The 115343-nt window shown below is 51.5% G+C and carries 113 protein-coding genes, 2 pseudogenes and 1 riboswitch (1 of these 116 running past the window's edge); of the genes and pseudogenes, 32 read left to right on the forward strand and 83 right to left on the reverse strand.

Translation table 11 applies throughout. From position 1 onward, the window contains the following. The 3 genes in view from NYE70_RS22920 to NYE70_RS22930 are tightly spaced (at most 38 nt apart) and all read left to right on the forward strand, a layout consistent with a single transcriptional unit that may run on beyond the window. Window positions 1–57: the end of a GntR family transcriptional regulator gene (locus NYE70_RS22920; RefSeq protein ID WP_211023682.1), read on the forward strand. Its footprint begins 339 nt before the window's first position; 57 of the gene's 396 nt are visible here — the last part of the coding sequence; the start codon falls outside the window, past its left edge; its stop codon occupies window positions 55–57. Between the two features lie 2 nt (window positions 58–59). Then, window positions 60–1160 carry a DUF1648 domain-containing protein gene (locus tag NYE70_RS22925; protein ID WP_341048401.1) on the forward strand — a complete coding sequence of 367 codons (1101 nt, stop codon included), beginning with the start codon at window positions 60–62 and terminating at the stop codon, window positions 1158–1160. A 38-nt stretch (window positions 1161–1198) separates the two neighbouring features. Then, window positions 1199–2821 (forward strand): alpha/beta fold hydrolase, encoded by a 1623-nt coding sequence (locus tag NYE70_RS22930; protein ID WP_341048403.1) that lies wholly within the window; start codon window positions 1199–1201, stop codon window positions 2819–2821. Window positions 2822–2945: 124 nt separating this feature from the next. Here the strand turns inward: NYE70_RS22930 and NYE70_RS22935 are convergent, their stop codons facing one another. The 4 genes from NYE70_RS22935 to NYE70_RS22950 form a co-directional block, all read right to left on the reverse strand. Beyond that, entirely contained in the window at window positions 2946–3764 is an 819-nt protein-coding gene (locus NYE70_RS22935) for an alpha/beta fold hydrolase (RefSeq protein WP_341048405.1), read from the reverse strand. A 143-nt stretch (window positions 3765–3907) separates the two neighbouring features. Continuing rightward, window positions 3908–4327 (reverse strand): SRPBCC domain-containing protein, encoded by a 420-nt coding sequence (locus tag NYE70_RS22940; protein WP_341048407.1) that lies wholly within the window; start codon window positions 4325–4327, stop codon window positions 3908–3910. Between the two features lie 136 nt (window positions 4328–4463). Next, a complete protein-coding gene (locus tag NYE70_RS22945; RefSeq protein ID WP_213655529.1) occupies window positions 4464–4793 on the reverse strand; it encodes an ArsR/SmtB family transcription factor in 330 nt (109 codons plus the stop codon). A gap of 282 nt (window positions 4794–5075) precedes the next feature. Next, the gene (locus NYE70_RS22950) at window positions 5076–5822 is read right to left on the reverse strand and encodes an IclR family transcriptional regulator (RefSeq protein ID WP_211023692.1); all 747 of its coding nucleotides are present in this window, start codon (window positions 5820–5822) and stop codon (window positions 5076–5078) included. Between the two features lie 291 nt (window positions 5823–6113). Between NYE70_RS22950 and NYE70_RS22955 the strand changes: the two genes are divergently transcribed. Continuing rightward, a complete protein-coding gene (locus tag NYE70_RS22955; RefSeq protein ID WP_341048408.1) occupies window positions 6114–7151 on the forward strand; it encodes an alpha/beta hydrolase in 1038 nt (345 codons plus the stop codon). 92 nt (window positions 7152–7243) lie between these two features. Continuing rightward, window positions 7244–8521: a Fe-Mn family superoxide dismutase gene (locus NYE70_RS22960; RefSeq protein WP_341048409.1), complete on the forward strand. Its 1278-nt coding sequence runs from the start codon at window positions 7244–7246 to the stop codon at window positions 8519–8521. 45 nt (window positions 8522–8566) lie between these two features. Here the strand turns inward: NYE70_RS22960 and folE are convergent, their stop codons facing one another. The 7 genes and pseudogenes from folE to NYE70_RS22995 all read right to left on the reverse strand — a co-directional run bounded on the left by folE (window position 8567) and on the right by NYE70_RS22995 (window position 13502). Continuing rightward, the gene (folE, locus tag NYE70_RS22965) at window positions 8567–9160 is read right to left on the reverse strand and encodes a GTP cyclohydrolase I FolE (protein ID WP_211023698.1); all 594 of its coding nucleotides are present in this window, start codon (window positions 9158–9160) and stop codon (window positions 8567–8569) included. Window positions 9161–9209: 49 nt separating this feature from the next. Then, window positions 9210–9446, reverse strand: coding sequence for a YneF family protein (locus tag NYE70_RS22970; RefSeq protein ID WP_211023700.1), 237 nt, complete (start codon window positions 9444–9446; stop codon window positions 9210–9212). A 93-nt stretch (window positions 9447–9539) separates the two neighbouring features. After that, window positions 9540–10577 carry an HD-GYP domain-containing protein gene (locus NYE70_RS22975; RefSeq protein ID WP_290408347.1) on the reverse strand — a complete coding sequence of 346 codons (1038 nt, stop codon included), beginning with the start codon at window positions 10575–10577 and terminating at the stop codon, window positions 9540–9542. A gap of 23 nt (window positions 10578–10600) precedes the next feature. Beyond that, a pseudogene (queG, locus tag NYE70_RS22980) lies at window positions 10601–11782 on the reverse strand (tRNA epoxyqueuosine(34) reductase QueG); the annotation flags it as partial. A 47-nt stretch (window positions 11783–11829) separates the two neighbouring features. Next, window positions 11830–12273: a ribonuclease HI gene (gene rnhA / locus NYE70_RS22985; RefSeq protein ID WP_213655532.1), complete on the reverse strand. Its 444-nt coding sequence runs from the start codon at window positions 12271–12273 to the stop codon at window positions 11830–11832. Window positions 12274–12307: 34 nt separating this feature from the next. Next, the gene (gene lepB, locus NYE70_RS22990) at window positions 12308–12928 is read right to left on the reverse strand and encodes a signal peptidase I (protein ID WP_290408346.1); all 621 of its coding nucleotides are present in this window, start codon (window positions 12926–12928) and stop codon (window positions 12308–12310) included. Between the two features lie 127 nt (window positions 12929–13055). Then, window positions 13056–13502: a GNAT family N-acetyltransferase gene (locus tag NYE70_RS22995; protein ID WP_211023706.1), complete on the reverse strand. Its 447-nt coding sequence runs from the start codon at window positions 13500–13502 to the stop codon at window positions 13056–13058. Between the two features lie 369 nt (window positions 13503–13871). Between NYE70_RS22995 and NYE70_RS23000 the strand changes: the two genes are divergently transcribed. Both NYE70_RS23000 and NYE70_RS23005 read left to right on the forward strand, forming a co-directional pair. Then, entirely contained in the window at window positions 13872–14486 is a 615-nt protein-coding gene (locus tag NYE70_RS23000; RefSeq protein WP_341048413.1) for a superoxide dismutase, read from the forward strand. A 22-nt stretch (window positions 14487–14508) separates the two neighbouring features. Continuing rightward, window positions 14509–14721: a hypothetical protein gene (locus NYE70_RS23005; protein ID WP_211023710.1), complete on the forward strand. Its 213-nt coding sequence runs from the start codon at window positions 14509–14511 to the stop codon at window positions 14719–14721. A 106-nt stretch (window positions 14722–14827) separates the two neighbouring features. On the opposite strand, the gene mutY is transcribed toward NYE70_RS23005, so the two are convergent. Together mutY and acpS are read right to left on the reverse strand one after the other, a co-directional pair. Next, window positions 14828–16054 carry an A/G-specific adenine glycosylase gene (gene mutY / locus NYE70_RS23010; RefSeq protein WP_445323861.1) on the reverse strand — a complete coding sequence of 409 codons (1227 nt, stop codon included), beginning with the start codon at window positions 16052–16054 and terminating at the stop codon, window positions 14828–14830. A gap of 184 nt (window positions 16055–16238) precedes the next feature. Next, window positions 16239–16628, reverse strand: coding sequence for a holo-ACP synthase (gene acpS, locus NYE70_RS23015; protein ID WP_341048415.1), 390 nt, complete (start codon window positions 16626–16628; stop codon window positions 16239–16241). Between the two features lie 374 nt (window positions 16629–17002). Between acpS and NYE70_RS23020 the strand changes: the two genes are divergently transcribed. Both NYE70_RS23020 and NYE70_RS23025 read left to right on the forward strand, forming a co-directional pair. Continuing rightward, complete coding sequence (locus tag NYE70_RS23020; protein ID WP_341048416.1) at window positions 17003–17866, forward strand: alpha/beta hydrolase; 864 nt, start codon at window positions 17003–17005, stop codon at window positions 17864–17866. Window positions 17867–17926: 60 nt separating this feature from the next. Beyond that, window positions 17927–18829: an AraC family transcriptional regulator gene (locus NYE70_RS23025; RefSeq protein WP_213655536.1), complete on the forward strand. Its 903-nt coding sequence runs from the start codon at window positions 17927–17929 to the stop codon at window positions 18827–18829. A 120-nt stretch (window positions 18830–18949) separates the two neighbouring features. Here the strand turns inward: NYE70_RS23025 and NYE70_RS23030 are convergent, their stop codons facing one another. The 7 genes from NYE70_RS23030 to NYE70_RS23060 form a co-directional block, all read right to left on the reverse strand. Then, complete coding sequence (locus NYE70_RS23030; protein WP_213655537.1) at window positions 18950–20149, reverse strand: ABC transporter permease; 1200 nt, start codon at window positions 20147–20149, stop codon at window positions 18950–18952. Further along, window positions 20146–20835 carry an ABC transporter ATP-binding protein gene (locus NYE70_RS23035; protein ID WP_341048418.1) on the reverse strand — a complete coding sequence of 230 codons (690 nt, stop codon included), beginning with the start codon at window positions 20833–20835 and terminating at the stop codon, window positions 20146–20148. Before NYE70_RS23035 ends, NYE70_RS23030 begins: the two co-directional genes overlap by 4 nt. Beyond that, window positions 20832–21899, reverse strand: coding sequence for an efflux RND transporter periplasmic adaptor subunit (locus tag NYE70_RS23040; protein WP_341048420.1), 1068 nt, complete (start codon window positions 21897–21899; stop codon window positions 20832–20834). The genes NYE70_RS23035 and NYE70_RS23040 overlap by 4 nt, the downstream gene beginning before the upstream one ends. 20 nt (window positions 21900–21919) lie before the next feature. Then, window positions 21920–22561 carry a YIP1 family protein gene (locus NYE70_RS23045; RefSeq protein WP_211023724.1) on the reverse strand — a complete coding sequence of 214 codons (642 nt, stop codon included), beginning with the start codon at window positions 22559–22561 and terminating at the stop codon, window positions 21920–21922. 127 nt (window positions 22562–22688) lie between these two features. Then, window positions 22689–23498, reverse strand: coding sequence for an ammonia-dependent NAD(+) synthetase (gene nadE, locus NYE70_RS23050; protein ID WP_341048425.1), 810 nt, complete (start codon window positions 23496–23498; stop codon window positions 22689–22691). A gap of 113 nt (window positions 23499–23611) precedes the next feature. Then, window positions 23612–24046 carry a BrxA/BrxB family bacilliredoxin gene (locus NYE70_RS23055; RefSeq protein WP_341048426.1) on the reverse strand — a complete coding sequence of 145 codons (435 nt, stop codon included), beginning with the start codon at window positions 24044–24046 and terminating at the stop codon, window positions 23612–23614. Window positions 24047–24212: 166 nt separating this feature from the next. Beyond that, on the reverse strand, window positions 24213–25949 hold the full coding sequence (locus NYE70_RS23060; RefSeq protein ID WP_341048427.1) for an ATP-binding protein: 1737 nt from the start codon (window positions 25947–25949) through the stop codon (window positions 24213–24215). 139 nt (window positions 25950–26088) lie between these two features. Between NYE70_RS23060 and NYE70_RS23065 the strand changes: the two genes are divergently transcribed. Further along, complete coding sequence (locus NYE70_RS23065) at window positions 26089–27363, forward strand: BaiN/RdsA family NAD(P)/FAD-dependent oxidoreductase (protein ID WP_341048428.1); 1275 nt, start codon at window positions 26089–26091, stop codon at window positions 27361–27363. On the opposite strand, the gene NYE70_RS23070 is transcribed toward NYE70_RS23065, so the two are convergent. Together NYE70_RS23070 and NYE70_RS23075 are read right to left on the reverse strand one after the other, a co-directional pair. Continuing rightward, window positions 27358–28629, reverse strand: a complete 1272-nt coding sequence (locus NYE70_RS23070) for an ABC transporter permease (protein WP_341048430.1) — start codon at window positions 28627–28629, stop codon at window positions 27358–27360. The genes NYE70_RS23065 and NYE70_RS23070 overlap by 6 nt on opposite strands. 22 nt (window positions 28630–28651) lie before the next feature. Continuing rightward, window positions 28652–29356: an ABC transporter ATP-binding protein gene (locus tag NYE70_RS23075; RefSeq protein ID WP_213655543.1), complete on the reverse strand. Its 705-nt coding sequence runs from the start codon at window positions 29354–29356 to the stop codon at window positions 28652–28654. A gap of 266 nt (window positions 29357–29622) precedes the next feature. Here NYE70_RS23075 and NYE70_RS23080 point away from each other — a divergent pair, with 266 nt between their 5' ends. Then, complete coding sequence (locus NYE70_RS23080) at window positions 29623–30090, forward strand: MarR family winged helix-turn-helix transcriptional regulator (protein WP_211023739.1); 468 nt, start codon at window positions 29623–29625, stop codon at window positions 30088–30090. Between the two features lie 105 nt (window positions 30091–30195). Here the strand turns inward: NYE70_RS23080 and NYE70_RS23085 are convergent, their stop codons facing one another. The 7 genes from NYE70_RS23085 to NYE70_RS23115 form a co-directional block, all read right to left on the reverse strand. Continuing rightward, window positions 30196–30372, reverse strand: coding sequence for a hypothetical protein (locus tag NYE70_RS23085; RefSeq protein ID WP_211023741.1), 177 nt, complete (start codon window positions 30370–30372; stop codon window positions 30196–30198). Window positions 30373–30391: 19 nt separating this feature from the next. Further along, window positions 30392–30736, reverse strand: a complete 345-nt coding sequence (locus NYE70_RS23090) for a hypothetical protein (protein WP_211023743.1) — start codon at window positions 30734–30736, stop codon at window positions 30392–30394. Window positions 30737–30782: 46 nt separating this feature from the next. Beyond that, window positions 30783–32270: an MDR family MFS transporter gene (locus tag NYE70_RS23095; RefSeq protein ID WP_211023745.1), complete on the reverse strand. Its 1488-nt coding sequence runs from the start codon at window positions 32268–32270 to the stop codon at window positions 30783–30785. Between the two features lie 131 nt (window positions 32271–32401). Next, window positions 32402–34027, reverse strand: coding sequence for an ABC transporter ATP-binding protein (locus NYE70_RS23100; RefSeq protein ID WP_341048434.1), 1626 nt, complete (start codon window positions 34025–34027; stop codon window positions 32402–32404). After that, entirely contained in the window at window positions 34028–34636 is a 609-nt protein-coding gene (locus NYE70_RS23105) for an ECF transporter S component (RefSeq protein WP_341048435.1), read from the reverse strand. Between the two features lie 101 nt (window positions 34637–34737). Beyond that, entirely contained in the window at window positions 34738–35487 is a 750-nt protein-coding gene (locus NYE70_RS23110; protein WP_341048437.1) for an energy-coupling factor transporter transmembrane component T family protein, read from the reverse strand. Window positions 35488–35507: 20 nt separating this feature from the next. After that, entirely contained in the window at window positions 35508–36074 is a 567-nt protein-coding gene (locus tag NYE70_RS23115) for a GNAT family N-acetyltransferase (RefSeq protein ID WP_445323889.1), read from the reverse strand. 219 nt (window positions 36075–36293) lie between these two features. Between NYE70_RS23115 and NYE70_RS23120 the strand changes: the two genes are divergently transcribed. Further along, a complete protein-coding gene (locus NYE70_RS23120) occupies window positions 36294–37286 on the forward strand; it encodes an alpha/beta hydrolase (protein ID WP_341048441.1) in 993 nt (330 codons plus the stop codon). Window positions 37287–37293: 7 nt separating this feature from the next. On the opposite strand, the gene NYE70_RS23125 is transcribed toward NYE70_RS23120, so the two are convergent. Next, window positions 37294–37524, reverse strand: coding sequence for an aspartyl-phosphate phosphatase Spo0E family protein (locus NYE70_RS23125; RefSeq protein ID WP_341048443.1), 231 nt, complete (start codon window positions 37522–37524; stop codon window positions 37294–37296). A 202-nt stretch (window positions 37525–37726) separates the two neighbouring features. Continuing rightward, window positions 37727–38035, reverse strand: a complete 309-nt coding sequence (locus tag NYE70_RS23130) for a hypothetical protein (RefSeq protein ID WP_211023757.1) — start codon at window positions 38033–38035, stop codon at window positions 37727–37729. A 117-nt stretch (window positions 38036–38152) separates the two neighbouring features. Here NYE70_RS23130 and NYE70_RS23135 point away from each other — a divergent pair, with 117 nt between their 5' ends. Beyond that, on the forward strand, window positions 38153–38653 hold the full coding sequence (locus tag NYE70_RS23135) for a GAF domain-containing protein (RefSeq protein ID WP_213655550.1): 501 nt from the start codon (window positions 38153–38155) through the stop codon (window positions 38651–38653). A gap of 86 nt (window positions 38654–38739) precedes the next feature. Here the strand turns inward: NYE70_RS23135 and NYE70_RS23140 are convergent, their stop codons facing one another. Beyond that, window positions 38740–38979 (reverse strand): hypothetical protein, encoded by a 240-nt coding sequence (locus NYE70_RS23140; protein WP_341048446.1) that lies wholly within the window; start codon window positions 38977–38979, stop codon window positions 38740–38742. Window positions 38980–39002: 23 nt separating this feature from the next. Next, the gene (locus NYE70_RS23145) at window positions 39003–40997 is read right to left on the reverse strand and encodes an endonuclease MutS2 (RefSeq protein WP_341048448.1); all 1995 of its coding nucleotides are present in this window, start codon (window positions 40995–40997) and stop codon (window positions 39003–39005) included. Between the two features lie 611 nt (window positions 40998–41608). On the opposite strand from NYE70_RS23145, the gene NYE70_RS23150 reads away from it, so the two are divergent. Continuing rightward, window positions 41609–43480 carry an LTA synthase family protein gene (locus NYE70_RS23150; protein WP_290408330.1) on the forward strand — a complete coding sequence of 624 codons (1872 nt, stop codon included), beginning with the start codon at window positions 41609–41611 and terminating at the stop codon, window positions 43478–43480. 91 nt (window positions 43481–43571) lie between these two features. Here the strand turns inward: NYE70_RS23150 and NYE70_RS23155 are convergent, their stop codons facing one another. After that, window positions 43572–44984 (reverse strand): MATE family efflux transporter, encoded by a 1413-nt coding sequence (locus NYE70_RS23155; RefSeq protein ID WP_435530199.1) that lies wholly within the window; start codon window positions 44982–44984, stop codon window positions 43572–43574. Between the two features lie 163 nt (window positions 44985–45147). Between NYE70_RS23155 and NYE70_RS23160 the strand changes: the two genes are divergently transcribed. The 4 genes from NYE70_RS23160 (at window position 45148) to NYE70_RS23175 (ending at window position 48491) form a co-directional block, all read left to right on the forward strand. Beyond that, complete coding sequence (locus NYE70_RS23160; RefSeq protein ID WP_211023766.1) at window positions 45148–46050, forward strand: helix-turn-helix transcriptional regulator; 903 nt, start codon at window positions 45148–45150, stop codon at window positions 46048–46050. A 126-nt stretch (window positions 46051–46176) separates the two neighbouring features. Then, window positions 46177–47040: a DegV family protein gene (locus NYE70_RS23165; RefSeq protein ID WP_213655554.1), complete on the forward strand. Its 864-nt coding sequence runs from the start codon at window positions 46177–46179 to the stop codon at window positions 47038–47040. Between the two features lie 241 nt (window positions 47041–47281). Beyond that, window positions 47282–47713, forward strand: coding sequence for a hypothetical protein (locus NYE70_RS23170; protein WP_211023770.1), 432 nt, complete (start codon window positions 47282–47284; stop codon window positions 47711–47713). 70 nt (window positions 47714–47783) lie between these two features. Further along, entirely contained in the window at window positions 47784–48491 is a 708-nt protein-coding gene (locus NYE70_RS23175; RefSeq protein WP_211023772.1) for an AIM24 family protein, read from the forward strand. A 1267-nt stretch (window positions 48492–49758) separates the two neighbouring features. On the opposite strand, the gene NYE70_RS23180 is transcribed toward NYE70_RS23175, so the two are convergent. From NYE70_RS23180 to NYE70_RS23275, 20 genes and pseudogenes are all read right to left on the reverse strand, one after another. Beyond that, window positions 49759–50910: a phosphodiester glycosidase family protein gene (locus tag NYE70_RS23180; RefSeq protein WP_341048965.1), complete on the reverse strand. Its 1152-nt coding sequence runs from the start codon at window positions 50908–50910 to the stop codon at window positions 49759–49761. A 125-nt stretch (window positions 50911–51035) separates the two neighbouring features. Further along, window positions 51036–51407 carry a rhodanese-like domain-containing protein gene (locus NYE70_RS23185; RefSeq protein ID WP_290407701.1) on the reverse strand — a complete coding sequence of 124 codons (372 nt, stop codon included), beginning with the start codon at window positions 51405–51407 and terminating at the stop codon, window positions 51036–51038. 3 nt (window positions 51408–51410) lie between these two features. Further along, window positions 51411–51722: a rhodanese-like domain-containing protein gene (locus NYE70_RS23190; RefSeq protein WP_211023775.1), complete on the reverse strand. Its 312-nt coding sequence runs from the start codon at window positions 51720–51722 to the stop codon at window positions 51411–51413. Window positions 51723–51747: 25 nt separating this feature from the next. Beyond that, window positions 51748–52023, reverse strand: coding sequence for a metal-sensitive transcriptional regulator (locus NYE70_RS23195; protein ID WP_211023777.1), 276 nt, complete (start codon window positions 52021–52023; stop codon window positions 51748–51750). A gap of 224 nt (window positions 52024–52247) precedes the next feature. Next, the gene (locus tag NYE70_RS23200) at window positions 52248–53888 is read right to left on the reverse strand and encodes a carboxylesterase/lipase family protein (RefSeq protein WP_341048461.1); all 1641 of its coding nucleotides are present in this window, start codon (window positions 53886–53888) and stop codon (window positions 52248–52250) included. Window positions 53889–54165: 277 nt separating this feature from the next. Further along, window positions 54166–54651 (reverse strand): low molecular weight protein-tyrosine-phosphatase, encoded by a 486-nt coding sequence (locus tag NYE70_RS23205; protein ID WP_211023781.1) that lies wholly within the window; start codon window positions 54649–54651, stop codon window positions 54166–54168. Between the two features lie 222 nt (window positions 54652–54873). Further along, the gene (locus tag NYE70_RS23210; protein WP_341048463.1) at window positions 54874–55065 is read right to left on the reverse strand and encodes a hypothetical protein; all 192 of its coding nucleotides are present in this window, start codon (window positions 55063–55065) and stop codon (window positions 54874–54876) included. A 13-nt stretch (window positions 55066–55078) separates the two neighbouring features. After that, window positions 55079–56374: an ABC transporter permease gene (locus tag NYE70_RS23215; RefSeq protein ID WP_341048465.1), complete on the reverse strand. Its 1296-nt coding sequence runs from the start codon at window positions 56372–56374 to the stop codon at window positions 55079–55081. Then, a pseudogene (locus tag NYE70_RS23220) lies at window positions 56367–57271 on the reverse strand (ABC transporter ATP-binding protein). Before NYE70_RS23220 ends, NYE70_RS23215 begins: the two are co-directional and overlap by 8 nt. 16 nt (window positions 57272–57287) lie before the next feature. After that, window positions 57288–58211, reverse strand: coding sequence for an ABC transporter ATP-binding protein (locus NYE70_RS23225; RefSeq protein WP_341048467.1), 924 nt, complete (start codon window positions 58209–58211; stop codon window positions 57288–57290). Next, window positions 58208–58621 (reverse strand): GntR family transcriptional regulator, encoded by a 414-nt coding sequence (locus NYE70_RS23230; RefSeq protein WP_290407696.1) that lies wholly within the window; start codon window positions 58619–58621, stop codon window positions 58208–58210. Before NYE70_RS23230 ends, NYE70_RS23225 begins: the two co-directional genes overlap by 4 nt. A 42-nt stretch (window positions 58622–58663) precedes the next feature. Next, window positions 58664–59386 (reverse strand): hypothetical protein, encoded by a 723-nt coding sequence (locus tag NYE70_RS23235; protein ID WP_341048473.1) that lies wholly within the window; start codon window positions 59384–59386, stop codon window positions 58664–58666. Between the two features lie 555 nt (window positions 59387–59941). Then, a complete protein-coding gene (locus NYE70_RS23240; protein WP_211023792.1) occupies window positions 59942–60406 on the reverse strand; it encodes a DUF420 domain-containing protein in 465 nt (154 codons plus the stop codon). Window positions 60407–60440: 34 nt separating this feature from the next. After that, window positions 60441–61355 carry a cytochrome c oxidase assembly factor CtaG gene (ctaG, locus tag NYE70_RS23245; RefSeq protein WP_341048474.1) on the reverse strand — a complete coding sequence of 305 codons (915 nt, stop codon included), beginning with the start codon at window positions 61353–61355 and terminating at the stop codon, window positions 60441–60443. A 102-nt stretch (window positions 61356–61457) separates the two neighbouring features. After that, window positions 61458–61778, reverse strand: a complete 321-nt coding sequence (locus tag NYE70_RS23250) for a cytochrome C oxidase subunit IV family protein (protein WP_213655562.1) — start codon at window positions 61776–61778, stop codon at window positions 61458–61460. A 3-nt stretch (window positions 61779–61781) separates the two neighbouring features. After that, window positions 61782–62411, reverse strand: coding sequence for a cytochrome (ubi)quinol oxidase subunit III (locus tag NYE70_RS23255; protein WP_213655563.1), 630 nt, complete (start codon window positions 62409–62411; stop codon window positions 61782–61784). Then, window positions 62408–64258 (reverse strand): cytochrome c oxidase subunit I, encoded by a 1851-nt coding sequence (gene ctaD / locus NYE70_RS23260; RefSeq protein ID WP_211023926.1) that lies wholly within the window; start codon window positions 64256–64258, stop codon window positions 62408–62410. Before ctaD ends, NYE70_RS23255 begins: the two co-directional genes overlap by 4 nt. A gap of 94 nt (window positions 64259–64352) precedes the next feature. After that, the gene (coxB, locus tag NYE70_RS23265) at window positions 64353–65411 is read right to left on the reverse strand and encodes a cytochrome c oxidase subunit II (protein WP_341048476.1); all 1059 of its coding nucleotides are present in this window, start codon (window positions 65409–65411) and stop codon (window positions 64353–64355) included. A gap of 363 nt (window positions 65412–65774) precedes the next feature. After that, window positions 65775–66530: a type I methionyl aminopeptidase gene (map, locus tag NYE70_RS23270; protein WP_445323862.1), complete on the reverse strand. Its 756-nt coding sequence runs from the start codon at window positions 66528–66530 to the stop codon at window positions 65775–65777. A 150-nt stretch (window positions 66531–66680) separates the two neighbouring features. Then, complete coding sequence (locus NYE70_RS23275; protein WP_114498473.1) at window positions 66681–66869, reverse strand: hypothetical protein; 189 nt, start codon at window positions 66867–66869, stop codon at window positions 66681–66683. A gap of 416 nt (window positions 66870–67285) precedes the next feature. On the opposite strand from NYE70_RS23275, the gene NYE70_RS23280 reads away from it, so the two are divergent. Genes NYE70_RS23280 through NYE70_RS23290 form a run of 3 tightly spaced genes read left to right on the forward strand, consistent with a single transcriptional unit; the run spans window position 67286 to window position 69812 of the window. Continuing rightward, entirely contained in the window at window positions 67286–68239 is a 954-nt protein-coding gene (locus NYE70_RS23280) for a serine hydrolase domain-containing protein (protein ID WP_341048480.1), read from the forward strand. Between the two features lie 16 nt (window positions 68240–68255). Beyond that, window positions 68256–69431: an MGDG synthase family glycosyltransferase gene (locus tag NYE70_RS23285; RefSeq protein WP_341048482.1), complete on the forward strand. Its 1176-nt coding sequence runs from the start codon at window positions 68256–68258 to the stop codon at window positions 69429–69431. Window positions 69432–69473: 42 nt separating this feature from the next. After that, on the forward strand, window positions 69474–69812 hold the full coding sequence (locus NYE70_RS23290) for a DUF4870 domain-containing protein (RefSeq protein WP_211023808.1): 339 nt from the start codon (window positions 69474–69476) through the stop codon (window positions 69810–69812). A gap of 38 nt (window positions 69813–69850) precedes the next feature. Here NYE70_RS23290 and NYE70_RS23295 read toward each other — a convergent pair whose 3' ends face one another. The 4 genes from NYE70_RS23295 to NYE70_RS23310 form a co-directional block, all read right to left on the reverse strand. After that, on the reverse strand, window positions 69851–71185 hold the full coding sequence (locus NYE70_RS23295; RefSeq protein ID WP_341048485.1) for a nucleobase:cation symporter-2 family protein: 1335 nt from the start codon (window positions 71183–71185) through the stop codon (window positions 69851–69853). Between the two features lie 79 nt (window positions 71186–71264). Continuing rightward, window positions 71265–71855 carry a xanthine phosphoribosyltransferase gene (locus NYE70_RS23300; RefSeq protein WP_341048486.1) on the reverse strand — a complete coding sequence of 197 codons (591 nt, stop codon included), beginning with the start codon at window positions 71853–71855 and terminating at the stop codon, window positions 71265–71267. A gap of 171 nt (window positions 71856–72026) precedes the next feature. Next, a riboswitch (purine riboswitch) is annotated at window positions 72027–72126 on the reverse strand. 119 nt (window positions 72127–72245) lie between these two features. Continuing rightward, complete coding sequence (locus NYE70_RS23305) at window positions 72246–72551, reverse strand: hypothetical protein (protein ID WP_211023814.1); 306 nt, start codon at window positions 72549–72551, stop codon at window positions 72246–72248. 325 nt (window positions 72552–72876) lie between these two features. After that, entirely contained in the window at window positions 72877–73665 is a 789-nt protein-coding gene (locus NYE70_RS23310; protein WP_211023816.1) for a zinc-ribbon domain-containing protein, read from the reverse strand. Between the two features lie 218 nt (window positions 73666–73883). Here NYE70_RS23310 and NYE70_RS23315 point away from each other — a divergent pair, with 218 nt between their 5' ends. Beyond that, a complete protein-coding gene (locus NYE70_RS23315; RefSeq protein WP_213655569.1) occupies window positions 73884–74255 on the forward strand; it encodes a hypothetical protein in 372 nt (123 codons plus the stop codon). Window positions 74256–74532: 277 nt separating this feature from the next. Then, window positions 74533–75243, forward strand: coding sequence for a GTP pyrophosphokinase (locus NYE70_RS23320; protein WP_244861591.1), 711 nt, complete (start codon window positions 74533–74535; stop codon window positions 75241–75243). On the opposite strand, the gene NYE70_RS23325 is transcribed toward NYE70_RS23320, so the two are convergent. Both NYE70_RS23325 and NYE70_RS23330 read right to left on the reverse strand, forming a co-directional pair. Further along, the gene (locus NYE70_RS23325; RefSeq protein WP_341048488.1) at window positions 75237–76190 is read right to left on the reverse strand and encodes a hypothetical protein; all 954 of its coding nucleotides are present in this window, start codon (window positions 76188–76190) and stop codon (window positions 75237–75239) included. The two genes, NYE70_RS23320 and NYE70_RS23325, sit on opposite strands and share 7 nt — an antisense overlap. Beyond that, window positions 76187–79324: a DEAD/DEAH box helicase gene (locus NYE70_RS23330; RefSeq protein WP_341048489.1), complete on the reverse strand. Its 3138-nt coding sequence runs from the start codon at window positions 79322–79324 to the stop codon at window positions 76187–76189. Before NYE70_RS23330 ends, NYE70_RS23325 begins: the two co-directional genes overlap by 4 nt. Window positions 79325–79533: 209 nt before the next feature. Here NYE70_RS23330 and NYE70_RS23335 point away from each other — a divergent pair, with 209 nt between their 5' ends. After that, window positions 79534–80292, forward strand: coding sequence for a TspO/MBR family protein (locus NYE70_RS23335; protein WP_341048492.1), 759 nt, complete (start codon window positions 79534–79536; stop codon window positions 80290–80292). Window positions 80293–80414: 122 nt separating this feature from the next. On the opposite strand, the gene NYE70_RS23340 is transcribed toward NYE70_RS23335, so the two are convergent. The 5 genes from NYE70_RS23340 to NYE70_RS23360 form a co-directional block, all read right to left on the reverse strand. After that, complete coding sequence (locus NYE70_RS23340; protein WP_341048495.1) at window positions 80415–80792, reverse strand: RidA family protein; 378 nt, start codon at window positions 80790–80792, stop codon at window positions 80415–80417. 39 nt (window positions 80793–80831) lie between these two features. Further along, complete coding sequence (locus NYE70_RS23345; RefSeq protein WP_341048968.1) at window positions 80832–82313, reverse strand: ATP-binding protein; 1482 nt, start codon at window positions 82311–82313, stop codon at window positions 80832–80834. A gap of 129 nt (window positions 82314–82442) precedes the next feature. Further along, window positions 82443–82712, reverse strand: coding sequence for a hypothetical protein (locus NYE70_RS23350; RefSeq protein ID WP_290407682.1), 270 nt, complete (start codon window positions 82710–82712; stop codon window positions 82443–82445). Between the two features lie 96 nt (window positions 82713–82808). After that, entirely contained in the window at window positions 82809–83009 is a 201-nt protein-coding gene (locus NYE70_RS23355; protein WP_211023833.1) for a CsbD family protein, read from the reverse strand. Between the two features lie 164 nt (window positions 83010–83173). Continuing rightward, a complete protein-coding gene (locus NYE70_RS23360) occupies window positions 83174–84673 on the reverse strand; it encodes an HD-GYP domain-containing protein (protein ID WP_341048497.1) in 1500 nt (499 codons plus the stop codon). A gap of 166 nt (window positions 84674–84839) precedes the next feature. On the opposite strand from NYE70_RS23360, the gene NYE70_RS23365 reads away from it, so the two are divergent. From NYE70_RS23365 to NYE70_RS23385, 5 genes are all read left to right on the forward strand, one after another. Then, entirely contained in the window at window positions 84840–86360 is a 1521-nt protein-coding gene (locus NYE70_RS23365; RefSeq protein ID WP_341048498.1) for a potassium/proton antiporter, read from the forward strand. A gap of 294 nt (window positions 86361–86654) precedes the next feature. After that, window positions 86655–87563 (forward strand): FMN-binding protein, encoded by a 909-nt coding sequence (locus NYE70_RS23370; RefSeq protein WP_211023839.1) that lies wholly within the window; start codon window positions 86655–86657, stop codon window positions 87561–87563. Window positions 87564–87613: 50 nt separating this feature from the next. Next, window positions 87614–89491 (forward strand): NAD(P)/FAD-dependent oxidoreductase, encoded by a 1878-nt coding sequence (locus NYE70_RS23375; RefSeq protein WP_211023841.1) that lies wholly within the window; start codon window positions 87614–87616, stop codon window positions 89489–89491. Between the two features lie 158 nt (window positions 89492–89649). Then, complete coding sequence (locus NYE70_RS23380; RefSeq protein WP_341048499.1) at window positions 89650–90102, forward strand: hypothetical protein; 453 nt, start codon at window positions 89650–89652, stop codon at window positions 90100–90102. A gap of 44 nt (window positions 90103–90146) precedes the next feature. Beyond that, window positions 90147–91133 carry a polyprenyl synthetase family protein gene (locus tag NYE70_RS23385; protein ID WP_341048500.1) on the forward strand — a complete coding sequence of 329 codons (987 nt, stop codon included), beginning with the start codon at window positions 90147–90149 and terminating at the stop codon, window positions 91131–91133. Window positions 91134–92581: 1448 nt separating this feature from the next. Here the strand turns inward: NYE70_RS23385 and NYE70_RS23390 are convergent. The 8 genes from NYE70_RS23390 to NYE70_RS23425 form a co-directional block, all read right to left on the reverse strand. Beyond that, on the reverse strand, window positions 92582–93454 hold the full coding sequence (locus NYE70_RS23390) for a UbiA-like polyprenyltransferase (protein WP_290407678.1): 873 nt from the start codon (window positions 93452–93454) through the stop codon (window positions 92582–92584). Continuing rightward, window positions 93438–94766, reverse strand: coding sequence for an aspartate aminotransferase family protein (locus tag NYE70_RS23395; RefSeq protein WP_341048501.1), 1329 nt, complete (start codon window positions 94764–94766; stop codon window positions 93438–93440). Before NYE70_RS23395 ends, NYE70_RS23390 begins: the two co-directional genes overlap by 17 nt. Before the next feature lie 268 nt (window positions 94767–95034). After that, on the reverse strand, window positions 95035–97146 hold the full coding sequence (locus NYE70_RS23400) for a peptidase U32 family protein (RefSeq protein WP_341048502.1): 2112 nt from the start codon (window positions 97144–97146) through the stop codon (window positions 95035–95037). A gap of 39 nt (window positions 97147–97185) precedes the next feature. Beyond that, complete coding sequence (locus NYE70_RS23405) at window positions 97186–97986, reverse strand: energy-coupling factor transporter transmembrane component T family protein (protein ID WP_341048503.1); 801 nt, start codon at window positions 97984–97986, stop codon at window positions 97186–97188. Window positions 97987–97988: 2 nt separating this feature from the next. Further along, complete coding sequence (locus NYE70_RS23410; protein WP_341048504.1) at window positions 97989–98882, reverse strand: energy-coupling factor transporter ATPase; 894 nt, start codon at window positions 98880–98882, stop codon at window positions 97989–97991. Further along, window positions 98858–99697 carry an ATP-binding cassette domain-containing protein gene (locus tag NYE70_RS23415; RefSeq protein ID WP_341048506.1) on the reverse strand — a complete coding sequence of 280 codons (840 nt, stop codon included), beginning with the start codon at window positions 99695–99697 and terminating at the stop codon, window positions 98858–98860. Before NYE70_RS23415 ends, NYE70_RS23410 begins: the two co-directional genes overlap by 25 nt. Before the next feature lie 33 nt (window positions 99698–99730). Then, the gene (locus NYE70_RS23420; protein ID WP_211023862.1) at window positions 99731–100285 is read right to left on the reverse strand and encodes a Gx transporter family protein; all 555 of its coding nucleotides are present in this window, start codon (window positions 100283–100285) and stop codon (window positions 99731–99733) included. Next, on the reverse strand, window positions 100269–100661 hold the full coding sequence (locus tag NYE70_RS23425; RefSeq protein WP_211023864.1) for a NusG domain II-containing protein: 393 nt from the start codon (window positions 100659–100661) through the stop codon (window positions 100269–100271). The genes NYE70_RS23420 and NYE70_RS23425 overlap by 17 nt, the downstream gene beginning before the upstream one ends. Before the next feature lie 231 nt (window positions 100662–100892). Between NYE70_RS23425 and NYE70_RS23430 the strand changes: the two genes are divergently transcribed. Then, on the forward strand, window positions 100893–101984 hold the full coding sequence (locus NYE70_RS23430) for an FAD:protein FMN transferase (RefSeq protein WP_213655583.1): 1092 nt from the start codon (window positions 100893–100895) through the stop codon (window positions 101982–101984). A 230-nt stretch (window positions 101985–102214) separates the two neighbouring features. On the opposite strand, the gene NYE70_RS23435 is transcribed toward NYE70_RS23430, so the two are convergent. The 4 genes from NYE70_RS23435 to NYE70_RS23450 form a co-directional block, all read right to left on the reverse strand. Beyond that, window positions 102215–102466: a hypothetical protein gene (locus NYE70_RS23435; RefSeq protein WP_341048507.1), complete on the reverse strand. Its 252-nt coding sequence runs from the start codon at window positions 102464–102466 to the stop codon at window positions 102215–102217. Then, complete coding sequence (locus NYE70_RS23440) at window positions 102463–103725, reverse strand: ABC transporter substrate-binding protein (RefSeq protein WP_211023868.1); 1263 nt, start codon at window positions 103723–103725, stop codon at window positions 102463–102465. Before NYE70_RS23440 ends, NYE70_RS23435 begins: the two co-directional genes overlap by 4 nt. A gap of 78 nt (window positions 103726–103803) precedes the next feature. Then, window positions 103804–104640: a carbohydrate ABC transporter permease gene (locus NYE70_RS23445; protein WP_341048508.1), complete on the reverse strand. Its 837-nt coding sequence runs from the start codon at window positions 104638–104640 to the stop codon at window positions 103804–103806. After that, on the reverse strand, window positions 104640–105521 hold the full coding sequence (locus tag NYE70_RS23450) for a carbohydrate ABC transporter permease (RefSeq protein ID WP_211023872.1): 882 nt from the start codon (window positions 105519–105521) through the stop codon (window positions 104640–104642). Before NYE70_RS23450 ends, NYE70_RS23445 begins: the two co-directional genes overlap by 1 nt. 152 nt (window positions 105522–105673) lie before the next feature. Between NYE70_RS23450 and NYE70_RS23455 the strand changes: the two genes are divergently transcribed. Beyond that, window positions 105674–105832 (forward strand): asparagine synthase, encoded by a 159-nt coding sequence (locus NYE70_RS23455; protein ID WP_114499079.1) that lies wholly within the window; start codon window positions 105674–105676, stop codon window positions 105830–105832. 76 nt (window positions 105833–105908) lie between these two features. On the opposite strand, the gene NYE70_RS23460 is transcribed toward NYE70_RS23455, so the two are convergent. The 3 genes from NYE70_RS23460 to NYE70_RS23470 form a co-directional block, all read right to left on the reverse strand. Then, entirely contained in the window at window positions 105909–106919 is a 1011-nt protein-coding gene (locus tag NYE70_RS23460) for an anti-sigma factor (protein WP_211023875.1), read from the reverse strand. A 2-nt stretch (window positions 106920–106921) separates the two neighbouring features. After that, complete coding sequence (locus tag NYE70_RS23465) at window positions 106922–107416, reverse strand: RNA polymerase sigma factor (protein ID WP_290407672.1); 495 nt, start codon at window positions 107414–107416, stop codon at window positions 106922–106924. Between the two features lie 130 nt (window positions 107417–107546). Next, complete coding sequence (locus tag NYE70_RS23470; RefSeq protein WP_341048511.1) at window positions 107547–108893, reverse strand: ankyrin repeat domain-containing protein; 1347 nt, start codon at window positions 108891–108893, stop codon at window positions 107547–107549. Between the two features lie 488 nt (window positions 108894–109381). Between NYE70_RS23470 and NYE70_RS23475 the strand changes: the two genes are divergently transcribed. Next, complete coding sequence (locus tag NYE70_RS23475) at window positions 109382–113218, forward strand: carbohydrate binding domain-containing protein (protein WP_341048512.1); 3837 nt, start codon at window positions 109382–109384, stop codon at window positions 113216–113218. Between the two features lie 63 nt (window positions 113219–113281). Here NYE70_RS23475 and NYE70_RS23480 read toward each other — a convergent pair whose 3' ends face one another. From NYE70_RS23480 to NYE70_RS23490, 3 genes are all read right to left on the reverse strand, one after another. Then, a complete protein-coding gene (locus tag NYE70_RS23480; protein ID WP_341048514.1) occupies window positions 113282–114040 on the reverse strand; it encodes an SDR family oxidoreductase in 759 nt (252 codons plus the stop codon). A 156-nt stretch (window positions 114041–114196) separates the two neighbouring features. Then, on the reverse strand, window positions 114197–114784 hold the full coding sequence (locus NYE70_RS23485) for a TetR/AcrR family transcriptional regulator (RefSeq protein WP_341048515.1): 588 nt from the start codon (window positions 114782–114784) through the stop codon (window positions 114197–114199). Between the two features lie 348 nt (window positions 114785–115132). Next, window positions 115133–115279, reverse strand: a complete 147-nt coding sequence (locus NYE70_RS23490) for a hypothetical protein (protein WP_213655590.1) — start codon at window positions 115277–115279, stop codon at window positions 115133–115135. Between the last annotated feature and the right edge of the window lie 64 nt (window positions 115280–115343).

Raw genomic sequence — 115343 nt, forward strand, 5'->3', positions numbered from 1 at the left:
CTTGACGTTGTGGAAAGCCTCTACAAAGAGATTACGGAATACAGAGAGGAGAAATAACCATGCAAATGCTATCCGCCCTGCTGCTTATCCTGATGTTTCTGCCGGTCATGATATCCATGGCATTCATGCCTTATCTCACCAGAGAAACCGTCAGCTTCGGGGTCTCCGTCAGCGAGGATAACTACCGCAGCGAACCGCTGCGCCGGCTGCGCAAGACCTACGCATCGATCAGCCTGACCATAAATGCCATTCTATTCATTCTCTGCATTTACAGCTCGGTTCAATCGAAGGACGGCTTGGAGCAAAATACGGCCCTCGGAATTTACATCTCGATCATGGTCGCTGCCTCCATCGCCTTAAATCTAATATTTCACTTTAAAATGAAAAAACTTCGGTCATCCCTTCCATCGACGCCTGCGGCTAAATCCGTTCTCGCTGTGGATACGGGCTTCCGCCGAAACAAATTGATCCTGTCCAACTACTGGTTCCTTATCCATGCCGCGGTCATTGCGGCCAGCACCCTGATCGTGCTGGTGAATTACGATAAAATTCCGTCCACCATCGCGATGAAGTTCGACTTCCAAGGCGAGGTCATCAACAGCGCAGCCAAGTCTTATTGGACCGTGCTTTCTCCTAACTTGATGCAGATCGTGATGACCCTGATCTTCCTGTTTATTAACTGGAGCATTTTGAGAAGCAAACAGCAAATCTATGCCGGGGATCCGGAGCGGTCCATTCGGCAGAACACCTTGTTCCGCCGCAGATGGTCGTTGTTCACCATTGTGTCCGGTCTTGCGATGGTATTGTTGCTCTCTTTTATCCAACTGAATATGCTGCATCCGATGGATACGGGTGTGATTCTGTCCGTCAGCATCGCCATTCCCGCATTCGTCGTGCTGTTCGCCGTCACGCTCTCCTTCAATACGGGTCAGGGCGGCAGCCGGATCAGCCGCAGACCGGCAGGCTCCAAGGTACAACCTGTGGATGACGACAGCCATTGGAAGCTCGGCAGCATTTATTTCAATCCTCAGGACCCTTCGATATTCGTGGAAAAAAGAGCAGGCATCGGCTGGACGATGAATTTCGCCCATCCGGCCGGTTGGATCGTCCTCGCGGGCGTTGCGATTGCCATTGTGGCATCCCTTGTTTTCTCGGGCTAAACCAAATTCATATATTCTAGATTCTGGAGGGATTTCTCATGTCTAAAAACAGGAAAAACACGTTAAAAGCAGCCGCCACCGTTACCCTGGCTCTAAGCCTTACGCTTCCTGCAGCGTCGGCTCTCGCCGCTTCCCCGGCACCCGTTTCCCAAAGCGGAACCGCTCTTGCCCCCTTACGGGAGACGGCAACCGGACTTGGAGCAACCGTACATTGGGATCAGAATAAACAAACAATCACGGTCAAAAAGGACGCCCATGTCCTGGTTCTTCAACCCAATAAGAAAGAAGCTTTGCTGGACGGCCAAACCGTTACTTTAAACGACGCCGTTAGAATCGTATCCGGGCAGACACTGATCGAACCCGCTTTTATGAATAAAATATTTCCGACTGCCGAAACTCCGGCCGACCCGGCCGATGACTTCATGGACTTGTTGAAGGCCGGAAACGGAACCGAAGCCGCGGCTTATGTAAGCCCGGAAGCAGCTGTTCTTCTGTCGGCGGATGTGCTCGGCAAGCTCTGGTCCAACTATGAAAGTATTTTTGGAAAAGTGTCCGGTCAAGCCGTAAAAACCGAAGCAACCAATTCGGTTCACCGCAATGTGACCTATACATTCCAAGCGGCTAACACTCCGTTCCTTGTGACCTTAAGAATGAACGCTCAGGGACAAATCGATGATTTCTTTGCCAATACCGTCACACCATCCCTGTATCAAAAACCGGCTTACGACAATTCCGACGCATACACCGAGCAGGAAATCACCGTAGGCGAAGGGTCCATGGCTCTTCCGGGCACGCTCACTTTGCCAAAAGGGGACGGCTCCTTCCCTGCCGTCGTCCTTGTTCACGGCTCCGGGCCGCATGACCGCGACTCATCCATCGGCAGTGCCAAGGTGTTTCGCGATCTCGCCGCGGGACTTGCTTCGCAGGGTATCGCCGTGCTGCGCTACGACAAAGTAACATATGAGCATTCCATGAAGGTATCGGCCGATCCGAAGTTTACCCTGAAGCGGGAAACGGTGGATGACGCGTTGGCGGCCGTGAAGCTGTTGAAGAACAGCGCCAAAATCGATGCTTCCAAGATTTTTGTGGCCGGTCATAGCCAAGGCGCGTTCGCGGTACCGATGATGATCGATGCCGACAAGAACGACGATATTGCCGGTGCAATTCTGCTCTCCGGCCCGAGCGGCAAATTTGCCGACATCCTGGCGCTGCAGCAGAAGGAACTGGTGTCCCGCGTAAAACAAAGCGGCCTCGACGCTACGCTTTTCGAGCAGCAAGCCGCTCAATATACGGCGGTCGCCGATATGGTAAACGACCCGAAATACACGGTCGACAACATGCCTGCGAATTTCCCGATGCCTCCGGCCTACTGGTGGTATGAACAAAAGAATTATGTCCCTTCCGAAGTGGCCAAGAAGCAGACCGGCCCGCTCCTTATTCTCCAGGGAGAGAATGACTGGCAGGTTCCATTAGGCCAGCTTGACGGTTGGAAGCAAGCGCTGAAGGACCGCACCGACGTAGAATACAAGTCCTATCCAAAGATCAACCATCTGTTGGCCGAGTATGACGGAATCTCAATCGGTTCGGAATACTACCAGCCTTCCAACGTATCTAAATCGATCGTTGACGATATCGCTGCCTGGGTGAAAAAGACTAAATAATCTTAAAGGATATGACGCGCTTGCACTGATGATGGTGCTGGTGCTGACTTAAACAAACAAGCCCTCAGAATGAGGGCTTGTTTGTTGTCTATATAAGAGTACATTTGTGATTGAAGTCGAAGTCTTAGCCGAGGAAGTATCGTCCTATTTCCGCCGCCAAAGCTTCCGGCGCCATCATCACCGCAGAATGGTCCTGGCCTTCAAGCATCCGGTATTCTCCTTGTTCCAGCAGGTCCGCCAGTGCTTTTGCCGCTTCGTGGAGGAAAGGGGGTGAATTTTCGCCTGAGGTAACGCTTACCGGGATGTTGACCTTCCAACGGTCGGCCGGCAAAGGCTGTCCGGATTGAGTACTGCCCATAATTTGCCCGTCATAAGCCAGTGTATGAGCCATCGAGCTCATTTTGTCCCAGGACGGGTCCGCCTTCATGAACTCGATATATTCGCCAGGCACGCCTACCGCTTCGGTCATAAAATATTCCACAGCGCCGCTTCGATCATCCTCGGCCACCAGGCGGTTTAAAGTATTCACATATTCCGGCGAGACCGGAGGACGGCTCTCATCTACAATGAACGGAGGCTCGTATAAAAAGAGTTTATTCACGCCGCTCCCCAATTTGCTTGCCGCTTCCAGGGCCAATACCGCTCCGGAAGAGCTTCCGAAGAGAAACGCGCTCCCGCCGGCTTCTTTGATCAACGCATGGATATCTTCCACTTCCCGGTCTATCGCATAGGGTGAAGCTTCATTGCTGCCGCCGCGTCCCCGGCGGTCAAAATTGTATACGGTAAATTGTCCGGCAAGCCGGGCTGCCAATTGCTCGGCATCTGTATGATCTGCAGTCGCGGCGGCCACCAGAATAAGTGCGGGACCTTCGCCCTGCTTAACAAAGGCAATCTTCGTGCCATCTTTCGAAATTACGCTATTCTTCGATTGAATCATTTCCATGCTTCATACTTCCTCCCTAGAAATGTTTAATATTAATGCGTGTTCAAAAAGTCGACTTTTTAGCACCGAGAAGGTTCAAGATTCGATGCCGGGTATGCAACCTGAATCACTTCGTGATCAAAAGATTACTTTTTGAACAACCTCTATATCAAGTGATTCTCGAGCCGGGTGAGCGTCTCCTTATATCCCTCTATCATGCCCATGGCCTCGGCGGACTCCAGTTGTTTTACCTTTTGGAATCGGGTAGTTATGGTAAGCTTCGTTCCTCCGGCAATCTCTTCGAAAGCAATGATCGTCGGCATTTCGCTCCCTTCGACGACATTCCAATCCCGATCCGTAAACGAATCGATATAATAGAGCCGGTATGGCTCGCTTACCTCGCAATATGTAGCTTTGCAATACGCTTCATCGCCTTTGCCGTCGGCCGGTGCCAGGCTGTACCGCCAAATGCCGCCGGGTCTCACATCCATTTCATAGACGGTTGCCGTAAAATTTCCGGGCCCCCACCAGTGCACAATATGCTCCGGCTTGGTCCATCCTAGCCAGGCAAGCTCCCGTTTCACGGCAACAGTGCGTTCAATGATAAGCTCCCGCCTATCCAAATCTTTGGTGACCTTTGTTTTTTTCCTGATGAGGAGCCCTCCTTACCCGATCGATCTGGTCGTTAAACGAAAACGAAATGAAAATGTAATTACTCGCTTACTCCTCTCCTTGGATTTGAATCAAGTAATCTTCAAAGCTGTCAAGTCGATCTTCCCATAAACGGCTGAATGAATTGAGCCAGGCGTCCAACTCTTGAAACGGTTGTGCCTCAAGACTGTAAATGCGTTGCTGCGCCTTACGACGGACACCTACCAGTCCCGCTTCGCTTAAAATGCGCAAATGCCGGGATACCTGAGGTTGGCCAAGTTTTAGTTCTTCTACGATGTCGCTAACCGAACGTGGTCCGAGCTTCAATAGCTCCACTATGTTAAACCGGTTAGGCTCTGCAATGGTGAACAAGGTTGTTTGCAAGGCTAAAGTATTCATGTCCACAATATACACTTAAACGTATATACATGTCAATGTATATAATGCATAAAAAAAGACCGCTGATCCCAACCTCGGATCAACAGCCTGCTTATTAGTTTAAGTTCGTGTTCAAAAAGTCAGGTTTTCAGGACCAAGAAGGTTGGATGAAGCTAGGGACTGAGTAGCGGAACGTACATGAGGTACGTGAGCAACGGAAGGCCCGGCTGAATTCAAGATTCGACGTCGGATCCACTTCATGATCTGCTTCGTCATGGAAAGATGACTTTTTGAACAACCTCTTTAAGTATGAATCATCATGCCCATTTCCCGGGCCGTTTCGATCAAGACCGGAGCGAAGTCCTCCAGCGTCTGGGGCGACAGTCGGCTGACCGGTCCGGAGACGGAAAGGGCCGCGGCGACTTTCCCGGTCCGGTCAAAGATCGGGGCCGCTACCGCCGCCGCGCCGGGCTCCCGTTCCTCATAGCTCGTGGCGTAGCCGAGCTTGCGGATCTCCTGCAGCTGGGCGACATATGCGGGCCGGTCCACCGCTGCCGGCCAGTCGGCGCTCTCCAGCACGGCGCGGACGATCGCCTCCTCCGCATAGGCAACCAACACTTTGCTGGATGCTCCGACGTACAGGGGCAGCCTTGCACCGACCTGCGCGACCCGACGGATCGCCTGGTTGCTCTGTACCGCCTGAATGCGCAGCCGGTCCGTCCCATCGCGCAAATACAGGCTTACCGTTTCTCCGAGCCGGTCGCGAAGCTGTTCCATTTGCGGCAGCAGCAGGATGGCCGGATCATCATTTTGGGACAAATGGGCTGAAAGCTCCCATATTTTCAAACCGAGACGGTATTTCTCCGTCGCCGAGTTGCGGATGACGAACCCCTTTTCCTCCAACGTAGTCAGCAAACGGTGCACCGTACTCTTATGAAGTCCGATTTCACCCGCAATCTCGGTCAGGCCCAGATCGCTGTCCTTCGTAAAACACATTAATATATCAAGCGCCCTCTCTACGGCGCGTACAGTAAGTTTCCGATCTTCCATCAGGAAACCACCCCTCCTTAAGTTTCACTGCATGAAACGCGGTTACATAAATTATAAAGACAGGGACAGGGTTCCGTCAATGAATCACAGCCAATTATACCCTTGCATTGACATAAAGGACGCCTCATCATACGATAATTTTATAGGATTCGTCTCGTTTCGACATATTCCGATTATATTCTTGTCATCCGGTTATATATGAAATATTAAATTTGAACTTTTTTGTTCGTAAGGGAAGCCCGGCTTTAAGGAACATATATTATTATCAGATATTTATAAGGAGGGGGAATCATGAGCCAAAGCAACCGGAACGATCTTCCCCTGTCCGGAGGTCTTAAGGAGAAAGAAATACCCGCTCTTGAAATCAGGCGCATCAGCTTCAAGCATATTATTGTGGCCTTGATGTTATCGGTTCTGTTTTTCCTGCTCTTCTGCTTCGTTTCTCTGCATGGATATATCGCCTGGGTATTGTCCAATCCTACGGTAGCCCCGATCTATTCCAATCCGAAGCTATCCAAGAACCTGGAGTACGAGGATATCGTCTTCCCTGCCGCCGACGGCAGCAGAGTCATGCATGGCTGGTATATTCCGGCCGCCGACTCGAACCAAACGATCGTTTTCAGCCACGGCTACGGAGCCAATCGCGAGGAAACCTGGATTCCGATGTACGACCTCGCTCACTACGCTCACCGGCTGAACTTTAATGTAGTGATGTTCGATTACGGATTCGCCGCGCAAAACAGCAAAGAGGTCGCCACAGGAGGCAAGAAAGAAGCCCAGCAGCTGCTCGGTGCCATCCAGTTCGCCAAACAGCGGGGAAGTCAGGAGATCATCGTCTGGGGCTTTTCCATGGGGGCGGGTACCGCACTGCAAGCCGCCTTGACGAGCAAGGATATCGACGGAATGATCCTTGACAGCACTTTTCTGCTTGAGCCGGATACGATGTATCATAACATTCGCCAGCATATCGATCTCCCGCGCCATCCTTCACTTGAGATTATCGGAATGCTGTTGCCCGTGCTGAACGGTACGAGCTTGCGGCAGATTCCGTATCCCGAGGTCAAATCCAAGGACTACCCCTTCCCGATTTACTTTATTCACGGGACGGAGGATGAGAAGGCTCCTTACCCGATTGCCGAAAAACTGGCGGAAAACCAGACGAATCCCGCTTCCGGCGCCTGGATCGTGGAGGGATCCCATCATGAGCTTATTTTCCGCGAGCATCCCAAGGAATACTTGCGTATCGTTTCCACCTTTCTAAGCCGGGTAGGACAGTCCCAGCATGAGGGTCGGACTCAAGACCAGCCGGCAGAAAAAGACACTGACTAACCCAAGCATAAAGGCCCGTTTCGAATGGCATAGGCCAGGCCATCCCCGGAATACAATGTACACAACGATACATTCCGAGGAGGTTTAACCCGATGCTGTTTGTTTACGGGCCTTATTTGCCTGTCCGCATTTTGGAAGAGATTCGTTTCTGGAAAGAACAGGAGACCGAGCATACCGATGTCATCAAAGCGATTGTTCCCGGTTTGGAGCCGAACTTTGTTAAACTGCTGGACGAATGGAAGCAGGTATTTGCCTCTACCCAACAGGCTGCAGATCAGCTGCTCCAATTCGGCGTTTCCTCCAAAGAAGCAGCCTGCGACCCCTGGCTGATCAAGGAGACCGAAAGAATACTGGGAGCATCGTTCCGGCAATCCCAGGAATTTATCCGCCAGCTGTATATCATTCTCGACCAGAGCGCTGCCGCTAAGTCCGTCCCCCTTGCGAAAACCGTCCTGCTTCATATCATCCGCGAGTCGGAATATTTCCTCGGTGTGCTGGAAACGCTCAATCGTCCGGGACAAATCGCGAACAGCATGGCCGAGGCCCAACCGTTCCTTGGCCCTTACCGGCCGGAACAGGAGCAGGCTGCCGTCATTTCCGGTTCCGCACAGCAAGATGATATTCCTTCGGCCAGTCACCAACCCACGGCCACTATCTCACTCGCCCAGGTTCAGCAATTTGACCGGAACGACAAGGATCCGAAGAGTGAAACGGAATCGGAGCAAGCCCTGATCAGCAGCCGTCCCGTCCCAATTGGCGGCCACACGCTCCCTCCGTTGCCCTATCCTTACAATGCGCTTGAGCCCTACATCGATGAAACAACGATGCGCATCCATCACGACAAGCATCATAAAACCTATGTGGACGATTTAAATAAAGCGGAGAAAAAACTTCAGGACGCCCGTAAATCCGGTAATTTCGATCTAGTCAAACATTGGGAGCGGGAGCTTGCTTTCAATGGCGCGGGCCATTACCTGCATACGATCTTCTGGGATATCATGAACCCCCAAGGCGGCGGAAAGCCTGAAGGCGAGCTGATGGAGCAGATCAAACGCGACTTCGGCAGCTACGACGCCTTTCATAAGCAATTCTCCAGCGCTGCGGAAAAGGTCGAGGGCGGCGGCTGGGCCATCCTTGTCTGGAGCCCGCGCAGCCATCGACTGGAAATTCTCACGGCGGAGAAGCATCAGAACCTGTCGCAATGGGACGTCGTCCCTCTCCTCCCGCTTGACGTATGGGAACACGCTTATTATCTGAAGCATCAGAACAATCGCAAGGATTATATCAGCGACTGGTGGAACGTCGTCTATTGGCCAGCCGTCGCGGAGCGGTATGGAAAAGCGAAGCAACTAAAATGGCAGCCGTATTAACGGCTGCCATTCTTGTGCGATCTATTCAAATTTCAAATGCACTTCTTACTCTTTAATCAAGGACAGAAATTCCGCCCGCGAAGCAGCTTCCGTACGGAAGGTTCCCCGAACCGCCGAAGTAACCGTCTTGCTTCCCGGTTTCTTGATACCCCGGGCGCACATGCACAAGTGTTCTCCTTCAACGACAACCATTACGCCTTGAGGCTTGAGGACCTCGTCCATAATGTCGGCGATTTGCGACGTAATACGCTCCTGCACCTGCAGACGGCGGGTTACCGCTTCTACCAGACGAGCCAGCTTGCTGAGCCCGGCGATCTTCCCGCTCGGAATGTATCCAATATGCACTTTCCCGAAGAAAGGCGCCATATGGTGCTCGCATTGGCTGTAATATACGATATCCTTTACGATAACGAGCTCCTCATGGTTCTCTTCAAACGTAACTCCAAGCACGTCCCGGGGATCGACTTCATATCCGCCGAAGATTTCCTCGTACATCCGGGTTACCCTCGCCGGCGTTTCGAGCAGTCCTTCCCGCTCCACATCTTCCCCGACCAACTTAAGAATCTCGCGCACGTGATGCTCAATCTGTTCCCGGTTGTCTCCCACTCGAGAGTTGACATAATCTTTTACTCCAGCCATTTCAGCGCCTCCTCCTTTCGATTCAATCAGCCACCATGGTACAGCGGCATTACTTTTTCTTGCGTTTTCCTCCTGCAGGAGGCATTTGACCCTGGTTCTTCATCATTTGCTGGGCTTTCTGCATTTGCTTGCCGTTTAAATTATACCCCATTTGCTTCGCCATCTTTTGCAGCATTTGCGGATCAGACTGCATCTTCGTCAGTTGTCTGCGCAAATAAAAGACCCCGATTGCAAAGCCGCCGACCAAACCGACGATTAACGTAATAATAGGAATTACGATATCCATTGCTTAAGCCACCCCTGTATCAATCTCAATCTTCTGGCGCCAAGCTATACAGCTAGCGCACTCAACATATCATAGCATTCAAGAAGATGCGATTCAAGCCAGAACCGCTTCGATAAACACCGTCGTTTCCGTCGCCAAATCCACTTCTTTAACTTCCATATCCTCTCCCGAGCCCCGTATGACTCTAACAGACGGACGTCCGGGTAAACCGCGATGCTGGCTGACGACAACCCCCGTCTCCTTGGTCGAAAGCCGAACCGCCGTACCGTTCGGATACACCGACACGATACGGGTAAACTCCACCAGCACGTCGCGGTCAAGCGTTTGTTCGGAGCAAGCCATCAGTTGCTCGCATGCCTCGTGAGGCAGCATCGGACGCTGTCCTCCGCTCCCCCCGCCGCCGATGAGATTATCGTACATATTGGCCGCTGCCACAATTTTGGGAAACAGATGTATCTCTTCCTTATTCAATCCCCTTGGCAAGCCTGTCCCATTCAGTCGTTCATGATGCTGAAGGGCGGTATGCGCGATGAGCAGGTTAAACTCCCGCTTATGCTTGAGAATTTCAAACCCCCGCCAGGCGTGGTGCAGCTTCACGTCCTCCGGATCGGCATCCTCGGGCAGCGGTTTGCTTTTCCCGATGTCATGAAGAAGCGCTCCGATAGCCAGATCTTTCAATTGGCCAAAATTAAGTCCCAGATTAAGCCCGATCATCGCGGACACGAGACATACATTGACGGCATGCAGATATGCCGCATTGTCGGCCGTGCGAATCTCCGTCAGTTGGACCATCACCTCTTTATGATTGAGGACATCCTCCAGCAGGTGATCGACGGACGCGCTGATTTTACGTGGATTCCATTCCTTGCCCGACCGGACCGCTTCCAGCGTCTCGCTCATTTCACGGAATACCGCCTGTTTCGTCGATTCGCTTAATACATCTTCAATCTCGATATCTTCATAGTCGGGATCCTTGATGTAAAGCATCGTAACACCGATCCGTTTCAGCGTATTGATCATATAGACCGTCAGCTGAATGCCCGCCGAAAGGAGCACAGTCCCGTTCGCGGAATATACCGTCTTGCCTAAAAGTTGACCCGGTTCGATATCCTCAACGCTTATGAATCTCATGTCTTATCCCCCTAGGTAACGATCTCTTCCAGTTTGGCGCGGGCTGCCTCCAGCCGTTCAAGCACTTCCGGATCGGCCTCGCTTCCGGCAGCTTTAATCACCGCTGCCAGCGCTTCTTCTCCTCCGATACGGCTTAAAGCCCAAGCTGCGGTTCCCCGCAAAACCGGCCGGGGATCGTTATCCATGATATCTATTAATTTCGGCACGGAGGACAGATCTTTGAAGTTCCCGAGCGCGATTACCGCATTTCGTTGAATCGGCTTCTTACCTCTCCAAGCAGCAGCGCTGTTTCCGAATCGTTCTTTAAATTCCCGGTTGCTGAGGTCAAGGATAGGCAGCAGGAGCGGCTTCACAGTTTCCGGATCGGGCTGCAGCTCGGGGCGATGATACCAAGACTTCCCTTTGTTCTTAGGGCAAACAACCTGGCATGTATCGCAGCCGTAAAGCCGGTTGCCGATTTTCACCATGAATTCTTCTTCCACAAATCCTTTGGTCTGAGTAAGAAAAGAAATGCACCGCTGCGCATTCAATTGTCCCGGTCCGACCAATGCCCCCGTCGGGCAAGCATCCAGGCATTTCGTACAATCCCCGCAATCCTCTGTCACCGGTGTATCCGGAGGAAAGGGAATGCTCGTGATCAATTCTCCAAGGTAAATCCAAGAACCCCATTTGGGCGAGATGATCGCACAGTTCTTTCCGGAAAAGCCGATCCCCGCACGCTCGGCCACCGCCCGGTCCGATAAGGCCCCGGTATCGACCATGCTTTCAATGCGCGCCTCCGGTACACGCTCGGCGATAAACGCTTCGAGCTTCGCCATGGCCTCCCGGAGAACCTGGTGGTAGTCCAGTCCCCATGCTGATCTGGCGAGAATTCCCCGGCGGCTCCCCGGCTCCGACTTCGGCGGATTTTCCATTTTGGACGGATAAGCGACTGCAATAGATATAAGCGATGCCGGCTGTTCCAGTGACAGCTCGGGATAGATTCTCTTGTCCAGATCCGGTTCTTCAAAGCCGGATTCGTATCCTTTATCCCGCCGGTCCTGCAAAATGGACTTCAACGATAAAAACGGGTCTGCGGCAGCAAACCCGATGTCATCGATGCCGAGCGACGGCGCGGCTTCCTTGATTTCCCGCTTTAGCTCTTCCCATACGGACCGGCCCGCCGCCCTGTCTTTGGCCATCAAGTTTTGTTCGGCCTTCGCCATCGTCACAACCTCCTTTTTGCGTCATTCTAAGATGATTTTTTCTCCCGTTATTTCGAGGACAAACGTTTAATTGCTTCCCGCGCCAGCAGGTCGCAATGATTGTTAAGCTCATTGTCGCTGTGGCCTTTGACTTTGACATATTCCACTTCATGAATTCCCATCAGCCGCCACAATTCCTGCCAAAGCTCCTTATTCTCAACGGGCTGTTTCTTGCTGTTCTTCCAGCCGTTCTTCATCCAACCGTGAATCCAGCCTTGCTGAAAGCAATTGACCACATAGGCGGAGTCGCTGTAAACCTTAACCTTGCATGACTCCTTAAGCGAACTCAGCGCTGAAATGACAGCCTGAATCTCCATCCGGTTATTCGTTGTCATCGGCTCGCCGCCGGACAGTTCCTTTCGATGACCGTTATACAGAAGCACGGCGCCCCATCCTCCCGGTCCCGGGTTTCCCGAACAGGCACCGTCCGTATAAATCATAATTTCCTTCACGAAATAACCTCCACCATTTTCTCTTTCTTTGGTATTACAAACCTCTTATCTTGGTAATCGGCCAAAAGACGAATTCCGCCCGGCCCACGATATCCTTCTTATTTACGTTGCCGAAGTAACGGCTATCTTTGCTCTGTCCGGCGTGACGATTATCCCCCATGACGAAATATTCGTCCTTTCCCAATGTCACCGGAGCCAGGTTGCTGTCTTCAATCGCCGTATCGGTATAAGGCTCGCTCTGCGGCTGTCCGTCAACCAGCAGCTCGCTGCCGCGGATTTCCACCGTTTGTCCGGGCACGGCAATCACCCGCTTGACTAGAAACGGCTTTTTGTCGGGGCCTGTGCTCGGATCCCGGAGCACCACGACATCGCCGGCGTGAGGCGGCGTAAACCAGTAAACGATTTTGTCTACAAATAGTCTTTCCTGCTCCTCCAGCGTCGGTTCCATCGATTGCCCTTTTACCATGGACAGGTTGAACACAAATACATTCAGCAGCAGCATAATTACGAATGCGATCGCCACCGTCTTGAGCAAATCCCAGAGCTCTGTCGCCCAGCCTCTATTGGCCTGTACCGTTTCCTCAGCGGAAGCTTTACCCGCCTGTTCCTTCTCTATCATATCCTCCTCGGTCGGAGGAGAAGTCATCGGTTCCATGAAGCACCTCATCAATAACATTTTAAAAATGATCTAATAATAGAAAAGCATATCCTGCACCCATTTGCAACGGGCGGAAGATATGCTTAAGTCCTGCAAAAATTAGCAAGATCGAATAATTCCTTCTTTATCTGGATCCGGACAACGAGCTTACCGCAGCGATACCAAGCTTCTGGAATGCCTCCAGAAATTTGCTTGCGCCGTAGCCCATAGCTTCATACAACGGGGCAATCGCTTTGTTGTGCGGGTCTCCGGCAATCATAATTTGGCGAATATTGTACTGCCCGAATCGCTGTTCCATAGCAGTTACGAGATTTTTGCCTACTCCTTGACGGCGGTAATCCGGATGAACGACGGTACGATAGATGAACCCCGTATTTTGGTCGATCGTTCCGATCAACGTACCTACAATTTCGCCATCCTCCGACTCAGCTATCATAATCAATTCCGAGTCCCAAGACAGCTGTCTGGCAAAAGCCCGTTTCGTGTCTTCGTAGCAATCCTCCATTAAGGCTACCTGCAAAAGCTCCATCACTTGATTAACATCACTCAATTGGAAGGAACGAATACGCATGCTATGATCTCCCTTTTCTCTACACATGATAGATTCATGTAAAATGGACGGCTGACGTTTTTACATCAACCGAATAATTGAATCCAGACAAAAATCGAGAAAAAACTGCTTTCTTGTCCATTAAACCATAATTATCTCCCGAATACACCATTTTTCTTCTGAAATCGCTTTATATAAAGCGTTTACATTTATTTTTTTAAAATATTTTTCTAATATTGGGAATGAAAATGCATAATTTCTGACTATTTTCCAATAATAGGATTGTTAAACCCCGGTTTACATTTCGTTAGCTCATCCCCGAAAAGGGTAATAGTTTAATGATCCACAAACAATCCATTACTAAAATTAAAACTTGGAGGTACAACGAACATGGCTCATGAATTGCCCGACCTTCCCTATCCTGCAAACGCGCTGGAACCTCATATTGACGAGCAGACAATGAATATTCATCATGACCGGCACCATAATACGTACGTTACCAATCTGAATGCCGCTCTTGAGCAGGCGCCGGAGCTGCAAAGCAAAAGCGTGGAAGAGTTGATTTCAGACCTGAACAGCGTACCTGAAAATATACGCACCGCGGTTCGCAACAATGGCGGTGGCCATGCCAACCATACCTTGTTCTGGCAGGTCATCGGGCCGGGCGGCGGCGGAGCCCCCACAGGAGCCGTTGCCGAAGCCATCGATCGCGAATTGAGCGGATTCGACAAATTTAAAGAAGATTTTACAAAAGCGGCAACTACCCGCTTCGGCAGCGGATGGGCCTGGCTGGTCGTCGGTAAGGACGGAAAACTTGCGATCACCAGTACCCCGAATCAGGACAACCCGCTATCTGAGGGCCTGACTCCCATTTTGGGGTTGGACGTCTGGGAGCATGCCTACTACTTGAAATATCAAAACAAACGTCCCGATTATATTTCGGCCTTTTGGAACATCATTAATTGGGACGAAGTAAACAAGCGTTACGAGTCAGCAACAAAATAACACCACCCCAGGAGGGATTCCCATGTCAACGGACAAGCAGCATGGTTTGACGAACGATCCGCAGGAGATGCTTAAGGCCAAGCATGAGGCGGACAAGCAGAAGCAGCAGTTTACGAACTTTGCCCGCAGCGTCAGCGGAGATACCCCTGTCGACAATGGCCAGGTTTCGCCGGACAAGCACCATGAACCCGACCAGCAGAATAATATGAAGGATCAGGAGAATCGCATGATCTGAGGAAGTTTGAATCGCTAAAGAACGAAAAAGGCCGGACGAAGGATTACTTCCCTCGTCCGGCCTTTGTTTTGCCTTGTTAAGCTGCAAGCGACTTTAACTTTAACCTTTAGCCCCATAGAGGGGAATATTGCTTCAAAATCCGTAGAAATACATTTGGAAACGCAAGCGCCGCCATGTCCTCCGGTTTGATCCAGCGGTATTCCGCCGAGTCTTCTTCGAGCACGGAGCCGCTTGTTTCGTATGCGGCCCCCGCTTCGGCAGCGGCAAGGCCGAGGCCCGGTAAGTCTGCGACAGCGGCCTGCCCGGCCGCTTCATGGAAGCGGAAAACGCGGAGATTCCAGTGGATATGGCTGAACGTATGCTCCGCGTCCATGAACGCTTCCACCGGTTGGGCGGGCACTCCCGCGGCGGCCAGTTCGGCGGCGAGCCGATCCATGGCCGGCCCGTCCGGCAGGCCGGCACCTTCGCCGGCGATCGCGGCTGCGGGGATGTGGGGCAGCTCCCACATCCGTGCGAGCAGCCCCGTATCCGGCCGGCGGCGGACGAGCACGCGCCCGGCGTGCTCCCCGTCACCCTCAACGAGGGCGACGAGCCGGTACTCCGGCCGCGGAGGCTTCGCCTTGCTCTTCACCGGCAGCGTCTCCTCCACGCCCTCAATCCGGGCCGCACAGTGGGCCATAACCGGGCATACCAGGCATTGCGGCGATTTGGGCGTGCATACCAACGCGCCCAGCTCCATCAGCGCCTGGTTAAAGTCCGCGGCCCGTCCCCGGGGAATTAGCCCGGCGGCCAACTCCTCCATCAGTGTACGGGTGCCGGTCTTCATGATATCGTCCCGAATCAGGAAATAACGGGACAGCACCCGCATGACATTGCCGTCCACCGCCGGCTCGGGCTGATTGAAGGCGATGCTTAAGATCGCGCCGGTCGTATAAGGACCGACTCCCTTAAGTGCGGCCACATCCGCCTTGTTCGCGGGCACTACCCCGCCGTGCCGCTCCATGACCTGACGAGCGGCCGCCTGCAAATTACGGGCCCGTGAATAATAGCCGAGCCCTTCCCAGCATTTGAGCACATCCTCTTCGGGCGCTTCGGCCAAATCCTTCAGCGTAGGAAAGCGCTCGATAAAACGCTGGAAATATGGAATGACCGTATCCACCCGGGTCTGTTGAAGCATAATTTCCGAGACCCAAATCAAGTACGGATCACGCTGTCTGCGCCAAGGCAAATCCCTTTTGGAACGGTCGTACCATTCCAGCAGCTCGGTACTGAAATATGTTTTGCTGTCTATATTGTCCTGCATGTTCTTCTCCTTAAATTTCAGTCTATTCATTGAATGGATGTGGGGCCAGTACGTAAAATGTTCCTTCGATCGCTGTTGGTTCCAGATTTCTTGAATTTATAGAATCTGAGAAAGCAGAAATCCGGAACCAAAGGCGAACGCTCCACTTCTTCGGAATCATTTTACTCCCTTGCCTGCATCCCATTCTTTTAATTCATCTATCTATGAATTAGCTTCAATCCAAGCGTTCCACTACCGCGAAGGCTGAAGCCAGTTGGCGTTCATGCGTAATGCTCAGATGAACAGTGTATTGCTCCGGGGACAATCCTAACCGATTCCACGCCCCGTCGGATAGCGACACGTACGGCTTACCATTGACGTCGGGTAGAATCTCCATATCGACAAAGCCCAGCTTGCTGCCAATGCCGCAGCCAAACGCCTTGCTTAAAGCTTCCTTGGCGGCAAACCGCCCGGACAGGAACTCAGCAGGACGCGCACTGCATCCCGGAAGCTTCAGCTCTTCCGGCGTCAATACCCGCTGCTTCAGCTTGTCCCCCGCTTTTCCCTCCAGCATGCGTTGCATGCGTCCGATTTCCACCACATCATGACCGATACCATATATCAAAAGGCTGCCCCTCTTCCTCAATACGCTTCCTTATAGAGGTTGTTCAAAAAGTCATTTTTCCACGACGAAGCAGATCACGAAGTGGATTCGACGTCGAATCTTGAATTCAGCCGGGCCTTCCGTTGCTCTCGTACCCATGTACGCTCCGCTACTCAGTCCCTAACTTCATCCAACCTTCTTGGTCCTGAAAACCTGACTTTTTGAACTCACACTTAGAGATTCATAATTAAAAGGACTGTTCTATTGCTTCCAACTTACATTTCCATTGTATCAGGGAAGCCACCGCGACGCGAGTCCGGCGCCCTCCCTATGTTATAATGAAGCTATTCTGCAGCATAACGACAACTCCCAAATAGAAAAGGAGAGACAAGCTTATGCCGATCGATTTTGAAATCCCCTTAAACGGTGGCCATCTGTTAAGATGCTCCCGCTTTCCCGCCCAGGAGCCCGCCGGCCCGGCGGCCCTGATTGTCATCGCCCATGGATATAAAGGGTTTAAAGACTGGGGAATGTTTCCCCATGCCGCGGAATATTTAAGCCGCCATCATGAAGTCATCACCTTCAATTTTTCCCATAACGGCATCGGCAGCCATCCCGAGGAGTTCACCGAACTCGAGAAATTCGCCGTGAATACCTATGATCGGGAATTAACCGATCTGGACGAGCTTATTACCTACCTACAGTCTGACCCAAGTTATGCCGGACTCCCCCTATTCCTGCTGGGCCATAGCAAGGGTGCCGGTGTCTGCCTCATCCATGCGCTCGACCATCCCGGCCAGGTTCAGGGCGTCATCTCGTGGAACGGGATCACGAACCTTGACTTGCTCAGCGACAAACAGAAGGAAGAGATGACCCGGACCGGCCGCAGCTATGTGGTCAACGGACGTACCGGACAGCAAATGCCTCTCGACAAAATAATCCTCGACGATCTTGACCGGCAGCGGGAACGGTTCGATCTTTTAGGGCGGATGGCCCGCGGCTCCGATTTCCCCGTCATTCTGATCCAAGGCTCCGAAGACGGCGCCCATTTGCGCAAGGGCTCCGCGGAACTAGTCTCCCTGCGACCCGACATCACCTGGGTAGATATCCCGGGCGGCAACCATACCTTTGGAACCGTTCATCCTTTTCAAGGTTTTACGGAGCCTTTCCATGCGGCGCTTGAAGCCACGCTCTCCTTCATTTCCAAGATTTCCGGTTACGCTCCTTCTTCCCAGGGCCATTCCGGAGAGCAAGAATGATCAAGTTTACGGCTCCCTCACCCCCTATACTTAACACATAGACCGGTCTGGAGGAAGTTCATGAACCATGTTGAAATCATTCAGCAAAGCATCGAATATATCGAATCGCGGCTTGATGAGGATTTGACCCTGAAGGGGGTGTCTCAGGCAATGCATTATTCGGAGTATCATTTCCACCGCACCTTTCTTCATCTGGTCGGGGATACGGTTACCTCGTACATCAGGAAACGCCGTCTCTCCAAAGCAGCGGAGCTGCTTGCCTTCAGCAACAAGAAAGTGATCGACATTGCGCTGGAATGCGGCTTCGGTTCCCACGAGGCTTTTACTAGGGCTTTCCGCAAAATGTACGGCATTTTACCGTCGGCCTGCCGCAGGCTGGGGCGCCCCCCTTTTCTCGTCGCCAGATTCGAGGCGCACGATCTATTCGATGAACAAATCTATTTGGAACGGGGAGAATTTCATATGGAATATCGGATTGAGACTTGTCCGGCAATGAGAATCATCGGATACGCGATTCAAACGACCACGACGGACGGACAGAACAACACGGAAATCCCGGCCTTCTGGCAAGCTTACATACGGGATCAATTGGGCGCCAATGTGCCCGGCAAAAAACGTCCCGAGGTAGAGCTCGGCGTTTGTACTACCATGGACGAAGACGGCACTTTCCGCTACATCATCGGTTTTGAGACCGACGACAAGACCGAGGTACCGGAAGGAATGGTGGAGCTCACCATCCCGGAGGCGACCTACGCCATCTTTACGACCCCGCCGGCCGATCGAGCGGATTTCACCGACTCCATCCAGTCAACCTGGAACAAGATTTTTAGCGAGTGGTTCCCCACTTCCGGATACGAACAGGCTTACGCTCCCGACTTTGAATGGTATGATCAGCGGTGCTGGCCTGACAAAGGCCAGCAGATGGATATCTACATTCCTGTCCAGCCCTCAACCAAGCAATAACGAACAAGAAGCCGGCATTAGCGGATAACACAAAAATATAAAATGACGGTGCATGGATCATCATCTCCATAGCACCGTCATTTTTTTGGTCTTTCGCTCGTTATTCATGCTTCCGGAATATCATTCATAGCGCAGCGATTCGATCGGATGCAGCTTGGAAGCTTTGTTAGCAGGATACAGGCCGAAGAAAATGCCCACCGCCGCCGAAAATCCGAATGCCAGCAGGATCGCCCAGAGGGACACCACGAAGGGCCAGCCCGAAATTAGGGCGAACAGATACGCGGCAAACAATCCCAGCAAGGCTCCCACCGTTCCCCCGATAAATGAAAGGATGACCGCTTCAATCATAAACTGAAGCATAATCGTACCCGGCGTGGCTCCGATCGCCTTGCGGATCCCGATCTCACGCGTCCGCTCCGTGACCGAAACGAGCATGATGTTCATGACGCCGATTCCTCCGACAAGAAGGGAAATTCCCGCAATCGATCCGATGATCGTCTGTAAGATAGAAAATGTGCTGGATACCATCTTTTCCGCATCTTTTCCGCTTTCGGTCAAGTAGGAATCCGGCTCCACGTTTTTCCTGTCGGCCAGCCAACTCTTAAGGGTCTTCATCGTCCCTTCCATTTGATCCGGGGAGGAAGCTACGATCTCCAGCATCCCGAGCCGCCCGTTATCCCCGGCTTCTCCAAATGAAACCGCCGTGATAGGCACATACCCGGAATACCTTTCTCCTTCCATCCCGCTCAAGATATTCTCCTCCGTCTTGTATACGCCGATAATGCGGAACGTATCGTTCCCCAGAACGACTCTTCTGCCGATGGCTCCTCTTGCCGAGCCAAACGCCTTCTCCGCATATTTTGCGTCGGCCACAATGACTTTCTGTCTGCCTCTTTCCTCCTGGGCGCTAAAAAATCTGCCCGCCGTGATATCCAGCTTTTGCATTTTGGGCATCTCCGAGGTAGTTCCCGTTAAGGTGAAGCGCAGCTTATCCTGCTTCAGCTTCGTCGTCACACCGTAACCGAGCGAGGCAGATACATAGCGAATGCCCGGAACCTTGCGCACTTCAGCTATATCCCGCAGCCGGAAATCGGCCTTCTCCACATTACTTTCATCATTATAATTCGGATAAATTACAAAATAGCCGTCTTCATAATTGGAAACCATCGAAATAATGGAGGATTGCCCCGCCTGCCCGATAGACACCACCGTAACAACCGCAGCGACCCCGAACACAATGCCGATCATCGTCAAAAAAGAGCGCAGCTTATTCATCCGCAAATTATCCAGGGCGACCCATACGCTTTCCCAAATGCTCATAGGCGGGCACTTCCCTTGCGCGTATCCTTAAGCAGTTTGCCGTCTCCGAACAGAAGCACGCGGTCTGCATGTTCCGCGATATCCGGCTCATGCGTGACCAGAACAATGGTCGTCCCCTCCTGATGGATCTCTTTGAACAGAGCCATGATGTCATGAGAGGATTTCGTATCCAGATTCCCGGTCGGTTCATCCGCCAGCAGGATGGGAGCATCCATCGTCAAAGCGCGGGCGATCGCTACCCGCTGCTTCTGGCCGCCCGACAACTCGGTCGGCCGGTGCTTTACCCGATCCTTCAGCCCAACTTTGTCCAACAGTTCCAGCGCCCGCTCGTTCCGCTTTTCCCTGGAGATTCCTGCGTACATCATCGGCAGCGTCACATTCTGCAATACCGTTTGTCTCCCCAGCAGATTGAAGCTCTGAAATACGAATCCGATCTTGCGGTTGCGAACCCGGGCCAGGTCATCCTCATTCAGCATATGGACTTCCTCCCCGTCGAGCACATAACTGCCGGAGGTCGGTACGTCCAGGCATCCGATAATATTCATCAGCGTCGATTTGCCGGAGCCCGAAGTCCCCATAATGGCTACGAACTCGCCACGTTCGACCTGCAGATTGATCTGGCTTAGTGCTTCCACTTCGAGCGGTCCATTTTTGTAAACTTTAGTGATGTCCGCCAGAGTAATCATTGGATGGCCACCTTGTCGCCGTCCCGGAGAGAATCCGCGCCTTCCACCACGATCCGCTCTCCTTTGTCGGCTCCGTTTACGATTTCGATCTGTTCCTCGCCCTCCTTGCCGGTTGTGACGGGCACTTGGACGGCTTTGTCTTCCTCAACAACGAACACAAAGGCCTGATCCCCCTCGTACTGTACAGCACCGATCGGAACGAGAAGCCGCGGCTTGTCCGGAATTTCCATGGCGATCGTCACATTGTAGCCGGAACGAAGCTCAGGCGACGCGGATTTCAGACCTACCGTCATTTCTACTGAGGCATCCTTCGAAGCGGGATCCACGACCTCCGCCGTCGGGGCCAAATAAATCACCTCACCGTCATAGGTCTCTGCGATGGATTCGCCGGTAACGACAGCCTTCATCCCGACGGCAGCTTTACCGGCATCCAGTTCATTCAGATAAGCGCGAACCTTGTAGGCCGACAAATCGGAGATGGAGACAATTCCGCTTCCTTCGGCAATGAGCTGGCCCTCATTCACGGCTAGTCCGGTAACGACTCCGTCGACGGTCGCATGCACGGCGCTGTGCTCCAGTCTTCTCTCCAGAGATTCAATCGTTAGCCTGCTGCTTTGAATGCGCAGATCATAGGCCGTTAAATCCAGTTCCTCCACTTCCAGCCCGGGGTCCTCGCTCATCAGCTTTTTAAAGTTCTCGAAATGCTGTTTTTTAGCTTGAAGCCGCTCGGATTCCGCCAGTTGCAGATTCAGGCGCTCTTTCTCCAATTGTTCCTTGATTTCGTCCATCTTGAGCGTCAACAGAACTTGGCCTTTGGTCACGGAATCGCCCAGTTTGACGCTTAACTCTCCTATGACCCCGCTGGCCGGAGAATATACCTCCGTCGTCTTCTCCGGCTCCAGCTTGCCATTGGTGTATATCTCCTCTACGATCAATCCTTCTGCAACTTCGGCGGTCTTCACCGGTGTTGCCCGTTTTATGTTCACCAGGTTGACGAGAACCAGGCCGATTACAATTAATCCAAGAATCAGTCCCCAAATCCACTTTCGCTTTAACACTTCCATCACCCTATCCTATTCTCTGGTCAAACGAACAACAACGAGCCCAGTGAAAACACGAGCCAGGTGCCGACAATCCACATGCCAACCGTCTTTCGCGGCCGTTTCATCATCACCGAAGCGCCGATCACATAGAGGACCAAGCCCCAGATAGCGAACGGATTACTCAGCGTCAAAACGTAATACAACATACTTGTCTTATCCGATACGAGGGCGGCCAGGCTGATCGAAACGTCCGTGACCGCCTTCGCTTCGGTGGCATATACCATAATTCCGGCGAGCAAGCTGCCAAGCATCCCGGGCAAAGCCGCGTAGGACATCATAGTTACCAGTTGCATGTACTTGGCCTCACCCCGGACAATCAGGTTCAGAAGCACATACAGCAGGGCTCCGACAAAAATCATGGCCACAATACTCAGCGGCGTCGTGACTATGGAGACGACATTAGTAGAGGCCACAATGCTGTCAATATTACTTGGATCGACCAGCCCTTGCTTTTTCAAAGCATCCATGGTCGCCTGCTCCATGGCCGGCAGTTGCAGATAAATCGCCACCGTGGATACTACCATTAGCAAGATTAAAGGAAAAATCCATGCCGTCTTGCTTTTTTCCCTGACCCTTTGGAACGTTTCCGTTGGCGATACGAAAATGGTGAACAAGTTTTTCAAGCGCAATCCTCCCTAGCTCCGTTTTTTCATCATTAGGTATGTATTAGAAACAAGCTGCTAATATGTATACGGAAAACTATGGAATAAAGATTCGGAAGCTTTGAAAAAAGTCACCAATTCAGTAAAATCAGATCCCCGGAATCGGACTTCGTTTATGCTCCGTCTTCCGGTACAAAGACTCCAAGCGCTCCCGGACTGCCGGCTCTACCTCTTTCCCCTCCAAATAATCGCTGTTATCCTCATAGCTGATTCCAAGTTCCTTCTCGTCGGTTTGACCCGCCCACAGGCCGGCTGACGGTGCTTTGTCAATGATATCGGCCGGCACGCCGAGATGGAGCGCAAGCTGGCGCACCTGCCGTTTGTTCAGCGAACTGAGCGGCGTAATATCGACGGCCCCGTCTCCCCATTTGGTATAGAACCCCGTAATGGCTTCCGAAGCATGATCGGTACCGACCACCAATAAATTGAGTTCAAAGGATAGGGCATATTGGACAACCATGCGGGTCCGTGCTTTGACATTGCCTTTGCCCTTATGGCTCAGATGCCGGAATTGTCCGATATTTTTTAATCCGTGTTCCGTTTCCAACGCGATTTCGTCAACCGTATCCTCGATATTCGTCTCTACCGTATGCGTCAAACCGAAGGTCTTGGCTACCTCGTAGCTATGCCCGATATCCTCCTGCTCTCCATAAGGCTGAAATACGCCGAGCGTGATATATTCCCGGCCCGTCTCCTCGGTCAATTCATCTGTCGCACGCTTGCACAGGGCGGTCGCCACCGCGCTGTCAACTCCGCCGCTGATTGCAATCAGCAATCCTGTAGTACTGGAGCTCAATACATGCTCCTTCAAAAAGTCCACCCGGCTGCGGGTCTCCTCCTCCACGTCAATCGCGGGCTTCACACCTAAACGTTCAATGATTTCCTGTTGCAAACTCATTTTTTATCCCTCCGTTATCTGCACTTATGCAATATGTAAAACGTAAAACGCCCCGCAAGTCGCTGTAAATACCGATCTGCGGGACGCTTGGGTCCAATCATTAAGTTAGAGCCTTAACGGCAATAGCGGTCAAATGCGCTTGTCAGATCAGCTGCAATTTCTTCAGCCGAACGATCCTCAATTTGATGACGCTCGATAAAATGAACAAGTTCCCCATCTTTCATCAGTGCAATCGAAGGCGAAGACGGCGGATAGGGAGCAAAGTATTCCCGAGCCGTCGCAGTTGCTTCTTTATCCTGCCCTGCAAAGACCGTAAACAAGTGGTCAGGAGTCAAATCATGCTGCAGCGCTTTGGCCACGCCAGGGCGGCATTGTCCGGCCGCACAGCCGCAAACCGAGTTTACAACGACCAGCGTCGTACCCTTTGCGTCAGGCAAAGATTCCTTTACTTCCTCAGGAGTGCGAAGCTCCTGAATTCCCAGAGAGGTCAGTTCATCCCGCATCGGTTGAACCATATCTCTCATATATTGATCAAATGACATTGACATAGCTGTATCACTCCTCATGAAAACTGGTGTCTCGAAAGCGGACCCTCCGCTTCGGCATCAAACTATATATAATTATACATTCATAAGGAAGGAAAGCAACTTTACATCCACCGTTATATGTATATTCTCATACTCGGCATCCCCTTACACTGCAAGGTTTTGCAGACTAATCTTCCATCGCCGAGATTGCTGTATTGCGGTGAAGCTGCGAGGTTTGAGCGAATGGAAAAAATACGGTAAACGTTGTGCCCTTCCCTTCTTCCGATTCGATGCTGATTTTGCCGCTATGCCGCTCCATAATACTTAGACAAAGCGACAGACCCAGCCCCGTTCCCTGCGATTTTGTCGTAAAAAAAGGTTCGAAGAGTCTTTCCTGCTGAGCAGGGGAAATGCCTGCTCCCGTATCCTTGACATATAGCTCCACACCGTCTGCGCAGCACTTTGTCTCCAGCACCAGCTGCCCCTTATCGTCCATCGCTTCCATTCCGTTGCGCCCCAGATTCAAAATCAGCTGTTTGATTTCCTTCTGGTTCAACAGCAGGTCCGGAACCTTCTCATCCAACATAACCTCGATGCTTTGGCCCCGTAGATTGGCATCCGCCCACAGGAGAGGCGTCAGTTCCTTGATGATTTCATGCAGGCTGCAAAGCTCCATCTTGACGGCCCGGTTCTGCGCCAGGGACAAGAAGTCGTTAATGATACTGTTGGCACGGTCCAACTCCTCCATCACGATCCGATAATAATGTTCCAGAGAAGAAGGACTCTTCTCCCGCATCAATTGGAGAAATCCCCGAACCACGGCCATCGGATTTCGAATTTCATGCGTAATCCCCGCAGCCATCTGCCCTACGAGACTGAGGCGTTCGACATGATTCAGTTCCTTGCGGAACGTTTCCAATTCGGTAATGTCCTGAATAACGACCACCGCGCCGATCGTTTCGTCGGTGTGCCCTTTTGTGATCGGTGACGTACTGGTAAAATAGATTTGATCCCCGTTCTGAAGCAGCTCCCGAGTTTTCGTATTTCTTTCCAGCGTCTCGGTAGCCCGGGAATTCAGAACTTGGAATTGACTGTCGGTAAGAACCGTGTTCAGCTTGTGCTTGATCAGGTTATCTCTTGTAGCCGAAGGATCACTCTTGCGATACAGGCGGAGAAACGTTTCGTTAATCGCCATAATATCTCCCTGCCTGTCGAGCAGAATAATGCTGAGCGGAGCGGCATCCATACTCTGCTGCAGCTTCTCCGCCTCGCGGAAGTAATTGCGTGACAACTGCATAACCTGGAGGCGAAGCTTTTCCTTCTCCAGAGTATGCTCAATCATATAGACGAACAGCGACCCGATCAGGAGCGTTACAAGAATATTAATCAACGCTGCAGCCAGGGAAAACAAGTCGGTTTGCAACGTCTCCATCCCGGTCAGAAACGGGGAAGACGTGATCATCAGCTCACCGGCGACAAAAAATACGGATAGAGTTACGACCTTGCCGTGCCGCCCTGTCATTTTGAAATAATTAGATGTCAGGAGCACCAAGGGATACAGAAGCATCCCTGTTTCCAGGATTAAGCCGGAAAAAGTGAAGTTTAATGCAAATAAGGGATAAAGCAGCAGATGAAACAGCCCCAGCGCGATACCATCGCGCAACCGGCCATAGAGCATCAAGGCAAACAACGGCAAAATACCATAATTGATCGGAATGTAATCCCATAAGCGGGTGGAAAAAACAGAGCAAAGCAGCATGCTTAACGTACAGGTATACAAGAGTCCTACGGAATAGGATTTTTTGCGTCCGGCCCCTTCCTTCGGCATCGAATCGGCGGCGGATTTCCCATAAGACAGCGGGAACAAAAATGCAGGTAAACCGGCAACCAGCATCTGCAGCAAGACTTCTTTTATCTCCCCCACGTTCTCCCTCCTTTGGCGGAAGAATTCATTCTATTTCCGATTAAATCATAGGCGACAAAGTTTTACAATATTTCTTGTTTTGGATAAAAGAAACAATTTGCATTTGTGAAAAAAGTACAAATAAAAAGGGGTAGTCCATATGAAGAATTACGAGGTTATTGTTATTGGCGGCGGACCGTCGGGTTTGATGGCGGCAATCGCTGCCGCGGAACAGGGGGCAAAGGTTGCTTTGCTTGATAAAGGGGACAAGCTGGGGCGCAAACTCGGCATTTCAGGAGGCGGACGGTGCAACGTTACCAACGCCAAGGAGATCGATGAGTTAATCACCTTTATCCCCGGAGGCGGGCGTTTCCTGCACAGCGCCTTCGCTTTGTTCGGCAATCGGGATATTATCGCATTCTTTGAAAACCTGGGGATTCCTTTGAAGGAAGAGGACAATGGAAGAATGTTTCCGGTATCGGACAAAGCCAAGACGGTCGTTGACGCCCTGATCGGCAAAGCCAGATCACTGGGGGTTACGCTGTTGACCCATCATCCGGTCCGGGAACTGTTATTCGGTGCCGAAGGTACGGAGGGCGTTAAGCTGACAAATGGCGAAAAGATTGGAGCCAAGTCGATTGTGGTGGCGACCGGAGGGAAATCCGTGCCCCATACCGGATCGACCGGCGATGGTTATCCATGGGCAGAAGCTGCGGGGCACACGATTACAGAGCTGTTTCCTACCGAAGTACCGATCATCTCGAAGGAACAGTTTATTGTCAACCGGGAGCTGCAAGGCTTGTCCCTCCGCGATGTGAAGCTGTCCGTTCTGGATCCGAAGGGTAAAACCGTTATTTCCCACCGGGGCGACATGATCTTCACCCATTTCGGACTCTCGGGGCCGATCGCCCTGCGTTGCAGCGGATTTATTCGCGGAGTCAAGAAGAAACATCAGGTATCCGAAGTCACCATGTCCATAAATTTGTTTCCCGACCGTTCCTCCGGGGACCTGGAATCCTTTCTGCGCAAAATGGCCGTTGCCGAACCTAAAAAGGCATTGAAGAATGTTCTGAAAGGAACAATCCCGGAGCGGTTGCTTCCGCTTCTGTTCGAAAGAGCCGGGCTCCCTGGTGAAACCACCTATGAACATCTTCCAAAGGAAGCCTGGCTTGCCTTCGTAGCCGAGACGCAGAACCTCCGAATTCAGGTAACCGGAACCCGTCCGTTCGAAGAGGCGTTCGTCACCGGCGGCGGCGTAAACCTGAAGGAAATCAATCCGAAGACGATGGGCTCGAAGCTGATGTCCGGTCTATTCTTCTGCGGCGAGGTACTCGATGTCCACGGATACACCGGCGGATACAATATCACGGCAGCCTTCGCCACCGGGTATACCGCCGGTCATCACGCCGCGAAATCGGCGCAGGGGGAGTTATAAGCTCCCCCTGCGCCGGTATCCGGACGGGAAGAGCTTCCACATCGTTCCGGCGACCCGGGCAATGAGCAGTCCGGCCGGAATCCCGACCAGGGCTCCCCACCAAGCCTGGAGCAATGCGGCACCAAGCACGCAGGTGATGACAACGACCGCCGGATACAACAGCAATACCATCAGTTGGGTTGCGCAGCGGTATTCGGTATGCTCGGCAACCGGCAAAATGTCCATGAGATCCCGGGTAAAAAAGTAACGGCGATGGCCGTTCAGCCAGTAAACCAGGAGTACCAGCAACGCGGCAAATACGATGAGATTTACCGGGTATGCCGGAAAATAAACCGCTATACAGCCGAAAAACGTGAATTGCCCGTACAACTTGATTTCAGGACCTCTGAAAAAGGATTTGAACGCCGCCTCCGCGATCCGGTCCTCCGGCTTGCTGGAACGGAGTAAACGTCCGCCGCGCCGGAACAGCCAAGGCCGGGTCCGCACCGCGGGAGGACGATCCACGGCCCCGGACAGCAGCATGCCGGTCAGCGACGTCTTTTGCCGCTCATCCTCGCGAATCTCGGCGTCAAATCTTCCGCGGAGGCGAAAGAAGCGAATCCAAGCGAGCAACAAGGCCAGAGAAATGCAGAGGATCAGGGTTGCCGCGGTTGCCGCCGGGCTACCCATCCCCCGCAGCATCCAAAGGGTGAAGCTTCCCCCCAGCACGCTGAATGCGATCGACTTCAACACCATCTGCCTCCAGCCGGACCAGCGTACATTTATCAGGTTCGACAAGAGCAGATGTACGGTTTTAAAGCCGCAGGTCACGGCCAACAGCACCAAAATATCAGGCAGTCCCATATCATAAACCCGGCTCAACAACGGAGCGATCAGCACGAAGCAGGCGCCGATCGCGGTAAAGCTGCCGAGCATCGAGGACAGCGTGCCTCCGATCATCATGCCTTTCAGCCAACGCGGACGCTGCTTCAGAAATAGCACATCAGCGGCTTCGATATACAAGACCAGACCACCAAAGGCATAGATCAGGATGAGCAGCAGCCCGGATAAGGCGGTCAACGGCAAGCTCTGAAGCCATAGGGGAAGTTCCTCCCTCCAAAGGCCGAAATAACCCCTCCCCAGCAGAAGCAGCCCGGGAATGCCAAGATACAGCAAGACGATGCCGTCAAAAGTGTACCGCAGAATCGCCAATTGCTTTCCCCAGTGATCGGCCCATCTCCTTAATAATAATCGCCGGACATTCATTTCGGCCGTAATTCGAAACATCGTCTTCCCTCCTTCCCGCCCATCAAGTCAGCACGTCGAAGCAGTCAAACAGAGGCGCTCCCGGAAGCCCTGCGGTCCGGCGGATCTCATCCAGCGTTCCGCTGGCAGCCACCTTGCCGTCAGCCATCAAAATAAAATCATCGCAAATGCGCTCCGCCGTGTCGAGAACATGGGTGCACATCAGGACTCCGGCTCCCCTTAACCGCTCCTCTTCCAATAGCCCGAGAAAATCTTTCGTGGCTCGTGGATCCAAACCTATAAAAGGCTCGTCCACGATGTATACATCCGGTTTCAGAAGAAAGCCGATCATTAGCATCATCTTTTGGCGCATCCCTTTGGAGAAGCCCCCCGGAAGATGATTCCGAACTTCGGTCATTCTGAATTTCTCCAGGAGGAGAAGGCTCTCGCGTTCGAATTCCCGCTCGTCCATTCCATATACCGCAGCGGCCAGGCTTAAATGCTCCCATAATGTCAAAGTATCGTAAAAAACCGGATGCTCGGGGACATAAGCGTACTTGTCCGAGCTTCCGGTAAAGCTCACATTTGCTTTTACCTCCGGGAGCAGGCCGAGAATCGCTTTTAATGTCGTGCTTTTGCCCGCACCATTAGGACCGATCAAGCCCGTTAATTTCCCTGACTGTACATGAAGGGTGACATGTTCAATTTTAGGTTTGCCGGCCTCGTAGCCGGCTTCCTCGATTTCTACCCGCAGCAATGGCTCTGTCATATGCTTCCCCCGCTTCTTTCTGCCGACTGTTTTCCTTCTCTTACTACGTTTCGTTCGTCCCCAAGGTTTCGCCGGGTGATTGCGTGAGCCGCGATCAAGCAGTCAGTTCCCGCTCCAAAATCAGCGGCCTGAGCAAAAAGTAGTTTTAAAAATTAAATCTGAAAATTGTGATAAATTATATTTTTTTAAAACTTTCCGTGTTCTAAGATAACAATGATCCTAACTACTTTAAACACTGTGAAAATATAGAAAGAGGCGGGATGAACATGTTGAAAACCGAGGAACGCGGAACCGATTTGTCGCTTCATCTGTACCGGGTATTTGCCAAGTCGTTCAAAAGCGTCAACGAGCATGCCGTGACAGGAAGCAAAATTCAAGGTTTTAATCCAACGGCTTTTGCCGTAATGGAAGTGCTTTATTACAAGGGAGCTCAGCCGATTCAGCAAATCGGTGCCAAGCTGCTGCTGCAAAGCGGCAATGTCACTTATGTTATCGACAAGCTGGAATCGGCCGGATACCTGCACCGCACCCCTTGCCCGCGTGACCGGCGCGTTATTTTTGCCGAGCTCACACCGAAAGGCAAGGATTTGATGGACCAGCTATATCCCGAATTTTCAGACCGGATCGATCACGCGCTTAGCGGATTGAACGAAGACGAAAAGCAGGTCATGATCGAGCTGCTCAAGAAAATGGGACGAGAAGCCGAGAAATTGGCCCCGCTCGCCCGGAAGTAGAGTCATAGTCCGTTTCCGGTGCATCGGAAGATGTTATCGGGAAAACAGCAATAAACAGCAAAACGGCTTGATCGGGAAGTATCCTGATCAAGCCGTTTTTTGTTCCTAATGCGAAGGGTCCATGTCTCTCTCTTTGTTATGATTGCGGACGTCATGTGTACGGCGGTCATTGACATCCTGCTGCAGCTGCTGTGCCTGGTGGCTGTTTACGGGAGATTGCTCCAAGTCGTGAACGACATTCCCCAGGTTTTTATCGCCGGCAAATCCTCTGGCTTTCGTCATCCGGGCAGTCCTCGCTTTCTCAATTAGGCTTTGTAATCCGTTGAAGGGCCTGGGCACATTCATGAAGATGACGGACATAATCCGAGGTCATCTCCTGAATTTTCTCGCTCCGCTCATTGACGGTCTGCCCGTCCCTTTCCACATCAACCAACGCCACGGAAACCTCGCGCGTATCCTTATAAGAACATTCGAAATCGAACGAGTAAAACTGGCGGCCCGCCGCATTGATATGAATACGGAGTCCTTGCGGATTTCCGAGATCGGCCTCCACCTGCGCCGAATCTCCCGGGTTCAGATATTCCGGCAGTTGCTGCTGCCACGCATGGACGAGCGAGCCTTGATCCAGACTCAATTCCTCATTCATCCTAACACCTCCCCTTTCCCGTTATGGTGTGGAGGAAGCTGCTGTTTTATACCTCTTCAGGTTCAGGCGCTTTGCTGCGAAGACCGAGTGCGGAAACTACGCCGAGGACCGCTATAATTGCCATAATGATAAACAAAGTATGGAGACTTCCGCCAAGCACATGCTTCAATTCCGCCCACAATTCCTTCGGCAGGAGGTGAACCTTTTCCGGGGACAACAAGTTGTTGATGTCATCCTGGGAGACCTGGGTGCCTGAAGGCGTGCCTTTAGCGGTTCGGGACACAATCCCAAGATTGATTAAGGTACCGAATACCGTAACTGCAATCGTCTGGCCGATCGACTTAACGAACGAGTTAAGCGCATTGGAAGCGCCGCGCAGATTGTAGTTGACGGACGATTGAGCGATGATTGTGAACACCGAGAATGAAAACCCGAAGCCAAGACCGTACAGCGCATTAAAAATCAGCATCACGTAAATCGGCGTTCCTTCATGAATAAACGCCATACCGCCTGCACCCACGGCGATGATCAGCATGCCGATGAGCGACGTTAGCCGTGACCCGCGGCTGATAATCCAACGCGACCCGATGATCGACCCCAGCATCCAGCTGATCGACATCGGAGCGAGCACCAGGCCGGAAATGGTGGCGTTTTTCCCGAGAACGCCCTGTACCCATAAAGGAAGATACGAGGTAAGTCCGATCAAAAGAGCGCTCGCCAGCAAACTGGCGACATTGGAATAGGCAATATCGCGGATGCGGAACAATTTCAATGGAACGAGCGGTTCCTCCGCTTTTTTCTCCACGATAAAGAACAGCGCCAGCATCACTGCCGCAAGAACGAATATGCCGATTAACAGCGGCGAATTCCAGGCCAATTGCTGGCCACCGGTCGCGAGACCGAACAGCAACGCCGTTACGCCGACCGTAAAGGTGACCGCTCCGCTGATGTCGACCTTCACTTTTCGTTTCACTATATCTTCTTTTAAATATTTTATGATGAAAATGAGCGACAAGAGCCCGAATGGCACATTAAACCCGAAAACCCAACGCCAATTGAGCGAATCGACAAAATAGCCGCCGAGCAAGGGGCCGATCAAAGAAGAGATCCCCCAAACCGAGCTGATCCAGCCTTGAACCTTCGCTCGTTCGTTAATGGAGTAAATATCGCCGATAATCGTAAACGTGACCGGAGTCAAAGCACCGGCGCCGATCCCCTGGATCGCCCGGAACAGGATTAACTGCTCCATGCTTTGCGAAAGCCCGGATAATAGCGAACCGGCCAGAAACAATACCGAACCGATGACAAACACCGGTTTTCTTCCGTACAGATCGCTGATTTTGCCAAAAATCGGCGTCGTTACAGCCATCGTAAGCAAGTAGGCGGTAAACACCCAGCTTAGCAGTTCCACTCCTCCCAGATCCCCGACGATTCTCGGCCCGGCCGGACCGATTACCGTACCTTCAATCGCAGCCAGGAACGTGGAGAGCAGCAAACCGATTAAAATATAATTCCTTTTTAGTGCGGTACCCAAAATAATGACTTCCTTTCTCAAACCTCTATGCGTACAGACTTTTATAAGACAATTAATTATATAGGAAGCCCTTCTAAAAATAAAGACAGCATACCTCCAGGCGAAAGCCGGAGACTGCTGTCCGGATGAAGTTAATTTTCCCGAAGTTTGCCGTTATCGAGCGTCCATATTTTGGTCTGCTCCCCAGCAAAAAACTCGGGTTCATGCGTAATCATCAATATGGCCGTCCCCTCGGAAACCGCCTTCCGGCACAAGGCCGACAGCAAGCGGGCGCCTGCGTAGTCCGTGCCTGCCGTCGGTTCATCCAGCAGGATGAGCCTCTTCCCGGTCATGAACCCGGCCGCGGCGCTCAGAAGGCGCTTCTCTCCGCCTCCAAGCACATAGGGCGAAGCTTGCTCCCGGCCTTCCAGACCGATCATCCGGAGCATTTCCTTCGCCTTCAGAAGCAATGGCTCAGGGGTTGCATCCTTGGCGCGAAGCTTCAAAGAGCAACGCGGTCCGTAAAGCAGCTCGTCCAGCACCGTCGAAGCGACAAATTGCTGATCCGGATGCTGGAAGACATAGCCGATGTCCTCCGCTAATTCGTACAAGGAGCTGCGCGAAGCATCGCGGCCTCTCCAGAAGATGGCTCCCGAAGGTGCCGGAAGCAAGCCGAGCATCAGCCGGGACAGCGTTGTTTTGCCCGATCCGTTGTCCCCGCGCAGAATATGCCATTCGCCTTCGTGAATCCGCATGTGCACATCCTTCAGCACGGCCGGTTCCGTCAGATCCGGCCTGCTGCCGGACCGCCTCCGGCCCTTTGCCCCGTAGGCAAAGGAGAGCCCGCGCAGCTCCAGCAGCGGAGCTGCGCCGGGCCGGGCTGCCGCCGCCGCTGCGGGCGAAGCCGGAGCCTGCGGGCTGGCGGCGTCTTGCCGCTCCCGGCTGCCTGCGGGCGGGGCCGCCTCTCCGCGCGGCGCTTCGCCCGGCGCCTGCGGCAGCAGCCCCAGGCCGCTTAGCAGCGGGCGCTGATCGCGCAGCAGCTCCGCGGCCGCGCCGTCCGCCGCGACGCGGCCGGCGGCCAGCACGACCAGCCGCGTCGCGGCCAGGGCGAGCTCGTCCAGCCGCCCCGTCAGCGTCACCAGCGTCCGGCCGCTCTGGTGAAGCCGGCGCAGCAGCGCCAGCTGACGCTGCCGTGACGCCGCGTCCAGGCTTGCCGCCGCCTCGTCCAGCACGAGGATCGGCGGCTCCAACGCCAGCACGGACGCGACGGCTGCGCGCTGGCGTCCCCCGCCGGACAACTCGTTCACGTTGTCCCGGCGACGTTCCAGCAGATCCGCGTCCTGCAGCGACGCGGTCACCCGCCGCTCGATACTTTCGACCGGCAGGCAAAGATTTTCCGGGCCGAACGCGACCTCGTCCTCCAATCGGCCTTGGACGAGTTGAGCGTCCGGGTCCTGAAAGACGATTCCGATCACGCCGGCCAAATCCCCGATCTCCGCCGAAGCCGGGTCAAGTCCGCCTACTGTAACCCGGCCTTCCCGGGAACCGCCTCCCGCCCGGGGAAGATATCCGCTTAGGAGACCGCCCAAGGTCGATTTCCCGCAGCCGCTCGGTCCGGCGATCGTTACCCATTCCCCTGCGCGAATGGCGAGAGAAATTCCATCTATAGCCGGGCCGGCTTCACCTTCATAGGTATAAAATACATCTTGCAAAGCTATCGCCAAGTTGCCGTCTCCCGATTGAGCAAATACGGAAGAAGAAACAATTGAATTTTTCATCTAACCCTCGACGCCCCGCTTGACGGCATACCGCCGCAAAAGTCCGCTGCGTGCCAGCGCGTCTCCGATCAGCTTGGACAGCAGACCGCAGAGCACCATCCCGCTGAGAATACGAACCGCCAGCGCAATCAAGAGGATATCCGTTCCCCATTTCATATAACCGAACATCCGGGCCGCGAAGAAAAACCAAATCGGCACCAACGCCCCGCCTGCCAGAAGCATGACTGGAAAACTCCACTTTCTGTAACGGAAAAAAGCAAATATCGCTTCGGCGACAACCATATAACACGCCGCGGCCACAAAACAGGATGCAATCCCGTAGGCCGAGCCCATAAACGCCTGTACCACCGCTCCAATTCCGTATGTAATGACCGCCGTCCCCGGCTTGCGGATGATGTAGCAGGCAAGCAAACCATAGATCATGTATAGACCGGTTACTGTCGAAGTGGCGATCGGTCCTCCGAGTCCGTTTAGAGCCATATTCAAGGGCGAAAGATACACCGTCATTACCGCATTGGCGGCAGCCAACATCGCCATCAACACTATATCCAGGGTTGTAAACGCCTTAAAGGTGATCTTCCCCTTACTTGCATTTGCATAGTCCTTCATATTTGTCATCCTCTCCGCTTCATTGTAAACCGCGTTTTTTAAATATAGGTTGACAATAAGGATTCGTCAAGGCTTTCTTTGCGGGTTCGCGCCCGATTCATTTATATAAGAAACCATAATCCCGTTACGGCAGCGATGCTGATAATCATAAGCGCGTACCCCCTGGCTGAAACCTTGACCTCACGCAAAAAAGTTCGGCTTCTATAGGCTCCAAACCCTTTGGTTTCCATCGAGCCTGCGGTTTGCTCCACACGCCGGATTGCCCCCGCGAACACGGCTACCAGATTTTCGCGCCAAACCCCAAATCTCTCCCCGATTCCCCGAGGTTTCCGGCCATAGCGAATCTTACGGGCCTCGGCGGCACTCCTTCTTTCCTGTTCCAAAAGCGGAAGAAACGTAAGCGCCATCGATATTCCGAACACAAACCGGTACGGCAGCTTCAGCCGCGTCGTCATCATAATAACGAAGTCCTGAGGATCGGTCGTCTCAATATAAATCAGCGACGAAATAAACAGGCAGAACATCCGGAGCGTAATCGCCGCCGCATATAGAATCGCTTCAGACGAGATGCGAATTCCGCCCAGCGCCCAATATTCTCCTCCCCCGGGTGCGGCGAGTGTTGTCAGAACGAACAACGGCAACCCGAAAACGACAATATAGCCCATCCGGCTGGCCAGCCTTCCCCAGGACATTCCCGCACCGGACAGAGCGGAGACCGTAAGCAAGAGCAGCAAACCGCACAAAGGCAGCGGCTTGTCCCAATGCATAGCCAACATTGCGATGCAAAACAAAGTGATCAGCTTGCTAAGCGGATCAAGCTTATGTAACGAATATTGGCCTTGTTTCCTCATTCCGGCATTCCTCCCTTCCCTCAGCGTCCGTATTCTCTCTTCAAAAGAGAGTATATCAACAGATCGACAAAGCCCTCTTCCGTTTTCTGATACTCGCGCAGCAATCCTTCATCCCGGAAGCCAAAAGCCCGAAGCAGCGACCTTGACGAATCATTCCTCGGATCCACCAGCGCCTCGATCCGGTTCAGCCCCATCGTTCCATATCCGAAGGGCAGCACCAGCCGAAAAGTTTCGGACATATAGCCCCGGCCCCAATATTCACGTCCTAAATCATAACCGATCTCCCCGCGGTAGGCGCCGGCCAGCTCCCAAACATTGAAGCCGCAGCTCCCGATCAGCCTGCCGGTCTCTTTCAATTCAATTCCCCAGCGCAGGGTATCCTCGCTCTCGGAAAGACCGTTCAACAAATTGATCATTTCGTAAGTATCCTCGATGGAGGCAAACGGAGGCATATTCATATACCGTACTACCTCGGGATCGCTCCAGTAACGGAACATCTCGCGGGCATCCTTCTTTTCCATCCGCCGCAAAATCAGCCTCTCGCTTTCAAGCACCGGAATCTCTCCGCCGCATTTATACATCGGAATCCCCCTGACAGAACGTTGTTTGTTTCATCTACCGCTTCCCATTCATTTATATAATCACATAAGCCGGCAAGCCGTCAAAGCCGGAATCCCCCTTAAAATCCAGGGCAACCCGGATCATTAAAAATCGGATTACGCGATTTTCCCGCCTGTTTTTCGGTGATACTATTTACAGAAGAATTAACATGACAACGATGGGATGGGAAAAGGAGGACGCCTCTTATGATTTACTCTATGATCATGGTACCCGTATTCTTGCTGCTTGCCGTTAGCGGAATAACGAGGTTCGCTTTTCGCCAAATCACCCAAATGAAGCTGCAAACTCATGAGAGAATATTCAATTACTTGGAAACGACAGGGGTCTACTCCCGTGAACAATTCAACAATCTGAAGAAACGGGAAGTGAAGGTTACCTCTAAGGATGGATTGACGCTGAGCGGCTATACTCTGGAGCCTCATCCCGGGGGAAAGCAATGGATGGTCATCGTCCATGGTTACACAGTATCCCTGCATGTTTCCGCGCAGTATATCGAAATGTTTGAGCGAGAGGGCTTTAACATACTGTTGATAGATCAGCGGAGACACGGAAACAGCCAAGGCATCTATACCACCTACGGCTTTATGGAAAAGTTCGATGTCGAAACCTGGGTTAGCTGGATTTTGGAGCATTACGGGGAAGAGTGTGTTATTGGGCTGCACGGGCAATCGTTGGGCGGGGGAACCGTGCTGGAGTATCTCGCCATCGCGGACCCGCACGTCAAATTCGTGATCGCCGACTGTCCTTATTCCGATCTCAGCCGGTTGATGTACCACCAGGTACGGGTTCTCAACAAGATCCCTGCATTCCCGCTGCTAGGACTCGTCAACAAACGGATGGAGCGTATGGCCGGGTTCCGCATGGAGCAGGTCAGCCCGCTCAAGGCTGTAGAGAACAGCAAGATGCCTGTCCTGTTCGTACATGGAACAAAGGATAATTATGTGCCTACCTATATGAGTGAGGAATTGTTCGAGCGAAAGCCCGAGCCCAAGCAGCTTCTGCTGGTGGAAGGGGCGGTCCATGCCAATGCCTATGGCGTGAATCCGCAGCGTTATGCCGAGGAGGTTCATACTCTAATACAGAATGCATTGGAAAAAGAAGAGGCACCCGCAGGTTCTCCTCAGCTCTGCAATCCGTCACAGACTGCCGCAACCGTAGCTACAGCTACAGCCACATAAGATAGGCTCATCTCCCAAGCATTTGATTCTGAGCCATTACAATATACTGATCCAGTCTCTGGCTCAATTCCACTACCGTAACGCTGTTGAAATCTTCCTGTTCGGCAGCGTTCATTAATTCGGACCGCAGATGCTCAATCATATCCATCAGTTCGCCGCTGACCTTCGGGCGCCCCGGCGTTCGATTGAAGCTCTTGAAGGAGGGATAGACCACGCAATTCACCTTCTTTATCTTCATAGAGAGGTTGTTCAAACCTCCAAGCCTGTCTTTTGAATTCGTACTTAAAGCCCATTTTAATGCATGATGCAAAAAACATATTTTGCAAATTTTAAAAAATTTAGCACACTTTGTCGTTGCGTGTAAAATTTTTAACCAAAAAAAGGAGGCTGACTCTCAGGTGTAAAAACCTTTTGAGACAGCCTCCTTGCCACGCCTTCGCCTAGACCGAATTTACGCCGGCCTTGTCTTCCTTCTCCGGCTGATTCACTGTATCGCACAGCTTTTTCAGCACGGTTCGGATCTCCTTCAATTCTTCCTTCCCAGCGCCGGTCATCGAGTATACATCATCATGAGAGGTGAGAAAATTGTCTTCCGCTAAACGTTCCAGTTCCTGCTTCACTTCGCGCTCTCCCACTTTATACCCTTGCGCCTCCAATAGCGGAAGCGTATCGCTAACAGTAAGATCCTCAAGCGTAGCCTGATGGAGCATATGAATTCGAATAAACAAATTTTGCACGTCGGCGCGCATGATGTTTTCCCCTTTCCGGCGTTAGATCGTTCAATTTTAAATTACCCTGCGGAAAGTAGGCGGAAACAGTAGTTATTCAGTATAATGAGTTGTACAGATAAAGGAGGAATTCCAGCTATGTTTCATGCCGCTGAACTTGCAGGCTCCCGCGAGGAGCAACAGAACGAAGTTCTGTCCCAGCTACAAGCGCTGATCGAAGGAGAGCGGAGCGCCGCCGCCAACCTGGCCAACGCCTCTGCACTTCTCCATTACTTTTTACAGGATATTAACTGGGTAGGCTTTTATTTATTCGACGGGCGCGAGCTGGTACTGGGTCCGTTTCAAGGCCTTCCGGCCTGCATTCGTATACCCATGGGCAAAGGCGTGTGCGGAACCAGCGCCGAACGCCGTGAAACGCTGCGTATCGAAGACGTCCATGCCTTTCCAGGGCATATCGCCTGCGATGCTGCGTCGAACAGCGAAATCGTCATTCCGCTTGTAAAGGAAGGCCAGCTTCTTGGCGTACTGGATATCGACAGCCCGCTAAAAGGGCGATTCGACGAATTGGACCAGTCGTTCCTGGAACGCTTTGCCGGGCTTCTGACAGAGCAGCTCGAAACTCCGCTCGCCCTGTTCTAGACCGCAATATAATCGTGTCTCAGACTGCAATAACAATGGCCTTGCTTGGAGCAGTTCTTCTCCAAGAAGGCCATTATTCATACCAGCTACATCTTCAAGGGCCGTTCGTTCCCTCGTTTAAAATTGCCTGTCGCTTTCGCCAAAAGCAACTGTAATTCCTTCTCATCTTTCGCCGCGTTTACTTTTTCCAGAAAGCGTTCCGCCTCTTTCCCTTTTAACGTTTTAACCACTTTACCGAAGTACTCCAAAAATACAGCTCCGTTTTTAGACGTCCGGTATAGGAAGGGGTGCTCTTCCAGCTTGTTCCTCTTGTCGATTCCGTTCATCTCGTTTATTATTCCTCTCCCGCTTATTGCTCGCCCGGTCTCCGGATGATTTCCAATCCCTCCACATGCCGCTTGCCCATCAGCTTGCGTTTCTTCCGGTTTTCCTTGGAGTCCAGCACGATGTCCAAATCATAATCCTCCGGATAGAGCTCTTCCTTCTTCAGATAAGGCTTAAGTCTTTTGCGGTTTATCTTAACCCTTTGCTTTTGAATCATCACCCCGACGATTCCTCTGGAATCCTCGGGTTCGCAGACGATGCCGATTTTGCCGAAGGCCGTGACGAATACGGCGTCACCAACCTCAAATTTCACCGGCGGCGTCTTCCCTTCACTTACTTCAGCCGGAGTGTCCTCTTGTTCCTTTTCTCTTTCTTTGGAGGTAAGAGCAGCCCTCTCCTCTTCTTTCCTCCAGTGAGCATTCTGAGCAACCTCACTTTTCCTTTCAGATTCCGGAACAATTTCATCCCAGAGCGAAACCTTACCGCCCTCACCGATCTGGCGGCTTACGATATGCTGGGATCTGGCAATAATATCGGCCTTGATCCCCAGTTTCCTGGCGATTTCGATCGCATAGCTTTGACCGGACCGCCCGATCGTCAGGCGGTACAGCGGCCGCAGCGTCTCGGCGTCAAATTCCATTCTGGCGTTCTCGAACCCCTCCGCTCTGGAAGCGAACGTCTTCAGCTCATTGAAATGCGTCGTCACCAGAACGGTAGCGTTCTTACGGCTGAATTCGTCCAAAATGGCGATCGACAAGGCGATTCCTTCCCCCGGATCGGTTCCCGCTGCCAGTTCGTCGATCAGCAGCAAGGTATGCGGCCCCGCCTCTCTTAGCATCGACACCAGGCTCTGGATTTGAGCCGAGAACGTACTGAGCGACTGCTCCAGATTTTGCCCGTCCCCGATAACAGCCCTGATGCCGCGGTATACCGAGAATTTGCTCCCCCGCCCCACCGGGACCAGCAATCCCGACTGCACCATGAGCGCAAGCAGGCCGAACGTTTTCAGTACAACGGTCTTCCCGCCCGTATTGGGTCCCGTAATAATCAAGGTCTTATAACGTGCGCCGATCTCCAGATCCAGCGGCACCATGCTTGCCAGCAGCTTCGGGTGTCTAGCTTCCCGGAGCACAGTCTCTCCCCGGTCGTTCAATTCAACCGGAACCCCATTGATGGAAGCCGCATATTTCGCCTTGGCGAAAATAAAATCATAGGTCCCTGTAATCTCGATGTTCCGTGCGATCTCATCGGCCTCTTTTTCCACCAGATCGGTCAGATAGCCGAGAATTTTGGCCTCCTCCCTGGCTTCTTCTCCTTGCAGGGCCTCCAGCTCCCCTTGCAGGGCAGAAATGTCGTCCGGCTCCATAAACACCGTCTGCCCGCTGGTCGACTGATCCAGCATCCGGCCTTTGACTTGTCTGTAGAACTCCTTTTTCACCGGAATAACATATCTTCCTCCTCTCACGCTGACGATGTTCTCCTGCAAAATGGAGGCATACCGTGACATGACGGATTGAAGCCTTTTACCGATCTTTTCCTTGATCATCTCGATCTTCCGGCGCACCTTCTCCAATTCCCGGCTCGCGTCATTCACAATCACGCCATGGCGGATACAACGCAGAATCTCCTGCCTTATCGTAGGAAGGTCCCGCAGCGAGGACGCATATATGCCGATTTGCCAAGCCGCTTCTCCCTTCGATTCGATGTATTTCTTCAATTGGCCGCAGCTTTGCAAAAAGGTCGACACCGCCATTAAATCCTGTTCCTTAAACAAATATCCCGTACCCATCAGCGACATGACCAGTTCGATTCCGTCCAGGGACGGAAGAGGAATGCTGGAGCCTTTTCCGAGCAGCTCGCGGGCCTCTGCGGTTTCTCCCATTGCCCTCTCAATCGCTCTGAGCTCCTCCATTGGCGCTAACTTCTCAATCCTTGCCCGGCCTTCGTACGATACGGCAAAGTTTATCAGTTCCTGTTTGATGCTTTCATATTCCAACATGTTTAAAGTGAAATTCTCCATTAAGGTTGAATACCTCCCGATTTGATGTAATTCGATAACAAAAAAAGGCAAAAGACAGCACGAATGCCATCCTTTGCCCTTCTTCTCCCGCAAGCAGTAAAAATGTTTGCCCCTCGTAAACTCAAAAAAAGCCGCGCTGATAAACAGCACGGCTTCGGCTTCGTTCTCCGAAGAAACAAACAGCGGTCAAAGCGCTGAATGATGTTCTGCGTGTGTTCTTAACTAAATCAATAGACTGAAATGGGCGCAAAAAATAAAGGGACCTTTCTCTCCCGAAAAAAAAGCGGAAGACACCATTCCCGAGCGACCTGTCTTACAGTCCATATGAAGTTAATTAGTTAAGAACGTTCACCGACATCAAAATCTCTCCTAATCAGAGGTTAAAATCCTACTTGCGGATGTCTTCAATTTACCAAAAACAGCGGGTAGAAGTCAATAACGCCAACAAAGGAATGGTTACCTGTGTTTATCATGGAATTTCTTGCTAAATGTGTGAATTGATTTATTTTCATCTTTGATTCATTTCATGTATGATATTAAGGGTGTTTGAAGTGTAATCGCTGCGTTAAATATTAAACAAATAGAGATAAAGCGAAAGGATGGATCGTACTGTGTCCGCTCTAAACCGTATCAGGCTGGGCAATACAAAGCCGTTTGTCTTTTTTACCCTGATCATGATTCTTAAAACGTATTTGGCCTGGGTCTCCATTTTTGACGGTATCCCGCCATGGGGCCCGCTGTTGAAGGAGCTTCCGTTCATCTGGATTCTGTTCTGCCTCATTGAATGGTTCTCTTCCAAACGTAAAATGGGCATTTATCTGACGGTCAACCTCATCGTCACCGCGGTCTTCTTCGCCGCTATCATGTATCATAAATATTACGGTGTCATCGTTACTTATCATGCGCTTCAGCAAGTCAACCAGGTTACAGCGGTCAGTAACAGCGTGTTTTCCCTGCTGGCACCTTACTATCTGTTAATTTTTGTGGATATCGTCATTATCGGCTTCTGGCTGCTTCGCAAAAAAAGAGCCGAGAAGCTGAAAGCTTATTTTAATATGAAAAGACTGCGTACCGGCGCCCTCGCGGCTGTCTTCGGCATTTCGGTCGCACTCTGCATCTTCAACGTTTGGCCAAACCGGGCCAGCATGAACGAAATCAAGCAGGCCGAGCAAATGGGCATTCTGAATTACGAAACTTACGCGATCTTCTCCAGCAAGCAAGAAGAACTGGTGGACAAGAAACAAATTACGCAAGCCAAGATCGACCAGCTGAAAGGGGTAAGTCAGCCGGCTGAACCGAAGTATTTTGGCGCGGCAAAAGGAAAAAACCTCATAATCATCCAGTTGGAGTCCTTCCAAAACTTCCTGATCAACTTAAAGATCGACGGACAGGAAGTTACGCCGGTCATGAACTCGCTGGTGAAGGATAATCAGTATTTCAAGCACTTTTATCAAATGGTCGGCCAAGGGAATACATCGGATGCCGAATTCGTAGTGAATTCTTCATTCTACATTCCTTACAACGAAGCCGCCACGCAGAACTATCCGGATAAAGAGCTGCCGAGCCTTCCGAAGATGATGAAATCGGAGGGTTATGATACCGCAACGTTCCACACGAATGTGGTTGAATTCTGGAACCGCGGCGAGTTATACAATGCGCTCGGCTTCGACCGGTATTATGATCAAAAGTTCTTCGGACAAGAAGATACGGTATTCTTCGGACCTTCCGATGAAGTGTTGTACAAGAAAACCGCTGAAGAGCTAGACAAAATGCAGCAAGCCGGCAAGCCGTTCTATTCCCAGGTTATCTCTATGACTGCGCATCATCCGTTTACGATGCCTCATGACAAGGACCGGATTACATTGCCTGAACGTTTCCAAGACAACATGGTCGGCGATTATATTCGTTCCCAGAATTACGCAGACTATGCGCTTGGCCAATTTATCGACGATCTGAAGCAAAGAGGAATATGGGATAACAGCGTTGTGGTCATTTACGGCGATCACCTTGGACTGCCGATGTACTCGCTGGACAAACACGGCCTGGAACTGATGCATGAAATCTATGGACGCGATTACGGATACATCGATATGATCAATATTCCGTTGATCATTTCCGCTCCTGGCGTTGCCGAACCAACCGTCCACGAAAATGTAGGCGGACAGGTCGATATCCTGCCGACAGTCGCCAATCTGATGGGAATTTCGATGAAGGATCACATCCATTTCGGAGAAGATATTTTCAATCAAAGCTATAACCTGATTCCACAACGTTACTACTTGCCTTCCGGCTCGTTCCTGAACGATAAAGCCTTGTTTATGCCGGGCGTCTGGTACGAGGACGGAACCCAGTATCCGTTCGCCGAAGGCGGCGTGAGTCAGGCATTGACGACGGAGAATGAATACAACCGGGCGCTGGAACTTCTGCGCATGTCCGACAGCTACGTGAAGCAGCTTCCCGACCGGGTGAAGGAAACCAAGTAAAAGAGACTTCGATCTATAGTTATAAATTTAAAGCCGTGAAAAGGGGCTGCCCCCTCCTCACGGCTTTTTTGTATGCATTCCACTTTTTATTTTACAACGCGGGACTCGCCATGCCTTCATTGCACCGGCACTGCTGCTCTTCCCTCTCTTTCTGAAGGTCCGCTTCCTTCATCCGCAAATGTTTGCGGCCTCTCCAGCGGAAGAAGGACAGCACGCCACGCACGTATTCGTCAATGATCATACAGGAGTAAATGGCAATGATGCCGATGCCTAACGATACGCCGAATAAATAAGAGCATCCCGTAGCGATAAGCCACATGAAGATCAGGGAGATTTTCATCGTATACCTGGTATCCCCGACTGCATTAAGCGAGTTGCCGATCGCCATATTGACCATTTTTCCCGGCTGAAGCAGCAGGTTCAACAATAACAGCGCAGAGCAAAGGTTCAGTATATCGACATCCTTCGTAAACAATCCGAGCACGTTCCGACCGAATAGGACCAGTATAAACGCATTGACGATGACGAGCGGTAAACCGACCTTGAGCACTTTAAATACGGCATGATACGCCTCTTTGGTCTTCCCTGCCCCATAAAGATGGGCAATCTGGATCTGCGCGGCCAGAGCCAGCGAAAATCCGAGCAGGAAGCAAAACGACTCCAGCGTGTTCATATACGTCCTCGCGGCCAATTCCGTTGAACCAAGCATCGCCAGGAATGAGAATATCGCCAATTGAGAGAATACCCAGCTCGCCGAGTTGACGCCGAGCGGCCAGCCGATCGCCAGAATTTCCTTAAACAGCTTGCGATCAAATATTTTGAAATCGCGATGTCCGATTTTTCGTTGAAAGGAGCTCAGGAATATGACAAACAAGACGATCGTGGCCAGAAGTCTGCTAATCACGGTGGAGATCGCTACTCCGGTCAGGCCCCATTGCGGGAACCCAAGAGCACCGAAAATGAAACCATAGTTCATGATAATGTGAATGACGTTCATGCCTACCGCCGTCATCATCGGTCCTTTGGTATTCCCTGTATTACGGATGGCTGTTCCTAGCACCGCCATAGCTGCGGTGAGGATCATCCCGCCTCCGACAATGGAGATATACACCTTCGCTAACGGAATCAATTCATCCGGAAGCTGAAGCATTCTCGCGATCGGCTCGGGAGCCGCGATCAGCAGGATACTGAGGAAGACGCCAATAGCAACCGTAACGTTAAAAGCAATAATCGCGACAGAACGCGCTTCTTCCTCTTTGCGCGAACCGATTTTTTGAGCAATGACAATCCCTGCTCCGCTTGCGACGGTCGCAAAAAGTGTCATCAAGGCATTAAACAGCTGATTCGAGAACCCAACCACGGCTACCGCATTATCCGAAATCCGGCTCACCATCAGCGTATCGACCGATCCGAGTAAAAACTGCAAAAACTGTTCGATAAAGATGGGCCATGCGAGCAGCCACAGGGAAAATTTGTTTTTCTCGCTGCCTTTATTTTTCATCATTATTACAACCTCCTGATAGAACGGGGACGGTTCTACCTGCCCGCATTTAAACTTTGTAGCATGAATCACATTATAGATGCTATAGTTAAGTCAATGTATCAGCTAAACAACTCAATCTTTAATTATTCCAACCTGAAAATATCGAAATATCCGGAGGTGCCCCATGCCGTCTGTTATCGAGTTCACAGCCCCCCCGCTACCGCATTATATTATTAGCGGATTCTCCCCCCTTCCCGTAGGCGGCAAGCATCCCAGCCGTAAAAATATCGGCGCTTTCGATCTGCTGGTCGTGGTGCAGGGTTGTCTCTACGTTGAGGAAGGGGGCCATGAATATGAAATCACTGAGGGTCACGCGCTGATTCTGCGCCCCGACAGCTCCCATTACTCTTATATGGGCTGTAAGGAAGAGACGCTGCATTATTGGGTGCATTTTCAAATCCTCGGAGATTGGAAAGTCATTGAGGAAGAGGATTACCTTGCCTGCCATGGACGTTATCCCGAGGGGGAACCGGGGTATTTATCGCTCCCGCCTTTTGAGATAACTCCTTACAACATTGCTCTCCCCCAGTTCACTAAGTTGGCCCAGCCGCAAAAGATGGCCGAAACGATTAGCGAATTAAATGAGATGAACCGGAATATTCATCTGGCGAGCGTCAGGTTAAGACAACAAGCCTTGTTCCAGGACGTCATCATGCTGCTCTCAGCTTCCCTGGGAGCCGACGGCCCTTCCCCCCAGTCCGCCTGTGCCGAGCGCGCCGCCTCTTACCTGCGTGAGCATTACCGCGAGCCCTTCTCCGCCAAGCAATTGGGAGAGGCCATTAACTTTCACCCGGTGTACATCGCCCGCTGCATGCAAAAGGTCTTCGGCTGTTCGCCGTCAACCTATTTGCTGCGACTGCGGATCGATCAGTCCAAATTGCTGCTGATTCAGACGGATCTGCCCGTGGAGCGGGTTGCCGAGGAGGTCGGTTTCAATCATGCCGCTTATTTCACCGCCAGTTTCACCCGGTTCGAGGGGATGGCTCCGCGGAAGTACAGGCAGCGTTTTGCCTGGAATAAAGGGTAAGTTTAACTGTCCGGATACGCGACAAATTTTACCTTGATCGATAATTTTGCGTATAAGACGGCTGTCATCTATAATCAAGGAAAGCTATCCTATTAAACTACTAAATCTATTAATGGAGGAAATGCGTTGACACAAGTGAAAATCTTCGCGGACAGTATCTCCGATGTCCCGGAATCCTGGATGAATCAATACGATATCGGAGTCGTTCCGCTCTATGTCGTGTTCGGTGAAACTGCTTACAAGGACAAACTTGAAATCACCACAACCGATATTTACCGGAGGGTCGACGAGTCCGGGGAACTGCCCCGCACTTCGGCACCGTCCCCCGCAGACTTTATTGCGGCCTTCTCGCCCTGGATTGAGCGAGGCGATACGATTCTGTTTATCAGCATGTCATCCAAGCTCTCCTCAACCTACCAGAACGCCCTGATCGCCGCAGATGAGCTGCCCGAGGGACGCGTGGTCGTCGTTGATTCACTAAATGTGTCCGGAGGCGTCGCATTGCTCGTTATGAAGGCGGCTCAAGCGGTCAAAGCCGGGCTCCCGGCAAGCGAAATCGCCGTTATGCTGGAGGAGCTTCGCGATCGTGTCGAAATCGAGGTGCTTGTCGACAGCCTGGACTACCTTCATAAAGGCGGACGCGTTTCCAATGTGCAGCATATGATCGGCAGCCTTCTGAAAATCCGTCCCGTCCTGCGCATTAAGGAAGGGTTCGTCATTTCCGCCGATAAATATAGAGGCAAGACCGAAAAAGCGGTGGAGCGCATGCTCCAAAATTTTACGGACAATATTCACAAGGTGGACCGGGAATTAATTATTGTGGCGCAAACTCTCGCCGAAAAAGCAGCCGATTATATCAAAACAACGCTGATGGAAAAGACGGACGTGCGCGAAGTAGCCGTGATCGAAGGCGGCTGTGCCATTTCCTGTCATTGCGGCCCACGGACGGTCGCCATCATGTATTTACGTAAACATGGTTATTCAATGTAATTTGTAATTCACCTTTTATAAAGATCGTCTTCCCGGGTAATCCCTGTGCCGAAGACGATCTTTTTCTGCTTATATGCCTGCTGTTTAGGTGTAAATAAAGGATACGGAAACTTTTTCGCAAATCGGTTCGTAATATTGAAATATAGATATAGATTCTGTAGACAAGATGAACTATTGAGGTGGATGTGGGACAAGTGCTTGAAAGGATCCTGCATAAGCATCCCTGAGGAGGTGGAGAAGGATGAGACTGTGCTCAATCCCATTTGTAAAAACTGCGGTTTGCGCTTTGCTGGTTTGCTCCGTTCTACTGACCGGCGGCCCGCTTCTTCCGAATCAACCCCGTGCCCATGCCGGATACTTCAGCGATCTGTATAAGGGAGTTAAGGAACTTTCGGAGCTTCCCGATGAAGTAAACGAGCTTAAAGCCAGTTATCAAATGACGCAGGACAAGCTGGCAGAAGCGGAATCGACCATGGAAGCATATCGGCAGCAAAACGAGGCGTTGTTGGAACAGAACCGGGAGCTCAGCGCTTCGGTAGCGGCTTTGACGGAAGCCCAGCAAGCCCGTGAGGCCAGCGCCCGGAAGACCCGGATCCTGATCCTCACGGGAGTGCTTCTGCTTGCCGGATATTTCATTCTGCTCCGGATCATCCGCGTGGTGCTCCGGCGATAACTGCCGATTAAAGTGGTGATCAGGCTCCAACAAAAGGCCTTTCCCCAATAGAAACGGAGGGATTCGCAAGATGGAGATTTTGTACGATAACGAACCCTCGGGCTATGGAGGACAAGCCGTTACCTTCAAAGTCCATGAAGGGGAGAAACTCCATGTGCTCCATCCGGCTCAGGTCATCGCCTTCAGAGGCCCATCCGGATGCCGGAGCGACAAACTTATGAATGTGAAGGGCATGTACCGCAAAAAAAAGCTGATCCGGGCCGACTTCACCGGAACCTGCCAATTTGTGGCGGCGATGCCGCCTTCTATCACGCTAAAACCGATCAAGCTGACCGCCGAAAGCGACTTGCTGTATGACTTCCGGCATCTCTTTTTTTATACGGACGGCGTTCGTATGGAAACCCGATTACTCAGCATGAAAAATATGATGATTACCCGCGATGCCGTCAAAATGAAGTTTTCCGGCGACGGACAGATCGGCATTCTGACGCAAGGGCAGGTGCTCGAGCTTCCCCTCTCCCCGGATCAACCGCTGTACGTCGAAGCCGGCTGCGTGATCGCTTATCCCGAAAACGCCAAGCTGGAGTTGTCCGTATACGGCAACCATCTGGCGAGCCAGCATATGAAATACCAGTGGAAAATCACCGGCCACGGTTCGGTGCTGATCCAATCCGGCGGCGGAAGCCGGGAACTCGAGCGCGATCTGGACAATAACGACGGGATCGTTAAGCGCTTCTTGCGCGAAGCAATTCCGTTTGGAGGCGTGTTTATCAAGTAGGGCGAGTGTGGGGGCGTAGCGCTGTTGGCTGCGGGGCGGGGCGCGGAGGCCGTGAGGGACGCGGGGCGTGGCGCGCTTGGCCGCGGGGCGGCCGTGGTGCGGAGGCCGTGAGGGACGCGGGGCGGGGCGCGCTAGCCGCGGGGCGGAGGCCGTGAGGGACGCGGGGCGGGGCGCGCTAGCCGCGGGGCGGAGGCCGTGAGGGACGCGGGGCGGGGCGCGCTAGCCGCGGGGCGGAGGCCGTGAGGGACGAGTGGCGTGGCGCGCTAGCCGCGGGGCGGAGGCCGTGAGGGACGAGTGGCGTGGCGCGCTAGCCGCGGGGCGGAGGCCGTGAGGGACGCGGGGCGGGGCGCGCTAGCCGCGGGGCGGAGGAGCGATTGGCCACCCAGGCCGGGCGCGGAGGACGCGAGGGCCGGGCACGTAGACCGCGAGGGCCGGGGAGACTCAACGTCCACGCAGGCACGGAGGCCGCAAAGGGCACGGGGCACATAGGCCACAGGCCCAGCTGACCGGGCGGGCTGCCTCCCTTGCCCCGTTGATGCAATTAGCTGTATAACCTACAGTTAATTGGCGAGAAAGGACCACTTTTTGCGATTTAACTGTAAAACCTGCAGCTAATTCTATGTTTTTCAACACTTTAGGGTAGATTGGATGCAAATAACTGTATGTTTTACAGTTATTTTTATCGCGGAGAGCTAATCACCAAAAATAGATGTAGGAAATACAGTTAATTTTTGCGAGTTTGCTAACCCTGGCTCAAACGGGATAAGTAACTAGAAATATTAGTTTGTTTAGACCTAGAGCATTGGAGCACTTATTGGAGCATTAGAGAAAACACCGGAATTAGAGCACGTACTAGTGCATTAGTTAGTTTACATACTTGAGCTTAGAGTACATATTGGAGCACTAGAGAACACACTGGACCTTAGAGCAACGTACTTGAGAATTAGTTAGTTTACATACTAGAGCTTAGAGTACATATTGGAGTACTAGAGAACACCCTAGCATTAGAGCACACACTGGAGCATTAGAGCCACCTAGAGCATTAGAGCCACATTAGAGCATTAGAGCCACATTAGAGCACTAGAGCATCGGAGCACATTAGAGTATTAGTCCAGTCCCAAAACGGCGGGCTTGAGCCGGATCACGCGATTAAAAGGGATCGCAGCGATCCGTCCTCAACGCCCCAGAAGAAAAACGCGCTGCCCGCCAAAGCATCTGAATGCTTGGGAGCAACGCGTGTATGATACCGGTGTGTAGGGTGCCGGTTTTATTTTTTGCCTGCATCTATATCCTGCGGACGTAAACCTTCCCAAATGTTCGGGATGTCTACCGCATCGGGATCATCGAACACCAGGAACGCTGTTGGTAAATACCGTTCACCGTATTCGGAGGACGGCTTGTTGACGATTTCTCCGTCTTTGGTAGCCAATACCGTGGAAGACCCGCCGTCCAGGTTTGCCGCTATGACCGCGCCATGATCCAGCATGATCTGCTGAACGTCGTACAAACTGGCTCCGATACTGTATCCTGGCTGGCGTCCATCAATAATGACAAACAGAATTGCACCATCTTCCCTTTGGCCCATCGCCGTTCGCGGCGCGATACCCCAGCCGTCCTTCTGGCTGCGGATTTGGCCCTTGCCGTTGACGATGATCCGCGGCTGGAAGGTCACCGCTTCCTGGATGCCCAGCTTATCCAGCTCGTCGAGCGTGTATTTACCGGCGATCATCCTCCCTTGTTTGTCGAGACCGACAATTTGGGTCGATGCTTTGTTGCTAATGCCGTTATAATACAGCTTCCCTTGCGAGATGACGACCCCGATCGGTTTAAAGCCGTTGCCCTTCCAGTTCGGATCGGCAAACCCGCCTCCGTTTACTCCGGCTACTGCACCGGTTCGGGCAACCATGCTGGATACCTTCTCTCCTTTACCGCGTTTGGCCGGAACACCCAGTCGGATTTTCGTCGGATCGTTCACCGTCAGTACGTAACCGCGATACCCGGTGCCGGAGACCTCCTCTATTTCGATCAGCGGTTTCTCCGCTTGTTCTTCCGTCTCTTCTACCGGATCAGGCAGATTAATCGTATGGGTGTCTTTTTCCGTGCCCATCTCGTCAAACTGTTGCTGGTATGCGGCAACCCGCTTATCCAGTTCCGCTTGTCCTATTATATATTTCGCCCAATGACGATGCTGCGTTGTAATCAAAGTATCCGCCATAAGGAAGCGCATATTGTTACCCGAAGGCGTAAGGAATAGCCAAATGAACGCAATTACTCCTAATAGCATCATTACGGTGATCATTCTGCCGACAAACCGGAGAAATCCTCCCTTTCGCCTGCTTTTCTTGCGTTTACGTTTGTTAGTCCCCTTCCCCTTCCTGACCGAAGAACGGCTGGGCAGCGATGCGGACTCAGGCTGCATAGCTTGCATACTTAATCTCCTAACTGCTTGCTTGATTTACATGCTACTCATGTAAACGTCAGGCAGAGGATAAAAGTTTCACTTCACTAGGCCTATATTCACAAACGCATACAGTTTCGAGTGACCTAAGCACAGAATTTCCCGCGCACCGCGTAGATCTCCTGAAAGCCCCGGCTTTTTAGGAGTCTTGCCGCTTTTCTTCCTTGATGCAAGCTGTCCGAGAGGATGACTACCGGTTCATCGGGAGACAACTCTTTGTTCCAGAGGAACGGGAGCCTCCCGATCGAAATGTTGATCGCGCCGCTGACATGACACTGTTCATAGAAAAACGCATCGCGGACATCGACCATCTTAGCCTCGGCGGGGATTTCAGGCGTCTCACGGAGCTTGCTCGCCTCCACGTAAGCCAGCCCTTTTACAGGCCAGAAGCGGTGCAACAGCCATAAGCCTGCGGCGCCGGCGCCCAGCAGCAGGACGGCAAACATCAGTATCATCATGTTTTAGACCAGCTCGCCTCTCCAGGCCAGCAAACCTCCGGTCATATTTACCACGTTGTATCCACTTTCGGAGAGCAGTTCACATGCAAGCCCGCTCCGTCCCCCGCTGCGGCATACGATAAACCACTCTTGCTTAGGATCGAGCTCCTCGAGTCTCTGGGGTAATTGCCCTAACGGAATGTGCTTGGCTCCCGGGATATGGCCTTCTTCCCACTCAACAGGCTCACGTACGTCAACAATATTCAATTCTTCTCCGCGCCCCAGCCGTTCGGCCAAATCATGGGCGGATATTTCTTTATCGGGTTGAAAACTCATAATCAAATCATCTCCTTGTATGTTACTATCTGCTCTTTACAAGCAACTCTACAGCTTCCTTAACCAGCTTCTCGGTAGTATGGCCTTCAGCCTGTTCCTTCAGCAGACAATGCTGCAAATTGTCCGCCACGATCTGTGCGATCGCCTTATCGGACGCATTGCGAACAGCGGAAAGCTGGCTGACAACGTCCTTGCAAGACTTGCCTTCCTCCATAAGCCGCAACACCCCACGCACCTGGCCTTCAATCCTTTTCAGGCGGCGTTTTAAATCATCCGAGTATTGAATTTCTTGATCTGACATCGGAGTCCCTCCATCTCATGTAGAATACCCCTATGGGTATAAATAATAATAAATACTTCTGTACTTGTCAAACCCTCAGGATCGCGCAAAGACAGCAAAAGAGCCTCCGGCTTGCGGAGGCTCTTTCTGCTATATGAATTAGACGATTTGCCACGGACCTTCCGTTGGTCATCTTTTTGGAGGATATGATCTTTTTGAAAATTGTAAATTAGGGCAAACAATCCCTATTTAAATTTACCTTCCCAGAAGAAGCGTCCCTTAAACAAACGTTCGGCGATGAGCTCGTGTTCTTCATCCGAAAGCACGGTTGCCATTTCATCCAAAATTTTGCCCGAGTCATACTTTTCACGGCTCATATGCAACTTAACCTCATTACGATCGGCATCCAGTATCATTGCCGTCGCCCCGCCTTCTTTGGAATTCCAAGGTTCCCATTCCGGCAATCCCAGTTCGCCATTCGGGGACCCTTCGCGCAAAAATCGTTTCAAATAAGCACTCATCGCATGGGTCAGCTTGGCCCTTCCGGGTTTATCGGCTTCGCTATAATAAGATTCCCCAGGAATTTCAGCCAGCCAATGATTCGTATGACCGGACCAGAAATCCATGTCCGCCCCGTGCGTACTCCCCAGAGCCGCAAGCACACCACCCGAAAAAGCCGCGCTGGGCCTCCAGGCAAAGCGGTAAACATAAATGAAGGGCTGATCCCGATTCCCGGCCAATGCCTCAGCCACCTCATCGGCATTGAATCCCGCATATAGCCGGCTGCCGAACGAGTTCGCTTTTCCGTAAAGCGCGGCTTCCTTCGAATCGGCTTGTTTAAGAGGATCCCGAGCATATTCTGCAAACATGTCATTATTAAAAATAAATCCTGCGAATTCATCCATCGTGCAACCGAGCATCAGGGGCACCTTTATGTATTTTCCCTGGCCAAGCCGATTAAAGCCTTCCCTCGGAATGACGCTCCCGTCCATGAACAGGTGAGGGAACGCCTCCATTCGAATCTCGGCCGGTTCGCAATGCAAGAGCAGTTCCTCCGCGCTCTTCCCTCGGGCGTAAGCGGCCTTGTCTGCTTGCGACAGGTTGTGCAAATAACGGCGAGCTTCTATCGTATTCGCTTCATACCTATCCTTCATGACTAACTTGGAAAGGAGCTTTTCCGCATAGGCCTCCCCCTGCGCTTTACTCGCTAAAGTCAGTCCACCGCTAAACACGGTCGCCTTGTGATACAGTCCTTCCGCGCAAGGCGATATGAACGAGGCCAAAATATTCCTTGCTCCGGCCGATTGTCCCGCCAAGGTAACATTGTCCGGATCACCGCCGAAACTGGAAATATGCTCGCGGACCCAGCGTAATGCCTGAAATATATCCAGCAAGCCATAGTTCCCCGAATCATTCTCGGCGTCACCAGTAGATAGCCCGCTCCAGGAAAACCAACCGAACGGGCCCAGCCGGTAGTTGATCGAGACCACGATTCCATCGACCGCGACAGCAAGGCGATCGCCACAAAAGTCCTCACCCGAACCATTCTGATTTCCGCCGCCATGGACATATACCCATACCGGAAGATCGGTTCTTGTATGATCCGGACGCCAAACATTTAAATATAAACAATCTTCGCTTCCGATCATTTCTCCGTCGCGCATCTGCGCGCAAGGCATAGCAAACCGGCGAGCGGACCTGATTCCTGTCCAGGGCTTGACCGGCGCGGGAGATTTCCATCTCGCCTCTCCGACCGGCGGTTCGGCATAAGGAACGCCAAGCCAACATAACACGCCTTCTCCCTTGTCCCTCAGACCATCGACCACTCCTATGGTGAGCGGTTGCAGCGTTTCTCCCTTGAATCTGACCGGTTCATTGTCCGTCATAACGCATTCATCCCTTTGTCGTAAAGTTCTACCGAAGCTTCCTAAACAAAGAGAGAGCGGCACTTTGTCGTCCGCTCTCCTCTACTCCATCTTTTCTAATCAAAACATATCAGTTCATCAAATTCAACAATCAATATACTACGTTGGCTTCTTGTGCGCGAGTGCCATTCCAGCAGGCTCAAATTCACCCCAAAGGTACCACCGGCTTTGCCAACAAAAAGACCCACCCCGAATTCTACCGTTCGGAATGGGTCTCGCTTCGATATTCAATTTCAACTTACAGGACAGCAGACTCTCGCCGGATCCGTTCCAGCAGGGCCTTGCACCCCTTGCCGACCAGATCGTAAGTTTCTTCAAAATTGCCGGTGTAATAAGGATCGGGAACCTCCTTAAGGACGGAATCCGGAACCAGGTCCAGCAGCTTGATAATCTTCGCATCCGCTTGGCGCGCCAGCGTCTTCAAATCGCTCTCATTCTGATTATCCATCGCTATGATATAGTCGAACTGCGTAAAGTCCTCTACTGCCACCTGGCGCGCTTGCAGTCCTTCATAAGATATGCCGTATTGATCCAGAATCGTTCTTGTTCCGTGATGGGGCGGCTTACCAACATGCCAGTCTCCGGTCCCTGCGGAATCGATCAGAAAATGCTGCTCCAATCCCTCTTCGACCACCAAATGCCGAAACATCGCCTCCGCCATAGGGGAGCGGCAAATATTCCCCAGACAGACGAATAAAACGCCGACTTTGTTGTTATCGTTCATTTATTTTCACCTCGTGTTAGATACTACTAACAGATACTACTATAGGCCGCCGTTTTCAACAAGCACAAGCAACTGCCTTCCATGTATAACGTACCCACTCCCTTACTTCTTGTTCAAGTTTGATGTCTTCCGCTTAATCTATAACACAAAGGAACCGACCATCAGGCCGGTTCCTTTTATGTTTCTAAGTAACTATTCACCCTGTTATTGCTACACCGACGATTACTGAGCTTTCGACCGCTTGCGGCCGTACTGGAATAACCCAAGGAGGATTAACCCGATCCCCGCTCCATTCATTAAACCCATGAGGAAGTCGCTCACATGGACATCGCTGCGGCGCAGAAGAATTGTTGCCACAATTAGTATCATACCGGCCAGATTGATGAGATAACCTGAATTTTTGTACTTTGTCATTGAATATTCCTCCTTAAATTTTATAAGCACGCATTGCTTTGCGAAGCTCTTTAAGCGTTGGACGCTTCCCGTACAACAGGACTCCCGTGCGGTAAATTTTAGCGGACAGCCAGCCGAAGAGAAAAATGGCCACGATCAGGATCGCCATCGAAATCAAAATTTCCCAAACCGGCGTATCGCCCACACCGATCCGTACAATCATGGACACCGGCGAGAAGAACGGGATATAACTACTTACCTTCAGCAGCGTGGAATTCGGTGCTGCCAGGCTGAAAATACCGATATAAAAGGCAGCCAGCGACAGCATCGTGATCGGCATAATCGCCTGACCCAGCTCTTCCGTCCGGCTAACGAGCGAGCCGATAGCGGCAAACAGCGTCGCGTACAGGAAGTAACCGAGGATGTAGAAGATAAGACCAAACACCAGCACTTCAACATTGATTTGCGACAAATCCATATTAAAATCAGCAAGGACGGAACTATTATGAGGCAGCGAGACGTTAATCGCGATCACCACCGCAAAGATAGCGATTTGGAGCAATCCTATAAAGAACATGCCGATTATTTTGCCGAACATTTGAGCCAGCGGCGATACGCTCGTAATGAGGATTTCCATAATGCGCGAGCTCTTCTCCGCCGTTACTTCCGCAGCAATCATGTTCCCCGTCATCATAATAGTCATGAAGAACAGGATGACCAGCACGTAGACGATCACAAAGTTAATCGTTGCCGCTTTTTCATGCTTGGCTTCCCCGCTCGCAGCAGCACCTTCTCCTCCTGCCACCGCCTGCTTCATCGCCTCGATTTGAACGGGAGATGTCAGCGCGGCAATCTGTTCGTCATTGAGCGTTCCTTTGGTGATATACTCGGCCTTCACGCTTTGCAGGGCGGCTTGCAGCGAGGTTTGCAGTCCCTGCGGTATGCTGTCCTTCTTGGAAATATACGTGACGGTTGGGAACGCGCCTTCCGTGCCTTCGCCAAACTGCAGGTACCCGTCTATTTTTCCACTTTCAATATCTTTCTGAAGGACCTGTTCATCTGCCTGGTCGTATTCCACCAGTGTGAACCCGGTAGTCCCTTCCCCTTGTTTGTCTTGGTAAGCTTTCAGTGAACCGGCCAGTTCGGGTTGGTTGCTGTGAATGAGCCCGATGGTTGCCGGGCCGTCATCCCCGGTAAATTTATCGATGAAATACGGTACGTTCAGGCCGATCGTGACCAGCAACGCCAATATCAGGGTAGTAATTGTAAATGATTTCGCTTTGACTTTGTTTAAAAAGGTAAATCCGATCACTGTGCTCATTTTATTCATTCGATTCACCCACTTCTTTAATGAATATTTGATTCAAGGTCGGTTCTTTGATTTCGAAGTGTTCCACTTCGCTTTGTTCCATCGCCGTTCGTAAAATAGCCTTCGCCGCCGCCACATCGGAAATCTTGATCAGATATCCCCGTTCCTTGCGTTCTACGCCGCTGACTCCTGCAATTTGTTCCAATCCAACGACTTGCGTAGAGGTATTTAAGATGATTTCCTCCCGCGGGTACCGTTTCTTGATCTCCGTCAGATTGCCCTGGAGCACGGTCTTGGAACGGTCGAGGATAGTGATGTTACGGCACAGCTCCTCCACATGCTCCATGCGGTGAGTGGAGAATAAAATGCTCGTGCCCTCGTCGCGCAATTCCTTGACCGTCGCCTTCAACAGCTCTACGTTGACCGGATCGAGCCCGCTGAACGCTTCGTCCATGATAACGAGCTTCGGCTTATGGACTACGGCGGCGATAAAGCCCATCTTTTGCTGATTCCCTTTAGACAATTCTTCGATCTTCTTGTCGTAATACTCAGGCACTTCAAAACGATCAAGCCAATATTTCAGGTTTTTTCGGCCTCGGACGCTGACATGCCGCGCAGCCGGGCTAAATAAATAATTTGGTCACTCACCTTTACCTTCGGATAAAGTCCGCGTTCCTCTGGTAAGTATCCCATTTGATGCTGAAGCTCGTTTCCATATGGCTTTCCGTTATATAGAATCCGGCCACTGTCGGGATAAATCAGGCCAAGCACCATACGCATCGTCGTCGTTTTGCCTGCACCGTTGGCACCAAGTAGCCCGTAGCTTTCTCCCTGTTCCACTTGAAGCGAAATTTCGCTGACCGCGGTCTTTTCTCCGAATTGCTTAACTACCTGTTCCAAAACTAAAGGCTTTGTCATCGCTTACCCCTCATTTCTAATTTGATTGTCCAGGTTGATGCCCTTGAATCCAAAGCTGCAATATTTCCTCCAGCTCCAGGCTGCGGCTTTTAATGATATGGACGTTCGCCCGTTCGCGCTCGCACCATTCTTCAAACTCCAAGCTATCGCTTACTACAAGCTTCGTAATGGAAGGACCGTCCTCCCTGCAGGTCAAAACGCCGGGAATGCTCTTCAGCTCATCTGATTGCGCTCCGCGAATCCAGACCTCTTTCCAACTGCCAAAAAGAGCGTCCTTCTCAGCCATGCCTACAATCTGTCCGTGATGGACCAGTACGATATAATCGGCGAGTCGTTTGACTTCCTCCACGATATGGGTGGACAGAACGATCGTCACATCCTCCCCGTCCAAGCACGCCCGAAGCTCATCGATCATATCTTTCCATGCGAACGGATCGAGTCCGGACGATGGTTCATCCAGCAGCAGCAGCTTCGGCTTGGCCGCGAGTACGGCAGCGATTTCGAACTTGCGCCGCTCCCCCTTCGACATCCGGTTCAGCCGTTCGCCGCGCGGTACTTCAAACCGGGTCATCAGTGCTTCAAACCGCTCCCAATCCCAGGTCGGATACCAGTGGGCTCTGAATTTAGCCGCACTTTCAGCGGTCATAAAGTGCTCTTCCCGCGTCGGATTCTCGGGAACGTACCCGATTTGCTGTCTTATCGACAGGGGCAGGGCTTCTTTAGCCTTTTCCCCAAACCAGGAAATCTCACCGGCATCCGGATGAATGGTTTGCAGCATTAGGTTCAGCATAGTGCTTTTGCCGGAACCGTTGGGGCCGACTAGAGCGACTACATAACCTTGCGGAATCTGCAGGTTAATCGGCCCGATCGGCTTTCTCGTTCCTCTTTTTAAGGCGCCGTTAAACTCGATGGCCATCTTCTGATCCATAATTCCATTCATTGGGATGCCCCCTTTCCGTCAGTGCTCCTGTACTTTTTATTTAAAATTTGTAAAAACAACTGCTTCAGTTCTTCCTCTCCATACTGGACCGAAATCCCCGTGTCCACGGCCACTTCCACCGCCTCTTGAACGACTGTCCGGCGATATTCATCGCGTTCCCCCGCTCCGACGCTCGCCACAAACGTCCCGGTCCCCTGCCGCGTCCGCAGCAATCCTTCATTCTCCAGATCTTGATACACCCTTCGGACCGTAATGACGCTGCAATTCAAGCTGCCGGCAAATTCACGAATGGAGGGAAGCAGGGTTCCTTCTTCGATTTGTCCGCTTACTATTAATGACCTGAGCTGTGTTTCGATTTGATGATACAATGGCTCAGCGCTATTTTCATTGATTTGAATGGGAATCCACACCTTCCTAACTCACCTCCGCTTTTGGCGACACACCCACATTCTTCATCGTGCCAAATCCCGCTTATTCAGCGACCGCCGCGTTATCGAACAGAATATGCTCAAAATCACGGCTCCTACTACTAGAGTTCCCCACATGACCGGGGACAAAAGCGCATGCCGCTCGGAATAATCCAGCGTCCATTGCAGCAAATTGCCGTCAAACCAGCTGACCGCGAAGGCGCCTACAGCGATAACAACCAATTGGAGCACCATCATCCACAAGTAGGTTCTGCCTTTTTTCATAAATTCAAAATAGATATAAAGACCGTTCATTGCCAGCACATAACCGATCCAAGTCAATACAAAGGCGAGGTACTGGGCCAAGCCCATCTTGATGCCCATCGCAACGAACATGAAGTAGACCGTCGTGAACAAGATCAGGCTGTTTAACGGAATTGCCGTGGCGAGCTGGATCAAACGGCTCTTCATAATCGTTGTGTCCGGAATCGGCAGTGTTCTGTAATGGAGGAGCATTTTGGTGTACGAATCCTCTTTAATGTAGTTGAATGATCTTCTGGAAAAATAAAATCCGACCATCGGCACCAGTATCAGCAAGAGGAAATCCGCCATCGGATTCATCACCGCCCGGGCCTCTTCCCGGGAGTGGAACAGAGTGCTCATCATCACTCCCGTGTAAATCATAAAGACTAAGTTCCATACTAGATACATTCGATCTAGCCGCAAATCCTTTGCAAAAATTATCCAGGCGTCTTTCCATTCCTTCAAGTTCAATCACCCTTCTTCAGCTAAAAATGTAATCCCGCGACACTGTGAATCGCGCCCGGCTTATAAGTGTTCCTTTAGTGTTCACTAGGTGTGCTTACTGTTTATATCTTTATACACAGTATATACTGTGCTTATTCCTCCGTCAACCCTATTTTTTCCACAAGATAAAATGGCAACTTCCACCCCACACGTCCTCTACCTACCTGCGGTTTGTTCTGGCCTCACGCATTTAACGAACTCAGCAAACCTTATTTGGTCATAATTCCGCTGATTGTGATTCTAAGGAACTCCAGTTACCTTATTCCGGGCAAAGGGCCACTTTTCACGCCTAAACCTGCTCAATAACTCCGCTTAAGTTCGTTAGATATGGTAATGGGTCATTTTTCTGCTAATAAGCTCACTACGGTTCGTTAGAGTGAGAGGCCGGTATAGGAGAGACAGTGCATGAAAGACGGTACATGAGCGACAGTGCATGAACGACGCTACACAATAAAAGCAGCACAAAAAAACCGCCGGAGCAAAATCGCTCCAGCGGCTTCTTGGCTAAGTCCAGCTCTATAATCCAAAAATAACTTCCCATACCGGCTTCGTATGTCCGCCGGGATACAGCATGTACAGCAGCACGTATACCATCACACCGGTAATTGCGGTGAAGAACCAAATTACCGAAGTGGTTCTGCCCCATTTGCGGTGTTTCGCATACTTTGCCTTGAATCCGAGAACGAGGGTCGTAATCCCGAATACCGCAGCCACCGTGGCCAATATGATATGAAAAACGAGGAATACTTGGTAATAGACCTTCAAATGTTCAGGTCCGCCCCAGGACGTATTGCCGATAAACACGGTCCGCGACATGTAGATGATAAAAAAGAGCAGCGCCGCAACGGCCGCGGCGATCATCGTTTTCTTGTGCGCCTCCCGTTTCCCCTTGATAATCAAGCCCCAACCAATCGCAACAAGCACGGCGCTGATTACGATAAACGAGGTGCTGATCGTCGGGAATAAGGTAAACAAATCCATTTGAATCCTCCTGTCCACAATGCTTCCATCAATATCAAATTTGATTCAGTTTTAAATCGTCGGGCAGCTGTTCGTCCTCTTCCTCACGGTTCTCCTGCCTGTACCACTGGAAGAATACGTAAGCCAGCATCGAAGCAAAGATGATCTCCTGAATGAATTTCATCAGAATGCCCCCGACCTGCTGGTCGATCCGCGGCTCCAGGTAGCCGAAGAACTCAGGTCCTCCAAAACGGTCAAGCAACATCGACGTATCACCGGGAATGCAGTATCCCATGGCCTTGGACCAAACGACAGGGTCGCTGTAGGTAGCATACAAGGTTTCCGGCGCAAAAATAATCAGTCCGCACGCAGGCGTCAGCAAGACCATATTGAGGAAGATGAAGCCCATCTTCTTCAAACCCTGCGCATCGCCGTGAGCCGGCAACGGTTTGACGAGCGTCCACCACATGAGCACCGCGGCTATGAACAGCACGATGTAATACAGGCGGTGAATCCCAAAATGAAGCATCACATAATCATGTACCACAGGCAGGTGATAAAAGGAAAACAGCCCGTTAAACACGACAGCGGCAACGACCGGGTGAGTCAAAAACTTCAGGCGGCGCAGCGGGCCCTTGCCAAGAAAGGACGAAACCCCGCGCCAGATCCACTCGGGAAGACCGAGCATCAGGAGCGGCGGGGCGACCAGATAAGACAGCGCCATGCTGATCATGTGGAAGCTGAACATCATATGCCCCAATAGTTCCACAGGCCCGCCCTGAGCCATATACAGCACGCCCATTCCCAGCACGAATAAAACCTTTTTACCGGCGGATACAGGCTTTCCTTGTCCGAATTTCTCGTTAAGCGGTCCCGTCAGCACCAAATAACCCGCCGTGATGAGCAGCATGACCGCCAAAAATACAGGACTCCAAACATCCGCAAATTTAAAGTATTCTAACCCCAGCACGCTTAACCCTCCCTCCGTCGCTTTGTTTTTCTGTCCAATTTGTGAACTGGCCCATAATAGGAAGAAAGAGGCGGCTTGATATCAAGCCCACCTCTTTGTATTCTACCACCACATCCAATATAGCGCGGCAATAATCGCAAGTCCTGCGACAAAAAATCCTCCGGCCATGAATAAGATTGGCATCATATGGCCTTTATCTTTCAAATGCATCCAGTACCCGAGCTGGACCAGTACCTGAAGTACTGCCATCACCAGCAGGAGCAGCACCGTAAACGCGATGTTGACGCCGCCGGCGGCCACTGTAGCGAAGGCGATCAAGGTCAGGATGATAGAGAAGACGAAAGCAATAATATGCTTTTGCGGTCCCTCATGACGATGGCGGTGCTTAACCGCGCTTCCGTCGTTCAAATCGTGGTTTGTCATCTTTTACCCTACCACCTTTCCGAGCAGGTAAACCACCGTGAAGATGAATACCCACACGACGTCGATAAAGTGCCAGTACATAGCGGATACGTATACTTTCGGTGCCGTAACCACGGTCAATCCTTTCTTGAACAACTGTCCGATCAAAATCGAAATCCAGAGAATCCCGAACAATACGTGCGCCCCGTGAAACCCGACGAGTGTATAGAACGCCGAGCTGAACGCACTCGTGGTCATTCCATAATCATCGTGAATTATATACTCCGCGAACTCGTATATTTCCAGAGCCAGGAACGCAAGACCTAGCAATACGGTAAGTCCGAGCCAACGAACCAACGATGTCCGGTTGCCCCGATGCATCGCCTGAATTGCAAAGACGCTCGTCAAGCTGCTGACTAGCAGGATGAACGTAGCGGCCGCGGTAATCGGCAGACTGAACAATTCGCTTGCGGAAGGCCCATCGGCCACTTGATTCCGAAGCGTCAGGAAGGTAGCGAACAGGGTTCCGAACAATACCGCCTCGCCCCCAAGAAAGAGCCAGAAGCCAAGCACTTTGTTGCGTCCTTCCAGCGTCGCTTTCTCCGGTTCATGGGGAAGCGCGCTGGAAGCCTGTTGTGCATGAGGTGTCGTCATGCTTTTACCCCCTTGTCGTTCAATTCTTCGGGTTCAACATGCCAGCCGTGATCGTCGAAGAGCGAGCGAAGCAGCATGGAACCGAAAGTAATTGCCAGGCCGATGCCTGTAATAATGTAGTTGCCGAACAGGAAGTTCAGCAAGCTGTTGCCAAAGTCGTCATTCGTGAACATGAAGCCGAGACCGGCGATGAACAATCCAACCGACATGACGAACGGTAAAATCGTCGGGGACGGCATATGAATCGGACCGACCGGTTCAGCAGGCGTCATTTCTTTATTGCCGGCCATCTTTTCTTTCCAGAAAGCATCGATTCCGCGAACAAGCGGAGTCTGCTTGAAGTTATATTCAGGCGGAGGCGAAGGAATCGCCCATTCCAGCGTACGTCCGTCTTTCCACACGTCGCCGTCCACGCCTTTCGGTTGCTTGAACGAAATTGCAATATTGATCAGGAAGACAATAACGCCAACGCCCATCAGGAACGCCCCGATTGTACTGATCAAGTTCATCAGGTCAAAGCCCTGATTCGGCAAATACGTAAATACGCGGCGTTGCATCCCGATAAGACCAAGGAAATGCTGGATGAAGAACGTCAAATGGAAACCGATGATGAACGTCCAGAATTCCAATTTGCCGAGTCCTTCATTCAATACGCGCCCGAACATTTTCGGCCACCAATAATGCAACCCGGCGAACAAGCCGAGTACCAGACCACCAACGATAACATAGTGGAAATGCGCTACTACGAAATACGTATCATGGTATTGATAATCCGCCGGCGCCGAGGCGAGCATCACCCCGGTTACCCCGCCCATTACGAAAGTCGGGATAAATCCGGCAGCAAACAAATTAGCCGTATTGAAAGTAATTTGTCCGCCCCACATTGTAAACAGCCAGTTGAAGATCTTGATCCCTGTCGGAACCGCGATCAGCATCGTCGCGATGGAGAACAGGGCGTTCGCCACCGGTCCCATACCTGTCGTGAACATGTGATGCGCCCAAACCATGAAGCCCAGGAAGGCGATCAGGATCGTAGCGAATACCATCGAGCTGTATCCGAACAGGCGCTTGCGCGAGAAGGTACTGACTACCTCGGAGATAATCCCGAACGCTGGCAGAATCAGTATGTAAACCTCAGGGTGACCGAAAATCCAGAAAATATGCTGCCACAATACCGGGTTCCCGCCCTGGGCAACATCGAAGAAGTTTGCACCAAGGATCCGGTCGAAGGTCAGCAAGACGAGACCAACTGTGACTGCCGGGAATGCGAACAAAATCATGGCCGAAGTGACAAAAGCGGTCCATGTGAACATCGGCATACGCATAAAGGACATACCCGGTGCACGCATCGTAATAATCGTCGCCAGGAAGTTAATCCCCCCGATCAGCGTACCGAGACCGGCGATTTGCAGACCGATCGTGTAGAAGTCCACCCCGTGAGTCGTACTATACGTCGAGGATGACAGCGGCGTATAAGAAGTCCATCCGGCATCCGGAGCACCGCCCATAACCCAGCTAAGGTTAAGCAGCAGTCCGCCGAACAGAAATGTCCAGAACCCGAGAGAGTTCAAGAAAGGGAACGCTACGTCCCGCGCCCCGATTTGAAGCGGTACTACCGCGTTCATGAGGGCGAAGATAATAGGCATAACCCCTAGGAAAATCATGGTCGTTCCGTGCATCGTAATCAATTCGTTAAATTGCTGGGCTGTTACGAAATCATTCATAGGTTTGGCAAGCTGTACCCGGATCATCAGCGCCTCAATCCCGCCGATGCCGAAGAACAATCCGCCCGCTACCAAATACAGGATAGCGATTTTCTTGTGATCGACCGTTGTAAGCCAATCCATCAAACCCTTGTGCCGCTTGACACTGTGAGCGTGAGCCAAGGTTTGTACCCCCTTTAAGTTCCTATACCATCAATGCCGCCAGAGGCACCAAAGATTAATATGATAATTTGTAATCGGCCAGATATTGGGCAATGGCGTCGATTTCCTCATCCGTAAGTCCAAGATCCTCTTTCGGCTGAGGCATTTTGTTGCCTGGCTTCACCTTTTGCGGATCGGTCAGCCATTCAACCATATTATCCTTCACCGGCTTGCCTCCGACCGGTTTCCCGGAACCTTCCTCGTTGAGCAAAATGCTGGCTACGGATTCCCTGCCGCCTATACCCGTAAGGTTTGGTCCGACAGGACCGCCTTGGTCGCCTACAGCGTGGCAAGTCAAACATTGATTCTTGAACACTTCGGCAACGGCCGGATCTTCCGGCAGCACCGCAGGCGCCTTCATGGATTCCACCCAAGCTTTGAAGGAATCCTCACTGACCGCCTTCACTTTAAATTCCATGAATGCGTGCGAAGGGCCGCAAAGCTCCGCGCACTTTCCTAGATAGACGCCTTCTTTCTTGGCTTCAAACCAGGCATTGTTGATAGTTCCGTCCGTATTGGTATCGGTTTTACCCGCCAGAGACGGCACCCAGAACGAATGCAGCACGTCGGCTGTTTTCAGTTCAAGCGCGATTTTCTTACCAGTCGGAATAATCAAGTCCTGAGCGGTGGTCACGCCATATTCCGGATAGGAAAATTCCCACCAGAACAAATGGGAAGTAACCTTCACCTTGACCGCATTCTTGTCGTTAGAATAATTTTCTCCATACGCAAACACTTTTTGAACGGTTGCAACGGCCAAAATCAGTACCAGTACGAGCGGAATAGCCGTCCAGATGATTTCCAGCTTAAAATTGCCCTCCACTTGCTTTGGAACATCGGTTTGTCCCGGTTTCCGGCGGAATTTAATCCAAACATAAGCTGCAATCCCGAACACAATGATCATGACCGCCACCATGATCGTGATCGAAAGTTTAATCAAACCCAATTGTCCCTCAGCTACCGTACCCTGTGGTCTGAGCACCGACAAGTCCTCACGGCCGCATGCGGACAACAATAGCGCTAGCCCGACAAACAGAGGTACGAGCCGCTTTACAGCCTTCCACGGTTTCATCATTGATCTACCCCACTTTTCCGTTTTCTTCCGGTTATGTACAGGCATTTGGCATATCCAGTTAAATACTACCTGCCCTATCACGGAAACTGTATTCCTGTCAATTAAAACAATCACCTATTAAATATATGATTGAACCCCTCCTTTGTCAATGATTCAAGGGGAGTTCACAAATTGTTCAAAAAGCCGGAGAGGCGCATCACAAAAGGGTTTGCGAACGTTTTCACCTATGGATTACCCGCCCGCTTGACTCCTGAACCGAATCTGTTCCTGCAGGATTTCAGCGAGATGTACTCTTCATTCATTTTTGACATTTCCTCAAACTTTATTAACAAATTCAAAAAAAAAGAGAGCATCGCTCTCTTTTCAGGACGTAAGGATCACTGGACCTTCTTCCAGAATTGCCAAAGTATGTTCATAATGCGCTCCCAAACTGCCGTCTGCCGAACGAATCGTCCAGCCGTCATTGTCCCAAAACACCGCTCCGGTTTCGCCAAGCGTAAAAATCGGCTCTATGGTAATGACCATCCCCGGCTGAAGCTTCGCTCCGGTATGCGGCCGCCCGAAGTTGGGCACATCCGGCGGCTCGTGCATCCGCTGACCGATTCCGTGTCCGATGAGCGGTTTAACAATGCCGATGCCCGCTTCCTGCGCAACTCGCTGGACCGCATATCCGATATCGCCGACGCGATTACCCGGCAGCGCCTGCCCGATTCCGGCAAAGAGCGCCTTCTCGGTCGTCTTTAGAAGGCGCTCTGCCTCGGGGCTAACCTCCCCAACCCGGTAAGACCATGCCGAATCGGCGAGCCATCCCTTCTTGTTGACGACCATATCGATCGTAACGATATCTCCCTTTTGCAACTTCTGGTCTCCGGGAAAACCATGACAAACTACTTCGTTAATTGAAGCGCAGGTGGCGTAAGGAAATCCCCGATATCCTTTCTGTTCGGGAGTCGCTCCTTTTCCGGCAAGAAAGGACTCGACGAAGGAATCGATTTCCGCCGTCGTGATGCCCGGAGCGATCAGCTTGGCAATCTCTCCGTGGCATTCGGCCAATATCGAACCCGCTTCGCGAATGCGCGCAATTTCTTCTTTGGACTTTAAATTGATTTTCAAATGCATAAACTCCCTTCGCGGCACTTAGCTGCAGACCTAGAAAAATAAATTCATAATACTCTAATATATGTAGAATTCGGAATCCAATGAAAAAACGCCCCGGCTTCAGCCGGGACGGTAGCTACCCCATTTGATTTCAATGTTTTCCACAATGTATCAAGAGACGGATGAGTCCAGCTTGCCCATCTCCATTTCCACCAGATGAGTCAATTCTTCCTCATAACCTCCGGTAATCCGGTATTTACGGACGTATTCCTTCACGAACTTTTTCGGGTCTTTCGGTTTGAATATCCGGGTCATCTCCCGCAAACTTTCCTTCACCTCATTGTGACCTTTCGTTGCCATACCAAATTCCCTCCCAGAACGATTCTAGTTCAATGCTCCGATCTCGAGAATGCGTAACAAGCAGTAATTCATGAAGTAGCTCGCGGTCGAACCTGTTTAGCTGGCGCATGACACTATACATACCCGAACGAATTGCCGATGAATCATGCACGTTAAGGACAGCGTCTTGCAAATTGTATTCCGGTCTTAACGAATACCATTTGTGGAAAAGACCTCTACCTCCCATATTGTAACATATTCAGCTTGTTGTTACAGCTTTCTTCCAAATACCTATTTCTTTAACGCTTAAAATTTTTGTTATTTGGATTTGTCCGGGCTGGTTAAGATAAGGTTAGATCGAAATAATTTTGCGCCCCCGTCCCATTTAATCCGGGGTTAATCTAACTGCTGTACACTCGATTGGAGGGCATGTGCCAATGAACTCCGCAATCGCAGATAACGCATTTTTGCCTGCCGATAAAGCCATTTGTAAAAGCTATCCCGGTATACGCAGCTTTCTCGTCGCGCAAGAAGGAACCATAAGATTTGAAAACTACTACAATGGATATCATTCCTTGACGCTGCATGACCTCAGGTCCGCGACCAAGAGCGTGATATCCTTACTGCTCGGAATCGCCGAAGCGCAGGGTCGTTTGCCCGGTCTCGACCGTCCGGTCTGGGACAGTGTCAAGGAGCATGCGCCGCAGCGTCCAGATCCCAAATGGGCGGAACTGACGCTGCGGGAACTGCTGACGATGACAACGGGTCTATACTGGCAAACCGGCCCCCGACTAGGGGAACGGTTTATCCGGCGCTTCCATCAGAGCCGCAGATGGGCCGACTTTATTTTGCGGCTTCCGGTAGTACCGGAGCGGCGCGGAACCTTTCAGTACTGCAGCGCCGGCTCCCATTTACTCTCGATACTGCTTACGAAATGGACAGGGTTTAGCGCGCTTGAATATGCGAGCCGGTACTTATTCCGCCCCCTGGAAATATCCCGTGTTGCCTGGGGCAGCAGTCCGGAGGGACATTCCAGCGGACACATCGGGCTTCACATGACGGCGCGCGATATGCTGAAAATCGGCCTTCTCTGCCTGGGAAAAGGAACATGGGAAGGCCGGAGCTTGCTGTCCGCTCATTGGCTGGATGAATCCATGGCACCCCACTGTACCCCATTTAACAATTATGGGCGATACGGGTTTCATTGGTGGAGCGCGGAAAGCGGCGGAACGCAATACAGTTACGCCCATGGTCATGGAGGTCAGCAAATTTATGTAATTTCCGAACTGGAAGCCGTCGTCGTGTTCACCTCGGAGAGCCGGGTCAACCGGTTTAAAAACCCGAAGGGCTTGCTGGAAAAATTCATTTTACCCGCGCTCCAAAAAACGTGAACAGGAGGAATCTCCATTGATCGATAAACCTCCCAAAATCATGATTCTGTACGCAAGCTACGGAGACGGGCATCTGCGCGCCTCCAAAGCGGTAGAGACATGCTTTCACAGCAAAGGGATCAAGGATGTCGTGTTGCTCGATTTGTTGGCAGAAGCGCATCCAATGCTGAACGAACTGACGAAATTCATCTATTTAAGCAGCTTCAAGGTGCTTCCGGCCGTCTACGGAGCCGCTTATGAAATAACGAAGGATCTTCCGCCCAGGGCTTCCTTTCTGCGGGCGCTGAATTTCTTTGGAACAGGAAAGCTGAAAGAGGCTCTCCATCTGCACGAACCCGACCTTGTTATCCATACCTTTCCTCAAATGACCTTGCCGGGCATGATCAAGAAAACGGGCAGGAGCCTGCCGCTCGTCAACATCATCACCGATTTCGATGTTCATGCCAGATGGCTTCATCCGGAAATAGACCGGTATTATGTAGCAACCGAGGATATGAAAAGAGAAATGATAAACCGCGGAATAACCGGGGATCGCGTCCTTGCCAGCGGCATCCCCCTGCGGCCCGATTTTTGCCATCTTTCCGAGGAGACGGCCGAATTCCGTACAAAGCTGAATCCAGACAAGAAAACCGTGCTGCTCATGGCCGGAGCCTACGGTGTCATGCAAGGAAACCGGGATATCTGCAGGACGCTTTTGGAAAAAGGCGATTATCAAATCTTGGCGGTCTGTGGACGAAACAGGGAATTGTACAAGGATCTGGAATCCCGGTTCGGCGAACATCCGGACTTTCACTTATTCGGATTTGTGCAAGAAGTTTCTCTCTTGATGCAGGCCAGCGACTGCATTATTACGAAGCCCGGGGGAATCACGCTGTCGGAAGCGCTGGCCTGCCGGCTGCCGATTTTCCTCTATCGGCCCGTTCCCGGCCAGGAGCTTAACAATGCCCGCTATCTGCACAATAAGGGCATCGCCTTCATTGCGGAGGACGCTCCGTCGCTTTGCCAGGGGATCGATGCTCTGCTCCTTGACGAAGACCGTCTATCCCTCGTCCGGGCAGAAATGGAAAACCTCCGCAGGCCGGAAGCCGCGGAGGTCATTGTAAACGATATTCTGGATAAATGGTTCAGGTCAGAGACCCGTAATGCGCCTGTCGAAATCGGTTCTGCCCGCCCTAGGCTCGTCATACATTGAGACTATGGAAGGTTATCCGTTATTGGAAAGCAGGTGTTTACCGTGTCCCATTTCAAGTCTTCGACAGGCCTGTCCGAGAATTTCGCCGGATTTCTATGTTATTTGTTTGCCTTCGTGGGCGGCATCGCCTTTCTGGCCATAGAACGCAGAAGCCGCTTCGTGCTCTTCCATGCCTTGCAGTCCGTCATTCTGTTTGCCGGATTGATGGTCTTCCATGCCTTGGCCGGCTTTTTGCCGATCATCGGCATCGTGGTAGGCCTGCTCCTTTCCCTGCTGGGTCTGGTGCTCTGGCTTATTCTTATGCTGGCTGCGCTGCAAGGAAAATGGTTGAAGCTCCCCTGGATCGGAGAATTGGCAGAAAAACAGTTAAACCGCATGTAATTCAGGCTTACCGCACGGCCTATCGATGTTAAGGGCGGCTATTCCTCCGTCACGGGAGCCTGTTTCCGTTGGCCGCCCTTCAATCCGTTAAACAGCAGGTTCATTACAATCGCGGTAAAGCTTCCCGCCACGATGCCGTTATCGACCAAAATGCGAAGCCAGGCCGGCAAAGCATCAAAAATTTGCGGCACGACCGTAACGCCGAGACCCATACCTACCGAGCAAGCAATAATAAGCAGATTCTCATGCCGGTTGAGATCCACTTGATCGCCAAGCATCCGGATTCCTGAGGACAGCACCAGACCGAACAACGCGATCATCGCTCCGCCAAGCACGGAAGTAGGGACGAGTTGGGTCAGGGCCGCAATTTTCGGGACAAAGCCGATCAGAACCAGCAAACTGCCGGCAACGACGATAACATCCCGGGTTTTGACCTTGCTCATTTGGATGAGCCCAACATTTTGCGAATAAGTCGTATATGGAAATGAATTAAAAAGACCGCCGAGCATGATGGCAAGGCCTTCGGCGCGGTAACCGCGCGAAAGGTCTTTCGAAGTGATATCCTTATCCACGATTTTACCAAGCGCCATAAATACCCCGGTGGACTCCGCCACGCTGACGATGGCGACAAGGATCATCGTTAAGATGGCAGAGGCGTGAAACGTCGGAACTCCAAAATAAAACGGCTGGACCATATGGAACCAACTCGCTTCCTTCAGGGGCGTTATATCGACTTTGCCCATCATAGCCGCTACCAGCGTCCCTGCAATCAATCCGATCAGAACGGAAATGGATTGCAGGAATCCCTTGGCGAACCGGTTCATCAATATAACGAAGATAAGTACCCCGAAGCCGAGAGCAAGATTGGCCGGACTCCCGAAATCGGGCTTAGTGGCATCACCGCCGCCAAGGTCGGTCAGCGCCACAGGAATCAAGGTGACCCCGATAATCGTAACCACCGAGCCGGTAACGACCGGCGGGAAGAAAGCGATCAGCTTGCCGAACAATCCGGAGAACAGGAACACGAACAACCCGGAGGCGATGATCGCCCCGTAGATTGCCGTTACGCCCATCCCCTCTGCTCCTCCGATAGCAATCATCGGTGAGACAGCCTGGAACGCGCAGCCTAGCATAACCGGCAGCCCGATGCCGAAGAAACGGTTACCCCAAACCTGCAATAAGGTCGCTACCCCGCAAGCAAGCAGGTCAATCGAAATCAGGTAAGTCAATTGCTGATGAGAAAATTCGAGTGCCCCGCCGACAATCAGCGGTACGATGACTGCTCCCGCATACATAGCCAATACATGCTGGATTCCCAGCGAAAACGTTTTGAACGGGTGCCGGTTTCTTTGAAAAATACGCTCGCGTTCCATCTAAATATGGCTCCTCCCCATGGTGACTCATGATATCTGTCTGTTTTTTAGACTCCTATGTTATATGGCCTTGTTATCGTTATATGCTTTCATGCACTTCATCAACAAAAGTAACCGTTCCGTTCTCCAGGGAAGCGATACGAACCAGCGAATCGACGCGGTAGCCCGCTTCTCCCAACAATCGGGCGCCCGGCTGGAACGATTTTTCGATCACTATTCCGATGCCTGCCACACTCGCCCCTACCTGCTCCGCGATCCGGGCCAAACCGAACGCCGCTTCCCCGTTAGCCAGGAAATCGTCGATGATCAGCACGCGGTCCCCGGGAAGCAAAAACTTTTTCGACACCGTAATTTCATTAGTCTCCCGTTTGGTGAACGAGTACACCTTTTCGACCAGAATATCGTCTTTCAAAGTAAGCGATTTATGCTTTCGGGCGAAGATCATCGGTACCCCAAGCTCCAAAGACGTCATGATTGCCGGGGCAATCCCCGACGATTCAATCGTCAACACTTTAGTTATGCCTTCTCCGGCAAATCTCCGGGCGAACTCACTCCCTACTTCCCTCATCAGTACCGGATCCATTTGATGATTCAGAAAAGAATCCACTTTGAGCACCTGATTCCCGAGCACGATGCCCTCCGTCATCACTTTGTCTCTCAACAATTTCATTTGGCGTTTCCTCCTCGTGTTATTGCTTGATGCTATTAAAAATAATTGGGTTTACAGCATGAAAAGCCCATTTCCCATACCGGAAAATGGACTGACAAAAGGCAAAAAAACAGGCTGCGCCACGCTGTTCAACCCGAGCCGTCGAGACAAGCCCGTCGACCGGCAACCGCCACAACCATGAATTTTGCCCGTAGTCCGATCATTCCGGTGATCGGGTAGAGACATGCAGGCCTATTCCTGCACATATACGAGAAAATATATGAAAACAAATGTCGATTTTCATGCAATGTTAGAAGTATAACGCAAACCGGGCCGGGAAATAAAGAGGAAATTTTTTATTCCCGGACTCTTATAGTGCGAGTACAAAAAGTAATTCAAGATTCGAACCTCTTATATCGGTCTGGACTCTCCTTGGAGGAAATTGCCTAGCAAAGAACGCAGTTCCGTATCCTCCTTGTAGCTCTTCACTCCCGTATCAAGACGCCGAATCCGTATTTTACTGTAATTTGCCCCGGCCTCTACCGGTTTGAACACCAGATTATCCCTGTCTTCCAGACGGAGCTTATAACCCATTTCCTCGAACATCGTCAGAAAGTCCCTTTCGGACGGCACCTGGCCTTCCTTTAAAAAGATCAAACCTCGCAATTCTTTGATTTCATTCGGATGATGTACCTCAAAGTGAACAATGCATTCCATGGTTCAAGCTCTCCCTTCATTCTGATTCTAAACTTAAGCGTTCCCCCGCCGGCGTTGCCTCATCCCGAAGACTGCGCAAAAGAAGTGCGTGTTCAAAAAGTAATTCAAGACTCGACGTCGAGTCCGCATCCTGATCTACTTCGTCGTGGAAAGATGACCTTTTGAACAACCTCTAAACGGGTAAAACGCAAGCGGCACGGTGCAAGAGAATAATCTCTGCTCCCCGTGCCGGCGGAAAAACTGCGCCTAATTCCTACTACGGATCATACCGCAGATTGCATGGCGCCACTTATTACAACTTGGTGAATCTTTTGAATACGAAGCTTTAGATTTGCTCAGCGCCGCAATGCGGGCACCATTTCGTCCCCTTGACCAGGGCGGCGGAGCAGATTTGGCAATCTGCCGTCGGGATCCCGGTTTCCATCGAGGATGAAACTTGCTCACGCGGCTTTTCTACGTCCTCTTTCCAGGTACGGATACGACGGTCCAGTTCCTCCTGGCGCTCCCGTTCCCGTTCCAGTTCACGCAAACGCCGCTCTTCATGCTCCCGGTCCACAGGAGGCTGCTGCTCCTTAGGTTCTTTATAAATGAGGGTCTCATCCGTCACAGGCCCCTCGTACAAAGAAAGCGGATTGATAGGCGTCTTGGCTTCCTTGACCGGTTCCGGCTCTCTTGGATACTCCCTTGAATACTCTTCTGAAGGCTCTTTCGAAGGCTCACGTTCAGGCTCATTCACCCGACTCGCCGGCGCGGGCTTCGGTTTCTCCAGCTTATGGCCGCAGTATTGGCAGAACAGCGCATCCTCTGTAATCGCTTTGCCGCAAGCCCCGCACAAACGTTCATTTTTCAGTTCGGCGATTTTGGCCCGGATTTCATCCCGCTCCTCCGACAGCAGATCGCAGGTTTTGGCGAGCTCTACCATTTCCTTTTCCGCGTTGGACATATCCTTACGGGTATACCCTTCATAGAAAGCCTCGCCCATCCTTTGAAAATAAAGCCCCATCTCTCGTTCGATATTCGAAATTTGTGTGTTCAGACGCCCGATTTCCACGGCATTTTGCGCGCGGTCGGTCACTTTCCCAGCACCGTCTCTAATTCGCTGTAAAAAATTCATGACTGAAGTCCTCCCATTCATCTGCTTCCTCCTAAGTCATCCGCAAGGAAGCTATTTACCCTTTTCAATAGTTTAAACAGTTAGTATAAATATGAATTCTAGAAGTTATCATACCAGATTTACAGCTTCTGTGAAAATCAGTCCTTTGATTCACAAGAATAGGCTCCGTGTAAAAAAGAGTAGAATCGCATCCCATCCAAGAGAGGAGGAATCGGCAAGTGACCATCCCAAGAACCCCATACTATGTATCCGTTACGCACCGGCTCATTCAGGAAGTGCCGAACGATTCTACCGAGTTCGAAGTGCTTCTTGACGAAGAAGAGCTGACCTTGCTCCGGGATAAAATCGCCGGGCTGCATGACGAAGACGAATACACCTTAAAACGCGCACCAGTGCCGTTCAAATCCGCGGACCATGACGAGGCTCCGGAACAGTTCAACCGACAGCTGACCGAACTTTACGTACTCCTTTACCGGACCGGAAGCGAGCGGACCCGCAAGGCCATCATGGACATGGGCGTACTGAACAACCTGTCAAATACGGACTACAATCATCCCGGATACGGCGAAGGCTCGCCCTTGAACAAATAACGTGCATTCCGGTTGGAGCGGTATCAAATCGGGAAAGCTGTCTTGGGGAGTTGGATAACTACCCCTAGGCGGCTTTTTTGCTGTGTTATGGTGCCGTTGACGGAGGTTTCCCCTCTATTTCTCATCATAGATGAGATGGCGTTAAATTAGACCCAAAAAATCCCCCTAATTATATACACCCCCATTAAAGATTGAATCTTATTTTGAAATCTACAAGCCGATCACGTTACAATAAGAAATAGGTACGACAAAAGAAATGGGAGTAGATCAGACGAGTATGTCAAACGAAGATAACAAGGATGGCCTGCTGAACAAGTTGGATTTACGGGAACTGTACCGGTGGGAGATCGGCGATGACGAGCTGCGCAAGCTGGAAGAATGGAAGAAGCTTCCGATCCTGTATCAGCTTGCACTGGATGAATTAAAGAACAAAATCAAGCTGATTCAGAGCGAGTGGAAAATCCATAACGGGTACAGCCCGATAGAGCACATCAAAACCCGAATCAAGGAGCCAAGAAGCATCCTGGAGAAGTTGGAGCGCAAAGGCTTCGAGTTGAATGTCGACAGTATGGTGAATAAAATCCATGATATCGCGGGTATGCGGATCGTGTTCTCTTTTGCCCAGGATATTTACAGTTTACTGGAGCATCTCCGCCAGCGTGAAGATATCCGGATTCTTGAGATTAAAGATTACATCATGAATCCAAAACCTAACGGTTACCAAAGCCTGCATGTGATCGTCGCTGTTCCGCTTACATTATTCGAAGGGCAGCGCTGGATGAAGGTGGAGATCCAGATGCGTACGCTAGCTATGGATTTTTGGGCCAGCATGGAGCATATCTTATTTTATAAATATGAAAAGCAAGTGCCGCCCCATGTCATCCGGGAGCTCACTGAAGCCGCCAAAGCGGCGGACGCCCTGGACAAAAAAATGCACGGGCTCCGCAAGGAGATTATGGGAGCCGCCGGAGCGCCGCTCCCTCAATAGCAAGAGCCTGCGGCGAGTTCCGCCGCGCGCTCCATGACCCGGCCGGCGACCAGGGACAAACCCCTGGCCGCTCCGGAAACGCCGGGCAGCAGCGCTGCCCACGGGGCCGAATCAGGCCCCGGCTCGCGGCTGGCGCTGGCGGGTTCCACGGCGCGTGGGCGGCCAGCCTGCGGGACAGCCGGTTCCCCTGCCGCCGCAGGGGAACCAAGCTCCCGCAGGGCCGCCTTCACATCGTGGAACTGCGGCCCGGGCTGGTGCAACCGCCCCTGCCCCGCCATCTCCGCGAGCCATTCCGCGATGTTCGGCCCATCGCCCGCGCCCCCGCGCGATGCTGCCTCCGGCCCTCCCGCCGCCTGGCGGAGGGCCTCTTCGGGATCGGGCAGCGGCTGAAGCGCTGCCCACCGGTCCAGGACGGCCGCCGCCAGCGTCTCCGGCGTCCAGCCGAGCAGCGCCAGCCGCAGGCCGGCGTCGGCCGCCCAGGCGGCGTCGCCATAGGTCATGGCGCGCTCGGCATGGCCGCAGCCGGGGGCGCCGCAGGTGCACGCCGCCGGGCCGGCAACGGCCGCCGCTTCCGAGCCGGGTCTCGCTTCTGGCGACCCGGCCATTCCCGTGGCGCCGGCTTGAGTCGCAACGCCAGGCTGGCGCCAAGGCGGCTGCACGGGCAGCAGGGCGTCCAGCGCCCCCGCCCCTTCCTCGAGAAGCCCGGCCAGAACGAGCGGGCTGCTCTCCAGCCGCCGCAGCAGCTCCCGGCTCTCCAAGCCGCCGGGCGAATATGCCGGAAGCACGACCGTGCAGACCGGCACCTCATCATTCCCTTGAGTAGCAGCGCCGCTCGCTCTTCGCGGACGCTTTCTGTCTTCCGTCATCTCAACGTGAAGTACGATCTGCAGTCCTCCCGGCACGGGCTCCATATGAACGTTCTTTGGAACAGCAAGTGTCCGGCTCATCTCACTTCCTCCTCAATGATGCTCCCCGATTGAAGCGCGATCAGATTACGGAGCTCGTCGTCGGACATTTCCGTCAGCCATTGCTCGCCTGAGCCGACGACCTGTTCCGAAAGCGATCTTTTCCGCTCGATCAGCTCATCAATTCGCTCCTCTAACGTTCCCTGGCAGATCAGCTTGTGGACCTCCACATTTTTCTGCTGTCCGATCCGGAACACCCGATCCGTCGCCTGATTCTCGACCGCCGGATTCCACCACCGGTCATAGTGGATCACATGATTCGCGCGTGTCAGATTCAGCCCGACTCCGCCAGCCTTAAGCGAAAGTACGAAGATCGGGACTCCCGAGCCTTCCTGAAAAGATCTGACCATTTCGTCGCGCTCCTGCTTTACGACCCCGCCGTGCAGAAAAAACGGAGTTGTACCGTAACGCCGGGCCAACTCTTCCCGAAGCAATTCGCCCATCTGCACATACTGCGTAAATATGAGCGCCGCTTCGCCATTATCCATAATGATATCCAGCAGCTCCGTCAACCGCTCCATTTTGCCTGACCGTTCCATCCCCGCGGCAGCACCCGATAAAGGTCTTCCGGCTGCCAACCGCGGGTGATTACAAATCTGCTTAAGCCGGGTCAGCGAGGACAATACAAGTCCCTTGCGGGCGATTCCCCCGCTTTCTCCGATTTTGGACATCAGCTCCGCCGTTACCGCCTCGTACATTCCGGCCTGCTGCGCAGTCAGGGAACAGTATGACTTAAGCTCGATTTTCTCCGGCAAATCCTTGCGGATATCCGGATCGCTCTTTAACCGCCGAAGCAGAAACGGAGCTACCAGCCTCCGCAGCCGGCCCAGCTCGGCTGACTGTCCTTCTCCGGAGGATGTGTATTTGGCACGGAACGAGGCACTCGTTCCCAGATAGCCGGGATTCAAAAACTGAAAGATCGACCACAGCTCGCTCAACCGGTTCTCTACCGGCGTACCCGTCATGGCGATCCGCTGCGGCGCACTCAGTTTCATTACGCTCTGAGCCTGCTTCGTGCCATAATTTTTAATATACTGCGCCTCATCGAGGACGATGGTTTTCCATTCCAGATTGCGGAGCTCCATACCGTCCCGTCCGGCCAATTGGTAGGTTGTCAGAACCACATCGCTCTCATGGCATTCTCTCATTAGGGGTTCTCCATGCAGCCGATCGCTCCCGTGATGAACATACACCTTCATTTCCGGGGCAAATCGCTCCAGCTCCCGCTGCCAATTCCCAAGGAGCGAGGTGGGGCAAACAATCAAGCAGGTACCCGGTGAGGTTTCCATTCCGTCGAGCAGCTCCGTGATGACCTGGACCGTTTTACCGAGCCCCATATCATCCGCAAGCAGCGCACCAAAACCAAGCTGACGCATCGACGAGAGCCATTGGAAGCCTCTCTCCTGATAAGGGCGGAGCGTTCCGTTCAGCGCTTCGGGCACCTGGCGCGACGAAAATGACCGTACCGTTTCTCCGGACATCAAAACGGCCAGCAGTCCTTCCGCTTCCACCGTCTCCACCTGCAAACCATCGAACCGGTTATCCTGATCGGCGCCGGAAGCCAGATACATTAACTCCCGAAACGTCATGGTCCCGCTTTCTTGACGTTTCATGAATTTCAGCACCTGGCGAATCTCCTTGACGTCAATCTCGATCCACTCTCCGCGGAAAAAGACGAGCGGGGATTTGGAGGCGGCCAGCTCCGCCAGTTCCTCCCGGCTCAGCTCCTCCCCATTCAGCACCGCTCCGGCTTCAAAAGCAACCAACTGTCCGATTCCAAGCCCCGTTGCCGGCTCTTTATCCCCCCGCTCCTTTTCCCAGCCTGACGCCTTGATTTTCACGCCGGCGCTGCGTCTGCCTTCCCGGGTCCATCGGGAAGGCATTTGCACGTTCACGCCATGCTTGCGAAGCAGGGCAACGGAGCGGCTCAGGAAGGAATACATCTCCTCGGGATACAGCTCCAACACTTCGGGCCGGGCCGTTTCCATCGCGGCGGCTAGCTCGTGTGACAAATCCGCGGCCTTTTTCAAACGAAGAAGAAGATTCTGACGCACATTCCGATACTTCCGTCCGCGGATGGTCATATCCGGAGCCGGATAACTCCAGATTAAACCCGCAGGAAGCAGCACTGAGGGATCCTCTGTTCCTTCTCCCCATAACGACAGCTTCCAACGGAAATCCTGCTCCGGTTCAAATCCGCCGTTATCCAGAATCGGTTCGACTCTCAAGCATAATCTCAGCGAGCCGGCGTCTCCATCTTCCCCATCTTCATCTGCCGTGCTCAGCCGCGCTCCCCCGGCTTCCGCAATCTCCTCTGTCAGATGCTCAATTTCAGCACTGTTTCCTTGAATATCCGGCTGAATTGCAGCACTGAGCAGTCCATTCCACCACAGCTCGGTAAGCGGAGAATATCCCCTGCGATAATCGGCCCGCGCCGGATTCAGCTTCCGTCCCAGGTCCATGACCGCTTTTCGGACCTCATAATCTATCATCGCTGTCAAAAAGGAATGCAGCAGCGCTAGCTGCCGATCACCGAGTGAGCCGTTTTCCAATAACGCAAGCGGCTGTACTGCGGCCAAAGCCACGGGGGGCATGGAACCCGCCAACTGACGAAAAGTCACCTCGTCATCATCTATCAGGTACGGTCCCCAAACCGCACTTATGGCGGCCTGCGTTCCCCGTCTGCGCCCCAGCACACCCACTCCCGGCTTCGAACCCGGAACGATTTTGCCCCGCAGCAGCAAATCCAGCGCAAACCGGGCCGCCACACTCCAGTACTCCAGTTCTGGACCCGGCTCTATTCCGTTAGCTGCAAAATAGCTCTCATCCCAGTTCAACAACAACTGCCAAGTTTCCTGAACCGGCAAAGCCAGCCCTTCCAGCGTTCTGCCAATCAACCCTTTGCGGTCGCCGGTTGCCGTCATTCTGCGCCCCGAGGAGACCGGGTACCGAATTTCCGCAAGTCTTAGCGCGGCATGCTGAAACGGGCGTACTCCGGTTGTCGGCTCCAGCGGTCTGACCGCCGCCGTCCACGCATCGACTTTGGTTTCTGATATTTCACCGGAGAAACAAAACAATACATCTCCGAGCCAAATTCCATAAAGGCGTTGATTCATGATGATCTCCTGTCATTTCCTGATTCGTGTCCAATGGACTAAAAAAACGCACTAGTTCTATCTTATACGAAACCGTGTCTATATAAAACCGCAGCCGAATCCCTGTTTTCTTTTTCATCGATCCAGAAATCATTTCCTGCGTTTTGGGTATATTCATATAGTAAACGGGAACAACCCTCTTATAACTGCCCGAAGGAGGTTTCTATAATATGTTCAAAACAAAGACCCTTCTGTGGTGGAACTGCCTGTTCTTTCTGGCCGTCATCGCCATGAATATTCTCGCGGAGGCCATCCCGCTGGGCGGGGCTGGTACCGGTGAGCTGTCAAAACGTTATTTCACCCTGCTGACACCTGCCGGTTATGCCTTTATGATCTGGAGCCTCATCTATGTGCTGGTCGGCTGCTCCCTAGTGTATCTCTTTCGCCGTAAAGGCTCCCGGGATCCCTGGATTACTTCCTACTCGTTATGGTTTATTCCGTCCTGTCTGTTAAATATGGGATGGCTTCTGCTCTGGCATTATGAATACCTTGTTCTTTCCTTTATCGCCATGGTGCTGCTGCTCATTTCGCTTGCGGGGTTATACCGGCTCACGCGGACAATCGAACGCCCTACCTTAGGGGAAACCTGGTTCCTAAGGCTCCCGTTCAGCCTATATACGGGCTGGATCGTAACAGCCACTTTGGTCAACCTGCAGGTCATCATTCAACACGCCGGGCTGTTTCCCGGTCTTGCTCCTTCCACATCAGCGATCGCCTTGCTTATCATCGGGGCCATCGCCATTATTCTCATCGGCAGCATGACAAGGGACGGTGTTCTCCCTCTTCCCGTCGCCTGGGGATTTGCGGCTATAGCCGCTAAACACTATGAAGAAGAACGCATCCTATTTTTCACCGCCGGCTTGGCGGCCGCCATCCTCTTGGCGTTTGCCATAGGCCTGCTTTTCATCCGGGCCAGGGATCGTGACTGAAGCTTCTTTGGTTTCATCAGATCAAACAGAGGATCAGATTTACAATTCTACGAAGACAAAGGGGTACAAACCATTACAGGTCTGTACCCCTCTTGTTATTGGGGCTATGGCCCCAGTCTATCTTATTTAGAAGCGATCACTTCGATCTCCACCAAACCGTCTTTAGGCAAGCGTGCTACTTGGACCGCACTGCGGGCAGGGAAGGGCTCGGAAAAAAAGCTTCCGTAAATATCATTCACTTTGGCAAAGTCATTCATATCTTGCAAGAATACCGTGGTTTTAACGACCTTATCCAATCCGGATCCCGCCGCTTCCAATATAGCACCTACATTGCGCAGCGCCTGAAGCGTCTGCCCTTCAATGCCTTCGGCAAGTTCGCCGGTCTCGGGAATCAAGCCCAGTTGCCCCGATGTAAACACAAAATCGCCGATTTGAACAGCCTGTGAATAGGGTCCGATCGCTCCTGGTGCTGATGTTGTTGAAATGACTTGCTTATTCATTTGCTATCCCTCTTTTGCTAGAATTTCTTATTATTGTAGCTAGGAATGGCTGCCTAAAGCAACCGTATCCGTTTTTATCGGATCGATCTCCCTGGTTCCTTGCTCCTTCATTTCCGAAGTCAGAGGTAAATAAAGGGAAAATGTACTGCCTAAGCCAACCTTGCTCTGCAAACGGATGAACCCTCCGAGCAATCGGGCCAAGTCTCTGCTGATCGGCAATCCGAGACCCGTTCCCCCGTATTTGCGGCTGATGGAACCATCCGCTTGACGGAAAGCTTCAAAAATCGTCGTATGCTTATCTTCCGGTATCCCGATCCCGGTATCGGTTACGGCAAAGACAATCCACTCTCCCTGCATCATGTCGCTTGCACCCGTCTTGCGGATTTCCAGTTTGACTTGTCCTTTCTCGGTGAATTTAAAAGCGTTGGACAGCAAATTACGCAAAATTTGCCCGATCCGCTGAGCATCCGAAAGAATGGTGCAGGGGAGGCCTTCCTCAATGCGGATTTCAAACGCTACGTTCTTCCGGTCCGCCGCATGTTCGAAGTGCATGTCCAGCATCTGCGCCATCTCAGCGATGACGACATCCTCCTGCACAACCTCCAGTCGGCCCGCTTCCACCTTGGACAGATCCAAAATATCATTGATCAGCTTAAGCAGATCTTGTCCCGACTTATAAATGATCGTCCCGTAATTAGGCGTGTCATCTCCATTCGCAGCCTCGTCCCCGCCTTCGCTTTCGGAGATAATCTGGGCCAGATTGATGATTCCATTCAATGGCGTTCTCAGTTCATGAGACATGTTGGCCAAAAACTCCGACTTATACTGCGAAGCCAGCGCAAGCTGATTCGCCCGTTCTTCCAGTGCGATTTTTGCCGTTCGTAGTTCTTCCGTCTGCTTCCGCAGCAATTCATTGGCGTACTTGAGTTCCAGCGTTTGTCTCCGTTCAATCTGGAAATCCCAGAGAATCAGCGCAAATACCACGCTAAGCACCAACGTCAACGGAAAGGTAACCGGCACGATCTCCAGCATGTACTTTTTCATTGGTAGAACGCCGAATACGGCTATGTTAATCGTGTTAAGAATATTAACGATCCCTATCGTAATAGCTCCCTTTACTATAAGCCGATAGTTGCTTCGTCTCATCCAAATACTTAGACCGGCACAAACAACCCCTAGTATCGAAAGGTTGATAAGGCCCGCAATAGCGGCATCATTCACGCCGAAGGTCAATCTTGCCAGCCCGATCCCTACACCGATAACCATAAGCGCCAGTGGTTGCATATAGACGCCCGATGCAATAATCAAAGGTACGACGCGCAGGTCGAAAATTACATCTTTGTTTAATTGAAAACCGAATTTCATGCAAACCCAGCCTGCGAAAATGAATAAAGCCAACGATAAAAAATAATTGATTTTAAAAGAAATTTTGGTGAAAGCATATTTGTATATTACATTTACCAGATAAGCAACCGTGATCAGCAGCCCCAAATTAAGCAGAAACATCTTGCCAAAGCCCATATGCTCACTCCCGTAGGTCATGTAGTTCTTCGCAGCCTATTTCCATATTAACACATGCAGAAAAAAGCAAAATGAGTCAATTGGCATTTTTTCGGAAAATAGTTGATTTTTGCACAAAAAAAACGCAAATCAGATGCGATTCGCGTCTTTTTTCCAAAATAACGGCCAGGGAAGAAATGCGGTCCCTGCGCCCTCTCGTGCCCAGCGCCGAAATCGGCTTCGGAGTCCGCCGGGTTCGGGACAGAGCTGGGGACTTGCCTCGAACTCAGGCTCAACTTCGACATCCCTGAGCGTATAATAGCGGAGATTGTAGGTGTTGACCGTGTCTCCCTGAACCGTCACCACACTGTCTCCCCGCATCTCGATAATTCTTCCGGTAACTACGCGGGAAATATACATCCGTTTTCGCCTCCATTATAGAGGTAATTCAAGAAGTCGTCTTTTGATAGTCGACTTCTTGAACCTGTACTTTATAGGCCAGACAAGATGCGAAGGCTACTCGCGGTTGCGGGCCCAGTCATTGTATTCACGCTCAGCGGCATCCTTCGTGTGCCCGTAACGTTCCTGAAGCTTACCCACCAATTTATCCTTTTCACCGTCAATGACATCCAGATCGTCATCCGTCAACTTGCCCCACTGCTGCTTTGCTTCCCCTTTTATCTGATTCCATTTACCTTTAAATACGTTGTGATCCATCTCGCATCAACTCCTAATCCGTTATAGTCAAGGCTGATTGAGTATCGGAAACATTTCCGTTTCCGTGTATTTGTAAATACCCTTCCCCGCTTCATTTGAACCGGAGACGGGCTTTCTACACTATTCCAAAATTACCCTCATTACGTAAAAAGGCCCCGCGGGCATCACGGGGTCTTTGTTGATTCTTTATTTTTCCGGTAGGCTTCCACAAACAGCTTGGCAAAATGCGGATCCCATTGAGTTCCGCCGCCTTTCTCCAAAATCGCAATCGCCTGCTGCTCATCCAGCCCTTTCCGGTAAGGCCGGTTGGAAGTCATGGCGTCAAAAGCGTCAGCCACCGCAATGATTCGACCAAACAAAGGGATGTCCTCTCCCTTTAATCCGTCCGGGTATCCGCCTCCGTCATAACGTTCATGGTGCGATCTTACACCAGGCAAGAACGGAGCCATGGCATCAGCCGGCTCGATCTGCTTCAAAATGGCCTCTCCAAGCGCGGGGTGCTGTTTGATCTGCTCCCACTCCTCATCGGTCAAGCGGCCCTCTTTTAACAGAACCGCATCACGCATTCCAATTTTGCCGATATCGTGCAGCAGCGCTGATTTCCTCAAGTCATGAATTTCCTCTTCCGGAAGCTTGGCAAGCAGGCCAATGCCGACCGCATATTCCGCAACCCTCAACGAATGTCCCGCCGTATAAGGGTCGCGAGCGTCAAGGGCTGCCGCCAAGGTTGCGAAGTAGCTCTCCAGCAGCTGATTGTTGCGCTCGGCCTGTATTTTTATGCCGCGCAGCATATGGTTAAACCCGGAAATGAGCCGTGAGAATTCATCCGAGAATAAATCGTTGGCCCCGCTCCGCAGATGACCGATTTTCACTTCGGCCATCTTTTCGTACAGATGCTGGATCGGCAGCACGATCTCCCGGGTGAGCAGCCTCGAGCCGACAAAGGCAAAACCGAGACCGACAAACAGGATATAAACGGCCCACTGCCAATACGAAGTGTCGCCTAGATTCCAGGCTCCTATCCGGAACTGAACCGCCAGGCTGTAAAGCAAGAGCGGAAAGGCTCCGATGAGAAAAAAGCTCCATCTCAGCTTGCGCTTAATCGAGATCAGCACTCTTCCTCCAAGCGTTAATTCTTTGCCAAACAGCCGCAGCGACCATGCTCCCAGTTCGAGAAGAACAGGTCTTATGACATACGAAGTTAAATAAAACTCGATCAATGCATGCATTCCGGCGATAAGCACCACACTCATTGAGGCAAGCAGGACATAAAAATACGGAATGGTTAATTTTCCGGTATAGATGAGCCATATCGTCATAACCGCCGCCGGCAGCATCAATCCAAATAAATGCGGGCCTAGGATCCGCTTAACGGCCAAGGCGGGTAATCTATGCGTTCTTATGTATACGTTTTGCAGGGTGGAAAAACTGTCGACCTCAGCTGTAAAGCAATTCCGGATCGGACGGACCTGCAAAGAAAAAACAACCCACTCCAGCATAATCATGATAGAGAGCGATATGACGAGCACGCCGGCCAACAAAAAATATTGTTCCCTGGGTATATTCAGCGGAGTGAAGAGCATCAGGCTTCCGACCGCGATCAACGCTAGCAGCGTGCCCGCTGCATAATTCAGCTTCAAGCGTGAAATAAATGTCTTGTACACCGTCAAGGGAATAGTCCTTCCTTCCGTTAAACCGCTTCTTACATCATTATCGGCAGGATAGGTGAAAGTTTACAGTGATCAATTTGTAGGCAAACCGTATAAATTTGTCTAAATATTTAATAAAAACACGATTTTGTGATGACCCTAAATCTAAAAGGAGGAAGCTATGGACTTAACCGATTATACCGACTCCATCGTCATTCTGCTGGCCGGCTTACTCCTGATCGGCGTATTCGCCACCAAATTTTCCAGCCGCTTTGGTCTGCCCTCCCTTGTATTTTTTATAGCGGCAGGAATGGTTCTGAGCCGATTCATATACTTTGACAATGCCTTTATCGCCCAATTGGTCGGTACTTTCGCCCTGATCGTCATTCTCTTTGAGGGAGGCATGCAGACCAAATACATCACAATCAAGCCGATTATCCCGAGCGCCTTGTCACTGTCAACCATCGGCGTCATTCTTACAACCTTGATCATCGGAATAAGCGCCTACTATATATTGAACGTTCCGTTCGAGGAAGGCCTGCTGTTCGGCGCCATTGTCGGCTCTACCGACGCCGCAGCGGTTTTCTCCGTCCTCGGCGGAAAAAATATCAAAGAGCGGCTTACATCCACGCTGGAAGCCGAGTCGGGCAGCAATGACCCGATGGCGGTGTTTCTGACTGTATCCTTGATTGAATGGATTCAGCATCCCAATCATGATCTGCTACCGCTGATTTTTTCCTTTTTCATGGAAATGGGTCTCGGGCTGCTGCTCGGGCTTGGCTTCGGATGGGTCGCCGTCAAAGTCATCAACAGCATCGATTTCGATTCCTCCGGACTTTATCCGGTCATAGCCGTCGGTTTTGCCACTCTGACATACGGCATTACGGCAGTCGTTCACGGCAGCGGGCTGTTGGCGGTTTATGTCATGGCTCTGGTTCTCGGCAATTCCGACCTGACTTACAAGCAGTCGATTCTTCAATTTAATAAAGGGTTTGGCTGGATCATGCAAATCACCATGTTTACGCTGCTCGGACTGCTGGTGTTCCCTGCCGAATTGCCGGGAATCATGCTCCCCGGTCTCGTCTTATCCATGGTCTTGATGCTCGTGGCCCGCCCAATCGGTGTCTACGTAAGTTTGTTATTCGCTAAATATTCATTAAAAGAGAAAGCTTTGATTTCCTGGGCGGGGCTTCGCGGCGCCGTGCCGATCGTGCTGGCGACCTATCCCTTGATGAGCGGGCTTCCTAACGGCCCCTTGTTCTTTAACGTCGTTTTCTTCGTCATTTTAACTTCGGCTATCATTCAGGGAAGCACCATCTCCCCTTTTGCCGGCAAGCTGGGATTGGCCGGAGAAAGCGATTCACAGCCCCATTCACTTCTTGAACTGGTAGCGCTCGGCAAGACCAAATCGGAAATCAATCATCTTCATATCCATGCCGGAATGAAAATCATAGGTAAGGAATTGCAGGAGCTGGACCTTCCTGAAGAGGTTCTGGTCACCGCGGTCATCCGGGGCGAACAAATCGTCACGCCTCGCGGCAACACGATTATTGAAGAGGGAGATACGTTGTACATCCTCGGGCCTAAAACGCAACGGGACAAGATCAAAAAAATATTCAGTTATCGCGGCTCCCCTTATGCTCCGGTAGTGCCCGAAGTCGAATTAATTCCGGGGCAGGAAGACCCGGAAAAGCGTCTTTAAAAAAAAATAAAATTTTTAAAAATTTAATTTTAGAGTTAAGCAACCGCTTACAACCCTGAAAGCTCATGCAGTGCCTTGCCTGCCGGGTTTTTCAGGGTTATTTTATATCACATACCACGTGATATTTTTCACATTAACCCATATGTATATATGCTAAAATTCCATCGAGCAAAGGTTTTCGGACTCCTTTCAGGCCTTGAAAATCCTGTAACGGCGCCGTCTCCCCCGCTTCGCAAGTTATTAAAATGTCTTCACATTTTAATATATATATTTTATAACTGGAGGTCATTTATTATGAAAAAAGCATCCATTCTACTGTGCAGTGCCTTACTGCTTGGTCTGCTTGCAGGCTGCGGTTCCGACAAAGACGGAAATAATGCAGCACCTGCCAACAACACCCCTGTTGAGAACAGCGCCGCAGGCAACGCAAACAGCACGGATACAACGGCAGAACAAGGCAAGTATCAAGACGGCGTTTATTTTGCACAAGGCGAAGCTGACGCAAAAACCGGCTGGCAATATTACGTTACCCTGACAGTATCCGGAGGCAAAATCACGGAAGCTAAATGGAATGGAATCAATGCTAACGTAGGCGTAGACAAAGTGACTTATTCCAAAGAAGGCAAATACGGCATGAAAGCCGGCGGTGCTTCTTCCGAATGGCATGAGCAAGCCGAAAAAACGGAGCAATACCTGATCGAGAAACAAGATCCTAAAGCCATTACGCTAAATGAAGAAGGCAAAACCGATGCAATCAGCGGCGTATCTGTACATGTAAATGAATTCTTCGACTTGGCTGACAAAGCCCTGACCGCCGGTCCGGTTGAAGCCGGAACTTACAAAGACGGCACCTACCATGCTGAAGGCGACAAATTCGACGAGCATTCCGGCTGGAAAGAAACAGCTGACGTAGTCATCGCTGCAGGCAAAATCGTTAAAGTCAACTTCAGCGGCGTGAACGAAGCCGGCGAAGACAAGAAACAAAACTCGGTTGACGGCAAATACGGCATGAAGGCTAATGGCGGAGCGCAAGCCGAATGGCATGAAGAAGCAGCCAAAGCTGAAGCTTATCTGGTTGAGCAACAAGATCCAGCTTCCCTTACATTCAATGAAGAAGGCAAAACCGACGCCATTTCCGGCGTATCGATCAGCTTGAAATCCTACTTCGATCTGGTGACAAAAGCGCTGGAACAAGCGAAATAAATAACGCCTGAACTACATGTTTTCCACCATATAACGAGAAGGTGAACCTCTTGAAAAAAATAGTCGTTCTCGGCGGCGGTTATGGCGGTGTCGTTACATCCAAGCACCTGGCCAAACTGTTCAAAAAAGATAAAGACGTAGAAATTACGCTGATTGACCGCAATCCCTACCACACTCTTTTGACAGAACTGCATGAAGTCGCAGCCAACCGGGCACCGGAAGATTCAGTCAAGATCGAGTTGAAGAAGATTTTCGCGGGTCAAAAGGTAGACGTTGTATTGGACTCCATCGATCATATCGATTTTGCTTCCAAACAACTCCGTTCCGAGAAAAACACTTACAAGTACGATTACCTGGTCATCGGTACCGGTTGTAAGCCAACCTTCTTTGGCATACCGGGTGCCGAGGAGCATTCCCTGACCCTTTGGTCTTATGAAGACGCCGTCCGCTTGAAAGAACAGATCCGCAACAAGTTCGGTCTGGCAGCGAAAGAGACCAACCCGGCCAAACGCCGGAAAATGTTGTCCTTCGTCGTCGTTGGCGCCGGCTTTACCGGTGTCGAGCTGGTCGGCGAAATGGCGGAGTTCCGCGATGAGCTCTGCAAGGAATTCTACATTGATCCTAGTGAGGTTCGTCTTGTTGTAGCGGATATGGCACCGAAAATTTTGCCGATCCTGCCTGACAAGCTGATTGAAAAGGCTACAAAACGCCTTAACAAAATGAATGTCGAAATCATCACCAGCGCCAAAATTACCGGCGTAACTCCTACCGGCGTCGTACTCGGAGACAAAGAACTCGAAGCGGATACCGTAGTATGGACCGCAGGCGTCGAAGGCTCCGAACTGGTAGGCAAGCTGGATGTGAAACAAGAAGGCCGTAAACGGATCGTTACGAACGACAAGCTGCAAAGCGTCGATCACGAAAATGTTTACATCGTCGGCGACAACATTTTCTTCATTCCGGAAGGCGAAACCCGCCCTGTACCGCAAATGGTAGAAAACGCCGAGCAAGCCGGACCGTTGATCGCCCATAACATCCATGCCGATGTTCATAACAAACCTAAGAAATCCTATAAACCGGGCTTCCACGGTACGATGGTATGTATCGGCAGCCGCTACGGCGTCGCCAACGTGGGTCTACCGAACAAAATGTTCATGCTCACCGGTTTCATGGCGATGTTCTCCAAGCACTTAATTAATATGTATTATCTGTTTACAGTAGCCGGCTTCGCCAAAGTTTGGACTTACATGATGCATGAATTCTTCCATGTAAACAACCGCAGAAGCTTCGTCGGCGGACATTTCGCAAAACGTTCTCCAAACTTCTGGCTCCTCCCGCTCCGCGTCTTCGTCGGATACAAGTGGTTGGAAGAAGGTCTGGATAAACTGCCGAAGATTTTCAAAGATCCGTCGAACATCTTCCTGATTCCTGCTAACCCGAATGCGGGTGACGCGGTCTCCGCAGCCAGTGAAGCCGCTTCGAACGTTACGCAAACCGTAGATGCCCAAACCGCGGCTTCGGCTGTCGAAAGTGCTTCTACAGCGGTTACCGCACTGCCGGTACCAGGATTCGTTAAGAGCATCGTAAGCTGGTTCATGGATGTCTTCTTCTATTCCTCGGACGGCGGATTTACCGCTTTGGCCACGGTGTTCCAGTTCTTCATGGTATTCATGGAAATCGCCCTCGGCGTCATGATTATTGTTGGACTGTTCACAGCCGTAGCTTCCGCAGCAACTGTGGCTCTCGGCGTCATGATCTGGTCGTCCAGCATGGCTTCGTCTGAAATGCTCTGGTACATGACCGCAGGCGTCGCATTGATCGGCGGCTCGGGCAGCACATTCGGCCTTGACTACTACGTTCTGCCTTGGCTCAAGAAACAATGGAAGAGAATTCCACTCGTTCGAAGATGGTACTTATATACGGAATAGCCTTCCGACTATAGAAATCCGACTTTTGAACTTGCACTTTTAAGTATTTTAACTGATCTCAAAAAGAGTAATGTGCGTCGTCGCACATTACTCTAATTTTTACACTATTACCTAAGATTTTAACTATCGCGGCATTTCAGCCCGAGGAGTGTGCCCTTATGACCCATGAGCTCATCCAAGACGCATGTCATTTGTTACAGGGCGAAATTTCGCCCGATACCGGGATTCAATTGAATATTTCTAATGAAGACGTACTGCCGTTTGCAAAATTATTGGAAAAGTACGAGATGGCTGCGGTACGCCGCCAGCGTCTCTTGTCCATTTACATCGCAATCAAGCTCGCCCTCTCTCGCCATAGTGCCTGTGACGCTACCTCCAACGGAGAATCTCTGACACGCTTGGTGCTGGACGGCGACTACTTATACAGCTTTTATGTCCAACTCTGCCTGGGGTGGCAGGAGATCGACCTTCTGGTCCATCTGGCTCCCGTCATCAAGCAGATTCAAATCAAGCGGGCTGGCGGCAGATTTGAAGACGAACGTTTATTTAAAGGGATGGAATTATATTTGCGGTTAGAGAGCAACCGAGCCCGACAAAGCCAGGCAATATAGAATATTCCGCGTTTATCCGTCAACATGAAGAAGGAGGGTTCAGCATGAAGCTTAAACTGGATGAGGCGCTAGACATTCCGCTCCGGTCGGTCGACAGGGAAATTGAAAATATAGTCAAGCATGACAAGGATGTCCCCCGTTCCTCCACGCTTGCCAAGAGTATTATCGATCTGGTCCGTTCCGGGGGCAAGAGAGTCCGCCCGCTCATGGTCATTGTCGGCAGCCGCTTCGGCCCTTCTCCTGATGAACGCAAAATATGGAGACTCGCGGCGGCCGCCGAATTCATCCATGCGGCTTCTCTGATTCATGATGATATTATCGACGACTCTCCGGTTCGCCGAGGACAAAAAGCCCTGCATGTTAAGATCGGCATTAACGAAGCCCTGCATGTCGGCAATTATATGTCCGCCAGAGTCATCGAGCTCATCTCGGTCTACTCGGCGGATCGGGAGCGGTACGTTTACGACCTCTCCTCCCTGGCTACTACACAGCTCTGTCTGGGAGAATACCAACAGTTGGCCCATCTATACGATTACAACGTAACCGTAGAAGAATATCTGGAGAAGTCGAGAAATAAAACCGCCCAGCTCATGGCTACTTGCTTGCGGATCGGTGCCCAAGCCGCCGGAGCTAATGAGGAAACGGCCGACCTGCTCTACAGCTTTGGTGAAAAGCTCGGCATGGCCTTCCAGATCCGCGACGACATCCTGGACTTCACGCAGTCCGCGGAGAAACTCGGGAAGCCCGCCGGCAGCGATCTGCGCAAAGGCCAGGTCACCCTTCCCGTCCTCTATGCACTGCAGGACGAGGAACTGGCGCCATCCATCCGCGCCATCTCTGCGGATACACCTGCGGAGGTCACCGACCTCGTCATCGCTGCGATCCAGCACTCCGACGCGCTTCAAAAGAGCGAATGCCTGAGCGCCCAGTACCTGGACGAAGCCCGTGACATCATCAACCGTCTCAGCCATTACCCCGCCCACCGCGATTTGCTGGTGCTGCTCCAATACTTCGGGGGCCGCGAAAGCTAGGGAGGCTTCCTCAGGATAGAACAACAACGATGATAAACGCCCTGACCCGTCTCCCGACATGGTCAGGGCGTTTTGTATGCCTTGGGGCGGGTTGCTAGGCTTGGATCGTGTTGCTGCGCCACGGGGGTGTGTTGCTGCGCTTGGAGCATTTGCTGGGAATGAGAACTCCTTGCTCGGCTCGGGTGTACCGCGTTTTAGGGCGTATTGCTGCTGTCTTAGAGCAACTGGCTCGTCCTGCGAGCATATTGCTGTTTATGGGGCATCATACTCCTACCTTCGAGCACATTACTGTTCATTGGAGCACCCTACTTTGCCTACGAGCACATTACTATTCATAGAGCACCATACTCCTCTTTCGAGCACATTACTGTTCATTGGAGCATCATACTCCGCTTTCGAGCGCATTACTGTTCATTGGAGCATCATACCTTGCCTTCGAACACATTACTGTTCATTGGAGGATCATACTCCGCCTTCGAGCACATTACCATTCACTGGAGCATCATACTCCGCCTTCGAGCACATTACTGTTCATTGGAGCATTATACTCCGCTTTCGGGCACATTACTGTTCATTGGAGGATCATACTCCGCCTTCGAGCACATTACCATTCACTGGAGCATCATACTCCGCTTTCGAGCACATTACTGTTCATTGAGCACCATACTCCGCTTTCGAGCACATTACTGTTCATTGGAGGATCATACTCCGCCTTCGAGCACATTACCATTCACTGGAGCATCATACTCCGCTTTCGAGCACATTACTGTTCATTGAGCACCATACTCCGCATTCGAGCACATTACAGTTCATTGGAGCACCATACTTCGCATGCGAGCACATTATTGTTTATTTGTGGCATCGTACTCCGTCTTCGAGCACATTACTGTTCATTGTGGCACCATACTTCTCCTTAGAGCACATTACTGTTCATTTGGAGCATCATAGTCCGCTTTCAAGCACATTTTTGTTTATTGGAGCATCATATTCCGCTTTCGAGCACATTACTGTTCATTGGAGCATCATACTCCGCTTTCGAGCATTTTTCTGCGTATTGGATCGCTTGTAGCATTATCCCTCCCTGCACGTGCCCCTTTTGCAATTCTAACGGACACCAAAGACGCTATTTGGGCTAAAACCGAGGTTTTGAAATTCTAACGGACATAGCGGACCTTATCGACCTGATTTGAGAGCAAATTTGCTCCCTTTCGCATATTTAAGGTCTCTGGTGACCGTTAGATTCCGAAAAGCTGGAAATTGGCGGAGATAAAGGCTCCCATGTCCGTTAGAAATCCGAGATTCAAGATTCGAGGCCTGAGGTCGTAGATCCGAGATTTGAGATCAGAGATTCGAGTCCTAAGCCGAGACCTGAAGAACAAAAAAACACGACAGTTCCTCAGGGAGCAACTACTCCCGTCGGACTGCCGTGTTTATTAAAATGATCTCGCTTAAATCAGAAAATAATCACAAAGGGTAAACAACAGGATCACCATGCTGATCACCTGATTTAAGTTGTAGGAAGCTACGTGCATCACTTTGCGATTCGAAGGCTTGATGATTTTGTGCTCGGTCATCAGCAGAAAGATAGCGATCGCAATCCCGGCGATATACAACCAGCCCAGATGTCGGATCGGGATTAACGCGATCAACAGCATAACCATGATTAAGTGCAGACCTGCGGCGATACGAAGGCCGTTTTTTAAGCCAAAAATGCTCGGTATGGACCAAAGTCCATGATTCCGGTCGAACTCAATATCCTGGGAGCCGTAAATGATATCGAAGCCGGCAATCCACAGCATCACGACGGTGCCGAGAATGAACGGAGTAAAAGCAAACTGGCCAGTCACGGCAAACCAGGCGCCGATCGGAGCCGATGCGATAGTAAAGCCTAAATACAGGTGGCTCAAGTACGTGAATCGCTTGGTATAAGAGTAAGAAGATATCAGGAAAATGGCAACCGGCGACAAAATAAAGCACAACGTATTCAGCATGGCCGCCGCAAAAATAAAGATGGCGTAGTTGACGACCACAAACAGCAAGACTTCCTTTTCGCCTAGCAGCATGCGCGGCAGGTGGCGATGAGCCGTGCGTGGATTCTGCGCGTCAAAGGTACGGTCCACGATACGGTTAAACGCATTGGCTCCATTGCGGGCCCCGATAAGGGCAATCAGCCCCCACAGCATGACGCGCCAGGACGGGAAGCCTTCCGCAGCCCAGATCATCGAGATGATTGCAAAAGGCAGAGAAAACAACGTATGCGAGAACATGACCAGCTCGCTGTACAGCTTGATTTTGGATCCGACCTTACGGGCGTACTCCATTATCTTTCCCTCCTCTTGCCTCATGCACCGCATCCAATGAGCGCTCAAGTGCAGCCAGCATTTCGGCAATATCGTCCTCCGTAATGACCAACGGAGGCTGGAAAGCCAACACATTGCGGCCTACGCCGTTCTTGCCGATGATGAACCCGCGGTCCTTCATCTCCTCCAGCACATCGTCGGCCATCAGAGCGCCGCGCTCGGCGTCATCGGCGCAAAGCTCAGCGCCGATCATCAGGCCGGCGCCGCGCACCTCGGAGACGACGTGCGGATAGCGGGCGGCGACATCCTTCAGACCGGCGAGCAGCAGGCCGCCCAGGCGTTCGGCGCGTTCGGGCAGGTGGTGCGCTTCGATGTAATCGAGCACCGCCAGCGCGGTGACGGACGAGACCGGATTGCCGCCGAACGTGGAGGCCGAAGGCCGCGTAAAGCTGGCGGCAATGGCGTCCGTCGAAGCGAACGCGGCCACGGGGACGCCGCTCCCGAGCGCCTTCGCCATGGTCACGATGTCGGGCGTGACACCCCAGCGATCCATGGCGAACATGCGGCCTGTGCGGCCGAAGCCGGTCTGAATCTCATCGGCGATGAGCAGTACGCCGTACTGCTCCAGCAACGCCTTCACTTCAGGGAAATACCAGTCCGGCGGCACGATGATGCCTCCATTGCCCTGGATCGGCTCCACGATCATGGCGGCGATATCGCCGCCTTTCTCCGCGAGCACCGCCTTCAGCGCATCGATGGAGCGGCGTGCCGCTTCATCGGCGTTCATCCCGCGTTCGTACGGCCGCGGGATGAACGTCACGTCCGCATCCGCGCCAAGCTCCGCGAGCTGCGGGTCGGAGCGCCACATCCGGAGGCCTGTGACGCTCATCGTCAAATACGTCCGGCCGTGCAGGCCCTGCTCCAGCGCGATAAAGCCCTTCCGCCCGGTATACAACCGGGCGAGCAGCAGCGCGCCTTCATTGGCCTCCGAGCCGCTGTTTACAAAGAATGTCCGGCTCAGCTCGCCGGGTAGTACCCCCGCCAGCCGTTCCGCCAGTTCGACGTTCGGCTGGGTCAGATAGATCGTGCAGGTATGCTGCAGCGTTCCAAGCTGCTCTGCAGTCCGTTCCACGATCTCCGGATTACAATGCCCTCCGGCCACCACGGAAACGCCGGCAAAAAAATCGGTATAACACGTACCGTCATGACCGTATAAGTACTGCATTTCCCCCTTGACCAGCTGTGGCGGATTCCGGTAGAAATGACTGGTACACGGGTAAAAGTACTGTTTCCGTTTAGCCAATACACCCTCAGGCCCCAAATAATTTTGCATGTTCACCGCTCCCTTCGCAACTTTCCCATCTCTGTCTTCTCTTCTCAAAAAATAACTGGATAGAATACATCTATTTTTCGGTTTTTCAGCCTAATTAAAAATATAGATGGAAAACCTACAGCTATTTATCCATTTCAGGACCATTAAGGGGTAGAATCCCGAAATTAGATGTAGGTTTTCCAGTTAAATTGGTGCAGGGACTGTTTTCTCGTAAATTAACTGTAGATTTTCCAGTTAATTCACCTTCAATCGAGCCCCAGGTTTTACTTCACACCAGCCCGCTTGTTACGAGTCCAGCCGCTGCCTCAGTATCGACCTTATCAGCTCCAGCTCCGGCTCCGGCTCCAGCTCCAGCTCCGGCCCCAACTCCAGCCACGCCTCCTGCCGGTCCGCCGTCAAATTGCAGCGCGCCCAGCGTGTAGCCGGCGTATACCGGCTTCAATGCCGCGAACAGCTCGACGGCTGTGTCCGGCTCCGCCAAAGCGGCCTTATACGTGGCGACGATTGTCCCCAATTGCTCCGGCCGGTAGGTCGCTCCTTCGATCCGGAAGACGGACAATCCGGCTTCCTTCAATTCCTTCACCAGCGGAAGAAGGCAGAGCTCCTTCGCTAAGGTCAGATGGTTGCGGCCATAGGCGTCGCGGTAAACGGGGTTTTCACCTTTATCCGTCATCAGCACAAGTACGCTGTTGTCCACGAATTGGTTGTCTTCCTCGCCGATCGGCTGGAATACATCGGCATTCTCGTACAGGTCATGCTCCATGTACATCAGAGCAGGAGAGCCGTGGACTATAGCTTCTAGCGGTACAGGGGAATTTGCGAGCAGCGCTGTGAAATCCAGCAGCGGCAGTTCCATCGATGCCGTTAATCGCTCTACACCCAGCTCGCTATAGAATCCGGCAGACAGCCGGTTATAAACATTCAAGTTGAAATCGCCCACAAGAGGATATCCTTTGGAGGCAAATTTGCGAACTGCTCCCAGGTTGCTTACCATGACCCCGTCAATCGGGAGGCGTTCCCCAGACAGCAGCGCATCGTAAATATCAAAATGCAGCTCCGTCATCATCCGCGGCAGACACACATACAACTTTGCCTGCCCCTTAACTGCTGCCAATTCCATAATCTCCGCCTTAGTAAACGGACGATCCGGTTCAAAAACATCGCCCGACAAATAAATATGGTCGGCCCCCGCTTCCAACGCTGCCCTAGCCTGTGCTACATTATTCACATGCACCGACACCTCGCCAAGGGACTGCTTCTCAGTTCGCCCCGAAGCCGTAAGTAACGTTGCACTCAACTTGTCGCTATGCCGTCCACCTTCATCCATACTTCCGCCGCTCCATTTGTCACGGATTTCATCGAGCCGTTTCACGCCCAACTCCCGTTCCTCCGTCGGCGTACTGAATACTTTTCCCGTACTGTAGAACTTACCGGTCCCTTCATACCGTTTATTGATATTGGACAGCCCTGGGCGCCCAAAGGCATAGGCCGTGGAGAAATCGCGCTTCCGGTTCTGATAAAGCAGCTCCGTATCCTTACTCCGCTCGAACCCGGCCGGATCGTTGATATAGCGATCTATCGCATCTCCGTAGGCATTTACCAGCATGATGACAAATTCTTTGTCCCGCATGCGTCCCTCGATTTTAAACGAAGTGATACCGCCGTGAATGAGTTCCGGAATATGCTCGTACATGAACATGTCTTTTACGGCAAGCGGGTATTCGGAAGGATAGACGTTGCCGTCTTTTTTGATGCGGTAATCCCAGCGGCACGGCTTGAGGCATTTACCCCGATTGCTGCTCATTCCGAATACCAGGGAACTGAAATAGCAATTAGCCCCATGGACAGAGCACATATCGCCTTGGATAAAATATTCCAGCTCCATACCGGTGACGGCCTGTAAATAGCGTGTCGTATGCAAATCCATTTCGCGGGACGTGACGACCCGAGTGACGCCCATCTCTTGAAGCGCTCTAACCATTTCCACGTTATGTACATTCATCATGACCGAGGAATGCACCGGGATCGACAGGTTCAACTGCTTGATCAAAGCAAGTACGGCAAAATCCTGGACGATAATCGCATCCGGAGCCGCCTGCTCAAGAAACCGCAAATAGTCTTTCGCCTCTTCGATTTCGCCTTCATTTAACAGATTATTTACGGTCACGTAAGCCTTTTTGCCCAAGCTATGAGCGATTTTGACCGCTTCCGTAATTTCCTCCAGCGTAAAATTGTATCCCTTGCGCATCATACGCATATTCAGACTGGGTCCGCCGAAATAAACGGCATCGCAATTCGCCTTGATAACCTCATTGAATATCTCGAATGTTCCGACCGGTGCAAGCAGTTCGACTTCTCTACCGTTAAAATAACGCGCCACGGTGTTCTCCTCCTCCGTTTTCCCGCTGTACTAGCAGGTCTATATCCATCTAATTGACAGCACAGCCGCAACAAGCGCCACGTAAGACACCACAAACAAGGTGTCCCGCAAACGCCAGCTCAGCAAATGGTATTCCGATCGGGGCGCCCCGATCACGTACCCCCGGGACTCCATCGACAACACGAGCTCTTCAGCCCGGCGAAAAGCGCTGACCGTGACCGGAACCAGCAGCGAGACCAGCATCTTCCCTTTTTCCTTCCAGGGCATCTCTTTCAGATCCGCGCCGCGTGCAGCTTGAGCCTTCAAAATTTTGTGAGTTTCGTCCAAAATCGTCGGAATGAACCGCAGCGCAATGCTCATCATAAGCGTCAGCCGTTGGGCCGAAATCCCGACAATTCTGAGCGGCGCCAGCACGCCCGCCAGTCCCTGGTTCAGCAAGCCCGGCGTTGTCGTAAACGTAAGGATCGCCGTAAAGGAGACCAGCAGCGCCATCCGCGAGGCGGCGATCAGCCCGCTGCTTAAGCCCCCCGTATACAAAGCCCACGAGCCCAGGCGAAACAGCTCATCCCCCTGTTTCACCGTCAGGCATTGGACCGCAAAAATAAAAACCATCAGTATCCATAAAGGCTTGGCGGCTTTGGCGTAATATTTCAGGGGAATCCGGGTTGAGATCATATACGCCAGCGAGAAAGCCACTGCGATACCGAGCGCCGGCCAGGAGCCGACGATGACGATGGCGGCCAGATAAAGTATCATTCCAGTCAACTTCGCCCGTGGGTCTACGCCATGGACCCATGATCCGGTATCGATGCTTCGCCCGAACAGTAATTTGTTGCGCATTACTAACCGCCCCCTTCCCTCATGATGCTTTGCCCAGGCCCTTCCAGCAGCCGGGCGACACGCCAAGCCAGCTTCTCCGAGGTCAGGCACGGCTCTTCATCCTCCAGCCCGAAGCGCGCTGCAATCTTGTTCCATGTTGTAATGCAGGCGGGAACCGCCAGCCCGCATTCCTTTTCCAACCAGCCCGATTCGCGGACCAACTCGGCCGGAGAACCCTGGAACACCTTGGCTCCGCCCTTCATCACGATCCATGTATCTACGTAAGGTAGCATCTCTTCCATCCGGTGGGTAACGACGATCACCGTCTTGCCTTGCTCCCGCTGGAGCCGGGACAGCAGCTCGGCCAGTTCGGCCCGGCTCTGCGGATCCAGCGTTGCGGTCGGCTCATCCAGCGCAATAACATCCGGGTCCATCGCCAATACGGAGGCAATGGCCACTTTGCGCATTTGCCCGCCGCTTAGATGAAACGGGTTGCGGGGAAGAAACGAATCGTCAAGACCGACCAAGGCGAGCGCCTTGCTGGCCCGGTCCCTTGCTTCCTCCGCCCCCATCCCGAAGTTCAGCGGTCCGAAACAGAGGTCCTTCTCCACTGTATCTTCAAACAATTGCTGTTCCGGAAATTGGAACACCAGTCCTACGCGCCGCCGCAATTCGCGCAGCGGAGGCTGCTTTTCCCCGGCCTGCAAGGTGAAATCCAGCACCCGGACTTTACCCCCGGTCGGTTTCAATATGCCGTTAAAATGCTGCAGCAGGGTCGATTTGCCGGAGCCGGTTGAGCCGGCAACGGCGGCGAACACGCCTGTTCCCAGTTCCAGGCTAACCTCTTCAAGCGCGCTGTGGCGCCAAAGGCTGCGTTCATCATAGGCGAAGCTTACTTGTTCGAATACAATTGCCATAGCGCTTCCGCCACCTCCTCGCCGCAGTATCCGGCCGGCAAGCGGATACCTTGCCGGCCGAGTTCCCGGACCAGCCGGACTTCGTAAGGAGCGATTAACCGGCAGGAATCCAGCAGCTCTTCATCGCCGAACAAATCCCTTGGCTTAAGGTCGGCCGCGATCCCTCCATCCCGCAGCACAATCGCACGGTCCGAAGCCATGATTTCCTCCGAGTCATGGGTAATGGAAATCATCGTGTATTTTCCGCTTTGCTTCATTTCACGCAATATGTTCAACAGTTCTCCCCGTGCCTTCTCATCCAGCATGGAGGACGCTTCATCAAAAATAACGATCCCTGGCTCCATTGCCAAAATAGCCGCCACAGCAACCCGCTGCTTCTGTCCCCCCGACAATTCGGCGGGGTGTTTGGCCAGCAGGTGGCCGATCTCCAGCTTATCCGCATAACGCTTCACCCGCTCTACCATTTCCGCCCTTGGCAAACAGCGGCCCTCCAAGCCGAATGCAATGTCCTCCTCTACGGTAGCTCCGATAAATTGGTTGTCGGGATTTTGGAATACCATGCCGATCCGAGGGCGAATTTGCTGGACGGTTTCCCTCAACAGAGGAGTTCCTTCTACTATAATGCTGCCGCTGTTCACGGCCAGAAGACCGCCAAGCAGCTTGGCGAGCGTCGATTTCCCGCAACCGTTAGGCCCTACCAGCGACACCCAACTTCCTTGAGGAATGTCGAGAGTTACATCACCGAGAACCGGTTGCTCCGGCCCATATGCAAAAGATACCTGCTGCAATTCGAAAGCAAGCCCGGTCCCTTCCATCGTCTTTTCCCCTTTCCGACATCCATTCTGCCATTAAGCCGCTTCCGTCAGAAATCCGTCGAACAGCGAAAGCTTGGATAACGAAGGAATCAAATACCGTACCGCAATGCCTACGGCAATCCCGGTGAGTACTCCCATAATGAGCAGCATCGGCAGATAGTAGAATATTTTTGTAGTGTTAAAATACAGGGATGCGGCCGTAAGCTGGCCGATATTGTGGGCGATCCCGCCGACAATACTGATCCCGATGGCGCTAAGCCGCTTCCGGCCGACCAACAGCAGAAACCACATAGCCGCAAAGCTGAACAGCGCCCCCATGATGCTGAACAAAAAGCTCGAAAATGTACCGAATATAAATGCCGTAAGCAGCGTCTTGAGCAAGACCATCATTAATGCATCCCTGGCCCTTAGAAAATAAAGGCAAGTTAGCACCATGATGTTGGCCAGACCCAGTTTGGCGCCGGGTACGCTCATATTGATCGGTATAAGTGATTCCACCAAACTAAGCACCACCGCAACCGCGGCGAAAATAGCAACGATCACCGTTCTTTTTAATGCCAGATTCGATTGTTCATTTAACGATGACATCGACATCATCTCCTTCACCGGACGAACCGCTAATTTCCACAATCAACTTATGCGGCAAACACACGATCGTCCCTCCGTTTCGCTCCACGAACCCAAACGTAAGGCAAACTTTGTCCGGACAATCGGCATCGATCATTTCTATTCCATAATCATGGACTTTTAACAGGTTGTATCCGAACTCGGTTTTGATTTCCACGGTTTGCTCTTCCCCGGTCAACTCCACCGTACGGAACAACTTTCCGTCAACCGTAATTTTTGCTACGCGTTTTTCATTGTGATCTTTTTCACTTGAGTCCCCACCGAGCCACCTCGGGACCAAAAACGCTGCGGCAATGACAACAATTAAGCCGATAAGTAGGATATCTCCGCGTTTCATGGCAAACTCCCTTATTTTTTAATTATATAAATCTTAGATGAACCCATTATACCTGTAACATTCCTCACGGCCGTGTGATATTTGTCGCTTTCCAAGAAGCTTTTCACAAAATCCTCACTTAAGAAGGAATTTTATAGGATAATTATTACTTTGTGAATAAAAGTACTTTTAGCACCGATTACTTTCTGCTAAAATCAAGGGCGAAATGACAGGAGAAAAGAGGCTACGAATATGAAAAAAAACAAATCGGCAATCCTGTTGGTGGCTTTATCCATGGTCGCGGCATTGCTGGGCGGATGTTCCGGAAACGGTACTTCGTCAGAGACCGGAACCGCTGTCGGCTCGAAAGCATCGAAAAACCAGGCTGTTGAACCGTTGGGCCAAACCTTTTTTATTTTTGATACCGTGGTAAACGTCAAAATATATGACAACCGGGCTACTTCGAAAAATTTCGAGGAGCTTGACGCCTTGATGCAAGAAATAGATGGCAGAATCAGCCGCACGGCGGAGGGAAGCGAGATTTACCAGGTCAACGCCAATTCCGGTGTGGCACCAGTAAAAGTGTCCGAGGAGACCTATGATCTTGTCTCCACGGCGCTGGACTACGCCAAACGGACGGACGGGCGATTCGATCCGGCGATCGGGAACCTGGTGACTTTGTGGAATATCGGTCATGAAGGCGCCCATGTTCCAGCAGTTGAAGATATCGCCATTGCCCAGGCGCTTTGTGATTACACCAAAATCGATATGAACGCCGACAAGCATGAAATCTTTTTGCAGGAAAAAGGAATGGCGATCGATTTAGGCTCTATAGGCAAAGGCTACGCCGCAGACCGGATTTACGATTATCTGGCAGAACAAGGCTTTAACAGCGCCATTATCGATTTGGGCGGGAATGTTTACGCTATGGGGAAAAAGCCGAACGGGAACCTTTGGACTATCGGAATTCAGGATCCCGACCAGGAACGGGGCAACCCGATCGGTAACATTAAAGTCGAAGACAAAACCGTAGTCACCTCGGGGATCTACGAGCGTTTCTTTATCGAGGACGGCCAGTTGTACCAGCATATCATCAATCCGAAAACGGGTTACCCCGTGGATAATGGCATCAGCAGCGTAACGATCGTAACCAACCGGTCCACGGACGCCGATGCGCTCTCCACGACACTGTTTGTCCTTGGCATAGAGGAAGGTCTCGCCTTCATCGAGAATACTCCCGATACCGAAGCTTTATTTATTTCGAAAGACAAGAAATTATACGCCACTTCGGGCTTCAAAGAGCTTCTGACCAAAACGAACGACGACTATGTATTTGCGAATTAATTTTGCCGGCTCGCCTTATTCATCATCCCCTCTCCGCTTCTTTGAAGCGGAGTTTTCTTATGCTGTTTTGAAAATCACAGTTGACTTTTCATGAAATTTGCAGTAATATGAATAATTAGATTGTTAAACCCCATATAGCAGTTCCTCAAAAGATTATAACTCTCCTAATACCAGATCGGTATAAAATTCCTTATTTGATTGACCCAAAGAGTAAGAATTTTCGTGTATTTCTAATTCACGCTGGCGCGGTCATCGGAGCCGCAAGGACAAATGAGAGGTAGGGCTTTTGTTGTTTTGGAAACCGTTAAACAGTTGCGGTTGTAGTCTAGGCAGGAACCATAACGTTGCACCTTCAACGTGTACATGAAGGCGCGGGTTGCAATATAAATCCCATGGGAATATACAAAGAAACCAAAAGCAAGCGTCACGCGGATGTGTCTCATCCGTATGACGCTTGCGTCCATTTTGTGGCCTTTTTTCACTCCACGCTCAGGTTATCCCAGTTCATCTGAAATTGCTCCAGCATTTCCTGCTTATCGATTTTTCCGCCGATATAAGCCTGAATGCTGCTGGCGATTTCAGGCGCCATCCCGTTCGGGAACCGGAACCAGTTCCAGGTCAGCGCTTTGTCGGCGTCCGTATAGTTCAGCACTTCCATCCCCAGCACTCCCAGATCTTCCTCATTTCCTTGAATGCTGTCGAACGCCGGAATGAATTTGAATTCCTTGGTGATGTATCTTTTGCCCGTCTCGGAAGTCACCAGCCAATTAAGGAATTCCTTAGCCTCTTCTTTGACCGGGGAATCCTTATAAATGACCCAGTTGTTCGGCACGCCTACAAACAGCTTGTCGTTGTCTTCCGCCGAATCATCGACCGGCATCGGCAGAATACCCATGTTCAGGTCCGGGTTGATCCCGTCGAGCTGCACCTGGGTCCAGTTCCCTTGCTGCAGCATGGCCGTTTTTCCTTCCGCAAACATCGTTACCTGCGTATTGTAATCCGTGGTCAGCGGATTCGGGTTGCCGTATTCCAGCGTCAAATCGAGCAGCTCGGTCCACTGCTTGAAAACCGGATCATCCGCAAACTTATACTTGCCGTCCGTTAATCCCTGAATGAACTCCGCCGGATCCTTTTGATTGGCGAATGCCGCATTGACGTTATGGTTTCCGAGCACGAACCACTCCTGGTATCCGTTGGAGAACGGTATGATTCCCGCCGCCTTCAGCTTCTCGGCCGCTTCCCGCAGTTCGCTGAGTGTCACAGGCTTCTCCTTGATTCCTGCTTTTTCAAACAAGTCCTTATTATATATAAAGCCGTAACCTTCCAGGTTCACCGGCTGTCCGTAAAGCTTGCCGTCCTTTGTCATCGGCTCCTTGGCAATTTCCTTGGCGTCCTTCACCCAAGGCTCGTCCGACAAATCTTCCAGGTATTCCTGCCACATTTCCATCTCCGTAAATCCGCCGATATTAAAAATATCCGGTTCTTCGCCCGAAGCGAATTTGGACCGCAAGGATGCTCCGTAATCGCTCCCGCCGCCGACGGTCTGGATATCCAGCTTGATGTCCGGATGTTCTTTTTCATATTCCGCCTTCAGGCGTTCCATGGCTTCCGCAATTTCCACCTTAAACTGAAAAATATGCAGTACTTTACGCTTCCCGTCCATCTCCGGCCCGCTTTTGCCGCATCCGGCAACCAGCAGCGCCATGACGAGCAGGAGCAAGAGTTGTCTGCCCAGTTTCATTTCGGTTCACCCTCCTTTGCCCTTCTTTGCCCTTTTGCTTTATCTATCAAGCATAATGCGCACTAAGATGCGATAACGTTATCCTTTTACCGAGCCTTGGGCGATGCCCTCGATAATATATTTTTGCATGGCCAGGAAAAAGATAACTACCGGCGTAATGCCCAGAACTAAAGCCGGAAGCGCTAAATTCCACTGCTTGGTATACTGCCCGAAGAAAGCGAACGTCTCGATCGGGATTGTAAACAACTCCGGTTTCTGCAAAATCAGGGACGGCATCAGATAATCATTCCAAATCCATAAGGTGTTCAAAATGATGACCGTTACCGCAATCGGCTGCATGAGCGGCAAAATAATGCGGAAAAATGTACTGTAAGCGGTGCATCCGTCAACCCGGCCGGCTTCTTCAATATCCAGCGGAACCGATTTGACGAACCCATGGAGCATGAACACCGTAAGCGGTGCGCCAAAGCCCAGATAGCAGATCACCAGTCCCCAAATCGAGTTCATAATGCCTAGCAGGCTGGACACTTTGACCAGCGGGATCATGATCGCCTGAAACGGGATGACCATCGCCGCGACAAACGCAGCATATAAGAACCGGTTATACCGGGTCGGCTTGCGGGCCATCCGGTAAGCAGCCATCGAGCACATCAAAACGAGCAGCAAGTTACTCGCCACCGTGACGAGCAGCGAATTGCCGAAGGCTTTGGGAAACGAGGTCTTTTTCCATGCTTCCGCATAGTTCCCCCACTGAAAAACATTCGGCCATCCGGCCGAATCGGTCAGAATTTCGCCAAAGCTTTTCAATGAATTCACGATCAGAAAATAAAAAGGCACCAGAAATACCAGTCCGCCGAGAATGAGCAGCGCTTCGATCAAAATCATTCCGCCGCGATAGCGTTTGGCTGTATCCATTACATTTCAACCTCCCTGCTCTTGGTCGCCCGGACCTGAAGAATCGAAATTAGCGCGACTATAACGAAGAAGATGATCGCCTTTGCCGAGCCCATGCCGAATCGGCTGATATTGAAGGCTTCGTTGTAAATGTTCAGGGCTACCGATTCCGTCGATTTAAACGGGCCGCCTTTGGTCAGAGAGAGGTTCAGATCAAACAGCTTGAACGACCATGAGAGTGCCAGGAACAGGCACACCGTGACCGCAGGCATAACGAGCGGAATGATGACACTTCTCAGCACCTGTCCGCGCCCGGCCCCGTCAACCTTGGCTGCTTCGATCAGGCTCTTCGGTACATTGTTGATGGCGGAAATATATATAACCATGAGATAACCCGCGTTCTGCCAGACGAACACAATGACGATCGCCCAGAAGGAAGTCGCTTCCGTCCCGAGCCACGGGAGATTAAAAAAGGACCAGCCGGTAGCCCCGCCGATCGACGCAAAGCCCCGTACGAAAATAAACTGCCAGATAAAGCCGAGCAGCAATCCTCCGATTACATGGGGCATGAAAAAGACCGTCCTCATCACGTTACGCGTATATAGACGCTTTGTTAAGAAATAGGCGAGCAAGAAGCCCACTACATTCGTGAGCAACACGCCCAACACCGTAAATTTCGCCGTGAACCAGAACGAATTCAGAAAGGCGGGATCCTTGGTAAAAATATGGGCAAAGTTCCGCAGCCCGACCCCATCCACTTGTCTGGAAATCCCGTTCCAGTCGGTAAACGCATAATATAAGCCCAGAAAAAACGGGACCGCTACGATCAATACAAAAAATATCGTCGAAGGCCCCACAAACACCAACTGCTGTATCTGCTGGGACGTCTTTCTCCGTGTCATCCAGGTCTCACCCCTTAGCTAACTGTTTTGACCTCTTTTTACCCTTGGGGGCAAAGGATTGAATCTTCACTCTCTCTTGTCGATGAATAATTCAGGCGCTCCTATCCCAGAATAAAGTTGTCTTTCCAATCCAGTCCAAAGGGGTGTTTTGCATGCGTGAAGGCTTGATTCCTACTGTTCTTGGAGCTGTAGTATCCGCTTCTGCCGCATCACTGCTTGGAAGCAAGTACAAACTTGCTGCAACCGGAGCTCTCGGTTTCGGCCTGGCCCATATCGTGCTCGGCGCCATCGATCTAATCGAGCACCGCTAGCCTTGACAGAAAGACAAAAAGAGAGGGACTACCCCGCATGCAGCTCGTTCTGCTGAAGGATAGTCCCTTTTTTAACTTAATAGGTTTCGGTAACCGCCCCTAGGGCAGCCGCTCTTACGTAACTCTGTCCACGAAGGGCTTGCAGTTCCTCTGCCGTTCCGGTCACGACGACACCAAGAAGGCGCACGTCACTTTCATCCGGTTGCTGTTTGTCTTTTTTGAGATAGTTATTGATGCGTTCATATTCCTTGGTGTAACGGCCCTTTTGCTTCAATCCAAATTGCAGATCCTGCAAAAAATCTTTGACCTCAACCTGCTCCCAATCCGGCCGTACGCCAAATCCATAGACGCCAAAAGTCTTAGTCATCGGAGTAGGGTAGCTGGTCTCGCCCCGTTCATCTTTATACGGCTTGAAATTGAAGGTTTCCCGATTATCGAAAGTGTCGACCCAATACCAGACCGGCGTTACTTCTCCCGGGAGCATGGCCCGAACCTCATCAAGTGAGTAGTCCTTATCAAACGAAATCGCCATCTCTGCCGCCTTGTTCGCACCCATTTTCCCCACCAAGTCGAGGTCATTGACTATTTTCCCGTTATAATCCACGCCCGGCACATAAAACATCAATTCCCGTTGTCCATTGGAGGCATTGTAAGGTCGATAGTACATATAATTTTTCGCTTTCATATCGGGGTCTACTACGGTCACGTTCCCAATGTTTCCGCTTAATCCCGTGAATTTCAGGAATCCGGGTACTTTGTATTCCGCCATTCGGCTTCCCCAGGGAACCGGCACGCCCTCGACGATTTTATAGCTTGAAAATTCAAGCGTGCCTGATAAAAATCCCGTTTGATTCTTATATCCCGATTCGTATTCGTTCGGACTCGTCATCGTCATATGCAGCCATTCTTCATTCAGCGCTTTGTCGCCTGCCCGATAAGTCAGCTGAAGCGCGCCGAATTGCACAAGAGTTATGGCAACGATACTCGCAACGAGCGAGATGAGGATGTTGCGAATCCAGGTCTTCCTCTTGGCTCTTTTAATGACTTTGCCGAATTGTTTGTCATCTTCTTCCCAAGGTTTCGTCATATTTATTTCTCGCCTCCGTATTTATTCTTGAATTGCTGCCGGGCGCGAAACAGCGTGGCCTTTACGGCTTCCGTCGTCATTCCCAGCAGCTCCGCAATTTCTTGATACGATAACTCCATCTCGTATTTCAGCAAAATCAGCTGCTTGTGCAGCGGCTTTAACTGCGCCAGCGTCTGTTCAATTTCCTCGCGCCGTTCACGCTGAAGCAATCGTTCCTCCGGCTCTTCCTTTTCCGGCGCCTGAACGTCGGGAATTTCGGCCTGATAGGCGTAACGCTTTTCCCGTCGGCATAAATCGAAGTACCGGTTGATCGCCACCTTATACATCCAGGCACTGAATTTGTTTTCTTCAATAGCCTCAATATAGAGAAACGCTTTATATAACGTTTCCTGTACAACATCTTCCGCGTCGGCTGCAGAGGCACCCAAACGAATTAAATACCTGCGGATTTCTCCGCATTTATGTTGAAGCGCTTGTTGAAGCTGCCCGGGCCCCATTCTGCACCTCCTTTCGGTTGTATAACGGCCGAAGCCGGGAAATGTTATTAAAATAAATTAAGAGCCTGCGAATTCTGCAGGCTCTTTACTCTTGCTGCTCTTTCCCCTCAGGGCCCATGATTGTTTCAGTTTACAAGGGTTGTCCTACCGTCTTTTGATCTCCCGGATTGATGTAATATACATACACTTCCTTCTCCGGTCCAAGAACATAAACAGAACTATACCAAGCGGATTGGTCCTCGTTCCAATGAATAAACAGGTGCATTTTCATTTTTCCGGCTTCCAGGCCTTCAAAATCAATGCTGCCAAAATCTCCGGTTGGACGCTTGTACCCTTTTGCAGTGACTACGTACTCCCAAACCTCGGATCCGTCCATCTCATCCTCGCCCACGATATAATCCGTTCCAAATAAATCGATAGCCTCTTTTTGATTAATTTCCTTATGTACTTTTTCGAAGACTGAGGTGGCATACGGATTGACCGGAGTGACTAATTGTTCTTGAAGTTCCATATTCAAGATTTTAGCAATCCCCGTGGCGTTCTGCTTCCGGATTTCATCATAAACCGTCTCGCCCTCGTTATTTTTCAAATCGGGATCAGCTCCATGCTTCAACAGGGCCGCAAATAATTCTTCGTCTTTTAGCAAGTAGAACAGAACGGTATTCCCGAGCCGGTCCGTAGCATTCACCTCGGCTCCCGCCTCAAGAAGCGGCATGCACGCCTGAGGTAAATACAACCCCGCAGCAATTAACGCAGATTGGTCGGAGGACTGGGCATTGGGATCCGCTCCTTTCGCAAGCAGCAGTTTAACCATTTCCAGCGCTATTTTCTGTCCTGTATTTATGAGATCTGGATCCGGCATGTCTGAAGGAAAATCCCCGCGAAAGATAGCCAACTGCAGGGCGGAAGCTCCATACTCATCCACAGCATTCGGGTCCGCCCCCTGCGAGAGCATCTGTTCAACGGCTTTTGTGTCCCCGCTATTTATGGCCTCAACCAGTTGAGCATCGATGCTTAATTCCAGATTTTCACCACTACTATGTATACTTTCCGTGGAACTTATGTTATTTGAAATATCGCCTAAAGCCGCTTCCCCTTGCTCTTTGATTAAATCTTGGTTGTCCCGAATCCAGTTCATGGCATCCAAAAGATTACCGTATCGTCCCTCTTCCTCTGTAAAATAAATCAAAACCAGCTCGGTCCAAAACTCGGCTTCAACATCGGGATTTTCAAAAAAGGCCTCTATTTCAATCCCCTGATTTCGCCAATCCTTAAGAATGCCTCCCACAAGCACCCGCAATCGGTCATAACCGACCTGCTCTTCCCAATTGGCCGCAGTGATTCCGCTCGACAAGGCGGATAAATTATCACTCTGGAGTCCATCCTCCTTGCCCGAAATCCCGGAGCATGAAGTGACTAATAAAGTTAATGCAACAAATACCGAGATCAATAAAGTCCGCAAAAAAACACGCTCCATCTTCAATGTCAATTTCCGTCATCATTCCCCCTATTATGTCAGCTCTCCTTTAAATGGGGCAAGACTTTTTTCCTGTAGTTCTTTGGGATTATTGCCCAACTTTAGGTTGACTAATTAAAATTTGCAGTATAACATACGCATTAACCAACCTACATAAGCCTCTCTAAAACCGTTCCAACACGATGCTTCGCTTTCTCTTTTGCGCAAACGTTTGCCCAATAGTTTGGACTGCAATTATGAATCGCTACGGTTATTGGCTGCCCTCCAACTACGGATCCCTTTTACATTAGCCCATAATCGCTCCAATATTCTGCAAAGCAGTCACACCTTGGCGAGAGCAATGATCTTCCCCGGCAGAACCATTCCATCAGAAAGGAGGACAGGGATTTATACGAATCTATTATTGAAAGCGCATTATATGTCATTAACCCCAATAAAAGGAGTGATAACACGTAATGGATTTGAGAAAAGCATGGTTTGGAATATTCATGGCATTCATTCTAGTTTTATCAACCTTCACCCCTTCTTTTGCTGATCCGGCCAGCCCCTCGGCTACCGCGTTGGATAATGCTGCTGCGGCTTCGCCTAGCTTAAAGATTCACTTCAAAAAACCGGGAAACTGGGGAACTCCCCAACTTTATTACTACCAGACCAGTCCGAGCGTTACTGAACCCGCCTGGCAATCATCCCCGACCATGAACGCGGAACAAGGCGACTGGTATGTTTACACTATTGAAGGGGTCTCCAGTGCAAGAGTGATTTTCAAAGACAGCAACGGCAACCAGATGCCGGCGGCTAACCAGTCCGGTATGTTCAGGGATAAAGAAGGATGGTATAGCGGGACCAATTGGAGCGATAGCAACCCTAATCCTGTAGATACGGTTCCCCCGGATGTACCATCCGGCTTGACGAGCACGGCCAAAACGGACACCACCGTGACGCTATCCTGGGCCCCTGCTTCGGATAATGCCGGCGGAAGCGGATTGTCCGGGTATCTGATCTACCGGAACGGGGCGCAAGTCGGCTCGGAAACGACCGCTACCACCTTTACGGATACCGCGCTCCTCCCCGGGACGGAATACGTCTACACGGTCAAGGCAAAAGACAAAGCAGGAAACGTATCATCCGCCAGCAACACTCTATCGGTGACTACCAACCCTGCGGGGAGCACAAACAAAGTAACCATTTACTACAAAATCGGTTATGCCACACCTTACATCCACTACCGGCCTGCAGGCGGCAGTTGGACGACTGTCCCGGGTATCAAAATGGAGAATGCCGAAATGCCGGGATATGCCAAATCGACTATCGATATTGGAGCCGCGGCCCGGCTTGAAGCTTGTTTTAACAACGGAAGCGGGCAATGGGACAGCAACAACGGCAACAATTACTTTTTTAATCCAGGAACCTGGACTTACTCCGCTGGAGTAATCACCCCGGGCGCTCCTTCCGGCGGTTCAACGGACACCACGCCACCTGCCGTGCCGGCCAATTTAGCTGTGACGGGCAAGACTTCCACGACAGTGACCATATCGTGGTCCCAAAGCTTGGATAATGAAGGCGGAAGCGGCCTACAAGGGTACGAAGTTTACCGGGACGGTAGCTTGGTTGACGCCAATGTAACGGCGACATCCTATACATTTAACGGCCTGACGGCATCTACCGCTTATTCGTTTACGGTACTGGCCAAGGACAAAGCGGGGAATAAATCCTCCCAGTCCGCCCCTCTTCCCGTGACGACTTCAGAAGCGGGCGCAGGGAACCAGGCTATCGTCTACTATTACACCAAGACGCGGGCCTGGTCTCAGGTCAACATTCACTACTCCCCAGCCGGAGCCGCATGGACAACTCCTCCGGGAGTGAAAATGGCGGAGGAAGCCTGCGGTGATTGGACCAAAATCACGATCAATCTCGGGGAAGCGACCAGCATGAAAGCCACGTTTAACAACGGCTCGGTATGGGACAATAACAACGGCCAAAATTATGTGATCGGCACGGGAATCACAACCGTTAAGGACGGCGTGGTCACCGCCAATGCAATCAGCCCTTGCGCTCCTTTACCTGAAGATAATCTCCCCCCTTCGGTACCGGGAAATGTGACAGCGGTTGCAAAAGACCTCAGCATTACCTTGACCTGGAGCGCTTCGATCGACAATGAGAACGGAAGAGGCGTAGCGGGGTATGAAATCACGCGTACAGGCGGAAGCGACGGTCAAAAGGTATATACGACTACCAGAACCGATTTCACGGAAACAAAACTTGAAGCGCAAACGACATACACTTATACGGTAAAAGCTTTTGACAAGGCTGTTCCATCCAACAAGTCGGCGGCCAGCCAGCCGGTCTCCGCCAAAACAGGCGATGCTCCGCTTCCTCCAGTCGGCGGGACGCCGCTTGGCGGCGATGCCCGCGAAGATTCCATTTACTTTGTCATGACCGCCCGCTTTTATGATGGGGACTCCTCGAATAACCGCGGCGGGCAGTACAATGTATCTTCGGGAAATGCGGCCAACGATGACCCGATGTTCCGGGGCGATTTTAAGGGACTGATGGAAAAGTTGGATTATATCAAAGCCCTCGGTTTCTCGGCGATCTGGATTACTCCGGTCGTGCTGAACCGCTCCGATTATGATTTCCATGGTTATCACGGTTACGATTTCTACCGGGTAGATCCTCGTCTGGAGTCAAGCGGGGCAAGCTACCAGGATCTGATCAACGAAGCCCATAACAAAGGAATCAAAATCATTCAGGACGTCGTGTACAATCACTCCAGCCGGTGGGGAGCGAAAGATTTGTTCACGCCAACCGTATTCGGGGTTCGCGATTCGCAGTGGAGTTGGTATTATGACGAAAAAATTCCGGGGCTGGAATATGACGGCCTTTATCCGAATGACGTTTCCGCCAAGGCTTATAACGGCGACATATGGTCTACGGAGGAGCCTGCCGGGAACACCTGCCGGAATTGGGGAACGCCGACACAGTTCTACAGCAAGGAAGGTTATCGCATTTATAACTGTCAATGGCCTAATGCAACTTCCGGCATGTTCCCTACCGAATACTATCATCCATGCTGGATCGGCAACTGGGAAGGCGAAGATTCCCGCAGTTGCTGGCTCCATGAGGATCTGGCCGATTTCAACACGGAAAGCAAGCCTGTGCAGGATTATTTGATTGGAGCCTATAACAACTTCATCGATATGGGCGTGGATGGTTTCCGGATCGATACCGCCGTCCATATACCTCGAGTGACGTGGAACCGCCACTTCCTTCCTGCCGCTCAGGAGCACTCCGCAGCGAAATTCGGTGATAAGGGAGAAAACTTCTTCATGTTCGGCGAGGTCGGTGCGTTCGTCAACGACAAGTGGAATCGCGGATCAGTCAACCATTCCGCCCAATTCTTCACCTGGAAAGAGCGCAAAGAATATAGCGCCAACGATGAAGTCGCGGCTTTAGAGCAATACAATTACGAGAATCAACTCGGTACGGCCAATCAGCCTACCTCGGACAATGCTTTCCTTCGAGGAAACAATTATCATGAGCCCGACCACAGCAAGTTCTCCGGCATGAACATCATCGACATGCGGATGCACATGAATTTCAGCGAAGCGGTCAATGCCTTCCATAACGGCAGAGATTCGGACGATGCGACCAATGACGCCACCTATAACGTGGTCTATGTCAGCAGTCACGACTTCGGTCCGAACAAATCGAGCACGGCCTACAATGGAGGAACCGGCGCCTGGGCGGAAAACATGAGCTTGATGTGGACGTTCCGGGGCATCCCGACCATCATGTACGGCGATGAAATCGAATTCCAGGCCGGTGAACAAATCGACTGCGGGCCAACCTGCCCGCTGGAAGAAACACGCCGTGCCTACTTCGGTGAAGAAATTGAAGGAACCGTGGTGGCCAGCGATTTCGGCAAGGTAGCTTCCGCTTCCGGCAAAGTCGCCGAAACACTGCAAAAACCACTGGTCAAACATCTGCAGCGGCTGAACCAAATCCGCCGGCAGATTCCTGCATTACAGAAAGGCCAATATTCAACCGAGGGCATTACAGGAAAAATGGCATTTAAACGCCGGTACACGAATGCCGCGGAAGGCGTTGACAGCTTTGCGCTTGTAGCGATCAGCGAATCCGCGACTTACACCGGTATTCCGAACGGCACCTACAAAGACGCCATTACAGGCGATGTGAAAACCGTGACGAACGGCAACTTGTCCGTTTCCTTGTCCGGTATTGGCAACCTTCGCGTCTACGTGCTGGATCTGCCGGGCAACCCGGCTCCGGGTAAGATCGGCGAAAGCGGCCCGTATCTGAAGTAGTTTGCAGGATTTCAAAAAAAAGCGCGTCTTCCTCTTCGGGAAGGCGCGCTTACTCATTTTTTATTAATATGCGGTCCAGCCGGCATCAGCCGTAATCACCGTACCGTTCACGAAGCTGGACTCGTCCGACGCCAGGAACAAAGCTACCTTGGCAATCTCTTCAGGCTTGCCCACACGCGGGTTAATCGCCATGCCGAGCTGCTGTTTACCGAAGCCGAATTGGCTGATACCTTGCATGGAGGCCCCAATGTTCGTTTCCACACCGCCCGGAGCGATTGCGTTGCAACGAATGCCTTCGGTTGCATACATATAACCCGTGTTTTTAGTGAAGCCGACAACGGCATGCTTCGACGCTGTATAAGCTGCGCCAGCACGAGCGCCATTTAGTCCGCCTGCCGAGGCCACGTTGACGATGACTCCCTTTTTCTTCTCCAGGAAGATTGGCAGCACTTTACGAGTCGAACGCATCACGCTGGTCGTGTTGATGGCAAATACTCTTTCCCATTTATCATCGTTAATTTCGCCGGCCGGCTCCATGCCGTCCATAATTCCTGCATTGTTGATGAGGATATCTACCGTACCGTAATTTTGAACGGTCGTGTCGATCAGGTTTTGAATGTCTTCTTCAACTGCCACATTTGTCTTAATGGCAAATGCCGTACCGCCCTGGGATTTGATTTCTTCGACCGTAGCCTGGGCTCCTTCCAGATTCAAATCCGAAACGGCCACTTTCGCTCCTTCTTTAGCAAAAAGCAAAGCAATTTGTTTACCCATACCTGAAGCTGCACCGGTTACTACCGCTACTTGGTTTTGAAGTTTCACTTTCAAATACCTCCCAAAATATTCACAATTCATAGGTTAGATTGTGAATAATGTTATTGCGCTATGCGCCTTCAGTATAGATAAAGCCTGATTTCACTACAATCATTAAACATTCAATAAATGTCCATTAACGTACACATTGCAGCCGATTGTTCGTTATCTTTTGTTGATCTTGGTTGAAGTCGGCCTCCAGTTAATCATTCGGACCAACTGATCCTGCATATAATCCGGCGAATATTGGAACCCGCTCTCGATCCAGTGGAAGACAAGGCCCAACAGAGCATTCATCGAATAAATCAAAAGGAACTCCCGATTAATCGAATCATGAGTATAGTCCAAATCCTCCGCGGCAATCTGCATTAATGAGGCGGATATCTTTTCCTTGAATAGAAGTAAAACCTCACTTTTGAATAAAATCGTATATACGGAAGAGCTTCGATAGAAGTGATCGAAGATTTTCACCGAATTTGCAGGCAATTCGTCGATCCTGAACATTTCCACTTCCTCGTACGGAGCCCGGAATGACTGCTTCAATTCATCGATCAATTTTGAAAAAACGTCGTCCAGCAGCATTTCTTTGCTTTCATAGTGGGCGTTGAACGTCCCCCGGTTATAGCCCGCCTTCTCGACGATTTCCTTGACGGATATAGCATGAAAGGCTTTGTTCGCCATCAGATCCAACAAGGCTTGCCTTAGAGCGGCCGTGCTTCGGGAAATGCGTTTATCTGTTTTTTGATCGCTCATGGACTAACCCCCCTTTGCACCACACTTGTAAGTATATACAAAAAACGCGGCCCCCGGAAATTCCGGAGACCGTGAAGGATAGTTACTGGTAGAATCGAATATTATACTTTTTTTACCAGAACGACGACTATACTAAAGGTGGATTTAACGTTCAAATCTCTGGTAGAGCTTCTACGTTGAAAAACCGGCACGCTCAAGCTCCGGCAACCGAATATCCTAATTTAATTACAAACATTAATTTTGGGAAAACTGTGGTCGATTGCTTTCAGCTTTTTGTCCTGAACACGTGTCAAGGCTTCCTCTAAGGATATGATATCTTCAATTGCCCGGTAAGGACGTCTCCTCGATCTAAGACTCCACTAGGTCGTTTCTTGTAACTGGGATCGTCTTGGTTATCCCGGTCTTCTCATCATGTACCGTCATAACTTCCTTGATCACCTTCAATTCGTACAACACCCGCCGCTGCTTCTCACTCCGCAATAGCTTCCTTTCCATTTGAGATTCTTACCCCAGGATAAATTTGTATCCCCTTATTTAACCGCCTATTTAGTTTCATTCT

The sequence above is a fragment of the Paenibacillus sp. FSL R5-0407 genome (assembly GCF_038009185.1).
In the GTDB taxonomy this organism is placed as follows: Bacteria; Bacillota; Bacilli; order Paenibacillales; family Paenibacillaceae; genus Fontibacillus; species Fontibacillus vini.

Coding starts and splice junctions, on each gene's coding strand:
- NYE70_RS23035 (WP_341048418.1), bottom strand. CDS start 20,835: ATGATTACTCTGGCGGACATCACTAAAGTTTACAAAAATGGACCGCTC.
- NYE70_RS23295 (WP_341048485.1), bottom strand. CDS start 71,185: ATGGAACGCGAGCGTATTTTTCAAAGAAACCGGCACCCGTTCAAAACG.
- NYE70_RS23470 (WP_341048511.1), bottom strand. CDS start 108,893: ATGGAGCGTGTTTTTTTGCGGACTTTATTGATCTCGGTATTTGTTGCA.
- folE (WP_211023698.1), bottom strand. CDS start 9,160: ATGGCTGGAGTAAAAGATTATGTCAACTCTCGAGTGGGAGACAACCGG.
- NYE70_RS23055 (WP_341048426.1), bottom strand. CDS start 24,046: ATGTCAATGTCATTTGATCAATATATGAGAGATATGGTTCAACCGATG.
- NYE70_RS23195 (WP_211023777.1), bottom strand. CDS start 52,023: ATGTCAGATCAAGAAATTCAATACTCGGATGATTTAAAACGCCGCCTG.
- map (WP_445323862.1), bottom strand. CDS start 66,530: ATGCATTTGAAAATCAATTTAAAGTCCAAAGAAGAAATTGCGCGCATT.
- NYE70_RS23120 (WP_341048441.1), top strand. CDS start 36,294: ATGATTTACTCTATGATCATGGTACCCGTATTCTTGCTGCTTGCCGTT.
- NYE70_RS23065 (WP_341048428.1), top strand. CDS start 26,089: ATGAAGAATTACGAGGTTATTGTTATTGGCGGCGGACCGTCGGGTTTG.
- NYE70_RS23200 (WP_341048461.1), bottom strand. CDS start 53,888: ATGACGGACAATGAACCGGTCAGATTCAAGGGAGAAACGCTGCAACCG.
- NYE70_RS23465 (WP_290407672.1), bottom strand. CDS start 107,416: ATGGGGCCCGGGCAGCTTCAACAAGCGCTTCAACATAAATGCGGAGAA.
- NYE70_RS23350 (WP_290407682.1), bottom strand. CDS start 82,712: ATGTATATTTCCCGCGTAGTTACCGGAAGAATTATCGAGATGCGGGGA.
- NYE70_RS23125 (WP_341048443.1), bottom strand. CDS start 37,524: ATGAAGATAAAGAAGGTGAATTGCGTGGTCTATCCCTCCTTCAAGAGC.
- NYE70_RS23370 (WP_211023839.1), top strand. CDS start 86,655: ATGAAAAAAGCATCCATTCTACTGTGCAGTGCCTTACTGCTTGGTCTG.
- NYE70_RS23085 (WP_211023741.1), bottom strand. CDS start 30,372: ATGACGAAAGCCAGAGGATTTGCCGGCGATAAAAACCTGGGGAATGTC.
- NYE70_RS23340 (WP_341048495.1), bottom strand. CDS start 80,792: ATGAATAAGCAAGTCATTTCAACAACATCAGCACCAGGAGCGATCGGA.
- NYE70_RS23030 (WP_213655537.1), bottom strand. CDS start 20,149: ATGAGCATTTGGGAAAGCGTATGGGTCGCCCTGGATAATTTGCGGATG.
- NYE70_RS23415 (WP_341048506.1), bottom strand. CDS start 99,697: ATGGAAGGGACCGGGCTTGCTTTCGAATTGCAGCAGGTATCTTTTGCA.
- NYE70_RS23485 (WP_341048515.1), bottom strand. CDS start 114,784: ATGAGCGATCAAAAAACAGATAAACGCATTTCCCGAAGCACGGCCGCT.
- nadE (WP_341048425.1), bottom strand. CDS start 23,498: ATGAGTTTGCAACAGGAAATCATTGAACGTTTAGGTGTGAAGCCCGCG.
- NYE70_RS23170 (WP_211023770.1), top strand. CDS start 47,282: ATGAGACTGTGCTCAATCCCATTTGTAAAAACTGCGGTTTGCGCTTTG.
- NYE70_RS23320 (WP_244861591.1), top strand. CDS start 74,533: ATGTCAAACGAAGATAACAAGGATGGCCTGCTGAACAAGTTGGATTTA.
- NYE70_RS23335 (WP_341048492.1), top strand. CDS start 79,534: ATGTTCAAAACAAAGACCCTTCTGTGGTGGAACTGCCTGTTCTTTCTG.
- NYE70_RS23355 (WP_211023833.1), bottom strand. CDS start 83,009: ATGGATCACAACGTATTTAAAGGTAAATGGAATCAGATAAAAGGGGAA.
- NYE70_RS23305 (WP_211023814.1), bottom strand. CDS start 72,551: ATGGAATGCATTGTTCACTTTGAGGTACATCATCCGAATGAAATCAAA.
- NYE70_RS23005 (WP_211023710.1), top strand. CDS start 14,509: ATGTCAACGGACAAGCAGCATGGTTTGACGAACGATCCGCAGGAGATG.
- NYE70_RS22935 (WP_341048405.1), bottom strand. CDS start 3,764: ATGGAAATGATTCAATCGAAGAATAGCGTAATTTCGAAAGATGGCACG.
- NYE70_RS23135 (WP_213655550.1), top strand. CDS start 38,153: ATGTTTCATGCCGCTGAACTTGCAGGCTCCCGCGAGGAGCAACAGAAC.
- NYE70_RS23040 (WP_341048420.1), bottom strand. CDS start 21,899: ATGGAAGTGTTAAAGCGAAAGTGGATTTGGGGACTGATTCTTGGATTA.
- NYE70_RS23140 (WP_341048446.1), bottom strand. CDS start 38,979: ATGAACGGAATCGACAAGAGGAACAAGCTGGAAGAGCACCCCTTCCTA.
- NYE70_RS23475 (WP_341048512.1), top strand. CDS start 109,382: ATGGCATTCATTCTAGTTTTATCAACCTTCACCCCTTCTTTTGCTGAT.
- NYE70_RS23070 (WP_341048430.1), bottom strand. CDS start 28,629: ATGTTTCGAATTACGGCCGAAATGAATGTCCGGCGATTATTATTAAGG.
- NYE70_RS23240 (WP_211023792.1), bottom strand. CDS start 60,406: ATGGATTTGTTTACCTTATTCCCGACGATCAGCACCTCGTTTATCGTA.
- NYE70_RS23000 (WP_341048413.1), top strand. CDS start 13,872: ATGGCTCATGAATTGCCCGACCTTCCCTATCCTGCAAACGCGCTGGAA.
- NYE70_RS23210 (WP_341048463.1), bottom strand. CDS start 55,065: ATGACAAAGTACAAAAATTCAGGTTATCTCATCAATCTGGCCGGTATG.
- NYE70_RS23250 (WP_213655562.1), bottom strand. CDS start 61,778: ATGACAAACCACGATTTGAACGACGGAAGCGCGGTTAAGCACCGCCAT.
- NYE70_RS23080 (WP_211023739.1), top strand. CDS start 29,623: ATGTTGAAAACCGAGGAACGCGGAACCGATTTGTCGCTTCATCTGTAC.
- NYE70_RS23185 (WP_290407701.1), bottom strand. CDS start 51,407: ATGATGATACTGATGTTTGCCGTCCTGCTGCTGGGCGCCGGCGCCGCA.
- NYE70_RS22930 (WP_341048403.1), top strand. CDS start 1,199: ATGTCTAAAAACAGGAAAAACACGTTAAAAGCAGCCGCCACCGTTACC.
- NYE70_RS22925 (WP_341048401.1), top strand. CDS start 60: ATGCAAATGCTATCCGCCCTGCTGCTTATCCTGATGTTTCTGCCGGTC.
- NYE70_RS23455 (WP_114499079.1), top strand. CDS start 105,674: ATGCGTGAAGGCTTGATTCCTACTGTTCTTGGAGCTGTAGTATCCGCT.
- NYE70_RS23155 (WP_435530199.1), bottom strand. CDS start 44,984: ATGATGAAAAATAAAGGCAGCGAGAAAAACAAATTTTCCCTGTGGCTG.
- NYE70_RS22950 (WP_211023692.1), bottom strand. CDS start 5,822: ATGGAAGATCGGAAACTTACTGTACGCGCCGTAGAGAGGGCGCTTGAT.
- NYE70_RS23425 (WP_211023864.1), bottom strand. CDS start 100,661: ATGAAACGCGGAGATATCCTACTTATCGGCTTAATTGTTGTCATTGCC.
- NYE70_RS23105 (WP_341048435.1), bottom strand. CDS start 34,636: ATGAAGGACTATGCAAATGCAAGTAAGGGGAAGATCACCTTTAAGGCG.
- NYE70_RS23410 (WP_341048504.1), bottom strand. CDS start 98,882: ATGGCAATTGTATTCGAACAAGTAAGCTTCGCCTATGATGAACGCAGC.
- NYE70_RS23215 (WP_341048465.1), bottom strand. CDS start 56,374: ATGAATAAAATGAGCACAGTGATCGGATTTACCTTTTTAAACAAAGTC.
- NYE70_RS23275 (WP_114498473.1), bottom strand. CDS start 66,869: ATGGCAACGAAAGGTCACAATGAGGTGAAGGAAAGTTTGCGGGAGATG.
- mutY (WP_445323861.1), bottom strand. CDS start 16,054: ATGAATAGACTGAAATTTAAGGAGAAGAACATGCAGGACAATATAGAC.
- NYE70_RS23365 (WP_341048498.1), top strand. CDS start 84,840: ATGGACTTAACCGATTATACCGACTCCATCGTCATTCTGCTGGCCGGC.
- NYE70_RS23190 (WP_211023775.1), bottom strand. CDS start 51,722: ATGAGTTTTCAACCCGATAAAGAAATATCCGCCCATGATTTGGCCGAA.
- lepB (WP_290408346.1), bottom strand. CDS start 12,928: ATGGAACCGATGACTTCTCCTCCGACCGAGGAGGATATGATAGAGAAG.
- NYE70_RS23430 (WP_213655583.1), top strand. CDS start 100,893: ATGAAAAAAAACAAATCGGCAATCCTGTTGGTGGCTTTATCCATGGTC.
- NYE70_RS23330 (WP_341048489.1), bottom strand. CDS start 79,324: ATGAATCAACGCCTTTATGGAATTTGGCTCGGAGATGTATTGTTTTGT.
- NYE70_RS23090 (WP_211023743.1), bottom strand. CDS start 30,736: ATGAATGAGGAATTGAGTCTGGATCAAGGCTCGCTCGTCCATGCGTGG.
- NYE70_RS23175 (WP_211023772.1), top strand. CDS start 47,784: ATGGAGATTTTGTACGATAACGAACCCTCGGGCTATGGAGGACAAGCC.
- NYE70_RS23100 (WP_341048434.1), bottom strand. CDS start 34,027: ATGAAAAATTCAATTGTTTCTTCTTCCGTATTTGCTCAATCGGGAGAC.
- NYE70_RS23025 (WP_213655536.1), top strand. CDS start 17,927: ATGAACCATGTTGAAATCATTCAGCAAAGCATCGAATATATCGAATCG.
- NYE70_RS23345 (WP_341048968.1), bottom strand. CDS start 82,313: ATGGGCTTTGGCAAGATGTTTCTGCTTAATTTGGGGCTGCTGATCACG.
- NYE70_RS23205 (WP_211023781.1), bottom strand. CDS start 54,651: ATGAACGATAACAACAAAGTCGGCGTTTTATTCGTCTGTCTGGGGAAT.
- NYE70_RS22970 (WP_211023700.1), bottom strand. CDS start 9,446: ATGGATATCGTAATTCCTATTATTACGTTAATCGTCGGTTTGGTCGGC.
- NYE70_RS23395 (WP_341048501.1), bottom strand. CDS start 94,766: ATGCAAAATTATTTGGGGCCTGAGGGTGTATTGGCTAAACGGAAACAG.
- NYE70_RS23020 (WP_341048416.1), top strand. CDS start 17,003: ATGCCGATCGATTTTGAAATCCCCTTAAACGGTGGCCATCTGTTAAGA.
- NYE70_RS23225 (WP_341048467.1), bottom strand. CDS start 58,211: ATGAATGGAATTATGGATCAGAAGATGGCCATCGAGTTTAACGGCGCC.
- NYE70_RS22945 (WP_213655529.1), bottom strand. CDS start 4,793: ATGAATACTTTAGCCTTGCAAACAACCTTGTTCACCATTGCAGAGCCT.
- NYE70_RS23405 (WP_341048503.1), bottom strand. CDS start 97,986: ATGCGCAACAAATTACTGTTCGGGCGAAGCATCGATACCGGATCATGG.
- NYE70_RS23490 (WP_213655590.1), bottom strand. CDS start 115,279: ATGGAAAGGAAGCTATTGCGGAGTGAGAAGCAGCGGCGGGTGTTGTAC.
- NYE70_RS23160 (WP_211023766.1), top strand. CDS start 45,148: ATGCCGTCTGTTATCGAGTTCACAGCCCCCCCGCTACCGCATTATATT.
- NYE70_RS23300 (WP_341048486.1), bottom strand. CDS start 71,855: ATGAAATTGTTGAGAGACAAAGTGATGACGGAGGGCATCGTGCTCGGG.
- NYE70_RS22955 (WP_341048408.1), top strand. CDS start 6,114: ATGAGCCAAAGCAACCGGAACGATCTTCCCCTGTCCGGAGGTCTTAAG.
- NYE70_RS22975 (WP_290408347.1), bottom strand. CDS start 10,577: ATGAGATTCATAAGCGTTGAGGATATCGAACCGGGTCAACTTTTAGGC.
- NYE70_RS22995 (WP_211023706.1), bottom strand. CDS start 13,502: ATGCGTATTCGTTCCTTCCAATTGAGTGATGTTAATCAAGTGATGGAG.
- NYE70_RS22960 (WP_341048409.1), top strand. CDS start 7,244: ATGCTGTTTGTTTACGGGCCTTATTTGCCTGTCCGCATTTTGGAAGAG.
- NYE70_RS23390 (WP_290407678.1), bottom strand. CDS start 93,454: ATGGAGTACGCCCGTAAGGTCGGATCCAAAATCAAGCTGTACAGCGAG.
- NYE70_RS23075 (WP_213655543.1), bottom strand. CDS start 29,356: ATGACAGAGCCATTGCTGCGGGTAGAAATCGAGGAAGCCGGCTACGAG.
- NYE70_RS23180 (WP_341048965.1), bottom strand. CDS start 50,910: ATGCAGCCTGAGTCCGCATCGCTGCCCAGCCGTTCTTCGGTCAGGAAG.
- NYE70_RS23420 (WP_211023862.1), bottom strand. CDS start 100,285: ATGTCATCGTTAAATGAACAATCGAATCTGGCATTAAAAAGAACGGTG.
- NYE70_RS23255 (WP_213655563.1), bottom strand. CDS start 62,411: ATGACGACACCTCATGCACAACAGGCTTCCAGCGCGCTTCCCCATGAA.
- NYE70_RS23325 (WP_341048488.1), bottom strand. CDS start 76,190: ATGAGCCGGACACTTGCTGTTCCAAAGAACGTTCATATGGAGCCCGTG.
- NYE70_RS23445 (WP_341048508.1), bottom strand. CDS start 104,640: ATGGATACAGCCAAACGCTATCGCGGCGGAATGATTTTGATCGAAGCG.
- NYE70_RS23460 (WP_211023875.1), bottom strand. CDS start 106,919: ATGACGAAACCTTGGGAAGAAGATGACAAACAATTCGGCAAAGTCATT.
- NYE70_RS23380 (WP_341048499.1), top strand. CDS start 89,650: ATGACCCATGAGCTCATCCAAGACGCATGTCATTTGTTACAGGGCGAA.
- coxB (WP_341048476.1), bottom strand. CDS start 65,411: ATGATGAAACCGTGGAAGGCTGTAAAGCGGCTCGTACCTCTGTTTGTC.
- NYE70_RS23280 (WP_341048480.1), top strand. CDS start 67,286: ATGAACTCCGCAATCGCAGATAACGCATTTTTGCCTGCCGATAAAGCC.
- NYE70_RS23385 (WP_341048500.1), top strand. CDS start 90,147: ATGAAGCTTAAACTGGATGAGGCGCTAGACATTCCGCTCCGGTCGGTC.
- NYE70_RS23440 (WP_211023868.1), bottom strand. CDS start 103,725: ATGAAACTGGGCAGACAACTCTTGCTCCTGCTCGTCATGGCGCTGCTG.
- ctaD (WP_211023926.1), bottom strand. CDS start 64,258: ATGGATTGGCTTACAACGGTCGATCACAAGAAAATCGCTATCCTGTAT.
- NYE70_RS23310 (WP_211023816.1), bottom strand. CDS start 73,665: ATGAATTTTTTACAGCGAATTAGAGACGGTGCTGGGAAAGTGACCGAC.
- NYE70_RS23110 (WP_341048437.1), bottom strand. CDS start 35,487: ATGAGGAAACAAGGCCAATATTCGTTACATAAGCTTGATCCGCTTAGC.
- NYE70_RS23145 (WP_341048448.1), bottom strand. CDS start 40,997: ATGGAGAATTTCACTTTAAACATGTTGGAATATGAAAGCATCAAACAG.
- NYE70_RS23450 (WP_211023872.1), bottom strand. CDS start 105,521: ATGACACGGAGAAAGACGTCCCAGCAGATACAGCAGTTGGTGTTTGTG.
- NYE70_RS23130 (WP_211023757.1), bottom strand. CDS start 38,035: ATGCGCGCCGACGTGCAAAATTTGTTTATTCGAATTCATATGCTCCAT.